The organism is Arthrobacter sp. 'calajunan' (genome assembly GCF_046940185.1).
GTDB classification, from domain to species: domain Bacteria; phylum Actinomycetota; class Actinomycetes; order Actinomycetales; family Micrococcaceae; genus Glutamicibacter; species Glutamicibacter soli.
The window spans coordinates 1-115,343 of the sequence record NZ_JBKZDY010000009.1; the positions used below are offsets into that span (position 1 = coordinate 1).

Consider the following 115,343-nt stretch of genomic DNA (forward strand, 5'->3'; position numbering starts at 1 on the left):
CGCCCCGCCGGTGACCGGGTACCGGCACCGGCAGTTCCCGGACCTGCTCACCCAGTCCAAATGGGTGCGCGGGAAACCCTGGACCCGGGAGGAACTCGAAGACCCCCTCGAAGACCCCGACCCGTAGGCTATCGCTGCAGAAGCTCTTCGAGGACCACTGCCAAACCGTCGTCATCTACGCCGTCGGTAATCGCGTCCGCGACATCCTTGACCTCGTCCGGGGCCTGGCCCATGGCAACGCCGAGCCCTGCCCACTGGAGCATCTCGATGTCGTTGCGCCCGTCGCCCACGGCCAGAGTGTCGGCCGTGTCGAATTTCAGGATCGCGCGCAGGCGTTCCAGGCCGCTGGCCTTGGTGGTTCCCTCGGCGGCGATATCCAGCCACGCGGTCCAGCCCACCGAGTAGGTGACGCCGGAGAGGCCAAGCCCCTGCACCGCCTGGCCGAAGTCCTCGGCGGTGGCGTCCGTGGAAAACACCACCACGCGCACTGCCTTGCTGTTGACCAGCTCCTCGAAGTCCACGACCTGGGATTCGGCGCCGAAGCTTGCGTCCGTGAAAACATCGCTGGACAGGAATTCTCCGCGTTCGTTCTCCAGCGCGTATTTGGCGTTGGGCAGCGAACGCCATAAGGCGGCCAACGCCAGCGACGGATCAAAAACTTCTCGATGGAAGACGTCGACGTCCTCGCCGGTGATTTTCGCCAGGACGCCGCCGTTGCTGGCGACGACAAATCCGTGGTCGATGCCCAGTTCGCGGACGATCGGAAGGGCCGCGCCCAGCGAGCGTCCGGTGGAAATGACGACCTCGTGGCCGCGCTCGACGACGTCGCGGGCGGAACGGCGTACCCGCTCACTCATCTGTCCCCGGTGGTTGACGATGGTTCCGTCCACATCGAGGCAAATCATCAATTTTCGTGTATTCAACCGGTCATCGTTGCCGGTTCTAGTTAAAACTGTCATGTCCCCAGTGAACCATCACCTGCGAAATATTGCGATGATCCGTGGCACAGGCACAGGTGAACTTCGGGTGAAGCGCGTTGTTCCTTGAACAAGTAAACCGGCCCGAAGGCCGGTTTGCTTGTGGTTTTACTTGAGGACTTCGAGTCCGCCGAGGTACGGCTGCAACGCCTTGGGCACATTCACGGTGCCGTCCTCGTTCTGGTGGGTTTCCAGGATGGCGACGATCCAGCGGGTGGTGGCCAGCGTGCCGTTCAAGGTGGCGACCGCACGGGTCTTGCCCGGCTTGCCGTCGACGATCTCGCGTTCGCGGATGTTCAGGCGGCGCGCCTGGAAGGTGGTGCAGTTGGAGGTCGAGGTCAGCTCGCGGAAGGTCTCCTGCGTCGGCACCCAGGCCTCGCAGTCGAACTTGCGGGCCGCGCTCATGCCCAGGTCGCCGGCGGCGGTGTCGATCACGCGGTAGGCCAGCTCCATGCGGCCGAGCATGTCCTCTTCCATGGCCAGCAGCTTCTCGTGCTCAGCCTCGGCGTTCTCCACGCTGGTGTAAATGAACATCTCCAGCTTGTTGAACTGGTGCACGCGGATGATGCCGCGGGTGTCCTTGCCAGCCGAACCTGCCTCGCGACGGTAGCAGGAGGACCAGCCGGCGTATCGCAGCGGGCCCTCGGACAGGTCCATGATCTCGTTCGCGTGGTACCCCGCCAGCGCCACTTCGGAGGTGCCGACCAGGTACAGGTCGTCGCGCTCGAGCTTGTAGATCTCGTCGTCGTGCTCGACGTCGAAGCCGGTGCCCTGCATGGTTTCCGGGCGGACCAGGGTCGGTGTGATCATCGGAGTAAAGCCGTGGTCCATGGCCACGTCAAGGGCCATGTTCATCATGGCGATTTCAAGGCGTGCGCCGATGCCCTTGAGGAAGTAGAAGCGGGAGCCGGAGACTTTGGCGCCGCGCTCCATGTCGATGGCGTCGAGCTTCTCGGCGATCTGCAAGTGGTCCAGCGGCTCGAAGCCCTCTGCCTTGAAATCGCGCGGGGTGCCCACGTGCTTGATGACGGTGAAGTCGTCCTCGCCGCCGGCGGGGATGCCGTCGATGATCAGGTTCGGGATGGAACGCTGCAGCGCCACGGAAGCGGCCGCCGCGGCGTCGGCCTCGGCCTGCGCTGACTTCACGGAGGCGGCCAGTTCCTTGACCTCGGCCAGCAGCGCGGCGCGCTCCTCGCCCTTGGCTTGGCCGACCTTCTTGGAGAACGCATTCTGCTCTGCGCGCAGGCGTTCGAAGGTGGCGATGGTCTCGCGACGGGCTGCATCAGCTTCAATGAGCTGATCGATCAGCGACTCGTCGGCACCGCGGGCACGTTGCGAAGCGCGGTACAAATCCGGATTTTCGGTGAGCATTTTCAGGTCGATCACGCATTAAGCGTAGCAACCATGAGTACGATGAGAGCACTATGCAGACAAATAGGGCGATCATTCTCTCTGCCGCGGCCGCAGCAGCTGCCGCCGCGGCAACCAGCTGGTACTCGGTGCGCAAACTTTCGCAGTCAAGCAAGCCGCTGAGCAGGCCTGCCGAGGAGGTGGCCCAGACAGAGCCGTCCAAGGTTGCGTTGATCGTCAATCCCTCCAAGTCAGGAGGGGGTGACGCGGAAGAGGCGGTGGCCCGGGTCTGTGCCGAAGCGGGCATGGAGGCGCCGCTGGTTTTCCATACGACCCCGGAGAACGCCGGGCAGGATGCGGCCCGCAAGGCGCTGGACGCCGGATGCGACACGATTGTCGCCGCGGGCGGCGACGGCACCATCCGCGCCGCGGCCGAGGTGCTCGAAGGCACCGAATCGACGCTGGGCATCATCCCACTGGGCACCGGAAACCTGCTGGCGCGCAACGTGGAGGTCCCGCTGGAGGACCTGCACACCGCCGCGCTGGTGGCAGTGCGCGGCACGGTGCGGCGCATCGACGTGGGGCACATGAAGCTGAACCTGCTGGACGGCACCACCGCGGACCATGCGTTCCTCGTGATCGCCGGCGTGGGCACCGACGCCGACCTGTTCGACGACACCGACGAGGAGATGAAGTCCAAGGTCGGCTGGCTGGCCTACTCGCAGGCTGGCCTGCGCCAGCTGCCGGGCCGCCGCAAGCGCGTGCACTTCAAGCTCTCGGGCGATTCCAACTGGCAGACCCGCAACGTCCGCTCGGTGCTGTTCGCCAACGTGGGCAAGCTGCAGGGGCTGGACTTCGTGCCTGACGCGAAGCTGGATGACGGCGTGCTGGATGCCGTGGTGCTCTCCCCGCGCTCGGCCGCGGGCTGGACCTGGATCCTGCTGAAGACCGCGTTCCGCGCGAAAAACAAGATCCCGGTGATGAGCTTCTACCAGACCAGCGGGATCTCCCTGCGCTGCGCCGAACCCATGAACACGCAGATCGACGGGGATCCCACCGGCCAGGTCAACGAACTCGAAGTCTCGGTGAACGCCGGTTCGCTGCGCCTGCGCACCCCCTAGAGGCGTGCGCGCACGGCGTCGACCCACGCGCGCGCTTCGATGAACGCGTCGTCGGAGTTGTGCGTGTCGACGAACGGGGCGGCGCCCTGGGCGGCCGGGTAGGACCCCAGGAAGCTCAGCTCCGGGCACAGCCGGTGCAGGCCCGACAGCGCCGCGGCGACCCGCTCCTGCGCCACGTGGCCTTCCACGTCGACCGAGAAGAAGTACTTGCCCAGGCCCTCGCCGGTGGGGCGCGACTCGATGCGCGAGAGGTTGACCCCGCGCGCGGTGAACTGCTCCAGGATGCCCATCAGCGCGCCCGGGCGGTCCTCCGCCAGCGGCAGGATCAGCGTGGACTTGTCCACGCCGGTGGGCTGCGGGATGCGTCCCGGGCGGGTGACCACGATGAACCGGGTGACCGCGCCGAGGTTGTCCTCCACGCCGCGCACCAGCACGTGGAGGCCGCGCTCCTCGGCGACCAGCGGGCTGCAGATGGCGGCGTCGTGGTGCTGCTCGGGATCCTGCAGGCCCAGCGCGCCGGCCGCTGTGGAGGACGCCGGGGCAAAGACCGCCGCCGGGATGTTCGCCTCGGCCCACAGCCGGCACTGCGCCCACGCGTGCCCGTGCGTCGATACCTGCCTGATCTGGCCCAGCTCGGTGATGCCCTCGCGCACCGCGAGCACAAACGTGATCGGCACCAGGATTTCGGCCACGATCTGCAGCGAGTCGCCGGTGGCGATGGAATCCAGCGTGGCCGACACCCCGCCTTCCACCGAATTCTCGATGGGCACGACGGCGGCGTCGACGTCGCCCTCGCGCACCATGGACAGGGCGGCGTTCACGTTGGCTGCGGGGATGCGTTCCGAGTCGCGCGCGCCGTCAAGCTGCAGCAGCGCGGATTCGGTGAAAGTTCCCGAGGGGCCCAGATAGGCGTATTTCATCGAACGGTCGGCTCCTGACCGTTTTCGGATTCCATTGGCAGCTTGGCCTCGATCCAGGCGTCGGATCCGCCGGCGATGTTGAAGGCGGTGTAGCCCATGCCGGTCAGCCAGGCGGCGGCCTGCGCCGAGCGCCCGCCGGTGCGGCAGATGACGTAGGTGTCCACGTCCGGGTCCAGCTCGGAAACGCGCTCCGGCAGGGTGCCCAGCGCGACGTGGGTGGCGCCCGCGGCGTGGCCGGCTTCCCACTCGAAGTCCTCGCGCACGTCCAGGATGAAGGCGTCCTTGGGTACGTTGGTGACCGTGACGGTCTCGAAGTCGCTCATGGCTGGAATTCCTCTCAGATTGGGTGTTTGCTTAAAAGACTAGTCATTCCTCCGTCGAAAGCCGACATGTTGCCCCTTAGCGCCGTGAAATTGCGCGACCAGCTGGCCGCCGGAGAAATCTCCAGCCGCGAGGCCACCGCCCACCACCTGCAGCGGATCGACGAGCAGCGCTCCTTGGGCGCTTTCGTCCACGTTTCCGAGGCCGCGCTGGATGCCGCGGCCCGGGCCGACGAGGCCTTCGTGAAAAACCGCGGGCAGCTGGGCCGGATGCACGGGATGCCCACCGCGTTCAAGGACCTGGGGGACGTAGCGGGCATGCCGACCACGCATGGCTCGGCCGCCGTGGAACACCCGGTCGCGACCCGGGATTCGGCGCTGGCCGCCCGGCTGCGCGCCGAGGGCGTCATCGTGCTGGGCAAGACCCAGGTGCCCGAGTTCGGATTGAGCAGCTATTCGGAGAACCTGATCGCCGCGCCCTCGCGCAACCCCCTCGCCCCGCAGCGCTCCTCCGGCGGTTCCTCCGGGGGGCAGGCCGCCGCGGTGGCCGCCGGGATGATTCCGGTGGGCCCGGGCTCGGACGGCGGCGGCTCGGTGCGCATCCCGGCGGCCGCCTGCGGCCTGGTGGGCCTCAAGCCCTCGCTGGGTCGGATCCCCAGCGACGTGCTGGAAGGCTACAGCGACGGCTTCGGCGCCCCCAAGCTCACGGTCTCCGGGCCGCTGGCCCACGACGCGCTGGATGCGGCCCTGCTGATGGATGCGATGCGCGGAACCGACCACTACCTGCCGCTGCTGCGCGGGCGCTACCCGGAAGAGCTGGCGAACCTGCGCATCGGCTACAGCACCCACTCGCCGTTCCAGAGCGTCTACGAGATCACCGTCTCCCCCGACGCCCAGCAGGTGTTCAGCGCCGGGCTGAAGCTGCTGGCGCAGCGCCACCAGGTCGAGCTGGCCAAACTGGCCTATGCGGAGGACTACCCCGAGGCCTTCGGCGCGGTGTGGACCAACGGGCTGAAGGACATCCCGCTGCAGGACGAATCGAGGCTTGGGGCCCTCGCGCGGGAATTCCGGCGCCGTTCGCAGCAGCGCAGCCTGCAGGCCGCAACCCAGGCGGCCACCCGGATCCGGCAGATCGCGGCGGACTTCATCCGGCAGTGGTCGGCCTACGACGTGATCGCCACCCCGGCGCTGTCAGGTGTCCCGCCGATGGTGGGGCACTATACCCAAGGATCGGCGGAGCGCGATTATATGTTGCAGTGCCAGTACTCCCCGTACAGCTCCATGGTCAACGTCTCTTCCGCGGCCGCGATCACCGTACCTACGGGTACCAGCAAAGAAGGCCTCCCACTGGGAATCCAGCTGATTTCACCGCGTTCGGACGAGGGGATGCTCCTAGCTTTAGCGTTGCAGATCTCAGTGTGAGCTTTCCGACAGAAGTAGGTACTCGCCTGTCGAAAAGCGAAAAATATTACGTATGTCTACTGCAACACCGAGCACTCAACGCCCGGCCAAGACGTTCTTTGGCCACCCGGGCGCGCTCGCAAACCTGTTCAGCGTCGAGATGTGGGAGCGATTCTCCTTCTACGGCATGCAGGCTTTGCTGGCCTACTACATGTACTTCACGGTCGCCGACGGCGGCCTGGGACTGGACCAGGGACTGGCGCTGTCGCTGGTCGGCGCCTACGGCGGCGCAGTCTACCTGAGCACCATCCTCGGCGCCTGGATCGCCGATCGACTGTGGGGTTCGGAACGCGTGCTGTTCGTCTCCGCCCTGATCATCATGGCAGGCCACCTTGCCCTGGCATTCCTGCCGGGGGTCATCGGCCTGGCCATCGGCTTGGTCCTGGTCGCCATCGGCTCCGGCGGCCTGAAGGCCAATGCCACCGCGCTGGTCGGCTCGCTCTACGCCAAGGACGACCCGAAGTCCGACGCCGGCTTCTCCATCTTCTACATGGGCGTGAACATCGGCGGCCTGGTCGGCCCGCTGCTGACCGGCCTGCTGCACCAGAACTTCGGCTTCCACGTGGGCTTCGGCGCCGCGGCCGTGGGCATGGGCGCCGGCCTGCTGATCTACACGTTCGGCCGCAAGAACCTGCCCGACTCGGTGCGCGAGGTCCCCAACCCGCTGCCGAAGAACGAGCGCACCCGCTACGTGGTCATCTTCCTGGCAGTCATCGTGGCGATCATCGCCGCCTTCGCGACCAAGATCGTCACCCCTGACAACCTGGCCTCGACCATCGCCTACGTGGTGATCGCCGCCAGCATCGTGTACTTCGTGCTGATCCTGCGCAGCCCGCGCGTCACCGACCGCGAGCGCAAGAACGTGTACGCGTTCATTCCGTTCTACATCGCTTCGGCGGCCTTCTGGGCGCTGTTCCAGCAGCAGTTCACCTTCGTCGCCGCCTACTCGGCCGAGCGCCTTGACCGCCACCTGTTCGGCTGGGAGATGCCCGCCAGCTGGGTCCAGTCGATCAACCCGGTCTTCATCGTGCTGCTGGCCGGCGTGTTCGCCTCCATGTGGACCAAGCTGGACAAGCGCCAGCCGCGCACCAGCACCAAGTTCGGCCTTTCGCTGGTCGTGGTGGGCGCGGCCTTCCTGTGCTTCATCCCGCTGAACTCGCTGGAGATGACGCCGCTGCCGGCCATGATCGGCATCCTGCTGCTGTGCACCATCGCCGAGCTGCTGCTCTCCCCGACCGGCCAGGCCGTGACCACCAAGCTGGCTCCTGCCGCCTTCGGCACCCAGATGATCGCGCTGTTCTTCCTGTCGATCTCGCTGGGCACCACGCTGTCGGGTGTGCTGGCAGGCTTCTACACCCCTGGCAACGAGGTTGCCTACTTCATCGCCATGGGCGGCACCGCCGTCGTCCTGGGCATCGCCATGCTGGCGGCCACCCCGGCGCTGAAGAAGCTCATGGGTTCGGTGCACTAAAGCCCCGATCGCCTAAGCAGCTGCGGCGCGGATCCCCCAGGGGATCCGCGCCGCAGGTGTTTAATGGAGGACCAGTAGCTCGCCGATCTCGCAGTCCAGGGCCTGGCAGATGGCCACCAGGGTGCTGAAGCGGATGGCCTTGGCCCGGTCGTTCTTCAGCACCGACAGGTTCACCACCGAGACGTCGACCAGCTCGCTGAGCTGGACCAGGGTCATAGCGCGCTCGGCCAGCAATTCGGTCAGCCTGCAGTGCACCGTGCGCAGCTCCACGGATCAGACCAGCCCATCGGTCTCGGCCCGCAGCCGCTCGTTCTGCCGCGCCATCGCCATGCCGGCATTAACCAGCTCAACCACCACCAGGATGGCCAAGGCCATGAGGAACGGCGCGAAGTCGTAGTCGATGGAGAAGGCCGGGACCGGCCACGGGGAGAAACCCGGAAATTCCTGGTCTCCCGTGCTGGTGTAGCCGTCCACCCGCAGCGTTTCCTCGCCCGCCCGGTAGGCGCCGATGCCGGTGAGCGTCTGGCCGACCAGCGTCCCCAGGGCCAGCGCCGAGGCGGCGATCCGTCCGGCGCGGCGCAGCGAATCGCTGAACGGCTTGCCGGCCAGCAGCTTGCTGCACAGAACGATGACCGCAGCCAGCACCGCGATGGCTGCCAGGCTCGAGAATGCCGAACCGGCGGCGAGCAAGCCGCGGGTGGCCATGCTGAGGTTAGAGGCAGTGACGGAAACTGTGGTGATTTCGCTGCGCACGGCATCGCCGTGGTCGGGGGTCACGTCGCTGACATTGGTGAATTGCGGCCAGTACGGTTCGACCGGTACCTCAACGGTGACGGCTCCAGGCGCCAGCGGGAAAACGACGCCGGCCACCATGGCCATTCCGGTCATCGCCACGCCGATCCATGCGGCAACCCGGGTCACGGAGGCTACCGTTCCCACGCGTCGGCCTGAGCCTTTGCGGCGCATCGAAGACTCGTTGATCCAGAGGATCAGCGCGGAGAGCAACAACATGACCAGCAGTATGGGGAGCAGCGAGATCATGGCGATCCTATCGATAGTCGTTAATAACGATTATCGTTAATGTAGCATCGTCTAGGTCGCTGGCCTAGGTGTAATCCAGGTCGTTGTAGGCGTAGTCGGTGTAGTCGTAGATGGCCCCGGGCATCCAGAGGACCAGCCAGATCACGAAAGCATAAACCAAAGCCGCGATCACCAGCGCGATCCAGGAGGTGATCAGCCCGGCCAGCGACAGCGCCCGCGAGTTCGGTTCGCGCCGATAGCCGAGGTGTCCGGTGATGACTCCGGCCAGCGGAACTAGAATGATTATGGCGAAGCCCAGCATCGAGAGGATGCCGAGCACCAGCGAGGCCACCGACAGCCCGGTCGATTCCGGCGGGCGCTGGTAGGGGTTTTGCGGGTATGGGTAGTAGCTCATCACTATCCATTGTCTACGACCCCGCGGACATCGCACCAACTAGGAGATACACGCAGTGGCACACGAACGAGCCGGCCAGCCGGCGCAGGAAACCGACCTGATCGACCTCAAGGCGGTCCTCGACGCCTACACGGGCATCGTGCCCTCCAGCGCGAACCCCGACCAGGCGGTCGTCTTCGGCACCTCCGGCCACCGCGGCAGCTCGCTGAACGGCACCTTCAACGAAGCGCACATCGCCGCGATCACCCAGGCCGTCGTGGACTACCGCACCGCCGCCGGCATCACCGGCCCGATGTACGTGGGCAAGGACAGCCATGCGCTCTCCGAACCGGCCTACCGCACCGCACTGGAGGTGCTGGCGGGCAACGGCGTCACGGTGCTGGCCGAGGACGGGCTGACCCCCACCCCGGCGCTGAGCCACGCCATCCTGGTGCACAACGCGCGCGGCGGCGCGCAGGCGGACGGGCTGATCATCACCCCCTCGCACAATCCCCCGGCCGACGGCGGCATCAAGTACAACCCGCCGCACGGCGGCCCGGCCGAATCCGAGATCACCGGCCCCATCGCCGCCCGCGCCAACGAGCTGCTGGCCGGTGGCGGGCAGATCAAGCGCGGCACCCCGGACGCGCAGCGATTCGACTTCCGCGAGCTGTACATCGCGGACCTGGCGCAGGTCATCGACTTCAAGGCCATCGCGGACTCCGGCATCTCGATCGGCGCCGATCCGCTGGGCGGCGCCTCGGCGCACTACTGGGGCGAGATCGGACGGCGCTACGGGCTGAACCTGAGCGTCGTGAACGAGACCGTGGATCCGCGCTTCGGCTTCATGACGCTGGACAAGGACGGCAAGATCCGCATGGACTGCTCCTCCGCCCACGCCATGGCCTCGCTGGTGGCCAACCGCGAGAAGTACGACATCTCCACCGGCAACGACGCTGACGCGGACCGCCACGGCATCGTCACCCCGGACGCCGGGCTGATGAACCCGAACCACTTCCTGGCAGTGGCCATCGACTACCTGCTCACCCACCGCCCGCAATGGCCCGCCGACGCAAAGGTCGGCAAGACGCTGGTCTCCTCGGTGCTGATCGACCGCGTGGTCGCCGCCCACGGGCGCGAGCTGCTGGAGGTCCCGGTGGGCTTCAAGTACTTCGTGGAGCCGCTGGCCTCCGGCCAGGTGGGCTTCTGCGGCGAGGAGTCGGCAGGCGCCAGCTTCCTTGACTTCGCAGGCCGTGCCTTCAGCACCGACAAGGACGGGCTGATGCTGGCTCTGCTGGCCAGCGAGATCCGCGCGGTGACAGGCAAGAGCCCCAGCCAGATCCACGCCGAGCTGGTCGCCCGCCACGGCGGCAGCTTCTACGACCGCTTCGACGCCCCGGCCGGCCGCGAGCAGAAGGCGGTGCTGGGCAAGCTGAACCCGGGTATGGTCAGCGCCACCGAGCTGGCCGGCGACCCGATCACCGCCAAGGCCACGCAGGCCTCCGGCTTCGCGATCGGCGGGCTGAAGGTCTCCAGCGAGCACGCCTGGTTCGCGGCGCGCCCGTCGGGCACCGAGGATATCTACAAGATCTACGCGGAATCGACAAAATCACCCGAGCATCTGCAGCAGGTGCTGGCAGAGGCCCGGGTGATCGTGGATGCGGCGCTGAACGCCTAGTGCAGCTTTGCGGTCCAGGGGTCGATCTTCACGGCTGGCTGCTTGCGGGTAGCCAGCCAGTGGCCCAGCCACAGCAGCAGGAAGATCGGCAGGCCGATGTAGGAGGAGACCACCTGCAGCAGGTTGCCCTCGATGACCGCCTGGTAGTTCTGGCCGGCGATGACCACGATGAGGATCACGAACGCCAGGATCGGGCCCAGCGGGAACAGCGGCGCCTTGTAGGGCAGCTTGGCCAGGTCCTGGCCGCTGGCGATGTACTGCTTGCGGAACTGGTAGTGGCAGACCGCGATGCCCACCCAGGCGATGAATCCCGACAGGCCTGAGACGTTCAGCAGCCAGGTGTAGGCTGCGCCCTGCCCGATGATGGCCGTCAGGAAGCCGAACAGGCCCACCGAAGCGGTCAGCAGCATGGCGGGCATCGGCACGCCGCGGCGGTTCAGCCGCCCGAAGATCTTCGGCGCCTTGCCGTCCAGCGCCATCGAATAAAGCATGCGCGCAGAGGCATATAGCCCTGAGTTGCCCGCGGACAGGATGGCGGAGAGGATCACTGCGTTCATCAGCGCCGCGGCGAAAGCGATGCCGGCGCGCTCGAAGACCAGGGTGAACGGCGAGGTCGCAATGTCGGATGCCTCGGAGGAGAGCAGCGAGGGATCCAGGTACGGGATCAGCATGCCGATCACGAAGATCGCGCCGATGTAGAACAGCATGATGCGCCAGAAGATCGCCTTGATGGCCTTCGGGATGTCGCGCTTGGGGTTCTCCGCCTCGCCGGCTGCCACGCCGATCAGCTCGGTGCCCTGGAAGGAGAAGCCGGCGATCATGAAGACCGAGACGATGGACAGCCAGCCGCCGACGATCGGCGCCTCGCCTTCGGTCCAGTTGCTGAAGCCGGGCGAGGTTCCGCCGATGATGCCGAAGATCATCGCCACACCACAGATCAGGAACACGATCACGGTGACGACCTTGATCATCGCCAGCCAGTACTCGCCCTCGCCAAAGGCCTTGGCGGACAGGGCGTTCAGGCCGGTGAGCAGCGCCAGGAAGAGCGCCGCCCAGATCCAGCTCGGGGAATTGGGGAACCAGTAGGACATGATGATGCCCGCGGCGACCAGCTCGGCGGCGACGGTGATCGCCCAGTTGAACCAGTAGTTCCAACCAATGGCAAAGCCGAAATGCCGGTTCACGAAGACAGTGGCATAGGTCTGGAAGGAGCCGGCGACCGGGAGCCGCGCGCTCATTTCGCCCAGCGACTGCATCAGCAGCAGCACCATGAGGCCGATCAGGCCGTAGGCAATGAGCGCTCCCCCGGGGCCCGCGTCGGCGATGGCTCCGCCGGAGGCGACGAACAGTCCGGTTCCGATCGATCCGCCAATTGCAATCATCTGCAGGTGACGGGCCTTGAGACCACGCTTCAGACCGTCTTGGGACGGTGCGGGCTCACTCATGCGTTACAGCTCCTGGTGCATAGAAAAATCCAACCTTTCAATCCAAGCACCCCGGCGAGTTCAAAAGCTATGAACCGCGCTACAGTAAGCGATCAATAATCTTTCGCTTAGCCCAAGAATATGGAGGATATATCGCGCTCAGAGTATCGACCACCGTAGTTTTGCTCAGTTCCGAGCGCATTTGCGAAAGACGGTCGAAGCCGTGCTTGCCGTGGTAGGAGCCCATTCCGCTGGCCCCGACGCCGCCGAACGGCAGGGACGGAACGATCATCTGGGCCAGCGGCGCGTTGTGCACGATCGCGCCGGCACGCACCCGGTCGGAGAAGATCGACTGCAGCCGCGGGCTTTCGCTCATCAGGTAGGCGGCCAGCGGGGTGGGCCGCGCAGCGATGAATTCCAGGGCCTCCTCGAAGGTGGCCACTTCGATCACCGGCAGGATCGGGCCGAAGATCTCCTCCTGCATCAGCGTGCCTTCGAGGTCGACATTGCGCATGATGGTCGGCGTGATGCGCAGGGTCTGCTCGTCGTACTGCCCGCCGTGCACCACCTCGCCCTGCTCGAACATGTCCAGCAGGCGCTGGAAATGGCGGTGGCTGGCGATGCGCCCGAAGTCCGGGTGCGTCAACGGGTCCTTGCCGTAGAAGCTGTGGATGGTCTGGCCCAGGCGCTCGATCAGCGGCGCCGAGTCGCCGATGGTCAGCACGTAGTCCGGGGCCACGCAGGTCTGGCCCGCGTTCATGAACTTCGCGTAGGCCAGGCGCTTGGCGGTGGCCGGCAGCTGGTTGTCGACCACTGCCGGGGACTTGCCGCCCAGCTCCAGGGTCGTGGGGGTCAGGTGCTTGGCGGCTGCGGCGGCGACCACCTTGGCGACCTTCTCGCCTCCGGTGAAGAAGATGTGGTCCCAGCGCGCGGCCAGCAGCTCGGTGGCAGTGTCCACACCGCCCTCGATGACGGCGAACACGCGGTTGTCCAGGTACAGCGGCAGGAACTTGGCCAGCGCCCCGGAGGTCGCCGGGGCGATCTCCGAAGGCTTCAGCACCGCGGCATTGCCGGCGGCGATGGCGGCGACCAGCGGGGCGAGCATGAGCTGCAGCGGGTAATTCCACGGGCCGATGATCAGCACCAGGCCCAGCGGGCGGGGCTCGACCTTGGCCATGGCCGGCTGCAGCGCCAGCGGCACCTTGACGTTGGTGTGGTCCATCCATTCGGCCAAGTGGCGCAGAGCGAAGTCGATCTCCGCGCGGACCACGTCCACCTCGGAGAACTTCGCTTCGGTGGCGCCCTTGCCTAGGTCCTCGTTCAGCGCGGCGAGGAAGTCGTCCAGGTGCTCTTCGAGCATCTTCTCCAGCGCGCGCAGCTGCTGGACGCGGAAACGGCGCGGGTGGGTGATGCGGGTATCGGCGGAGTGGCGCAGGTTCGCCAGCGTGGCGGCGATTTTCGACGGATGCTCATCCACGGGCGGCGCGAAGTCGCCGACGGGATCGGGCAGCGGAGTGGAAGTAAACAGACCCATGAGTCGAGACTACGTCAACGGGCTGGACTTGACCTGATTGCGACCACCTTTATTTTGTATCAACTAGTTGGTACATTCTTTTCGAAAGGCGGGACCAATGAATAATTCGTTGACTTCACAGTTCGACAGCTTCGCGATTGCGGCCTTGGTCATCTACGTGATCCTGCGCAACCTCGCGTCCAAGGAGGGCGGAGACCGGCTGGCTCTGGCCCGCCGGCACGCCTTCTGGTGCGCGCTCATCGGATTTTTCGCCAGCACGTCGGCCGACTGGTTCAGCACCCTCGCGGCAATCCCGTACTACGACGAATCGCCGCTTCGCATTCCCGAGGCCATCGGGGCGGCCGCGACCCCGGCGCTGTGGGTCGCCTTCATCTACATCGCAGGGCAGTTCACCTGGCCCCACAAGCTCCGGCCGAAGCGCACGGCCTCGCTGCAGCCTCGGACCTTGTCCGGGCTGGTGCCCAAGTCCCTGGTCGGAATCATGGCGGCAACCTTCGCCGCCGGCATGCTGGCGATTTACAGCGTCCGCGACGTCACGGGCTTCGCCCCCACGCCGGAGGTCATCGAGGACGACGGCGACGGCTACTACATGACCGCCGATGCCCAGGACGGGTTGCGTTCGGCCGCAGAGGTCCTGCCCTATCTGGCACTGAGCCTGGTCCTCCTGCTGGTCGCCGCCTTCGCCGCCACCATCCTCATCCTGCGGCGCAAGCCGCTGGACGGCATCAGCGAGCACGACAACCGGCTGCTGCGCATCACCTGGCTCAATCGCCTCTACCGCACGGTGACGGTGCTCCTGGCCGGCCTCGCCGGCGAAGCCCTGCACTTCAAGGCACGGTGGATCTCCGATGACGCCGACAAATCCATGGGTGGCGAAGGCATCGAGTACTGGGAACGGATGAACGACCTCGCGGGCCGGTGGGACCAGACCGCCAACTACATCGCCCTGGCCATCACCGTCGTCATGTTCTTCTGGCGCCCGCCGGTGAACTTCGAATCCCTGCGGCCGGCCGTCTCCAGCGCCTTCACCCGGCTGCGCGAGCAGCTGTTCGCGGTGCAGTATCTGAGCGCCATGGCTGCCATCCTGCTGGTCGCCGTCGGATGGCCAATGCTGCCGAGCTCCGAGACGCAGGAGATGCCGACCGCCGAACGCGCCACCGCCATCCTGGCCCTCCTCGCGGGCGCGACGCTGTTCTACCTACTGGTCAACGCCGCCTACCTGGCGTACATGGCGATCAAGACCCGCGCGGCCGCGCGAATGCCCAAACCCGCCGCACGGCTGCCGCTGTGGACCTATGTCGTTGCCGGACTCCTGATGGCGGCCGGCCTGTACTTCCTGCTCTTCCCTCCGCTGGATCTGCTGTGGGGATTTGTCGCGCCGAACCGGTGGATCATTGCCGGGCTGGCCGCGGCACTGCTTGCCGCGCATGCAGGATTCGTCCTGCTCGTCCGCTCCGTGGCGATCCCCTGGCAGGTGGGAGCAGAGGTGGAAATCTGGTATCGGCAGGTGCTTGAATTCCGCTCGCTGCGCGTAGTCGCCGGCGCGTTCGTGGCCATGCCAATGATGGGATACCAGTTGTTCGCCGACTTCTCCCTGTTCGGTCTGCTGGTCTTCTGTGCGCCGGCGGTGCTGGCGCTTCCGCGCCCGCAAGGTTCGATGCGGCCGGAGACCAGTGACGCGGGCCGCCGATGAGCGCCCAGATCACCGTTGACCTGGACTCGGCGCTGCCGCCCTATGAACAGATCCGCGCCCAGGTGGCTTCGCTGATTTCGCTGGGCGAACTGGCCGCCGGGAGCAGGCTGCCCACGGTGCGCGCGCTGGCCGCCGATCTGGGTGTGGCCGCCGGCACCGTGGCCCGCGCCTACAAGGAACTGGAGGCCGAAGGACTGATCTCCTCGCGTCGCCGGGCGGGCACCGTGGTCAATGAGCTGCCAGGGCAGCCAGCGCTGGACGAGCACCTGGTCGAGGCAGTGGACAGGGTCTGGGCACTGGCCGCGGAGCTGGGGGTGGACGCGGCGACGGTCAAGGCGCTGGTTGCGCGGAGGACGCGATAGCTCGGTAACCCTGTCACCACCGCATCATTTCCCGAGCAACCGGGATTCGGTTGACGGTGTCCGCCCCTCTTTGTAGGCTCAGCCTAAGCTCACCGCAATGCTTGGAATGGATAACCTGTGGATCCGGTTTCGATTTTGATCGTCTGCGTTTTGGTCATACTTTGCGCGCTGCCGTTTGCCATAGGCGCCATGCGCAGTCTCGACCGACGAGCCGACGACCTCGAAGGATCTGACCCGGAAATCTCCAGGGCACTTCGGGAAGCGCGGAAGAATATCGATCGCGGCAGGGGCTACGAAGATCCGAGGCTCTAGCGGCCGGCATGGGCCGGCCGACTTCCAACGGCGTTAAGGATTTGTCCTTGCGCAGATATCTGCGTACCCTCGGGATCAGTGACACGGGGTGTCGGAGAAGCCGACTGAGATGAGACCCGTTGAACCTGAACTAGGTCAAGCTAGCGGAGGGATGTCGCATGACTCTGCCTATTGTTGCCCGCAATTACCGGGAACAATCCCCCTTGGTGTTCTGCCTGACAAACACCGTGGTTACCAACTTCACCGCCAATGTACTGCTGGCTTCCGGCGCGGCCCCGGCCATGACTGACCTGCCCGGGGAAGCCAGGCCGTTCGCCGCGGCCGCCTCGGCCGTGCTGGTCAACCTGGGCACGCCCACCACCGAGCAGCTGCGCGCCATGGAAGAAGCTGTCGAGTCGGCGAGCGCCGCAGGCACCCCCTGGGTGCTGGATCCGGTGGCCGTCGGAGCGTTGCCGGTCCGCACGGAATTCGCCCGGCGCATCGTCGCCCGCCGCCCCACGCTGATCCGCGGCAACGCCTCGGAAATCATGGCGCTGGCCGGCTGGGAGTCCTCCGGCCGAGGTGTGGATTCGCTGGACAGCGTGCAGGAAGCCACCGCCGCCGGGCGTGAGCTGGCAGTGAAATACGGTTCGGTGGTCGCGATCTCCGGCGAGGCGGACGCCATCATCGACGCGCAGCGCACCGTGCTGGTGCACACCAACGGCATCGGCCTGACCCGCATCACCGGCGGAGGCTGCGCCCTGGGTGCGGTGTGCGCGGGCATGCTCGCGGTGCATGAGGACCCGTTCGAAGCCGCCGTGGCGGCCCATGGTTACTACGGCCTGGCCGCCGAAAAGGCGCTGGCCGCCAGCTCCGGGCCGGGCAGTTTTGCCGTGGCCTTCCTCGATTCCCTGGCGGCCGTTGAGCCCGCCGCACTTGAGACCCTGAACTGTGAGGAAAAGACCTATGCGTGATCTCGGAGCCTACCTGGTGGCCAACACCGCCAGCTGCAGCCCGCATAGCACCCTTGAGGTGATCGAGGCAGCCGTGGCCGGCGGGATCCAGTGGATCCAGCTGCGCGCCAAGGAGGAAAGCGCCCGCGAGTTCTTCGAGCTGACGCTTGCGGCCGCAAAGCTGACCGAGGGCAAGGCGCAGCTGCTGGTCAACGACCGCATCGACGTATTCCTGGCGGCCCGCGCCGCCGGGGCCGCGGTGGCCGGCATCCACATCGGGCAGAAGGACGTGCCGGTGTCCCTGGCCCGCCAGCTGATCGGCGAGGGCATCATCGGGCTCAGCGCCTCCACGCGGGAGCAGATCGCCCAGGCCAACCTGGATGCCGAGTTCATCGACTACCTGGGTGTTGGCGCGGTGCGCGCCACCCCGACCAAGAAGGACCACCCCACCCCGCTGGGCCTGGACGGCTTCGCGGAACGCACCGGCTGGACCGCGCTGCCCTGCGTGGCCATCGGCGCGGTGACCGCCGATGACGCCGCGGCCATCCGCGCCGGCGGCGGCGCCGGGATGGCCGTGGTGCGCCCAGTCTGCCAGGCAGATGATCCGCGCAGCGCCAGCGCCCAGCTGGTTTCCGCCTGGGAGGCGGCCAAGTGAACATCCTTTCCATCGCGGGCTCCGACCCGTCCGGCGGCGCCGGCATCCAGGCCGATCTGAAGGCCATTGCCGCCAACGGCGGCTACGGCATGGCAGTGATCACGGCGCTGACCGCGCAGAACACCCGCGGGGTCAGCGGAGTGCAGGCCATCGACGGGGATTTCGTCACCGCGCAGCTTGAAACGCTCAGCGCGGATGTGCGCATCGACGCGGTGAAGATCGGCATGCTGGCAAACCAGGAGATCATCGGCGCTGTCGCCGCCTGGCTGGATACCGTCAACGCCCCGGTGGTGCTGGACCCGGTCATGGTGGCCACCAGCGGCGATGCCCTGCTGGAGGACGCCGCCGCGCTGCACCCGCTGCTGGCCCGCGCCACCGTGATCACCCCGAACACCGCCGAGCTCGGCGCGCTGCTCGGCGAAGCCGCCGCGCAGGACTGGGAGCTCGTGCTGGAGCAGGCCCGGCGTCTGGCCTCCGCCCACGACGTGCTGGTGCTGGCCAAGGGCGGGCACCTGGCCGGGGCGCAGTGCCCCGATGCGCTGGTCTCCGCCGCCGGGGTGCTGGCCGAGTTCAGCTCCCCGCGCCTGGCTACCAAAAACACCCATGGCACCGGCTGCACCCTGTCCAGCGCGCTGGCCACCCGCTTCGCCGCCACCGGCGACTGGGCGACCGCGCTGGAACAGGCCAAGGGCTACCTGTTGCGCGCCATCGGCGCCGCTGACGAGCTGCAGGTGGGCTCCGGGCACGGGCCGGTGCACCACTTCGTCGACTTCTTCGGCGCCGCGGATCCGATGGCCGCCTGGTGGGAGGACATCGCACCGCTGCGCGCGGGCATTGACGAGCTGGAGTTCATCGTGCAGCTGGCCGACGGCAGCCTGGAGCGCGAGAAGTTCGAATACTACCTGGCGCAGGACGCCCTGTACCTGCAGCGCTACGCGCAGGTGCTGGCGCAGGCCAGCGCGCTGGCCCCTGAGCTGGATTCCCAGCGCTTCTGGGCCAAGGGCGCCGGGGAAATCCTGGAGGGCGAGCTGCAGCTGCACCGCAGCCACCTGGTGGAAGGACTGGCGAACCCGTCGGCCACCACGCTGAACTACGTGAACCACCTGTCCTCCTGCAATTCCAGCTACCCGGAGCTGATCGCCGCGATCCTGCCGTGCTACTGGCTGTACCAGGACATCGGCAAGCGGCTTGCGGCGGCCAACTACGAAGGCCACCCCTACGGCGACTGGCTTCAGACCTACGCCTCGGAGGAGTTCGACGAATCCACCGCGCAGGCCATCGGGATGGTGCGCGCCGCATGGAAACTGGCGGACCCGGCGCAGCGCGAGCGGATGCGCCAGGCGTTCCTGCGTTCCAGCGAGCACGAGCTGGCCTTTTTCGCGCAGGCCCATGCCGAGAGCGTAGAATTCTCTACGGCCTAAAACGCGTTGGGGCCGCAGAGTCTGGAGGACTGCATGAGTTGGAGCATTCACGGCAACGGCAAGACCATCACCCCCGGTGAGGTTGTTGCCCCGGATGAGCGGCTGCATTGGCCGCAGACGATCTCCATCGGCACGCAGCACATCCTGGCCATGTTCGGCTCCAGCATCCTGGTTCCCACGATCACCGGGTTCCCGGTCACCACGACCCTGCTCTTCACGGGCGTGGCGACCATCCTCTTCCTGCTGATCACCAGGAACAAGGTGCCCAGCTACCTGGGCTCCTCCTTCGCGCTGATCGCCCCGGTGGTCGCGACCACCAAGGCCCACGACATGTCCGCGGCGCTGGGCGGCATCGTGATGACCGGCGCGCTGCTGTTCCTGGTGGGCCTGGTGGTACAGAAGACCGGCACCGGCTGGATCCACGCGCTGATGCCGCCGGTGGTCATGGGCACCATCGTCGCGCTGATCGGCCTGAACCTGGCCGGCGCCACCTTGGAACCCATGCAGAAGTTCCCGGCCACCACGTTCCTGACAGTGATCGCCACGGTGCTGGCCACCGTTGTGTTCAAGGGCCTGCTGGGGCGCCTGTCCATCCTGGTGGGGCTGGTCGCCGGCTACCTGATCGCGCTGGCCCAGGGACAGGTGAACTTCGCCAAGGTCGGCGAAGCCGCGTGGTTCGGCCTGCCCGAATTCAACACCCCGAGCTTCCACCTGGACACCGCGCTGATGTTCCTGCCGGCGGTATTCGTGCTGATCGCGGAGAACATCGGCCACGTGCGCACCGTGGGCGTGATGACCGGCCACGACCTGACCGCGTTCAACGGCCGCGCGCTGATGGCCGACGGCGCCGCCAGCATGGTGGCGGGCTTCGGCGGCGGCTCGGCCACCACCACCTACGCGGAGAACATCGGCGTGATGGCTGCCTCCCGCGTGTACTCCACCGCCGCCTACTGGGTGGCAGCGATCGCCGCGATGGCGCTGGCGTTCATGCCGAAGGTGGGCGCGCTGATCGGCACCATCCCCGAGGGCGTGATCGGCGGGCTGGGCATCGTGCTCTACGGCATGATCGGCATCGTGGGCGCGCGCCTGTGGATCGAGTCGAAGGTTGACTTCGGCAACCCGATCAACCTGATGACCGCCGGCACCGGCCTGATCATCGCGATCGCGGTGACCAGCGAAATCGCCTTCGGCCAGTTCAAGCTGGGCGGCATCGCCCTGGGCACCATTGCCACCCTGGTGGTCTTCCACCTGATGAGCGCCGCGGCGAAGCTGCGCGGCAACGACCTGTCCCAGACCGGAGCCTAGGTCCGCTCTTCTCCACCGCTGCGGCGGCCGGAATCCCCCATCGGGTTCCGGCCGCCGTTCCCGCTTAAGCCGCTGAGCTGAGCTTATAGTAAGGGTACTTTCCAAAAAGTGACGGGGGCCCGTAATTCCGCTACGATGAGCAACTATGACTGCGACCACATCTGATGGAAAGATCTCTGCACGCCTGATCTTCGTCGCCCTCGGGGCGGCGCTGGGCGGTTTCGTGTTCGGCTACGACTCGTCGATCGTCAACGGCACGGTCGACGCCGTGGAACATGAATTCTCGCTGAACGCGGTAGCCGTCGGCTTCACCGTGTCCTGCGCGCTGCTCGGCGCGGCACTGGGCGCCTGGGTGGCCGGCGTAGTCTCCGAACGCGTAGGCCGCGTGCGCACCATGCTCATCGCCTCGATCCTGCTGCTCGTCTCCGCGATCGGCTGCGGGCTCTGCTTCAGCGCCGTGGACCTGGTCATCTGGCGCATCGTCGGCGGCATCGGCGTGGGCTTCGCCTCGGTGATCGCCCCGGCCTACATCGCCGAGATCTCCCCGGCGGCGCACCGCGGCCGGCTGGGCTCCATGCAGCAGATGGCCATCGTGCTGGGCATCTTCGTGGCCTTCCTGGTCAGCGCGCTGCTGGTGTTCGTGATGGGCTCGGCGGACGCGGTGGGGCTGTTCGGCCTGGCCGCCTGGCGCTGGATGTACCTGTCGCTGGCCGTTCCCGCTGTGCTCTACGGCCTGATGGCGCTGCGCCTGCCCGAATCCCCGCGCTATCTGGTGGAGCGCGGGCGCTATGTCGAGGCCGCCTCGGTGCTCACCGGCGATATGGGCCTGGAACCCGGCAAGCCGACCGAGGACAAAATCGAGGAAATCCGCGCCACCGTGCATGTGGAGCGACGCCAGCAGTTCAAGGACCTGCTGGGCCGCTTCGGCTTCCACCCGCTGGTCTGGGTGGGCATCCTGCTCTCGGTCTTCCAGCAGTTCGTTGGCATCAACGTCATCTTCTACTACTCGACCACGCTATGGAAGTCGGTGGGCTTCGCCGAATCCGATTCCTTCACCATTTCTCTGATCACCTCGGTGATCAACGTGCTGGCAACGATCGTGGCGGTGCTGCTGATCGACGTGCTGGGCCGCAAGCTGCTACTGATGATCGGCTCCGGCATCATGACGCTCTCCTTGGGCGCGATGAGCCTGGCCTTCGCGCAGGCGGTCACCGTGGACGGCGCGGTCTCGCTGCCCGGCTCCTGGGGCATGGTCGCGCTGGTCGCGGCGAACCTGTTCGTGATCGGCTTCGGCGCCACCTGGGGCCCGGCGGTATGGGTGCTGCTGGGCGAGATCTTCCCGAACTCCATCCGCGCCATGGCCTTGGGCGTGGCGGCCTCCGCGCAGTGGATCGCCAACTTCGTCGTATCCACGACCTTCCCGGCGCTGGCCGAGGCGGGCCTGGCCCTGGCCTACGGCATCTACGCGTTCTTCGCGCTGCTGTCCCTGGTGTTCGTAGCCTTCCTGATCCGCGAGACCAAGGGGCGCACACTGGAGGACATGACGCTGTAGCGGCCGGCATCACGGCGCAGGCAAGGAGGCGGGAACCCAGCACAGTTCCCGCCTCCTTGGGTCGTTAAAACCTACTGCGCCGTGTAGCCGCCATCCACGGCCCAGACCGCGCCGGTGACCAAGCTCGCCTCAGGCGAAGCGAGAAACCCGATGACGTTCGCGACTTCCTGAGGGGTGCCGAGCCTGCCCAGCGGCTGCCGGCTGGTCATCCGGGAACGCACTTCCGGCGGCAGCCTCCGCAGAAGTTCGGTGTCCACGTAGCCCGGGGCTACGGCATTGACCCGGACCCCTTGCGCGGCGTAGGTCAATGCCGTGGATCGCACCAAATTCACCACCCCGGCCTTCGCCGCCGAGTAAGCGGCGGAATTCGCCTGGCCGACCAGCCCGAGGATCGATGAGATGGCCACGATGGAGCCGGATCCCTGCGGAACCATATGGCGCAGCGCATGCTTCATGCTCAGCGCGGTACCACCGAGGTTGATGTCCAGCACCCGGTTCCAGGAGGAACTGTCCAGCTCATGCAGCGGCCCCTTGGTTTCGGCGATGCCGGCGTTGGCGACCAGTACATGCAACGGGCCGATGTCCCGTGCCGAGGCGAAGAGCCCGGCCACTGAATCTTCGTCGGAGACATCGCAGCAGACCGCCAGCGCGTGGTGTCCTTCGGCCCGGATCCCGGCAGCGACATCCTCAGCCCGGGCATCGACATCCCCGATGACCACCCGATACCCGCGCGAGGCGAGCAGCCGCGCGGTGGCGGCCCCGATGCCGGTTGCCGCCCCGGTGACCACTGCGGCATCGGGGCTCACCGCTGGCGCACCTCGCGGGTTTCACCGACCAGCTCGAGGATGTCACGCCCCAGCCGGTAGCCGAACACCAGCGCGGGGCCGATGTGCGAGCCGTAGCCCGGGTAGCCTCCCCCGAACACCGACACCGCGGCGGCGCCCACCGAGTACAGGCCGTCAATGCGGCTTCCGTCCTCGCGGATAACCCGCGACCGGTCGTCCACGTCAATGCCGGCAAAGGTGCCGATGTCCCCCATCTGCACCTTCGCGGCATAGAACGGGCCCTTGGCCAGCGGGGCGAGGTTCGGGTTGGGCTTGTGCTCCATGTCCCCGCGGAAGTGGTTGTAGGCGGTGGAGCCGCGGCCGAATTCGGTATCCTTCCCGGCGAGCGCATCGCGGTTGAAGCGCTCGATGGTCTGCTCCAGGCCCTGGGGGTCCACACCGATCTTCGCCGCGAGGTCCGCGATGCTGCGTCCCTTGTGCAGGTAGCCGATCCGATGGAAGAAGCCGCGCGGCACCGGCCACGGCTTGGCGTAGCCGATGCCGTACTTGTCCATAAGCCGCTTGTCGCCGATGATCCAGGCGTAGACGTCCTGCTCGTTGGCGTGGTGGTCCAGCATCTGCCGGCCGAAGTCGTGGTAGCTCAGTGCCTCGTTGCCGAAGCGCTTGCCGTCGCGGTCAACGGTGATCATGCCCGGCAGGCCGATCTGCCGCAGGTGCGGGAAAAGCCGCTGCGCGCCGCCGCGCAGGTACTTGAAGACCGTGACCGGAGCCCAGGAGGCCACCGAGGAGACGTTGTCGTTGATCCGGCCGCCGGCGGCCATGGCCATGCGGGCCGAGGAGCCGTCATGCCCCTGGGTAGGGGTGAAGTGCTGGCCGCCGAGGGTGTCATGGGCGAAGTACTTCTGGCGCAGCTCGTCGTCGGCCGAGAACCCTCCGCCGGCCAGGACCACACCCAGTTTGGCGTTGACCAGACCGGCGTGCTTGCCGCCGAGCACCGCGCCGGTCACGGAACCGTCCGCAGCGGTGCGCAGCTGCTGCACCGGGGTGCCGGTCCAGACCCGCACCCCGGCATCCAGCGCGGAGCGGACCATGCGCACCATCAGCGCCGAGCCGTTGGTGCGCTTGATCGGCTGGCCGTGCAATGCGATGTCCTTCCAGGTCTTCAGCAGCTTGGCGGCCACGTAGGTGAAGGACTTAGGGGACTGGTTGGCGTGCAGGAACTGGGTCAGGTCCGGCCCGACCTGCGGCATGTAGCCGAAGACCGTGTAGGAGCTGAGGTAGGGCTGGATTTCCTTGCGCCGGTCGCCCAGCATGCGCACATCGGCGTCGGAGGGCAGGATCGCCCGGCCCCCCAGCTTCGCCCCGGGCAGGTCCATCTGGTAGTCCGGCGCCTTCTCCGGGTAGGAGAAGACCACGTCGGTGTCGTTCTCGAAGAAGTCGATGGCCTCCGGCACGGTATCCAGAAATCCTGCGACACCCTTGGCGTTGTAGCTGTCCGGGGCCAGCGCCCTGAGGTATTCCTCCGCTTCGGCGCGGGTGTCGCCGGTGGCGGCGGCTCCCTTGCGGTTGCCCGGAACCCAGGACCAGCCGGCAGAGAGGGCGGTGGTGCCGCCGAAGTGCGGGGACTTCTCCGCGACGATCACGTTCAGCCCGTCGTGGGCGGCGCGGATGGCGGCGGCCAGGCCGGCCACTCCGGATCCGACAATCAGCAAGTCGCAGTTGTAGGTGGTAGTCATGTGCTGGTCCTATCGTTTGGAGGCGACGGCCCGCAGGTAGGGCTCGCCGAGCTCGGCAATGTTCGTGTGGGCGGTTTCGCGGGCGGAAAAGGCTGCAATGGCGGCCAGCAGGGCACAGACGCTGCCGAAGACCGCGACCGGAACCCAGCCGAATTCGCCTTCGGTGAGCAGCAGTCCGCCGATCATGGGGCCGAAGCCCGCCACCAGCAGGCCCAGCTGGTTGCCCATGGCCATGCCGGTGTAGCGCACCGGGGTGGCGAACAGCTCGGCGAAGAACGACGGCCAGATCCCGTTGAATCCGGAGTAGAACACCGTCATGAACAAGAAGCTCGCGGCGAAGACCAGCCAGATGTTCCCGGTGCCCAGCGCCAGGAAGTACAGGTAGAGGCTCACGGTGCTGCCAATCATTGCGGTCAGCATCAGCGGGCGGCGCCCGATCCGGTCCGAGAGCCGGCCGCACAGCGGCATCGCCACCATGGACAGTCCGATGGCCACCGCGTTGACGGCCAGGATGGAAGTGCGCTCGATCCCGCCGTGCTGCACCGCGTAGGACAGGCCGAAAACGGTGAAGATGGTTTGCATGACCGAGAAGATCGACATCAGCAGCACACGCAGCACGTCGGAACGCTGATAGCGCAGCACCTCGCGTGAGGGGAGCTTGCGCGGCTGGTCCTCGGCGACCTGCTCCTCGAAGGCAGGGGTTTCATCCAGCCGGGTCCGGACCCAGAAGGCCAGCGCCAGCACGAGCACCGAAAGCAGGAACGGGATGCGCCAGCCCCAGCTCATCAGCTGCTCCTGGGGCAGCGCAGTAACCGGGATGAACACCAGCGTAGAGAGCACCATGCCGGAGGCGTACCCGGTCATCACGAACGAGGTGAAGAAACCGCGGCGGCCCTCCGGAGAATGCTCAAGGGTCAAGGAGGAAGCGCCGGCCGATTCGGCACCGGCGGAGAAGCCCTGGGCCAGGCGGGCGATCACCAGCAGCACGGTGGCCCACACCCCGATCTGCTCATAGGTCGGCAGCAGGCCGATGCCCAGCGAAGCCAGGCCCATCAGCATCAGCGTGAAGAGCAGGACGTTCTTGCGTCCCAGCTTGTCGCCGAAGTGCCCCATGACCAGTCCGCCCAGCGGACGGGCGACATAGGCGACGCCGAAGGTGGCGAAGGCCGCGATGGTGGCGATGGCCGGATTGCCCGCCGGAAAAAACAGCTGCGGGAAAACCAGGGCGGCGGCGGTGCCGTAGATGAAGAAGTCGTAGTACTCCAGGGTCGATCCCAGGAAAGAGGCCAGCGCGGCCTTGACCGGGGTGCGCCGTGGCACGGATCCGCCGTGCTCGGTGGGCGACTGCGGCGCCACGTCGGGTGAGGTGCTCATGGTGCGTCCTTAGCTGTGCGAGGGGAGAAGCGAGGAATCCAGCTCGAAATCGACGTAAGCCAGGTCCAGCACATTCGGCAGGGACAGCGGCTTGATCGCTTCGTGCAGCGGGTGGGTGTTGTAGACGGCGATGTCGCCGGCACTGCGGAAGTCCGCGACGATCACGTGGTCCCAGGAGCGGTCGGTCTTCATGACATCCGGCCCGTGGACCAGATCCAGCATGCCGGGGATGTTGCCCTTCATGGCTTCCAGGCCGGCGATCCAGCGTTCGCGGATCTGCGGGGTGAATCCCTCGGAGAAGCGGAACATCACGATGTGGCGGATCATCGGGCCACCGCGCTCAAGTTCTGCGCCGAGTACTCGGACGGCTGGCCGGCGATGGCCCGTCCAGCCAGGTAGGCGAGGGTCATCAGCGGCCCGAGGGTCGCTCCGGCGCCAGGGTATCCGGCGGAGTAGGCGCTTTCGGCGGTATTGCCGGCGGCGTACAGTCCTTCAATCGGGATCCCGTCAACATCCAGCACCTGGCCGCGGCCGTCGGTGCCGATGCCGCCGCAGGTGCCGAAGGCGCCGTTGAGTACCTCCATCGCGTAGTACGGTCCGTACTGCAACGGGCCGAGCGAGGGGTTGGGCCACTGGTTCCCGGCATCGCCCCAGTAGCGGTCGTAGGCCGAGGAACCGCGGCCGAAGTCCGGGTCCTCGCCGCGCACCGCGTGCTGGTTGAAACGCTCGACGGTGGCCGCCAGGTTCCCGGCGGGGACGCCGATCTTGACTGCCAGCTCTTCCAGGGTGTCGGCCTGGACCAGGTAGTCAGGGGTCGGCTTGCCAGCGCGGTGGTCCAAGATGCCGTAGCGCTGCAGGTACGACTCGTCGAAGACGACGTGGGCAGGGGTGTTCAGCGTCTGGTTGTTCGGCGAGTCCCAGGACTGCAGCACGCGGGCCAGGTCGTTGTAGTTCTGCGCCTCGTTGGCGAAGCGCTGTCCGTGGCGGTTGACCATGATGGATCCCGGGCCCTGGCGCTCGAAGCGCAGCAGGGATCCCACCGGCTCGCCGTCGCGCAGCGTTCCGGTGACCGACATCGGGGCCCACCAGGCTTCGCGGGTGCCGCGGGTCATGGCGCCGATGCGCTGGGCCATCTTCAGCCCGTCGCCGGTGTTCGTGGGCGGGGAGCACATGGTGTACAGGCGGGAGGCCAGCAGCGAGTCGGCCAACGGCTTGTCCCATTCGAAGCCGCCGGTTCCCAGCATCACGCCGTGGGCGGCCTCGATGCGGGTGCCGTCCTGCAGGCGCACGCCGGATACGCGGCCTTCGCTGGTTTCAAGTCCGGCCACGGAGGCCTCGACGGCCAGGGTGACCCCGTTGTCCAGGCAGGCCTTGAGCAACATGGAAACCAGCGCGTGGCCCTTGGCGGCGACGCCGGCATCCTGCCGGGCGGTCAGTTCCTCCCAAGGGAACTTGGTGAAGGCGCCCCAGTCCTCGTATTCCTGCATGGTGTAGGGGTGGCGGCCGTCGGTGCGCACATGCGCGGCCAGCTTGCCGAGCGCTTCGCGGAAGTTGAACAGCTCCGGTTCGACGGTGCGTCCGCCGGACACCGCGCCGGGCAGGTCCTGGCGGTAGTCGGGGAAGTTGTCCAGGAAGATGAATTTCACGCCGAGTTCTGTTTCGGCGAATCGCAACATCGCATCTCCGTAGTCCAGCGCCGCATCCAGCAATTCGGCGCGCCCGCGGCCGCGGGCTACGGCCTGCACGTACTCGCGTCCGGCCTGCTTGGAATCCTCGATCCCCGCTTCGCGGGCATGGTGGTTGTCGACCACCCAGAGCATGCCCCCGGAAACCGCCGAGGTGCCGCCGAGCAGCTCGCTCTTTTCCAGGACGATGACCGAGCGGCCGGCCTTCGCGGCGGTGGCTGCGGTGGTCAGCGCGCCGGCTCCGGAGCCTACGACGACGACGTCGTAGCCGGGCAGCGGCTGCCGGGATTGCGGGTTCAGGATGCGCATGGAAATGATCCCCTTCGATCAGGTGCATTGCTGGGATGCAGAAGATCATGACATGGGTCACACCACGGGCTGGGCGGGGTGTTTCATTCAACGGAGCACCGCGCTCCGTTGAATGAAACACCTAGAACGCAGCAGGCGTACTGCGGCGCTGGATCTCGCGCCCGGAGGGCTCATAGCCCAGCCGGCGGGTGATGGCGCTGGAGGCGATTTTCAGGTGCGGAACAATCAGGTTCAGCGACTCCTCGCCGCGCGGCACGATGGCCGACAAGGTGGCCACCGCATGGTTCTTCTCCGTGAAGATCGGCACCGAGATGCCGCTGGATTCAGGGACGATGATGCCGCGCATGCTCACGTAGCCACGGCCGCGGATCTCGGCCAGGATGGCACGCAGCTTCTCCGGCTCGGTGACGGTGTCTTCGGTCAGCTTTTCCAGCCGCCGGGACAGGAACATCTCCTGGACCACCTCCTGCGCATAGGCCATGAACACCAGTCCGGCCGAGCAGCCGTGCACCGGCAACCGCCCCGCGATCTTGGTGATGTTCACGGTGGCGTCGTCCGCCGCCAGGCGCTCGATGTAGAGCACGTCGTTGCCCTCCAGGACGCCCAACGAGACGTGGCTGAACCCGTGGTTGATCAGGTCTTCCATGGGCGGCAGGGCAGCTTCGCGCAAAGAGGACGCCCGGGATCCGCGGGAGGCCAGCTCCCACAGCCGGTGCCCGTGGCGCAGCCGGCCCGCGGTATCGCGCACCAGCAGCCCTTCCAGCTCCAGCTCGCTGACCAGCCGGTAGACCGTGGATACCGGCAGGTCGACCGAGCGGGCGAGCTCCCGGAGGCCCAGGGCGGGGGAATCCTCGCCGAAGGCGGACAGGATCCGCACCACGCGGTGGATTACCGATTCTCCAGATGGCGAGTTCGCCATGACGCACCTGCCTCTCTGCCTGCGATCCTCAAGAATATACCGTTGAACGGAACATCGGGTTCTGCTGGCCGCACCGGCTCATAGCCTGAGTCGCATGAATGCACAGATTTCCGCCGGCCGCGCAGCCGGCAAAGTAGTCCTCATTTCGGGAGCCGCCCAAGGCATGGGTGCATCGCACGCCCGGGTGCTGGCAAGCCATGGCGCGAGCGTCGTGATCGGCGACCTGCAGGAGCAGGCCGGGCGCGAGCTTGCCGCGTCGATCAACAAGGAGACCGGGCGCCAGGCGGCGGTCTTCGCGCCGTTGAACGTCACCAGCTTGGAGGACTGGGAACTGGCGGTGCGCACCGCGGTGGAAACTTTCGGACGCCTCGACGTGCTGGTGAACAACGCGGGCATCTACACCCCCGGCTCGGTGGAAAGCGCCAGCCTCGACGACTGGCACCGCACCCTTGACATCGACCTGAACGGCACCTTCTACGGCATGCGCTCGGCGGTACCCGAACTGCGCAAGCAGGACACCTCGTCCATCATCAACATCTCGTCGATCGCCGGCCTGACCGGATTCAAGAACCGGGCGGCGTACTCGGCCTCCAAATGGGCGGTACAGGGGCTGACCAAGACCTCGGCGCTGGACTTCGGCCCGGACGGCATCCGCGTGAACTCGATCCACCCGGGCAGCGTGCAGACGCCGCTGACCGCCGGGCTCCAACGCGGTTTCGGCCAGGTGCCGGCCGGGCGTGCGGCGCAGGTCGAGGAGATCAGCTCCCTGGTGCTGTACCTGGCCAGCGACGAGTCCCGGTTCGTCTCCGGTTCCTCGATCGCCATCGATGGCGGCGAGACCGCGGGCAACAACCTGCGCCAGGATTCCTGAGTCCCGGCTACCAGGGTTTGATCGGCACCTCGGCTCCGGCCTCGGCCTGCAGCGAGAGTACGTGGTCCAAGGTTGGACGCCCCTCGCGCAACGGTCCCTGGTCGTCTAGCGGCACCGTGACGGTTTCGTCCACCGGCAGATCCAGCTGCTCGCCGCGCACCCAGACCGGACGCGAATGCGGCCCGCGCAGCGTGAAGTCGATGGACCGCTGGCGCAGCGTGATGTAGATGCGAGTGCCGTGCCAAGCCAGGCTGAAGCTCATGGAATTCCACTCCTGCGGCAGCCGGGGATCGAAGCAGAGCCTGTCGTCGTCGTCCCGCAGTCCGGCGAAGCCGTACACCAGTGCGGCCCAAACCCCGCCGGTGGAGGCGACATGGACCCCGTCGGCCGTATTGCCGTGCAGGTTCTCCAAGTCCACGTTCAGCGCATGCTCGAAGTATTCCCACGCCAAATCGCGGTATCCCACCTCGGCGGCGAGGATCGACTGCACCGTGGCAGAGAGGGTCGAGTCGCCCGTGGTGAGCGGGTCGTAGTAGTTGAAATCGGCGAGCTTCTGCTCCGCGGTGAAATCGCTGGAGCGCAGCCACAGGGCGAGCACTGTATCGGCCTGCTTGATGACCTGGAAGCGGTAGATCACCAAGGGATGGTAGTGCAGCAGTAGCGGACGCTTGTCGGCGCCGGTGTTCTCCAGATCCCATACCTCGCGGTTCAAGAAATGCTCGTCCTGCGGGTGGATCCCCACCCTTTCCGAATACGGAATATGTATGCATGAAGCTGCATGTTCCCAAGTGGAGAGCTCCTCTGGGTGCAGATTCAGACGCTTGGACAAATCTTTGAAAGCCTTGGGATGGCGCTGCGCGAACTCTCCGAGCAACTGGGCGCTGCGACGCAGGTTGAAGCGCGCCATGACATTGGTATAGAGGTTGTCGTTGACCACGGCGGTATATTCATCCGGGCCGGTCACCCCATGGATGTGGAAGCGTTCGTTCTCCCCGCTGCCACGCCAGAAGCCCAACGAAGACCACATGCGTGCGGTGCCCACCAGGATCTCCGCGCCACCGCCGATCAGGAATTCGTCGTCCTCCATCGCCGTCAGGTACCGGTTCATCGAATACACCACGTCCGCATTGATGTGGTATTGCGCGGTGCCGGCCGGGTAGTAGGCGCTGGCTTCCTCGCCGTTGATGGTGCGCCACGGGAAAAGCAACCCGTCCTCGTTCATGATCCGCGCACGGCGTTTGGCCGCCGGGATCATCGCCACACGCGCGCGCAGCGTGTTCCGGGCCCATTGCTGGTTGGTGTACGTCAGGAACGGCAGGACGTAGATCTCGGTGTCCCAGAAGTAGTGCCCCGAGTAGCCGTTGCCGCTGACCCCCTTGGCGCTGATTCCCATGCCGTCCGCGCGGGCCGAAGCCTGGGCCAGCTGGAACAGGTTCCAGCGGATTTTGCGCTGCAGGGACTTGTCCTTGCTGTCCACCACGACATCGCTGCGCTCCCAGTAGGCTGCCATGAAATCGCGCTGGGCCCGGAAGTGCGCATCAATGCCGCGCGGCACCAGGTGGTTCAGCGCGCGGTTGGCGCGCTGCAGCATCTCTTCGGCGGGGTGGCGCCGAGAGCAGTGGAAGACCGCGAACTTCGCCACGCGCACCCCCTGGCCGGCATCCAGCCGGGCGGTGGCCACCTCTTCGGCGCGTTCCTCGTTCACCGTGCGGGTGAGGTCCACCAGTGGTGCCCCGCCCCCGGTGGTGGTGACCTGGTGCTCGACCATGGCGGCTACCGACATGCCGGATCCGGCCACGTCATAGGAAATGCCCATGCGGGCCCCGTCGCGGCGGTGCCCTGCCGAGCTCAGCGGATTCACGCTGGCCTCGTCCGCGCGGCGCGGGTCGAAGGCCGGCCCCGAGGCGTCCAGCTCGCCTGGCGAGGCCACCGCACGCTGGGAGCGGTAGCCGATCAAGGAAGACTGCACGATCACGTTGGCCGGGGCGTCCAGCAGGCGCACATGCAGGTCCTGCAGGGCCAGGTGCCGGTCGGAGAAGGAGATCATGGTGCGCGCGGTGACCGCGACGCGGTGCCCCTCGGCGGTGCGCCAGAGGCTGGTGGCCACCAGCGTGCCGTCCCGGAAGTCCAGCCGCAGGTCGTCGCGCAGCATTTCGGTGCGCCCGATTTCCAGCGCCTCGTCGTTGATGAACACGCGCAGGGTGCGGAAGTCCGGGGCGCTGATCATGGTCTGTCCGGTCTCGGCCAGACCGAAGGCGCCCTCCGCGTGGCGGATCTGCCAGGTCTCGTGCAGCCCGTTGATGAAGGTCCCGCCGACCTGCTCGCCCAGCCCGATCTGCGCGGAGCGGCAGCCCAGGAAGCCGTTGCCCAGCGAGAAGACGGTGTCCTGGGCCCCGTTCTCGTCGCGCCCGGCGTCGCGGGTGATGGACCACGGGTCGTATTCCCAGGCGTCGGCCGCCTGCTCGGAGACCAGCTCGGACAAGTCGCCGACCACGAAGTGCGCGCCGGAGGCCATCAGGTCGGCCTCGTTGTCCTCGCGGGCCACGCCGACCACCATGAAGCCGCCGCGCCGGGCCGCACTGACCCCGCTGGAGGCGTCCTCGATGACCACGCATTCCTCCGGGCGCCAGCCCAAGTCGCGGGCGGTGGCCAGGAAGGTGTCGGGCTCGGGTTTCCCGGCCAGCTGGCGGGAGGCGGCCTCGGTGCCTCCCATGACCGTGGGGATCAGTTCGCCCAGGCCGGATCCTGCCAGCACTGCCTTGGCGTTGCGCGAGGAGGAAACCACCGCGACGTCCAGGCCCGCGGCCAGCACCTGCCGCAGGTAGGCCAGCGACCCGGCATAGGGTTCGATGCCGTCGCGCTCCAGCACGGCGGTGAACACGCTGTTCTTCATGTTGCCCAGGGCGCAGACACTGCCGTAGCCCGGCGCGTCGTCCGGGGTTCCCCAGGGCAGCTCGATGCCGCGCGAACCGAGCAGCGCCGCGACCCCGTCGTAGCGGGGGCGCCCGTCCAGCAGGCGGAAGTAGTCGGACTCGGTATAGGGGTCCAGCTCGGGGTGCTCGGCCGCGAGGTAGCCGGAGAAGAGCTCGTGCCAGGCCGAGCGGTGCAGCAGCGCGGTCGGCGTCAGGACGCCGTCCAGGTCGAACAGGACGGCCTTGTAGTCACGGTGCCGGTAGCTGGGGCGAAAATCGTTCACGATCGAAATCCTTCGACAGAGGGGGCGAATTGCTGGCCGTGATTCCTACGGTAGCAACTCATTGCGCACTTGACCCGGCATACTACGATTAAGAACGTGGCTCAGTGGATAGATGTGTGGAATAGCGAAGACTGGCGTGAAGCTGCCGCCGAATGGATCGACCAGGCGTGCAGCGCCTACAACATTTCGCGGGTTGGCGGCCCGGACTTCTGGCCTGCCAGCCTGCACCAGATCTCGGCGCTGGTGCAGACCGACGCGGCCGACCTGATCTTCAGCGCCAACGCGCCGGGGCTGGCCGCCGAGGCGGCGGCGACCGTGAAGGCCGGTGAACTGCTGCCGGACCGCGTGGTCATGCCGCTGGCGATCGACCGCATGGCCGGGTACATGCTCAGCCCCGACTTCGGGCACACCCTGATCGAGCTGGGCAATTCGGTGGAGAACTGGGAGCTGGCGTTGGCCTCGCTCGGCTCCTTCCAGGTGGCGCTCATGGGCCACGAGGAGGATTTCTTCAACGCCGGGGTGACCGTGGTGGATCCGCAGTTCCTGCCCGAGCAGTTCGAGCAGGCGCTGATGCTGCACGTCTCGCTGGACCCCGCCCACCCGCTGTACCTGGATCCCGCCCGCGCCGATGCGCTGGTCGCCCACGTCGACGCGCTCTCCCGCGCGGCCCAGGCCCTGCATGCCGGTCCGGTGCCGTTGAGCCTGGAGCACGGCGGCTTCGATTTGGCGCAGGTCGTGGTCCCGGCCGAGCCGGGCGAGCACGGACGCATCCTGAACCTGGGCGCGGCCCATTGGGCGCACCCGTTCTCCTCGCTGGCAGCCCCGCTGGCGGCAATGAGCGAGGCGTGGAACTGCAGCCTGGAGGACGAGCGGGTCATGCGCGCGCTGGCGGCCTACCTGAACGAGTTCTCCGCCTACGGCAGCGCGGACGACCTCTACGACCTGGTGGCCCCGGCCTGCCTGGTAGCTCCGCTGTCGCAGCATGAAACCTGGCTGCGCCTGCTGCTGGACGCCGGGGACGAGCAGCTCAAGGAGAATGCCGCGCTGGTGCTGGATACGCTCGCGCTGGCCTAGGCCTGCGCGCCGAGCACCTTCACCAGCAGCGCCGCGTCGTCGCTCATGATGGCGTCGACGCCGCGGGCGGCCAGCAGCCGCATGGTCGGCTCGTCGTTGACGACCCACACGTGCACCTGCGCCCCGGCGCGCTGCACCGCGCGCACGAAGCGGGATGTGGCCACCGGGATGGCGCCCTGTTTCAGCGGGACCTGCACGGCCCAGAAATCCCTGACCAGCCGGCGCGGAACACGCCCGAACAGGTGCGCGCACAGCCAGATCAGCACCATCTGGCGCCGCCCCGGCGAGCGCCTCACCGGCTTGGAGAGCAACGCGGCGACCGCGGCGCTGCGCCGGGTGTCGAAGGACGCCAGCGCAATGGAGCCGTGCGCCCGGCGCCGCTCGATGAGCTGTGCCAGTGGGCCGATGACGTGATCGTCCTTGACGTCCAGGTTCAGCAGGGCGTGCGGGAAGGCGTCCAGCAGCGTCTCGAGGGTGCACAGCGGCTGGCCCCCGGCGCGCACCTGAGCCAGCTGCGCATCCGAGTGGTCGTTGAAGCGCCCGGCGGCGTCGGTGACCCGGTCCAGGGTCTGATCGTGGAACAGGTAGACGGTGCCGTCCGCGGAGGCATGCACGTCGGATTCCAGGTGGTCGATTCCCAGCTCCACCGCCCGCTGGAAGGCAATCAGGGTGTTCTCCTCCAGCCCGGTGCGCACCCCGCGGTGGGTGAAGGCGCGGGTCATGGCAGCAGGCCCTCGATGACCTGGGCGACGCCGTCCTCTTCCAGCGGCGGGGCCACGTGGCGGGCCGAGGCCAGGGTGAGCGGGTGCCCGGAGGCCATGGCGTAGCCGTGGCCGGCGAACTGCAGCATCTCGATGTCGTTGGGCATGTCCCCGAAGGCCATCACCTCGTGGGCGCCGATGCCCAGCCGGCGGCAGTATTCGTCCAGCGTGGTGGCCTTGTGGATGTCCACGTGCGCCATCTCCAGCAGCGAGACGTCGAAGGCGGAGTGGGTCACCGAGAGCAGGCTGCCCAGCTGCGGGGCGACCGCGGCGTAGAAGTCGTCCATCGCCATGCGCGGGGAGCGGGCCAGGAACTTCACGATGCCCTCGGCCTCGATCTCGTCGCTGGACAGGTCCAGCGGAGCCTGCACGCCGAAGTTGTGGTGGCGGTCGGCGAAGCCCTCGCCCAGGTGCAGCCCCTTGGTGGTTTCCGCCGCGAACGCCGCGTGGGGCTCGTGGTCGAGGATGATGCGCGCGGCCTGCCTGGCGGTTTCCACCGGCAGCGTGCGCGACCAGATGACCTGGTCGTGCTCCAGGTCGTAGAGCAGCGCCCCGTTGGAGCAGATGACGGTTCCCATCTCCCCGAAGGACTCGATCACCGGGGTCAGCCAGCGGAACGGGCGCCCGGTGACGAACACGATCTGGATGCCAGCGTCCCTGGCGGCGAGGAACGCCTGCCGGGTGCGGCCGCTGATCGTTCCGTCGTGGTTGACGATGGTTCCGTCCAGGTCCGAGGCAATCAGCTTGATCATCTACAGCTCCTCGCGGCGCGGCGGGTTGGCGCCTGCGCGCTGCACCGTCACCGAAGCGGCGCGCGAGGCGAAGTCCAGCGCCTGGGCCAGCTGGCCGACCTGCAGGTCCGCCAGCTTGGCGCGGTTTGCCGCGCCGAGCGTGCCGTGCTCGGCCAGCCAGCACAGCAGCGCCGCGGTGAACGTGTCGCCGGCGCCCACGGTGTCCGCGACCTCCACGGCCGAGGATTCATGGGCGGTGTCGCCGGCGCGCACCACGCCCCAGGAGCCGCGCGAGCCGGAGGTCGCCACGATCAGCGCCGGTCCCAGCGCCAGCCAGGCGCGGGCCGAATCCTGCACCGAGCGCATCGGGTAGAGCCATTTCAGGTCGATGCCGGAGACGCGGACCACGTCGGCCTGGCCGACGAACTGCTCCACCTGGGCGACGGTCTGCGCGTGGCTGGAGACCAGCGAGGGGCGCAGGTTCGGGTCGTAGCTGATGGTCGCATGGGCGCGGGCCGCGGCGAGCAGCGGCAGCAGCTCCTCGGGGCTGAACAGCGTGGCGATGGAGCCGGTGTGCACCAGCTCGGTGTCCTGCGGCAGCTCGGGGCCGATTTTCGGCATCTGCCAGTAGGCGTTGAAGGTGAAGCTGGCCCCGCCGGCCGGGTCCAGGATGCCGTGGGCCAGCACTGTCGGTTCGCTGTCCTTGCCGCCGATGTAGCGCACGTCGTTGCCGGCCAGGTAGGACTCGATCTTGCGGCCGTTCTCGTCGTCCCCCCAGCGGGAGATCAGGGTGCCCGGGTAGCCCAGCCGGGCCAGCGAAACCGCCACGTTCAGCGGAGATCCGCCCACGAATTCCTGGGCCGGGGCGATGCCTGAGGCCAGGACATCGACGAGCGCTTCGCCGATGACGGTCGGGTTCATGTTGCTCCTTTAATAGTGCGCGGGGGACAACGCCCGCACGCAGGCGTCCCACTGGCTGCTGCTCGGGTCGATCCAGGTGTAGTGGTCGCCCTCGAAGATTGTGAAGGCGTGTTCCTGCCCCAGGGCCGCGGCCCGCTGGGCGGCGCGCCGCGCGATCTTCACCGGCACGTCCGCGTCATCCCGTCCATGAAAGATTATGACACGGGCGCGCACCGGCCATAATTCCACCGGGTCGTAGGCGGCGCGCGGCAGCGGGCCGAGCAGCTCGTCCACTGCCCCGTCGCTGAGCGCCAGGGCTTGGGCCAGGCCCAGGTCCAGCAGCCCGGCCTGGCTGATCACCTGAGTGATGCGTTCGTCATGGGCGGCGAGCACGCAGCCCAGCTGGCTGCCGGCCGAATGCCCGATGACCGTGATGGGGCCTTCCTCCTTGATCAGCCCCACGGCCAGCTTGGCGTCGGCCAGCATCTGCGCGGCGCTGCCCGGGCCGCGGCGGTATTCCAGGTTGTAGGCCGGGATGCCGCGCGCGGCCAGGTCCGCGGCCAGCGGCGCACCCAGGCTGGCGGTGTATTTTTCGCGCCAGTACCCGCCGTGGATGATCATCACGGCCCCGCGGGCGGTGACTGCCTCCGGTTCGTAGTACTGGAGCCACTGGTCGGGGTGGGCGCCGTAGTGCATGCCTATTTGCCCGGGAAGTTCGCCGCGCGCTTTTCCACGAAGGCGGCCCGGCCTTCCACCGAGTCCTCGGTGTGGAAGGCGCTCATGAAGGCGTCGGCTTCCTTGGCCAGGGCGTCGTGGGTGTCCAGCCCGTCCATCTGCACCATGGCGCGCTTGGCGATGGTGACGGCGGTCGGCGACACGGCGGCGATCTCCGCGATGGTCGCGATGGCCGCGGGGAGCAGCTCGTCCGGCGCGGTGACGCGGTTGGCCAGGCCGATGCGCAGCGCCTCGTCGGCCTTGATGCGCCGTCCGGTGAAGATCAGTTCGCGGGCCATGGCGCGTCCCACGCGCTGCGGCAGGCGCACCGAGCCGCCGAAGCCCGGGACCAGGCCCAGGTTGACCTCCGGCTGGCCGAAGCTGGCGCGCTCGGAAGCGTAGATGAAGTCGCAGGCCAGCGCGAGTTCGCAGCCGCCGCCCAGGGCGAAGCCGTTGACCGCGGCGATGACCGGGACCTGCAGGGATTCGAAGCGTTCGGTGACCACGTGCATCTGGCGGGCATAGGCCAGGAAGGTCGCTTCGTCCATGGAGTTCATCTGCACGATGTTCGCCCCGGCGACGAAGGATTTCTCCCCCGCGCCGGTGATGACCAGGCCGCGGTACTCGTAGCCGGTGGTTTCAAACCAGTCGAGGAACGCCTCGAGGTCGTTGACCACCTCGCGGGCCAGCGCGTTCAGGCTCTTGGGCTGGTCGATGGTGAGGATCAGGGCATGGTCCTGGACGGACAGGGTGAGGGTATCGAATTGCTTCATACCCAAACTCTCTCATGAGTTGCGGATCACGTCCTAGGAGATTGCGCGGGTGTCTAGCGGCGTTTGCGCGGCTTGGAGCCTGAGGCCCGCGCTTTGCTCTTGGCCTGCTGTTTTGCCTTCTTGGCCGCTTCCTGCGCCTTGGCCTTGGCCTTGGCCTTCGCCTGGTCGTTGACCTTCTTCGCCTGCTGCTGGTCCTGGCGCACCGAGGCCTGGCGCGAGGAGTTGGCGCTGCGCCCGCGCACGATGCCGATGAATTCATCCACCAGGGCGGTGTCTTCCATGGCGGCGGGCCAGGCGATGCCGATCTGGGTCGGGTTGCCGTCCTCAATGAGGCGGTAGATGACGTCCTTGCGGTGGAAGAGCCGGGCGATGCTCTGCGGCACGCGGGCCACCTGAGCTCCGGAGGCGACGACCTCCATCGCAACGGGAATGCCGCCGACTTCCTCGGGGTAGTCGGCCAGGTCCAGCTGCGCGAAGCTCCGAACGACCGAGGCCGGGATGGATTCCTCGTAGTACTCCACGTCGTGGTCCTTGGCCGCGCAGACCACTTCCAGTTCCTCGTACAGCGGGATGACGTGGCGGGTTGCGTCCTTGGGCGAGTCACCGCGGTAGCGCACGAACACCGCGTCGGCCGTGCCGTCGGCCAGCAGCTGGAGGATGTCGCCCTCGTCGTGGCGCGCGGCCACCAGCTGGACATCCGGGTAGCGTTCGGCGAAACGGTCCATCCATTTGCCCGGGGTGACGCCTGCGACGTAGGAAACTCGAAGTTTTTGCACGGTTAAAGCCTACTTGTCTTTGATCTTCGTCGTTTGGGTTAACCGCCGCTGGCGGGCGCCGGGGAAATCCGGCGCCCGCCAGCGGGTGAAGTCTGCTGCTTACTTGTCGGTCTTGACGACCAGCACGTCGCATGGAGCCGAGTGGGCTACCGAAGAGGCGACGGAGCCGAGCACGCGGCCCAGGCCCTTCATGCCCACGTTGCCGACGACGATCAGCGATGCGTTGCGGCCCTCGGCCTCGGAGATCAGGACGTCGCCCGGCTTGCCGTGGCCTGCTGCCGCGGTGATGTTCACGCCCGGAACTGCGCTCTTGACGTCGTTGGCGACGCGCTGGGCCAGCTTGCGGGCCTGCTCGGCGTCGTCCAGGATCCAGGTGTCGGAACCGATGGAGACGACTTCGGTGTTGTCCGATGCGTGCGCGGTGACGACAACCAGTTCGGCGTCCAGCTTGACTGCGAGGCTGGCGGCGCGGCGTGCGGCGCGCTGGGCGGTTTCGGAACCGTCGACGCCGACAATGATGGTCTCAGACATATTTTCTCCTCTATGTAATGATGCTGCTTGCTGTGATGGATACCACTTTATGGGTTTTAAGCGACTTTTTCCTGCAGGAATTCCACGGCGCGCTTCCAGGCGGTGTCGGCCAGCGCAGGATCGTAGTTCCCGGCCGGATTCTCGTCGTTGTGGAAGGCGTGCTTTCCGTCGTAGTAGAAGTAGGTGACTTCGGTACCGGATTCGCGGCGGATCTGCTGTTCCTGCTCGCGCGCCTGGTCGACCGGGTAGAAGTCGTCGAAGTTCGCGTAGTGGCCTTGGACCGCGGCGCTCACGCCGCTGAAGTCGTTGGGCACGCCCTGACCGACGCCGTAGAATGGCACGGCCGCCGCGATCTTCTCGCCCTGCTGCGCCGCCAGCTGCAGGACGAACCCGCCGCCCATGCAGAAGCCGATGGCCCCGAGCTTCTCGCTGGTGACATTGTCGCTCGCCAGCAGGTAGTCAACTGCACCGGCCAGCAGTTCGGCGCCCTTTTCCTCGGGAAGCTCGGACATCATGCGCTTTGCCTCTTCGCCGTCATGGGTGATGCTGCCGCCGAAGAGGTCCGGGGCCAGCGCCACGAAGCCCTGGGCGGCCAGGCGGTCTGCGACGTCGCGGATGTGGTCGGTCAATCCCCACCACTCCTGGATCACGATGACCCCGGGCCCCTTGCCTGATTCAGGCAGCGCGAGGTATCCGTGCGCTTCGGTCCCGGAGGATTCAAATGCCACGTTCTGGTGCGGGGTTTGTACTGCCATCTCACAACCTTCGTTTCAATGAATACCGCGTTGATTTCAGTCTATAAAACGGATGGCAGAAATTGCATTGACCCTAGTCACATATCAGTGAATCAGCGGTGTGGTGACGGCTACTTCTACGTGGCGGCGCGGAGCTCAGCGGGACGCGGGCTGCGGGAGCTCGACATCACCGATGCGCTCGAGCGCGTCGATGACCAGATTCCAGAATCCTGCGTGGTCCAGGTCTACCGCCACCGAGGTATGGCAATCCTCTGCCGCAGGGGCCCGGAAATCCGCAACGGTCATGCCCAGAGTGAGTTCGCCGCGCAGCTCCACGCTGACCGGGGCCTTGACCGTGCGCACGACGTCGGGGTCGATCACATAGGCCACGGCGCACGGGTCATGCACCGGGGGCGCGTCGAATCCCTGGTTGTCGCGATAGGCCTGGGCGAAGAAATCCATCAGTTCGCGCACGAAGCGGGCCGGGCCGGTGCCGATCTGCTCGATGCGTTCGACGACCTCGGCGGTGGCCAGCGCCTGGTGGGTCAGGTCCAGTCCAACCATGACCACCGGCCACGGTTCGTTGAAGACGATGTGCGCGGCTTCCGGGTCGATCTTGATGTTGAATTCCGCCACGGCGCTCCAGTTGCCGACGTGGTAGCCGCCGCCCATGAGCACCACTTCGCGCACCCGCTGGACGATCCGTGGTTCCTTGCGCACGGCCAGGGCGATGTTGGTCAGGGCTCCGGTGGGCACCAGGGTGACCTCGCCCGGTTCGTGGGCCATGATCGTGTCGATGATCAGGTCCACGGCATGGCGCGGATCGAGCTCGATGTTCGGCACGGGCTGGGCGGGGCCGTCCATGCCCGAATCCCCGTGCACGTCGCCTGCGGTTTCGATGTCGCGCACCAGCGGGCGGGCGCAACCCGAGGCGAACGGGACGCCTGTGATCCCGGCGATGGTCCCGACGGCGAGCGCATTAGCGGTCACCTTGTCCAGGGTCTGGTTGCCCGCCACGGTGGTGACCGCCAGCAGATCGATCTTCGGGCTGCCGTGGGCCAGGAGCATCGCGACAGCATCATCATGGCCTGGATCGCAGTCGAGGATGATCTTGCGAGCGGCAGGTGCCTCATGAGTCATGGTGTGCTGTCCTTCGGGCGCCGGGCGGCGGCCGCCGGCATGGATTACGGTTCTTCCTTGATTCTCCCGGCAACCACCACGATCGTCAAACGCTTAACTATTGCCTTTCAAACGCGGGAATGCGCACTAGTATGGATCCATGAACATTGGGGAAAAATCTGCGGGCAAGCAGCCTCCGCACCGCGTGACCGCCGCGATGGTCGCCGAGCACGCCGGGGTCTCAACCGCCACCGTGTCGTTGGTGGCCAACGGCAAGTCCGCCGGCCGCGTCTCGAAGCACAACGAGGAACGCGTCCGGGAGGCGATCCGCGAACTCGGCTACTTCGTGGACGGCATCGGCAGCTCGCTGGCCAAGGGAGTCAGCTCGCTGGTCATCCTGGTGGCGCCTGATATTTCGAACCCGTTTTTCGCCAAGGTGATCGCCGGCGTTCGCTCGGTCCTGGGCAACGACTACCAGCTGCTGCTCTCAGTGACCGATGCGGGCATCTCCCCCAGCGCCACCGAGACCCGCCGCCTGCTGGGGCTGCGCCCGGCCGGGCTGCTGGTCCATGCGCCGACCAAGGTGTTCCTGGAAGACCTGGCCGGTCCGCTTCCGCTGGTGGCCTTGGATGCGCCGGGCATCGACCCTTCGATTCCCGCGGTGAACATGGATGTGGCCCAGGGCGCCGAGGCAGTTGTGGCCCATTTCGCCAGCTTGGGGCACACCAAGGCCGCCTATCTGGACGGCAGCACCGGCACCGACACCCTGATGGTTCGCCGCGAAGCCTTCCTCGACGCCGCCGCGCACTACGGCATCGAGGTCCTGCCAGGCAATGTGGCAAGCTCAATGATCGACGTCGGCGCGGCATCCGATGAATTCAGCCGCAACTGGCCGATGTGGGAGTCCTGCGGGGTGACCGCCTTGGCCTGCGCCACGGACACCCAGGCCTTCGGCGTGCTGCACGCGGCGCGCCACCTGGGCATCCGAATCCCCCACCGCCTGGCCGTCACCGGATTCGACGACTTGCCGTACTCGGCCACCTCGAGCCCTTCGATCACCAGCGTCCAGCTCCACGCCACCGAGGTCGGCCGGCAGGCCGCGCTCAAGCTGCGCGAACTGATCGACGGGCAGGCGCCGCAGTCGCTGCAGTCGATGCTTCCAAGCTCCCTTGTGGTCCGCGGCTCCACTACCGCCGACGGCGGGCTGTAGGAGTGCGCAATTCACGGTTCTTCACCGTCGCCACCGCGGTCGTGGCCCTGCTGGTGGTGCTGGGCATGGTGGTCATGAGCAGCGGCGTGCTGGGCCTGATCTTCGATCCCGAGCCGGAGCTCGACACCTACTATCTGCTGAAGGCCGCACTGCCCGGCTGGTCCTAGACGATCAGCTTTCCGCCCTTGGCGACCTCCGGGTCGGTGCAGGAGGACAGGTCGAAGCAGCAGGGACGGCGCTTGCCGTCCAGCAGCTTGGAGATGCTGACCTCCACGCGACGCTGTCTGGTCTGCGGATTCTTGGTCGCGCCGACCCAGCGCACCCACTCCCAGCGCGCCATCGGGGTCAGTCCTGCCCAGGTCCCGTCCAACTCCGGGGTGTCCTTCAGCGCCGCGGAAAGATCCCCCGGCACCTCGGTTTCCGGCCAGCTGCCGCAGAGCTGGGCGGTGAAGGCCAGCTTCGAGCCTGGTTCAGCGTCGATATCCACCGGTCCGCTGCCGTCGATGGACAGCCAGTGCCCCTTGCGCCCGTCCGGGTCGAGCACGACTGTGACCGTGTCGCAGGCACCCGACAGTTCCACCGCAACCTGGCCGCGACTGGGCAGCCGATCGCTGGATTCCTGGTCGAATGCGACGATTCGCCGGTCGGCGATCAGCCGCACGATTCCGGTCAGTTCAAATGCTTCGCCCTTGGCAGCCATCAGCCCATCCCTTCGGTGAATTCCCGAGACTGATTTTATGCCACCGGACCACCGTCGGGAACGCCCCGGCATTGGAACACTCCGCGTTACCAGGATTCTTTTCCCGTGGGGATCACGCGCGCGGCCCCAGGGCTCGACCGGATCAACCAACGCTTCGTGGCTTGCCTGGGCTGCCGTGCGCGGCGTGATGGGCCTACTGCTTCCCGCGGCCTTCGCGGCCAGACCCGGGCCACCATCGAAAGGACCGTAGCGCTCGACCGGGATCCGGTCACCACAATGGCCAATTTCTTCAACTACTGCACGATCCTGTCCAATATCTTCTGCGCCGTGGTGCTGCTGCTTGCCGCATGGCCGATGACCAGCCAGGGCTCGAGGCCGCGTGACACCGCACGGCCGGCCTGCTTGCCTGCGCAACGACCTATATGCACGTCACCGGCGTGGCCTACAACCTGCTGCTCAGGGGCATCATGCTGGATCAGGGCATCACCGTGCCCTGGTCGAACGAGGTCATGCACCTTTTCGGTCCGGTCGTCACGCTTCTCGATGCGCTTTTCGACCCCAAGCCCCGCGCGCTGCCCTGGAAATCCGTGGCCTTGGCGCTCACCTTCCCCCTGGCCTGGCCCGGATACACCTGGATCGGCGCTCCGTTCGCGACGACCCCGGCGACAACTCCGGGGTGATATCCGTACCCTTTCCTCGACCCTCATCCGCAGGGCGGCTTCGGCCCGGTCGCGGGATACGTCACCGGCATCGCCGTGGCCATCGCGGTCCGCGCCTGCGCCGTCAATGCGCGGGGCCGCTGGCGGCACGCCCGGAAGGCGGCTTCTTGATAGCCGACACGAGGCGCCCGCCGGAGTAGTCCGCGCCGGGTGAGATCTGCACGACGCAAGAAGGTGTTTTTGCAGACGGCCTTGGGCCGCGAAACAGGTGTTCCAAGGCAAAGAAATAACCTCCGGTTCGAGATTCAGATCTCAAACCGGAGGTTATCCATTTTGTGCGCGAGGGGGGACTTGAACCCCCACGACCTTGCGATCACTGGCACCTGAAGCCAGCGCGTCTACCAATTCCGCCACTCGCGCATATTTACTTTTTCGCTGCCCACTCTCGCGGCAACAAGAATTAGCTTACACACACTTTTACCGATCACCTAATCGAAACGGTACTTTGTGGTCAGCAACACATTTGCAACTTTTTTAATGCCCGCTCCGTTGGCCTATTGCACCACGTGTTCGCCAGCAAATTTCCGGCAATTGCACAGCTGAAAACAGTAAGATCGACAATGAAGTTCCGTGTTCTGGTCGTAATGGCCACCTCAATCGGGGCTCGATAGATATCCAAAAAGGTAGGAAGGAGCGCGAGTAATGGGCTTTCTCGACAAGGTCGAACGAGGCTTGGAGAAGGTCGTCACCAGCTTCTTCCGGGGCACCAGCACCAGCGAGATCAAACCCGTAGAGCTGACCACCGCCCTGCGCAATGAGATGGATCGCGGCATTCTGCCAATTAGCGAGGGCCGCAGCCTGGCGCCGAATGACTTTGTCGTTTCCCTGAGCGAGAAGGACTTCGAGACCGCCAAGGGATGGGGCTCATCCGTCGTCAACGAGCTGGCTAAGGTTACCGCGGAACACGCAAGCACCCAGGGCTACTCGGTGCAGAGCGACATCATGATCCATTTCGTCTCCGACCCGAACTTCAAGGTCGGCGAGATGGAGATCAACGGTTCCATCAAGGATGCCAGCTCCAAACCGGCCGCCTCTGCCCCGGTTCGCGAACCGGCGCCCAAGCCATCGGGCGCCGCCGTAATCCCCCGCGAGCCAGCTTCCCCGAAGACCACCGCCCAGCCGCGCCCAACCAGCCGCCCGAAGCCCGAGCCCGCGGCACCTTCCATCCCCAAGCAGGCGATCTTGGAAGTCGACGGCGAACGTTTCGCATTGCACCATCACTCAATCGTTCTCGGCCGTTCGGCCAGCACCGACATCCCGGTGGACGACTCGGGAGTTTCGCGCCAGCACGTCCGCGTCGAGACCCGCGGACAGAATACCTATGTCGTCTCCGACCTCGGTTCCACCAACGGAACCTACGTTGATGGAAAGAAAATTTCCTCTGAAACCCGTATATTTGACGGTTCAATCATCAATATCGGACAGACGAAGATCGTCTTCCGACTGATTACCACGAACAACGGAGACCATGCATGAATGACCTCGTTCTGAGCCTGCTCCGTTTGGGCTTCCTTGTCCTGATCTGGCTGCTCGTTCTCAGCGTGGTCGGGTCGATGCGCCGCGATCTGGCCATCGGCTCGCGGTCGCGCACCGGAAAGCCGAGCGCCCGGGCGCTGAAGAAGAACCCCGAGCTGGCCGAGCCGGAACCGACCACCCGCAAACCCGCAAGCGCATTGCAGATCCTCGAGGGCCCCCTGGCCGGACGCACCATCACCCTGCAGGGGCAGCCGATCCTCTTCGGCCGTGCCCAGGATGCGACGGTGGTCCTGGAAGACGACTACGCCTCGGGACGCCACGCCCGCCTGTTCCCACAGGGCTCGCGCTGGTTCATTGAAGATCTCGGTTCCACCAACGGAACCTTCGTAGGAGACAGCCAGCTGACCCGTGCCCAGGCAGTTGAGCCGGGGCAGCGCATCCGCATTGGGAAGACTGTCTTGGAATTGAAGGCTTAGCCTATGGCTTTGAAGCTTAAATTTGCCGCCAAGTCCGACGTCGGACGAATCCGCAAGAAGAATGACGACTCCGCCTATGTGGGTCAGCACCTCGCGGTACTGGCCGACGGCATGGGCGGCCATGTAGGAGGCGACGTCGCCTCGGCCTCCACCGTGCTGGATCTGGTGCATCTGGACCGTCCAGTGACGGCCGATCCGCAAAATGCGCTGCCGGATGAAATCCAGGCCGCCAATCTCGTCTTGAACGAACTGGTCGGCGCCAATCCCAAGCTTTCCGGCATGGGAACCACCGTGACCTCGCTGCTCCTGTCCGGCTCGACGCTGCACATGGCCCATATCGGCGACTCACGCGCCTACCGCCTGAAAAACGACGTTTTCGAGCAGATCAGCACCGACCACACCTTCGTCCAGCGCCTCGTCGAAGAGGGGCGCATCAGCCGCGCGGAAGCGGAAATCCACCCCCACAAGAACGTGCTCCTGCGCGTGTTGGGCGATTCGGATGCTTCCCCCGAGCTCGACGTCCAGCAGCTGGAGGCAAGCGTCGGCGAACGCTGGATGCTCTGCTCGGATGGCTTGACCGACGCAGTGCCATTGCCGGTCATCGAGGAAATCATCCGTTCGACCCCGGACATGGATCAGGCGGTCAACGACCTGGTCGCGATCACGCTGAAGAACGGCGCACCTGACAACGTCACCGTGGTGATGTTCGAAATCGTGGAAGACCAGGCCCCGGACGGCGATGAACCGGAAGCGCTGGAGCCAGCTCCGGATACCGGCCAGCTGGCAATCGCCGCGGAAGGCGATGTCGAGGCCAGCGCCTCGCTGCTGCGCCACGAGATCTCCCAGCGCCCGCACCTGCTGGTGGGGGCCGCCCAGCTGGCCACGCAGACCGGCCAGATCCCTGTCGTCACCCAGCACACCGGGGAACGCCGCGCAGCCGCCCTGCTCACGCACCGCTCCCCCGCGGCCAGCGGCGTGCTGGATCCCATCGAGGAATCGCTGCCGCATCGACGCTGGCTGATGCCGATCCTGTTGACCTTGACGGCCGTGCTGGTGGTGATCCTGGGGGCCTGGGGCTACATGTGGACACAGACCCAGTACTTCGTCGGCCCGGTGGACGGGAAGGTCGCCATCTACAAGGGCGTGCCGCAGGAGCTCGGCCCGATTTCCCTCTCGGAAATCGACACCGTCAGCTCGGTTCCGCTCGAGGCGCTGCCGGAGTACTCGCGCCAGCGTGTTGAGTCCACCATTCCGGCCGACAGCCGGGAGCACGCCCAGTCAATCATCCAGGAGCTTCTGGTCACCGCGAAGCAGAACTGCCCGGTCCAGGTTCCGGGCAATGCGGACAACCAATCCACGCAAACGCCGTTGCCAAGCTACTGTCAGGAGATCATGCAATGACCGAAGTGCAAACCGCACCGGTGCCTCGGCGCAATCTCGAGCTCCTGCTGCTGCTGCTGGCCCTGTGCGTGGGCGGTGCCGCCTTCTTCCTGGTCGGCAGCGCCACCGAGGACAACGACAGCAAGAACTTTTTGATCCAGATGGGGATCATGGGCGCCCTGGCCCTGATCATCCACGTACTTCTGCGGATTTTCGCCAAGTATGCCGATCCGGTAATACTTCCGATCACCGTGGCGTTGAACTCCCTGGGCCTGGCGATGATCCACCGCATCGACCTGGCCAAGGGCACGTCCCAGTCCAGCCGACAGCTGATGTGGACGGCCATCGCCATCCTGGTCGCGGCCCTGGTGCTGTGGGCGGTGAAGGACCACCGCATCCTGCGGCGTTTCACCTATATCGCGCTGCTGGCATCCATCGTCCTGCTGCTGCTACCGCTGATTCCGTTCCTGGGCGCCACGATCAACGGCGCGCGCATCTGGATCCATGTCGGCCCGTTCTCGCTGCAGCCCGGCGAGCTGGCCAAGATCACCCTGTCGATCTTCTTCGCCGGATATCTTTCGTCGAACCGCGACCTGATCCTGATGGCGGGCCGCAAGGTCGGGCCGCTGCAGCTCCCGCGCATGCGCGACATGGCTCCGATGGTCATCGCCTGGCTGCTGTCCATCGGCGTGCTGGTGGTGCAGCGCGACCTCGGCTCGGCCATCCTGTTCTTCGGCCTGTTCATCCTGATGATCTACGTGGCCACGGCCCGCATCTCCTGGGTCATCATCGGTCTGCTGATGGTGGTGGTCGGCGGCGTATTCGCCGCGCTGACCATGGGCCACGTCGAACGCCGCGTGAACGTCTGGCTCAATGCCTTCGACCCGGAGATCTACCAGGCCCGGGGCGGCAGCGCGCAGATTGTCGAGGGCCTGTTCGGCATGGCCGACGGCGGCCTGTTCGGCACCGGGCTCGGCGGGGGTTCCCCGTACCGCGTCCCGCTGGCCAACTCGGACATGATCATCGCCTCCTTCGGCGAAGAGATCGGCCTGATCGGCGTCACCGCGATCGTCTTGCTGTTCATGCTGCTGGTTTCGCGCGGCCTGCGCGCCGCGCTGGGGGCCCGCGACACCTTCGGCAAGCTGCTGGCCAGCGGCCTGGCCTTCACCCTGGGCCTGCAGTGCGTGGTCATCATCGGTGGCGTCACCCGGCTCATCCCGCTGACCGGCCTGGCCACCCCGTTCATGGCCGCCGGCGGCTCTTCGCTGCTGGCCAACTGGATCATCATCGCCCTGCTCCTGCTCATCTCGCACAATGCCCGCCGCCCCATGAGCGGCACCGTAGGACCTACCGATGAAATCGCAACTCCCTCCACCAGCAGGCTCAAGGACCGGAAGGCGGTGACCAATCAGTGAATCAGGCAATCAAGCGCGTATGGGTCGCCCTGACCGCAATGTTCCTCATCTGCCTCGGCGCGCTGAGCTACATCCAGTTCTTCAACGCCGAAACCCTCAACGACAACGCCCTGAACAAGCGGCAGCTGTTCCGCGAGTTCGATCTTCCGCGCGGCGCCATCTTGGTGGACGGCAAGCCGATCGCCGAGTCGGTGGAAACCGACGACGGCCAGTTCAACTACCAGCGCAAGTACACCGATCCCGAGCTGTATGCGCACCTGACCGGCTACTACTCGCTGGCCAACGGCACCACCCAGCTGGAGTCCGAGCTGAACGACTGGCTGACCGGCTCGAGCTCCGACCTGCTCTTCGACCGCCTGGCCGGAATGTTCACCGGCCAGAAGGCCGAGGGCGCTTCGGTGGAGCTGACAATCGACGGCAAGCTGCAGCAGGCAGCCTATGACGCGATCCCTGACGGCCTGCGCGCCAGCGTGGTGGTCACCGACCCGAAGACCGGCGAAATCCTGAGCATGGTCTCCAAGCCGACCTTCGACACCAACGACCTGGCGGTCCACTCGACCTCCGAAGCGGCCAAGAACATGAAGAAGATCAGCGAGATCGACGGGTTGAGCCCCTACGTCAACCCGGCGATCGGCGACCTGGTCTCCCCCGGCTCCTCATTCAAGATCCTGAGCACGGTTGCCGCGCTCGAGTCCGAGCACTACGACATGAACACCGTGATCAAGAACCCCGCGTCGGTGAACTACCCGGGATCCAGCAACACGATGAACAACTTCTACGAGGGCATCTGCGGACGCCGTTCCGAGGCCACCTTGGAGTTCATCTTCGCGCAGAGCTGCAACACCCCGTACATGGAGATCAGCCAGAAGCTCGGCCTGGAGAAGTTCGCGGACGTGACCGAACGCTTCGGCTTCGGCCAGCAGCTGGACATCCCGCAGTCGGTCACCCCGAGCCAGTTCCCGACCAAGGACATCACTGCGGCGCAGCTGGCCCAGATGGCCATCGGCCAATACAACAACAAGGTTACCCCGCTGCAGATGAACATGGCCGCCATGGCCATCGCGAACGACGGGGTGATCATGAAGCCGAACATGGTCAAGAAGGTCACCGCTCCGGATCTGCGGGTCATCGAGGAACCGAAGCCGAAGAAGTTCTCCACGGCGACGACCCCGGAGGTCGCGGCGGACCTGAAGTCCCTGATGAAGGGCCCCGTGCAGTCGGGCACCGCCATGAACGCTGCGGTTCCGGGTGTCGACCTCCGTGCCAAGACCGGCACGGCCCAGGTGAAGACCCTGGAGGACGGCACGCCGATCGTGAACTCCTGGATCACCGGCTTCGCGCCGGCGGATGATCCGCAGGTCGCCATCACGGTGACAATCCAGCAAGTAGACTACAACACTGGCCACAACACGGCCGGGGCAATCATGAAGAAGATGGTAGAGGCGGTGTTCAACAAGTGAGGCCAATAACCGGCACCACCTTGGGCGGGCGTTACAAGTTGACCGATCGCATTGCAATCGGCGGCATGGGCGAAGTATGGAAAGCGCGGGACCAGGTTCTTGGACGCCTCGTGGCGATCAAGATCCTCAAAGAGGAATACACGAACAACGAGTCGTTCCTGACCCGCTTCCGCGTCGAGGCCCGGCACACCGCGCTGCTGAACCACTCCGGCATCGCCGGCGTCTTCGACTACGGCGAGGAGGAAGGCTCGGCCTACCTGGTCATGGAGCTCGTTCCAGGCCCGCCGCTGTCCACCATCATCGAGCGCGAGCGCAAGCTCGACGTGGACCGGACGCTGTCGCTGATTGCCCAGACCGCGCGGGCTCTGGCCGCCGCCCACGAGCACGGGCTGGTGCACCGCGACGTGAAGCCGGGCAACATCCTGGTCATGCCCTCGGGCACCGTGAAGATCACCGACTTCGGCATCGCCCGCCTTGCCGACCAGGTCCCGCTGACCGCCACCGGACAGGTCATGGGCACCGCCCAGTACCTGGCCCCGGAGCAGGCCACCGGGCAGAACGCCACCGGCAGCTCGGACATCTACGCGCTGGGCGTCATCGGCTACGAATGCCTCGCCGGGCGCCGCCCGTTCACCGGCGAATCGCAGATCGCCATCGCCCTGGCCCAGGTCAACGACGCGCCGCCGCCGCTGCCGGAGACCATCCCGGCCCCGGTGCGCCAGCTGATCATGTCGATGCTGGCCAAGAACCCCGCCGACCGCCCGGAAAACGCCACGGCGCTGGCCAAGGCTGCCGACGCCCTGCGCGCGGGAGACACCAACACCGCGACGCTGGCAGTGCCCGGCATGCTGGCTGCCGGCGTCGCCGATGACGCGACCCAGGCGCTGAACCTCGAGGACGACGCGACCCAGGCCTTCTCCGCCGCGGATTCCGCGCCGGCGATGACCAACGCCATGCCCACCGTGGTGGCCCCGGCCAACCCGGCGCAGGACGAATTCACCGTCTCCAGCGCCGGCGACGGCGAGGGGTTCGACGACGAGGACGCCGACGTCCAGGAGTACCACGAGGACCCGGAGCGCAAGCGCAGCCCGTGGGTGATCCCGCTGGTCGCGATCATCGTGCTCGCCGCGCTCATCGGCCTGGCCGCCTGGCTGATCCCCGCGTTCACCGGCAACAACGATGGCAAGAGCCCGACGACGGAAACCACGCAGAGCACCGAAGCCACCGAAACCACTGCGGAAACCACCGAATCCAGCGTGGAAACCACTGCTCCCACGCAGAGTTCCCCCACCGCTTCGCCGAGCGAGACCCAGAAGGAATTCGTCCAGGTCAGCTCCTCGCTCGTGGGCAAGGACATCGACACTGTCATCGCCGAGCTGAAGTCGCTGGGCTTGGAGGTCAACGACGTCGCCCAGGAGACCTCGGACGCCGATCCGGGCACCGTGCTCTCCGTGAGCCCTTCGGGCAGCGTCGAGGCCGGTTCGACCATCAAGGTCGTCTACGCCATGGCCGCGCAAACCGTGCAGGTTCCATCGGTGTCCGGCATGAGCTTCAGCGCCGCGCAGCAGCTGCTGCAGTCCGCAGGCTTGGCCGCGGTCAAGGGTTCGGAAACCTTCGACGAGTCCGTGGCCGGCACCGTGATCTCCCAGAGCGTCCCCGCCAAGAGCGAAGTCGCCCCCGGGACCAGCGTGAGCCTGACGGTTTCCAAGGGCCCGGAGCCGGTGTCGTCCCCGACCGCCACCCCGACCGCGACTCCAACGCAGACCTCCGATTCGACGGACGCTGCGCAGGATGAGGCGCCAGGCGGCGAGTAATGAGCGAATTTGAACCGCTGCCTGCGGGACTTCCGCGCCTGATCAACGAGCGCTATGAAATCGAGTCGCTGATCGGCCGCGGCGGCATGGCCGACGTCTACCTCGCGACCGACCACGTGCTGGCCCGCCAGGTCGCGGTCAAGGTACTGCGCCAGGACACTGCCGGCAATCCGATGGTCGTGAACCGCTTCCGCCGCGAAGCCAAGGCCGTGGCCGGGCTCAGCCACCCGAACATCGTCGCGGTCTACGACACCGGACTGCTGCCGGCGACCGACCAGTCTGCGGAGGCGCTGCCCTTCATGGTCATGGAGTACGTCACCGGCCGCACCCTGAAGCAGGTCATCGCCGACGGAGACGTCGACGACCACCATGCGGTCGAGCTGATCCGCGGCGTCTGCTCCGCCCTGGACCACTCGCATTCCAAGAACGTGGTGCACCGCGACATCAAGCCGGCCAACGTCATGGTCACCGAGTCGGGCCATGTGAAGCTGATGGACTTCGGCATCGCGCAGGCGCTGGACAACTCCGCCACGATGACGCAGACCGCCGCGGTGGTCGGCACCGCGCAGTACTTCTCCCCCGAGCAGGCGCGCGGCGAACAGGTCGACTACCGGACGGACATCTACTCGGCCGGCTGCCTGTTCTACGAGCTACTCACCCACAAGCCGCCCTTCACCGGGGATTCGCCGGTGTCGGTGGCCTATCAGCACGTCGGCGAAGCACCGGTCCCGCCCAGCGAGGCCAACCCGGACATCAACCCGATCTACGATCCGATCGTGCTCAAGGTGCTGTCCAAGGACCGTGACGAGCGCTTCCAGTCCGCCGGCGCCTTTGCCGACGCCTTGGAGGACGCCTCCCGCGGCGTGGAATTCCACGAATCCACGGTGCCTACCTACACCATGCCGATCTACGGCACACACGACTCCACCGAGACGCTCTACGCGGCCGAACCGGCCCCGCTGACCAACGAGCACCCGGTATTCGCCACCCGGTCCGAAGCACGTGCCAACGACCAGCCCGGGCACAAGACCAACCGCGGGTTGATCGTGCTGCTGACCATCATCGCGCTACTCGCCGTGGGCATCGCCAGCTTCCTGGTGATCCGTTCAATCCAGGCGGACCAGGAGCGCAAGGCCCCGGTCGCCGTGCCGAGCGTGCTGAACATGTCCGAACAGGACGCCACCAGCCTGCTGCGCAACGCGACGTTCAATGTGAGCGTGAAACACGAATTCAGCGACGAGGTCGACGAGGGCAACGCGACCCGCACCGACCCTGTCACCGGCCAGGAGATCGCCAAGGAATCCACCGTGGATCTGTACATCTCCGACGGCTCGGAGCAGCGCACGATCCCGAAGAACCTTGAAAACCAGTCCGAAACCGCGGCGCGCGATGCGCTGCGCCAGGCCGGGCTCGAGGTCGGCGAGGTCAGCCGCGAGAACTCGGCGACAATTCCGACCGACTGGGTCATCGGCACCAGCCCGGAGCTGGGAGCAAAGGTCAAGGCCGGTTCCAAGGTCGACCTGATCCTGTCCACCGGCCAGGTCACAGTGCCCGCCGCGACCAACATGTCCCAGGATGAAGCGACCAAGGCCCTGACCGCCGAGGACTTCCAGCTCAAGGTCCAGTTCATCGATGTGGAGACCTACGACCACGAGCCAGGCACGCTCTTCGCGCAGGATCCGGCCGCTGGCACCGACGTTGAGCAAGGCAGCCTGGTCAAGATCTCGGTGGCCAAGGAGAAGCCCGAGCAGACTCCGACCCCGACGCCGACCCCTTCGCCGAGCGCTACGGTCAGCGAAGACCCCCAAGACCAGCCTTCCGCATCTGACGATGATAATGGCAAGGGAAACGGTGGAAATAACGGAAACAACAGCAACTCGTCGAATAATGGACGAGATCGAACCCGGCCTACCACCGGTCCGCAGACCGAATAACCGCCATTAAACGCATCGCGCCGGACCAAGGTCCGGCGCGATGCGTTTGAGCGCTGTTTATTCGCCGCTGAATAGCGGGCTGAGTGTTGACGCCTTCTCGGCCGCCCCGGCCAGACCGACGAATTCCAGCCAATTGCCGAGCATCTGGTAGCCCTGCTCGGTCAGCACCGACTCCGGGTGGTACTGCAGGCCCCACAGCGGCGCAGCACGGTGCGCCAGCCCCATGATGACGCCTCCCTCGGTCTGGGCAATGATTTCAAGTTCGTCGGGGATGCTCTCGCGCACTGCAGCCAGCGAGTGGTAGCGGGTGGCGGTGAACGGATTCGCCACCTTGGCAAACACCGGATGCTCGTCGTGGGAGACCAGCGAGGTCTTGCCATGCATTAGTTCCTCGGCGTGGGTCACGACCCCGCCATAGGCCTCGGCTAGCGCCTGGTGGCCCAGGCAGACCCCGAGCATCGGCTTGGACTGCTCGCCGCACCACTTGATCAGCTCGATGCTCACGCCGGCGCCTGCCGGGTCGCCCGGGCCGGGGGAAACCAGCACCCCGTCATGCTGGGCGGCCAATTCGGCCGCCTGTGCGAAGGAGAGGTCGTCGTTGCGGTAGACGGTTGTCTGCGCGCCCAGCTCCTGCAAGTACCCCACCAAGGTGTAGACGAAACTGTCATAATTGTCGATCACGAGGATCTTGATGCTGCTCACTGGGTGCTTTGGCCAATCGTCGAGTCGGTGAACGGGCTGATGTACTCATTCAGCCACGGGAAGACATACATCATCAGTAATAGCACGACGGCGGCAATGAGGATCAATGATTCGATAATACGAAGCCACATAGGACCGGGCAGGTTGCGGAAAATCCAGGCGTACATTGTTCTCCCCTAGCTGGTTGCCTTGGCAACAAGATCGCGAATTGCCAATGGCGGCCCGGCATCAAGCGGCCGCCAATCGGTCAGCTCCGAGTATGCGATCATGCGCTGGCGCGTCGTGTACTTCGGGTGGCAGGTGGTCATGGTGAGAATGGAGTCCGTTGGTTCGGCACCCCACTCGTGCGGCACGGGAAGCAGGACCTCCCCATCGGAGGGATTCACGATCTCCGTCTTGGACCAGGTGTAGGTGTAATAGCCGTCCTTGGTCTGGAGGTAGATCTTGTCGCCCTCGTGGAGCTTGTCGATGTCCCAGAACACCTGGCCATGCGTCTGGCGGTGCGCCGCCACCGCGAAGTTTCCCTTTTCTCCGGGCTGCTGGGTGTTCGGGTAGTGCCCGATGCCCAGGTTGTTGATGACGTCGTCCCCCACCCCGTTGGTGACCGGATGGTAGGTTCCGTTCGATCCCCACGTCGGGAAATACATGATGCCGAAGGTCTCCCCCGACCCGAATTCGGACACCGGCGCCGGGCCGTAGTCCTTGCCGTCGTCCTTGACCTCCGGAATGACCACTTCGCCGAGGTTTTGAACCAGATTGTTCGTGACTTCCTGCTGGGCCTGGGCCGAATCGATGTTTGTCCACCACAGTTCCCACGCCACGTAGAGCATGAGCACGATGCCGAGGGTAATCAGCAGCTCACCGAAGAACCCGGCGATCCGGCTACCCACTGACTGCCGAGGGCGGGTCGCTCGGCGGCCTGTCGCGGTTGCGGCACGGTTCACGTCGATCATGCTCCTTGTTTAAGGGCGGGCATCGGTAAAGGCGCAAGCTCCTTGGCGAGGAGTCGTTCCGACTCTCTGGGCAGGACGCATTACCGTTAGTATGGAAGCTACGCAGGAAAACTGGAACGATGCGAACGTTCTCCTGCACCTAGCGTACCGGGAGGATCCAATCGTCTCCCACATGTACTACATTATGCGGAAGAAGCTAAGGGAGCATTCGAGTGCCGGAGTCAAAGCCACGACGCAAGAACAAGCCACAGTCCCAGGAGAACCAGGGATCCCATGCCGTGGATAAGCCGATGCCCGCTTGGTACAAGCCGGTGATGTTCGGCCTGATGCTTCTGGGCCTGGTGTGGATCATGGTCTACTACATTTCCCAGACCCTGTTCCCGATCCCGAACATCGGCGGCTGGAACATCGTCATCGGCTTCGGCATTGCCATGGTTGGATTCTTCATGACCACAGGCTGGAAATAGACCCACATTAGTGGCTGACGGCTTTCAGGCCGATCACGCATCCAACCAGGCCGAGAATGAAAACCATCTTCAAAATGGTCACCGGCTCCTGCCCCGTGGCCATCGAGTAGATGACGGTCAGCGATGCACCGATCCCCACCCAGACCGCGTAGGCGGTTCCGGTGGGGATTTCTTTCATTGCGTAGGCTAGTCCGCCCATGGAAAGCAGCAGTGCCACGAAGAATACGACGGTGGGGACCAGCCGCGACAATCCGTCGCTGAGCCCCAGCGCAGTCGCCCAGACGGCTTCAAAAATCCCGGAAACAATCAAGACAAGCCAGTACATCGCCAGATTCCTTCTCTGGCCGTCTTGTCGTGATCCCGGGTACGGCTCCATCGTCCGGATGCGGACCGAAGTGCCCGCTTGGCATTCAGGTTAGCAAATCCAGGCCGCTCTCGCTGGCCACCTGAAGCAGTGTGGATTCCAAGCGTCCGAGAATCTCCGAATCCACGGACCAGCGCTGAAAATACAACGGGACGTCGATGAACCACCGATCATCGAGCTCTTCGAGCCCGTGAACTTGAGCGAGTTGTTGTTCGGGGACCATCCCCCATCCCATGCCCGCCTGGATCGCGCGCAAGAACTGCCATGAATCCGGAACCATGTGCACTGCCCCGTGCCGCTGGCCCGGATCCAGCCCCAGCTGCTCCAGCAAATGGTGCTGCAACCGATCTTCGCGGTCGAAAATCATCATGGGGGCGGTTAGGAATCCATCGGAGGATCCACGGGCGAAGTGCTCCCGGGCCATCCCGGGGGTGCACGCTGCTCGATAGCGCAACGCGCCGAGCTTGCGGACAGTGCATCCTTGGGCGGCAACCGAGCTATTGGTGACCACCGCGCTGACCCGCCCGCTGCGCAAGGTGTCGAGGGATCGACTCTCATCCATGCGCAGGATCTCGACCGAAACATCGGTCCAGCGGGCCAGCTCGTCGAAAACCGGCGTAAACCAGGTCGATAGCGAGTCGGCATTCACTCCCACGGCGATCTGCTGGTGGCCTGTCAGGGAGATCTCGTAGGAGAATTCTGCGCTCAACGCCGCAATTTGCCGCGCATACCGCAACACCTTGATTCCCTGCTCCGTCGGAACCACAGGACGGCTGCGCACGACCAGCACGGCCCCCAGCCTGTTCTCCAGTGCCTTAATCCGCTGACTCACGGCAGAGGCAGTAATCCCCAGATCAATGGATGCATCATCGAAGCTTCCAGCATCCACGACGGCCAACAGCGTCTGCAGGTGTTCCACATCGAATTTCACATTAGATACCCTAATGCAGAATCAGAAACTTAAGTTCGACATCATCTTGTTGATTTTCGTACTGTCATTCCATGATCAACGCTTCCCTCCTTCTCGGACTCTCGACGGGACTATCGCTCATTGTTGCCATCGGAGCGCAGAACGCGTTTGTCCTGCGACAGGGAATTCGCCGCGAACACATCCTGCTGACGGTGGTGCTTTGCGCACTGTCCGACGTAGTACTCATTTTCGCGGGCATAACCGGCGTGGGCATGGTTGTGGAGCGAGCTCCATGGATCCTGACGATTGCCCGCATCGGCGGAGCAATCTTCCTGATTTGCTATGCTTTTTTTGCACTGCGACGCGCCATCGCTCCATCGGGCATGGATTCGTCGAGCACCTCAGCACCAACCACTGCATGGTCGGTTGCCGCGACGGCGCTGATGCTGACATGGCTCAACCCCCATGTCTACATCGACACGGTGCTCCTGCTCGGCTCCATCGGCGCATCCCAGGGCGAAGCGTCTGGCGCCTTCGCGGTGGGAGCGATGCTGGCAAGCGTGCTTTGGTTTACCGCGCTGGGGTATGCAGCGCGCTTCCTGTCCAGATTCTTCGCCAAGCCCACCGCCTGGCGGGTTCTGGATGGCCTCATCTGCATCTTCATGTCGTCATTCGCCATCATGCTCTTGGCACCACTTTTCACCAGTTAACCAACAACTATCCACACCTATCCACAGGCGTTGTGGATAGCCCGTAGTCACAACTTGTTCACAACGTTATCCACAGATGGGGACAACATGGGCATTTGTGTTTAATTTAGAGCAAAGCTCCATGTCAGAGGGTTTTTATGCAACAAATTAGTTGTGTACAAAAGTTATTAACACTGTGGATCCCTCTTGTGGAAATACCCATTTTACCGAGCAAGCGGTAGCACCCACCTGTTTCGTTTAAAGATTCGAACCGCAGGTTATTAACAGGTTTCCCGTTCGTAGACGCGATATCTACAGCCGTGTTTAAAAGTTATCCACAGCTGGGGAGAAAGGTGTGAGTATCTACGATTCGGGAGGCTTATTCCCTGGGATTGCAGTCAATCCGGGCTGTTAATAACTTCGCCGACGCAGAGTTACACGGGTGTAAGTTATTAACAGTGTGGATAAGCGGTGTGGATATCTTTGCTGGCGTGTTTTCGAATCAGGCCAGAGGCCACTTAGCCGATTCGACGGCGAAATAGGTTGAAACAATCATGACCACGCTCAATGCACCCAAGAGCGAAAGCTGAATCTTCGAACGCTGTGGATTACTCCTAGGAATCAACATGATGCAAGAAGCGGCGACAATGCCGGCCACCGCGCCGCCGAGGTGGGCCTGCCATGAGATTCCCGAAACAACGAAGCCGAGGACGACGTTAAGCGCCAGAATAATCGCCATCTGGCGCAGCGCCTGCTTGTTGCCTCGCAGAACTACGAACGTAGCCAGGAAGAGGCCCGCCAAGGCGCCGGAAGCGCCCAGTGTTGCCGTCGTGGCCGGGCTCAGAAGCATGACTCCCAACGAACCGCCCAATGCGCTGAGAAGGTACAGCCATGTGAATCGAAGCCTGCCAAGCCGAGGTTCGAGAAGCATGCCGAAAATGTAGACGCCGTACATGTTCATGAGAATGTGGAGGAACGATCCTGTGGAGTGCGCGAAGGCACTGGTGAGCAGGCGCCATGGTTCGTAGGCCGCGATGGCCGGGATCAGCACCAGATCCTTGGTAAAGCCGGGAATAATCCACTGCAGCAGGTAGACGAACACATTCAGCCCGATGAAAATCATCGTGACCAGGGGTGCGCCGGTGCGCAGACGGCCGCCGAATTGCGTCTTCTGCGTCGGAATATTCTGATTCGCCTGCCTCACGCATTCAACGCACTGAACACCGACGGGTGCAGGGACTTGGCACTGCGGGCAAACTGGACGCCCGCAGCGGTTGCATGAGACATACGAGACCGTCTCTGGATGCCGAAAGCAGGTTGGCTGGGAGTGGCCTTGAGGATTCACTTGCCCGTAAGACATTTGGTTTTCTACCTAGCGTTGGGTTGAACAGTCGTGGTTAAGCATCGAAGGCCCCGTCGACTCCACTAAGGGAATCGCCGGAGCCTTCGAATCGCGGGACGAAGAAGTTACAGGGTCTCGATGTCGATCGAGTTGATAACTACGTCTTCCAGTGGCTTGTCGCGGCCATCGGTGGCAACAGCATTCAGAGCGTCGACAACCTTGCGGGACTCGGCTTCGGTGACTTCACCGAAGATGGTGTGCTTGCCCTGCAGCCAGGTGGTTGGAACGGTGGTGATGAAGAACTGCGAACCGTTGGTGCCGCGGCCCATGCGGATGCCTGCGTTGGCCATGGCCAGCTTGTAAGGCTCGTTGAAGTTCAGTTCCGGGTGGATCTCATCATCGAACTGGTAGCCTGGGCCACCGAAGCCCTGGCCCAGTGGGTCGCCGCCCTGAATCATGAAGTCTGCAATGATGCGGTGGAAAATGGTTCCGCTGTACAGCGGGGTGTTGGTCTTCTTGTCACCGGATTCCGGGTGAACCCACTCCTGCTCACCGGTGGAAAGGCCGACGAAGTTGCTGACAGTCTTTGGAGCGTGGTTGCCGAAAAGATCGACAACGATGTCGCCCAAAGAGGTGTGAATCGTGGCTTTGTGCGTTGCGTTTGCGGTCATGCTCTTATTCTTCCATGAGCACGGCCCGAGCCGCGAAAAGCGGCCTACGCGGTCAGTGAAAATTTCGGGCAATTTTCGATGCACGGCGGCCAAACGCTGGCTCCGGCAGTGGCATGTGCCTAGGCTGGAGGTGTCTGTTCGACAACAGCTTGAATCAAGAGGGAGCAAACATGAGCAAGAAGAGCAATGCTGGAAAGCTACTAGCCGTAGGCCTAATTGCCGGACTCGTCGCATTGCTGGTGGCCGCTTGGAAAGCGTCCAAGCCGGTTGAGGATCCATGGGAAAACGAGCCTGCCAGCGCCGAGCCGCAGCAGCCGGTCGCGTCGCGCGAAGCGACTGTCGACGAAGTACGCGAAATTCTGAGCGAAGACCAGTAACTGGGTCACGCCGCGGTTTTAGGCGGTACTTGGCCTCTGACCACGAGAACCAGCCCCAACAGGATCACTGCAAGTCCCAGATAGGTCGCCGTCGGCACGACTTGCCCTAGTACCAGCGCCGCAAGCAGAGCGGCGCCTGGAATCTCGAGCAGGATCAGCGTGGAAACTGTCAGCGGGCCCAGCACATTGAGCAGGTGGTTCATGGCCGTGTGCCCGAGCAGCTGGGCGCAGACGGTAAGCAGGATGATTCCAAGCCATCCGGTGGCGTTGAAACCCCAGACCGGCTGGCCGGCCACCAGACAAAGCACCAGCAGAATCACCGCGGTGATGCCGTAGCAGCTGGAGGAGTACGTTGCCGTGCCCATGGTCTTGCGTGCCGTGGCACCCGCCAGTGTGTAAATGGCGGCAAGCACACCGCCAGCAAGGGCGAGCAGGTCTCCGATAATTGCATCGCAGCCCTGTCCCAGATCGAAACCGGTAATCAGCACGACTCCCAAGATCGCAATGCCCATCCCGAAGAAAACCGGCTTGCGGTACCGGACCCCGCGCGATGCCTGGAAGAGCGCGATCCATACACCTTGGATGCACACTAGGGCGGTGCCGGCGGCGACGCTGGTCAGGCGCATCGAGTACATGAAGCACACGAAATGCAGTGCCAAGGCGACACCGGCGACGCTGGTGAAGAACCATTCACGGCTCGTGATCTGCCGATAGGACTGCCGGTTCCTCTTGAGCACGGGAACTGACAGAACGGCGGCAGCTGCGCCATTGCGCCACAAAGCCATGGACAGCACGGGAACCTGGGGAAATGCAGCGATGATCGGGCCGGAGGCCGAAATCCCCAGGATTCCCAGTGCAGCAAGCAAAAATGTCACAGGCTAAGATTACCCGTTGTTGATACCGCTCTTAAATCGTTTGCCGCAATCCCGATGTAGCCTGCGAACCGGGTCCAGAAAATACATTCTTTTATATGCATATATATATGTCATAAGCTATTTTAGGCTATATTGCGCGCGTCGCTTCCTTCGCCAGAAGGCTGCGATTATGGCTCCTGACAAGTTATGCCACACGGAGAATACTGCAGCGGGAAGAGCTGCTTCGGGCGTGAAATACTGCTTCGCCAGCCCGCCGGCAAGACCGGAATTCTGCATCCCGACTTCGATGGCGATCGTCCGCCGGGAAGCCTCAGGTACCCGTAGCAATTTTCCGATGCCGTAGCCGAGCAGCAGTCCGAAACCGTTGTGCAGGACAACTGCCACGAAGATCAGCAGCCCTGCGGACAGGATCGCCTCGGAGCTGCCAGCCACGATGATGGTCACCACGATGGTGATGGCCGTGACCGAGAGCCAGGGCAGGGCCGCCAAGATCCTGAGCACTGCTTTGTTGAGAAGCATCCGAAGCACGATGCCAAGTACCACTGGAATCAAGACGACCTGGAGGACCGTTCCTGCCATGGACCGGGCGTCCACCGGCAGATACTGGCCGGCAAGCCAGAACGCGAGCAACGGAGTGAGAACGGGTGCAGCAAGAGTGGACAGCGACGTCATCGCCACGGAGAGCGCCACATTCCCCTTTGCCAGGTAGGCGACGACGTTGGAAGCGGTACCGCCTGGTGCGCAGCCAACCAGGATCAGACCGGCAGCCAGGGCAGGATCCAGGTTCAGCCCCCACGCCACCAGCCAGCCCATCGCCGGCATCACGACAAACTGGGCAGCGACGCCGCCGAGCACCGGAAGCGGATTCTTTAAAACCAGTCCGAAGTCCGGCAGGGTGAGCGTTAGCCCCATGCAGAACATGATGATCATCAGCAGTGGATTGATCCATGACGACAGCCCGGAAAAAGCATGGGGGACCAGGACTCCGGCGACGCCGCCGAGCAGGATCAGAGCAGGGAAGAGCAGCACCGCGATTCGCGAATTGCTCTCGGTCTTCGTCTGGGTCGCGTCGATGTCTCGGCGCATTGCATCGTCATTCAGCACCCTGACATCCTGCCAACTATTGGCGCTTGGTTTCAACTGGGGACAGCACCAGCCGAATATTCCTGTTCATGCGTCCTGCAATTCCAGTTCATTTCATGGCCATCTGCAGGGCCGAAGCTGTAGGTGTGAAAGTAGCAATCATCGCTGAATCCTTTCTTCCACACGTCAACGGGGTTACCAATTCGATCCTGCGGACCCTTGAGCATCTGGCTCTCAGGGGCCACGAAGCCGTCGTCATCGCCCCAGCAGGCTCGCTGGCCAACGAGTTCAGTGGGAAGGCAGTTCCCAAGCGCTACCGAGGGTTCCGCGTCATCACCGTACCTTCGATACCGCTGCCGACGTATCCCGACGTACGGCTGTCCACTGCCTCGTGGCATAGGCTGCGAAGGATCCTGCGCCGGGAGCAGGTGGAACTGGTTCATCTGGCCAGCCCGTTTCTCCTGGGCTGGAGTGCGCTGCGTGCGGCCGGCGAGCTCGGATTGCCGACCGTTGCGATATACCAAACGGAAGTTCCCACCTATGCGGCGCGCTACAAGTTCCCCTGGCTGGCCGACAGGCTCTGGGAGCATGTCAGGGCCGTCCATAGCGCTGCGGACCTGACGCTGGCCCCCAGCAGCTTTTCCATGGCCCAGCTGGATTCGCTCGGGATCCGCAACCTGGAATTGTTCCGCAGGGGAGTCGATACCGCGCTGTTCTCGCCCGGCCGGAGGAACGAGGCCTTCCGCAAAACCGTTGCACCATCCGGAGAGCGCCTCATCGGCTATGTAGGCCGCTTGTCGGCCGACAAGCAGGTCGAGGACCTTCGGGCACTCAGCGAGCTGCCTGGAGCGCGTCTGGTGGTCGTGGGTTCGGGCCCCCAGTCGCTCGAGCTGCGGGCACTGATGCCTAAAGCCCATTTCACCGGGTTCTTGTCCGGCATCCGGCTGGCCGAAATCATGGCATCCCTTGACGTCTTCGTGCACCCGGGGGAGTCGGAGACCTTCTGCCAGACCATCCAGGAAGCGATGGCCAGCCGCGTCCCGGTGGTTGCCGTGGGCAGGGGCGGCCCGCTGGATCTGGTGGATTCTTCGCGAACGGGGTGGCTGTATGAGCCAGGACAACTCGACGAGCTCGCCTACCGCGTCAGCGACCTGGTCTTCGACGATGGCAAGCGCGAGGCGTTCGCCGCTGCCGCGCTGGGAAGCGTGCAGGGAAGGAGCTGGCAGAAGATCGGCGACGAGCTGCTCGAGCACTACAAATCGGTGCTCAGGCGCCAGGGCAGCGCAACGAGCCCGGCTCTGGTTGGGAGCCGGCGCTTGGACAAGGGCCGGGGTTAACGAACAAACGACGGAAAGCTTTTGCTTTCCGTCGTTTTCTGGTGTGGAGCCTAGGAGATTCGAACTCCTGACATCCTGCTTGCAAAGCAGGCGCTCTACCAACTGAGCTAAGGCCCCCGATGGCCGGAATAAACTTACCGGCCGATCTGGGTTAAAGCAAAAACGGAAAGCTTCCGCTTTCCATTTTTCCTTTTTGTGGAGCCTAGGAGATTCGAACTCCTGACATCCTGCTTGCAAAGCAGGCGCTCTACCAACTGAGCTAAGGCCCCAAAAGCATTAGGAAACTTTATCGGCTACCTGGTGCCAGGTATCCTTGGTTTCCGAAGAAGCCTTGACCTTCTTGATCAAAACTGCCGCTGCAGTTGCGATCGTTGCGAGAACCAGGAACTTTTTCATTACTTCCTCTTTCCCTCCAGCAAGGATTCGGTGGGCGTACCAAGACTTGAACTTGGGACCTCTTCGTTATCAGCGAAGCGCTCTAACCGCCTGAGCTATACGCCCTTGCTTTTGTTTTGTTCCCTTCGGAACGAAATAAAACTTTACCGGGGTTTTTACGAAGATACAAATCGAGCCCGGGTGTCATGCGTCACAGCATGAATCCCGGGCTCGACTTGGGTGATTCTAGTCGTCTGTGAGGGTCACTCCGGCGCCGCCAACCAGCGAGGAAGCGATGTTGTACAACACCGATCCCAGCATGGCGACCACCGAAATCACGACCACGTTGACCACGGCAAGAATGGTTGCATAGGACGCCACCTGGCCCAGGGACATCGAATCGCGCAGGTCGAAGCTGTCTTCAGCGCCAATGGCATCGCGCATCAGCTGGTTGAAGGCATCGAACGTTCCGCTCAGGTCCAGCACGGCCCAGATGCCCACCGCGGCGACCACGGTGATGACGCCGAAGGCCACCGAGAGCAGGAAGGCGATTTTCAGGACCGAGAACGGTTCAACCTTGGAAACCAGTAGGCGGGCCTTGCGGACCTTCGCCTTCGGCGCAGGACGCACCAGGCGCTCCTGACTTCCAGCGGGACGCTGCTGGCCGGTTGGGCGTGGAGCGGATGGGCGGGGCGCTCCGGCCGGACGCTGCTGTCCGGCGGCCGGGCGCTGGCCCGGTGCTGGGCGGCTGCCGGCGGTCGCAGGTCGCTTTACCTGGGTAGGCCGCGGCGCTGCGCTCTTCGGGGCACTGCCGCTGGGGCGTGGCGTCGAGGGCGTGCTCATGCGTTACCTCCGTTAGTGGTGTCATCTTCTGCGGACTCGGAAATGCTTTCCGACGTGCCTGATGACTCATTGGTGATGTTTTCCGGATCCAAGATTACGGTATCTTCCTCCGAGTTCTCTTCAAGCTCGGTTTCAGTATTCTTGGCGACCGCGATGATCGAATCCTTCTTGTCGGGCTTCGCGAAGATCACGCCCATGGTGTCGCGTCCCTTGGAAGGAACCTGCGAAACCGCGGAGCGGACCACTTTGCCCGAGCCCATGACCACCAGCACCTCGTCGGTCTCGTCGACGATCATGGCGCCGACCAGTTCGCCGCGTTCCTCGTTGAGCTTGGCCACCTTAATGCCCAAGCCGCCGCGGGATTGCACGCGGTATTCCTCGACCGTGGTGCGCTTGGCGTAGCCCTCGTCGGTCACCGTGAACATGTAGGAGCCTTCGCGGACCACGTCGGCGGCGAGCAGTTCGTCGCCGTCGCGGAACTTCATGCCGGTCACGCCGGAGGTGGCGCGGCCCATCGGGCGCAGCGCTGTGTCGGTGGCGGTGAAGCGCACCGACTGGCCCTTGCGCGAGACAAGCATCACATCATCGGATTCGCTGACCAGCTGCGCGGAGACCAGTTCGTCGTCCTCGCGCAGGTTGATGGCGATCACGCCGGCGGTGCGGTTGGTGTCGTAGTCCTCCAGGCGGGTCTTCTTCACCAGGCCGTTGCGGGTAGCCAGCATCAGGTACTGCGCATCCTGGTAGGTGCGCAGGTCAAGCACCTGGGCGATGTGCTCGTCCGGCTGGAATGCCATCACGTTGGCCACGTGCTGCCCCTTGGCATCGCGGCCGGCCTCGGCCAACTCGTAGCACTTGGTGCGGTAGACGCGGCCGTGGTTCGTGAAGAACAGCAGCCAGTTGTGCGTGGAGGTAACGAAGAAGTGTTCCACCACGTCGTCACCGCGCAGGGACGCGCCCTTGATGCCCTTGCCGCCGCGGGCCTGCGAACGGTAGTTGTCGATGCGCGTGCGCTTGACGTAGCCGCCTCGGGTGATGGTGACGACCATTTCCTCTTCGGGAATCAGGTCCTCGACGCTCATGTCGCCGTCGAAGCCCATGAGGATCTTGGTGCGGCGGTCGTCGCCATGCTTGTCCACGATCTCGGCCAGCTCTTCCGAGACGATGGTGCGCTGGCGCTGCGGATCGGCGATGATCGCCTTGAATTCGGAGATCATGCGCTCGAGCTCTGCATGGCGGTCCTGGATCTTCTGGCGTTCCAGGGCGGCCAGGCGGCGCAGCTGCATGTCGAGGATGGCGCGGGCCTGTTCCTCGTCGATGTCCAGCAGCTCCATCAGCCCGTCGCGTGCCGCCTCGGTGGTCGAGGAACGGCGGATTAGGGCGATGACCTCGTCCAATGCGTCCAGCGCCTTGAGCAGGCCGCGCAGGATATGCGCCTCTTCCTCGGCCTTGCGCAGGCGGTACTGCGTGCGTCGGACGATGACTTCAATCTGGTGGGTGACCCAGTGGCGGATGAATCCATCCAGCGGCAGGGTGCGCGGCACCCCGTCCACGATCGCCAGCATGTTGGCGGAGAAGTTGGACTGCAGCTCGGTGTGCTTGTAGAGGTTGTTCAGCACCACCTTGGCCACGGCATCGCGCTTGAGCACGATCACCAGGCGCTGGCCGGTGCGGCCCGAGGTCTCGTCGCGCATGTCCGCGATGCCGGAGATCTTGCCGTCGCGCACCAGCTCGGCGATCTTCACCGCCAGGTTGTCAGGGTTGGCCATGTACGGCAGCTCGGTGACCACCAGGCAGGTGCGGCCCTGGATTTCCTCCACGTTGACCACAGCGCGCATGGTGATCGAGCCACGGCCGGTGCGGTAGGTATCGGAAATGCCCTTGGTGCCAAGGATCATGGCTCCGGTCGGGAAGTCCGGGCCCTTCACGCGCTGCATCAACGCCGCCAGCAGTTCCTCGCGCGACGCTTCCGGGTTCTGCAGGTACCACTGCACGCCCTCGGCGACCTCACGCAGGTTGTGCGGCGGGATGTTGGTGGCCATGCCCACGGCGATGCCGGAGGAGCCGTTGACCAAGAGGTTCGGGAAACGCGCCGGCAGGACGGTGGGTTCTTGGTTCTTGCCATCGTAGTTGTCCTGGAAATCAACGGTGTCCTCGTTGATGTCGCGGACCATTTCCATGGCCAGCTGGGCCATCTTGGTCTCGGTGTAACGCTGGGCGGCCGCACCGTCATTGCCCGGGGAACCGAAGTTGCCCTGGCCCAGGGCCAGCGGGTAGCGCATGACCCAGTCCTGGATCAGGCGGACCAGCGCATCGTAGATCGCGGTGTCGCCATGCGGGTGGTACTGGCCCATGACCTCGCCGACCACGCGGGCGCACTTGTTGTACGCGCGCTCGGGGCGGTAGCCGCCGTCGAACATCGCATAGATGACGCGGCGGTGCACCGGCTTCAGGCCGTCGCGCACATCCGGCAGCGCGCGGCCGACGATCACGGCCATGGCGTAGTCAAGATAGGACCGCTGCATTTCTGCCTGCAGGTCGATCTGGTCAATGCGCCCGCCCTCGTGCGCTATGACCTCGCCGTCCAGCGGTTCGTTCTCAGGGGTCTGCTCGTCGCTCAATTTCTTCCCTTACACATCAAAAAGTTCTACGGTCCGCGGGTGGTATCGCCTAGATATCCAGGAAGCGGACGTCCTTCGCGTTCTGCTGGATGAAGTTGCGGCGGGACTCGACGTCCTCGCCCATCAACACGGAGAAAATCTCGTCCGCGGCGGCGGCATCATCCATGGTGACCTGGCGCAGCGTGCGGCGGTCCGGGTCCATGGTGGTGTCCCACAGCTCGGAGTAGTCCATCTCGCCCAGGCCCTTGTAGCGCTGGATCCCGTTTTCCTTCGGCAGGCGCTTGTTGGCGGCGGCGCCGGCGACCAGGGCTGCGTCGCGTTCCTTGTCGGTGTACACGTAGTCGTGCGGGGCATTGGACCACTTGATGCGGTACAGCGGCGGGCTGGCCAGGAAGACGTAGCCCTGCTCGATCAGCGGGCGCATGAAGCGGAAGATCAGGGTCAGCAGCAGCGTGGTGATGTGCTGGCCGTCCACGTCCGCATCGGCCATCAGCACGATCTTGTGGTAGCGCAGCTTGGACATGTCGAATTCTTCGCCGATGCCGGTGCCGAAGGCGGTGATCATCGCCTGTACCTCGGCGTTGCCCAGCGCGCGGTCCAGGCGGGCGCGTTCAACGTTCAGGATCTTGCCGCGCAGCGGCAGGATCGCCTGGGTATGCGGGTTGCGTCCGCGCTTGGCCGAGCCGCCTGCGGAGTCGCCCTCCACGATGAACACTTCGCACTCGATTGGGTTCTTCGAGGAGCAGTCCGAGAGCTTGCCGGGCATGCCGAAGGATTCCATGGGGGACTTGCGGCGCGCGTTGTCGCGGGCCTTGCGCGCGGCCATGCGGGCCTGGGACGCCAGCTGCGCCTTGCGGATGATGTCCTTGGCGATGTTCGGGTTGCGGCCGAACCAGTCGCCGAGCTCGTCGTTGACCACACCCTGCACGAAGCCGCGGGCCATCGAGTTGCCCAGCTTGGTTTTGGTCTGGCCTTCGAACTGCGGCTCGGAAAGCTTCACGGAGAGCACCGCGGTCAGGCCTTCGCGCACGTCGTCGCCGGTGAGGTTGTCGTCCTTTTCGCGCAGGATCTTGTTCTCGCGCGCGTAGCGGTTGAGCAGGCTGGTTAGCGCGGCGCGGAAGCCCTCTTCGTGGGTTCCGCCCTCATGGGTGTTGATGGTGTTCGCGTAGGTGTGCACCGACTCCGCGTAGGCGGTGGTCCACTGCATGGCGATTTCCAGGCTGATGCCGCGGGTGGTGTCCTCCGCTTCGAAGGCGATGACCTCGTCGTGGACCAGCTCGACTTTCTTGGCGGCGTTCAGGTGCTTGACGTAGTCCAGCAGGCCGTCCTTGTAGAGGTAGTCGACGCGGCGCGGCTTGACGACCTGGTTCTCGATCTCCTCTTCGACCTCGGCCTCCGGCTCGGCGACCTCCGGCACGCGCTCGTCGGTGAGGGTGATGCGCAGGCCCTTGTTCAGGAACGCCATCTGCTGGAAGCGGGCGCGCAGGGTCTCGAAGTCGAAGTCGATGGTGTCGAAGATTTCCGGATCCGGATAGAACGTCTGGGTGGTGCCGGTCTGCTCGGTGGCCTCGCCCTGGGTCAGCGGAGTGGTGGTGTGCCCGCCGTTGGAGTAGCCGATGCGCCAGGCATGGCCCTGCCGGCGGACCACGGTGTCGACCTTGCGGGACAGCGCGTTGACCACGGAGATGCCCACGCCGTGCAGGCCGCCGGAAACCGCGTAGCCGCCGCCGCCGAACTTGCCGCCGGCGTGCAGGATGGTCATGACGACCTCGACGGTGGGCTTACCCTCGGTGGGGTGGATGTCCACGGGAATGCCGCGGCCGTTGTCTTCGCAGCGTACGCCGCCGTCGGCCTGCAGGGTGATGTTGATGGTGTCGCAGTAGCCGGCCAGCGCCTCATCGACGGAGTTGTCAACGACTTCATAAACCAGGTGGTGCAGGCCGCGGGGGCCGGTGGAACCGATGTACATGCCCGGGCGTTTGCGTACCGCTTCGAGTCCTTCGAGGACGGTAATATCCTGGGCGCCGTATGTGTGCTCGACTTTGGAAGTCATCGATTCAGCAGGTACTGGGATGTTGTCCGGTTCCTGCGGTGAAGCGTTTTCGGTAGACACGGGTGCTACGAACTCCTCGAATTTGGCGCGCGACCACCATGCGCGGTCCGAGCCCGGACGCGTTCAGCGATCTTGGTCTGGAGCGACCTAGACGCGGGTTAACCCACGGCACAGTCAATTCACTACCCCTAATTCTACCGCCTATAGCAAAATTATCGGGGATTCTGTGGCCTAAATCAGCCGCAGAAGGCACAGAATCGACCATCTGAGCGAGTTTGAGTGATCATCTGAGGGGGGATCCAGCCGGGAGGTGCGTTAGACCGCCATATGCCATGCCAGCATTTCTAGCCGTAGGTGTCCCGGGGGCCGCGGCCGGCCACCGATCTCGAGCCGTGGCGCCACGTCGGGGCATTCGGACCGAGCACCCGGATCACTGTCACGATGCCGGGGCCGAGCTCGGCATCGAATTTCTTCAGCAGCTGGTGGCTCAGCAGCCTCAGCTGGGTCGCCCAGGACGTGGAATCGCAGCGCACCACGACCACGGTGTCCTCGAACGACTCGGGGCGGCAGTGCTTGGCGATGTTTTCGCCGACCAGCTCGTTCCAGCGGCCGAGCACCGATCCGACGGCCACCTGGGTGCTCCAGCCCCGGGATTTGGACATCCTGGCCACCACTGCGCCGATGGACCTCGGGTCGCGAGGAGCGTCCTCGTCCGTGGTTTTCTTGGCGGACCCCAGCGTATTGCGGGAGAGCTGGCGTTTGCGCACCTTGGCCATGCGGGCCGCGTCCAGACGCGAATCGCCGCGCTCCTCGGCGAGCTTGCGCATTCGGTTGAGCAACGCCTTGGCGGCGTCGATTTCCGGATCCAGGCGATGCTCGTCGTCGAAGTTGTGGCTAGGCATCGACAACCTGCCCAGGGGAGACCTGGAAGAAATGCCCCTTCAAGGCCTCGGGAACGTCTTCCACCACGGCAGCGGTGACCAGCACCTGTTCGGCTCCGGCGACAATATGGGCCAAGCGGTTGCGGCGCGTTGCATCCAGCTCGGCGAACACGTCGTCAAGGATCAGGATCGGCCCGGAGCCCGGACGGGGGTCGTCGTCGCCGAAGACCCGGTAGGCAGCCAGACGCAGCGACAACGCAAAGGACCAGGTTTCACCGTGCGAGGCGTACCCCTTGGCCGGCGCCGCGCCGAGGGTGAGGACCAGATCGTCTCGGTGCGGTCCGAACAGGGAAATGCCGCGGTCCAGCTCGCGGGAGCGGTTCGCTTCGATCGCAGACAGCAGCAGATCCTGGATTTCCTCTTGGTCCAGGGATTCGAGGTCCCGGGCCGGCAGGCTGGCATCTTCCACTTCGCCTTCGAGCGACGAACGGTATACCGCGCTGGCTTCCTTCGCGCCGTCTGCAAGATCCGCATAGGCGGCCTGCATGTAGGGGCGCAACAGCGACAGGACGTTCAGCCTTCCGCGGATCAGCCGCGCTCCGCAGGCTGCCAGTTGCAGATCCCACGCCTGCAGCGTATTTTCCTGCGAGGCAGTCAGCTTGGACTTGCCGCGGATCGACTTGAGCAGCGCGTTGCGCTGTTTCACGATGCGTTCGTAGTCGTTTTTGGTTCCGGCCTCGACCGGGCGCAGGGCCACCAGCAGTTCATCGAGGAAACGGCGGCGGTTCGATGGGTCGCCCTTGATCAACGCAAGATCTTCCGGTGCGAACAGCACCGTGCGAACCATGCCAAGGATTTCCCGGGCACGCACCGGATTCGCCCGGTTGATGCGCGCGCGGTTGATCTTCCCGCTGGTGATCTCCACCTCGAGCTGCGTTTGCTGGTTTCCGCGATGCAACGTGCCTCGGATCAACGCGCGGTCGGCGCCGAAATTCAAGAGCGGAGCATCGTTGCTGACCCGATGGGAAGCAAGATTTGCCAGATAACCGATGGATTCGACGATGTTGGTCTTGCCCACGCCGTTCGGCCCCACCAGGACGTTGATTCCGGGAACAAGGTGCACGTCGGCTTGCGCATACGAGCGGAAGCTCGTGAGGGAAAGCTGCGAGATATACACCGGAATCCTGACAGGAAGAAGCGGTGGGCGGCAGTTGCCGCCCACCGAGAATTTGCTAGTTGGAGTTCGGCAGTCGAACTGGCATGACCAGGTAGCGGTACTGGTCCTGATCCTCTTCGTCCAGCTTTTCCTGGCCTGTCAACATGGCCGGCTTGGGTGCGCTGGTGAAGGAGAAACGAACGAAATCAGTGTTGAAGGAGTTCAGGCCCTCGGAAAGGAAGGTCGGGTTGAACGCCACCACAATGTCTTCACCCCGCAGGGCGGCGACAATGGCTTCTTCCGCCTGTGCATCCTCTCCGGTGCCGGCGTCCAAGGTCAGCTGGCCGTCGGTGAATGCCATGCGTACCGGGGTATTGCGTTCGGCAACGACGGAGACACGGCGTACGGCCTCGATCAATTCACTGGTTCGCACGGTGGCATGGATTGGGGTGTCGCTAGGGAACAGCGAACGGATCTTCGGGTATTCGCCGTTAATCAACAGCGACGTGGTGCGACGGTTCGTGCTTTCAAAGCCGATCATTTCGCCATTCTGGCTGATGGCCAGCTTGAGCTCACCTGAGCTTGAGAGGGTCTTGGCAACCTCGCTGAGGGTTTTGGCCTTGATCAGGAACGAAGTCGAGATTTCCGACTGGTTTGGAGTCCAGTTCAGCTCGCGCATGGCCAGACGGTAGCGGTCGGTGGCTAGGAAGGTGATGAGATCGTTTTCGATTTCAACCTTGATACCGGTCAGCACCGGGAGGGTGTCATCCTTCGATGCGGCCACGATGACCTGCGAAACGGCTTCGGCGAATGCCTGTCCGTCGATGGTGCCTGCGATTTCAGGCAAGGCCGGCAAGGTCGGGTATTCATCAACTGGCATGGTGGCCAGATGGAAGCGCGAACGGCCGCAGGTCAGGGAAATCTTCGAACCCTCGGTTTCGAGGGTGACCGTGGAATTCGGAAGTGAACGAGTGATCTCTGCCAGCAGCTTGCCGGAGACCAGGATAGATCCCTGCTCGGAGATGTCCGCTGGAATCTCGATGTGGGACGAAATTTCGTAATCGAATCCCTCAAGGCGAACGATGCCCTCGTGGGTAGTGATCAGAATGCCAGCCAATACAGGCGAAGGGGGCCGCTGCGCCAAGGACCGGGCGGTCCAAGATACGGCGTCTGCCAAAACATCCTTTTCAACGCTGAACTTCACGAAAAATCCGCCTTTCGAAACCCATAAGTCTTAAGTCAGGCCAAGAAGGTAGTTTCCCGCCAAGTTCTTAAGCATAGATCAGGTAGTTGCACGTTCTCTGCAAATAATTTTGCCACGTCCCTCCGACGCTGTCGCAGCGAAGGGGTCAAAGTGTGGAACAGCCAACAAAAATTTGGGTTCTGCACAGTTCCGAAGTCCTGGGCGGGGAGTGGACTCGTTATTTGGATGAATAGGTCTTAAAGGTAGAAGTGTTAATAACCCTTGTGGATACTGTGGATAACCGCCATAGCGTCAGATCTGGTGCAGATTGTGCATGTGAACAAGATGTGATTGAAGCTGACACTGAGTTCCATGCGCTTGTTGAAACTCAGTTCCATGATTTCTGTCGTCCACATGCGATGCCGTACTTATGCGCAGATCGTCACCAGATCTTCCACAGATTTATCCACACCTGTGATTTCAGCTTTTAATGCTCCCGCTGGCTCTGCTTAATACGGTTTGTCAATTCCGTCACCTGGTTGAAGATCGCGCGTCTCTCGGCCATCAATTCACGGATTTTGCGGTCAGCGTGGATCACGGTGGTGTGGTCGCGCCCGCCAAGTTCCGCACCGATCTTCGGCAAGGACATCTCGGTCAGTTCACGCAGCAGGTACATGGCGATCTGCCGCGCGGTGACCAGCGTGCGGGTACGCGACTTGCTGTTCAGTTCTTCAATGCTCAGCCCGAAGTACTCAGCGGTCTGCTTGATGATGGTCGAGGGCGTAATTTCCTGCGCGCCGTCGTCGCTGATCAGATCCTTGAGCACGGTTTCCGCTAGGGCCAGGTCGACCGGCTGATTGTTCAGCGACGCGAAGGCGGTGACACGGATGAGGGCGCCTTCGAGCTCGCGGATATTGGTTGAGATGCGCGAAGCAATGTATTCCATGACATCGCTGGGCGCGGATAGATTCTCCGCATCGGCCTTCTTGCGCAGAATCGCAATACGGGTTTCCAACTCAGGCGGTTGGATATCGGTCAGCAGGCCCCACTCGAAACGCGAACGCATGCGGTCTTCGAAGCCCTGAAGTTGCTTGGGCGGAAGGTCCGACGTGATCACAACCTGCTTGTTGTGGTTGTGCAGGGCGTTGAACGTATGGAAGAACTCTTCCTGGGTGGCGTCCTTGTTTGCCAAGAACTGGATATCGTCGATCAGCAGGATGTCGACGTTGCGGTAAGTCTGCTTGAAGCTGGCGCCTTCGTCATCGCGGATGGAGTTGATGAAGTCGTTGGTGAACTCCTCTGAATTCACGTAGCGCACACGAATGCCCTTGTAGAGGTGGCGAGCGTAATGCCCAATTGCATGCAGCAGGTGGGTTTTGCCCAGTCCGGAGTCGCCGTAGATGAACAAGGGGTTGTACGCCTTGGCCGGTGCCTCGGCTACTGCGACGGCGGCAGCATGGGCGAATCGGTTCGATGAGCCGATGACAAAAGTGTCGAAAATGTACTTCGGGTTCAGACGGCCGAATTCCTGCGAGTTCGATGGGGGAGTGGGCTGCGGTGCCGGCTGCGGGCGCGGACCTGGGGCTTCAGTCACCGCTGGTGGTGTTGCCGGAGCTGTTTGAACTTCGGGCTCTTCGGCTTCCAATTCATCGGACAACGACAGATCGACGCTGACGGCGCAGCGGATATCGTCCTGGAAGACTGCCCGCAGTGCATCATCCAGCGGCTCTCGGAGCTGGGTCTGCAGCATGTCTCGGGTCAAGTCGTTGGGCACAGCGACCAGCAGGGTGGTCCCGATCAATCCTTGAGGCTTGGCCAAGGAGACGAAGGCGCGGTGGCGGGCCTTGACTCGGTCGTCGTCCTCGATCTTCCGGATTACCTGGCGCCATGAGCTACCAATGCTATTGGTTTCGTCGCTGCTCACTAAGGGCGCCCCGCTTTCCGTCGAATTAATGCAATCTTGGTCACTTAACACCCCATGAATGGGTGTCTAAGGTGGTGCCGAATCGGCATCATCCCCCTTGATTCTATCCGTCATCCACATGGTTATGCACAGCTCGGTGGAAAAACTCGGAGTTTTGGTTGTGGAAATCTACTTTTCCCTTGAAATCAAGCGTTTTCAAGCACAGGATGACGTGGAAGTACGCGTTTGGATGTGAACTTTCTTTCGTTGAGTCCACCAATAATCCACAAGTTTGGGGTAGATTATTCACAGGCACTGCCCTGTTAGATCAAACGGGGAGCTACAGGTGCGCCAATTTGACCTGTCGCGCAGTTTTTTCTATTGTTATTTAGTCCTATGCGTGCGTTTTGCGACCTGCTCAGTTTTAGAAGAGCCCGCCGAACCTCGCGTTTTTCAAAAAATAAATGTGCGCCATCAAGTTGTTATCCAGCTAGCTAGCAACGGGTAGGGCGTATCACTAAACGTCTTGGAGTATCACCGTGAGCAAGCGGACTTTTCAGCCAAACAACCGTCGTCGTGCCAAGAAGCACGGTTTCCGCCTTCGTATGCGTACCCGTGCGGGTCGTGCCATCCTGTCGGCACGCCGCAGCAAGGGTCGCAGCGAGCTGTCCGCATAAATTTGCGACACAGCTCTTGGCAGCGTAGTTTTCCTGGACTCGGCTAAGAGTCACGAAGAAATCTCATGTTGCCAAAGAATCAGCGACTGCGCCTAGCGCAGGACCTTACAGCCACTGTACGTTCCGGCGTCCGAAGCGGACGCCGGAACGTCGTGCTATATGCACGACCCCGGATTGATGAAGAATCGGGGGACAGGTTTGGATTCATTGTGTCCAAGGCTGTAGGTATTGCCGTTAAAAGGAACCTTGCCAAGCGGAGAATGCGCGAAATAGCCCATGAGCTTCGGCGTGCGGATGGAAATCTGGACATCGTCGTACGTGCGCTCCCTGGAGCTGCAGAAATCTCCTGGGACGAACTCCATTCGCAGGTTTCCTCGGCATTTGCCTCGGCAGTTCGAAAGACCGAGGCACGCTGATGCGCAAAGATTCAGCACCCCGCACAGGAGTGTTGTGGTTCGTCATCGACATTCCACGCAATATCCTGATCGGCTTGCTCAAGATCTACCGAAAAATCATTTCGCCGTTGTACGGCGATGTGTGCAGATATTTCCCCAGCTGTTCTGCCTATGGGCTCGAAGCAGTCACCCAGCACGGCGTCGTTAAAGGTGTCGGGCTAACCGCATGGCGGATCCTCCGGTGCAATCCGTGGTCCCACGGAGGCGTCGACCACGTTCCTGAGGGACCGAGGATTTGGCCAGAAGGTAAACTGCCGAGGATCATAGTTTTGAATCATCCTGTGATTCCCGACGATGAAGACGCCGCGGATAGCGGCCGCAAGGAGCGCGACCTCTGATGAACAACTTCCTAGACACGATATTGACTCCGTTTACGTATGCGGTGTCTTGGGTTCTGTGGGCTTTCCACGAACTGTTCACGCTCATCGGCATGAATCCCGACTCGGGTGTCACCTGGACTCTGTCCATCATCTTCCTCGTGCTGCTGATCCGTACCCTGCTGATTCCGGTATTCGTCAAGCAGATCAAGTCGCAGCGCGCTATGCAGGCCCTGCAGCCGGATTTGAAGAAGCTGCAGGCAAAATACAAGGGCAAGACCGACCAGATGTCGCGTCAGGCCATGGTGCAGGAGCAGCAGGCGCTGTTCAAGAAGCACAAGACCAACCCGCTGTCTTCCTGCCTCCCGCTACTGATCCAGATGCCGTTCTTCTTCGCGCTGTTCCGCGTGCTGAACAACGCCTCCCATGCAAGCGAGTCCGGACAGTCCGTCGGCGCCCTGTCGGTTGAGAATATCCGCAGCTTCGACGCAGCAACCATCTTCGGCGCGCCACTGTCCGAGACGTTCTTGGGCACCTTCAACTCCGGCAACACCAACTGGGCCGTCGTTATCGTCGCCGTGATCATGATCCTTGCCATGATCGCTTCCCAGTTCTTCACCCAGCGCCAGCTGATGACCAAGAACATGAGCGCAGAAGCCCTGCAGGGCCCGTTCATGCAGCAGCAGAAGATGATGCTGTACATCCTGCCACTGGTCTTCGGCATCGGCGGCATCAACTTCCCAATCGGTGTGCTGATCTACTGGACCGCCACCAACCTGTGGACCCTCGGCCAGCAGTACTGGGTCATCCACAACAACCCGACTCCGGGTTCCGAGGCAGAGCGTGAGCTCAACGCCCGACGCGCCGCCAAGGGCCTGCCACCAGTTGGCCAGAAGAAGAACGCAGAAGCTGAGCAGCCCGTCATCGAGCAGCCTAAGGGCCAGCGCGAGCAGCCGCAGCGTAAGAACCGCCGGAAGAAGAAATAGCCATGACTGCAGCCGAAAACATTGAAGTGAACGATCTGGAAAACCAGGTCGATTCCGAACAGGAAGTTCTGGACGAGGGCGACGTCGCCGCCGACTACCTTGAGGAGCTCCTGGATATCGCGGACCTCGATGGCGACATCGACATCGAAATCCGCGGTGGCCGCACGTACATCTCCATCGTGACTGAGGAAGAAGGCGCCGATCTGAGCAGCCTTGTCGGCAAGGATGGCGAAGTCCTGGACGCACTTCAGGAACTTACCCGCCTGGCTGTCCTAAACGCTACCGGAGAGCGTTCGCGGCTGGTTCTGGACATCGCCGGTTACCGTTCGGATCGAGCCGAGCAGTTGCATGCCATCGCCGACGAAGCGATTCACAAGGCCCGAGAGACCGGTGAGGACGTCCACCTGCAGCCGATGAGCGCCTATGAGCGCAAGCTGGTCCACGACGTCATTGCCGACGCTGGACTGCACTCCGAATCCGAGGGTGAGTCGGGTCGCCGGCACATCGTTGTGTCAATGCTGGACAACTAATCCGCGCCGGCCGAAAGCGTACGTGAACAACCAAAGGACCATGCAATGACTGAGGACCTCAGCCTCAACCCAGAAGAGACGCTCGCCGCCGAAAAGATCTTCGGGGACCGTCTTGATCTTGCCAAGCGCTATGTAGAGCATCTGGCTACCTCCGGCATCGAGCGCGGCCTGCTCGGCCCGCGTGAGGTGCCCCGCCTTTGGTCCCGTCACGTACTCAACTGCGCGGTCATCGAGTCGGTCATGGAGAAGGACGCCGAGGTAGCCGATGTGGGCTCCGGTGCCGGCCTGCCAGGGCTCTGCTTGGCCATCGCCCGCCCGGACCTGAACCTGACGCTGATCGAGCCCCTGGAGCGCCGCTGCATCTGGCTTTCCGAAGTCATCGATGACTTGGGCCTGACCAACGTCACCGTCATGCGTGGCCGCGCCGAGCAGATGGTAGACGTCGTCAATGCCCGGTACGTGACCGCACGCGCTGTCTCGGCGCTGACTAATCTTGCCGGACTGACGATTCCATTGCTGCACGGTGAGGGCGAGCTCATCGCCATCAAGGGCCGCTCTGCCGCCGAGGAAATCGACAAGGCTTCGAAGGCCATCCGCAAGCTGGGCGGTAAGGAAACCGAAGTTATGGTGATCGGGGAAGGACTCCTCGCCGAACCTACTACGGTGGTTCGTATCAAGGTTGGCTAGTCCAACGAGTTAGGCTTGAAACAGCTCTAGGTGCGCCAGACGCGGTTATGTTGAAGGCATTCGACATAAAAAGCTGATTGCAAACTTAAAGACTTGTTTTGAATGTTTCACGTGAAACATTGTCGATGACAGTCAGAAAGTGCGACTGCATCATTCCATGAGGAGGAGTTTAACCTTGTCTAAGACCAAGGATTCGTCGAGCAGCGCTTTTGACTTCAACGACTCTTCCTCGCCGTTAGCTAGCCAGCTGGCGAGCGAACATCGTCGACGCGAAGCTTTGGAGGCCCGTAAGGTGCCCAAGCCTGACAAGACCCGATACTTCACTATCTCAAACCAAAAAGGTGGCGTAGGAAAGACAACTACGACCGTCAACTTGGCTGCTGCATTGGCCAAGGGAGGTTTGAATGTCCTGGTGATCGACATCGATCCGCAGGGCAACGCCTCGACCGCGCTGGGCATTGAGCACCACGCCGAGGTAGACAGCATCTACGACGTTCTGATTAACGACGTACCGCTGGCAGATGTGGTAGCTACTTGCCCTGATCTGCCTTCGCTTCAGGTTGCGCCCGCTACCATCCACCTGGCAGGCGCAGAAATCGAGCTCGTTTCCCTCGTAGCCCGCGAACAGCGTCTGCAACGCGCATTAGACGACTACGCGCGTACCCGACAGCGCTTGGGACAGCCGCGTCTGGACTACGTGTTCATCGACTGCCCGCCGAGCCTCGGACTGCTGACAGTCAATGCTTTCGTTGCAGCACGCGAGGTCCTGATCCCGATCCAGTGCGAGTACTACGCCCTGGAAGGCCTGAGCCAGTTGCTGAAGAACATCGAGATGATTCAGAAACACCTGAACTCCCGACTGACAGTATCAACCATCTTGCTGACCATGTACGACGGACGAACCAACCTGGCCGCTCAAGTTGCTAACGAAGTTCGCGAGCATTTCCCCGAGCAGGTGCTCCAGGCCGTGATTCCTCGTTCAGTTCGAATTTCCGAGGCGCCAAGCTACCAGCAGACCGTGATCACATACGATCCGAACTCCACAGGAGCTCTTTCGTACTCGGAGGCAGCACAGGAAATAGCTGACCGTGGAGTCAAAGCCTAGCTCGAAGCATTTCAGCAACGAAGAGAAGGAAAACTTCTTCTTTTGGTTGTTTAAGGCGGATTATTTGTACCAAATTCCGGAAGTGATGGAAACACCCGGATTACTAGTGCAACGCGTCCCAACTCCTATCGCAGGTAACAGTAGACTAGTCGTGGGCTGAGATTCTGGACGAAAGGGCGTGCATCAAATGGCCGAGAAGAAACGTGGCTTGGGCAGGGGACTAGGTGCGCTGATTTCCAGCTCGCCAGCAGCGACGGCTCCAGAAGAAAAAACGGATGTTTCACGTGAAACAACGTCGCCGGAAACGACCCCTCCGCCGTCTAAAGCCAAACCAGCTCGCCCCGTAGACATGTTCTTCGAACCGGGGAGAAAATCCTCCTCTCCGGCGTCTACAAGCACTCCATCGCGTTCCGGCAAGAAGGCGCGAGCAACTATGCCGGGACTCACTTCCACGGTTGCGTCGACCAAGCCGAAGCCCGCGGAACCCATTGTCGAGGTTGAAACTGACGGGCTCGTCGATGTTCCTGGAGCACAGTTCGCCGAGCTTGACGTCAAGCTTATCCATCCGAACCGCAAGCAGCCGCGTACCAATTTCGACCAAGAACATATGGATGAGCTCATCCACTCGATCCGCGAAATCGGTCTCTTGCAACCTATCGTCGTGCGTCCGTCTCGTGAAAAGAACGACGCACCATATGAGCTGGTTATGGGTGAACGCCGTTGGCGGGCAACCCAGGAAGCAGGACTTTCGACAATTCCTGCGATCATTCGGGATACGCAAGATACGGATCTCCTGCGCGACGCACTTTTGGAGAACTTGCATCGTTCGCAACTCAACCCCTTGGAAGAAGCGGCTGCATACGCACAGCTACTTGAAGAGTTCAATTGCACTCAAGAAGTGCTTTCGGATCGAATCGGGCGCTCTCGATCGCAGATTTCCAATACGATCCGCCTCATGAAGCTACCGGCACTGGTGCAGCGTCGTGTTGCCGCCGGTGTGCTTTCTGCAGGTCATGCCCGCGCTCTTCTTGGGCTTTCCAATAACGAGGCGATTGAGCAGCTCGCCCAGCGCATTATTAACGAAGGCCTGTCTGTGCGCGCCACCGAAGAAGCAGTTGCCCTGAGCGATGACAAGCCAAAACCTAAGGGGCGGAAGGTACGCGAGGCGCAGCGGAATGAGAGGCTCGACTTTATCGCGACATCACTTGCAGACAGGCTCGATACAAACGTCAAGATCCAGCTGGGCAGTCGCAAAGGCAAGGTCAGTATCGAATTCGCCTCTGTCGAAGATTTGAATCGAATCATGGAAGTTCTCGATCCGAATATGAAATCCTAATAGTCCCATCCCTTCAGGGTGCATGTTTCACGTGAAACATGCACCCTGCTTGCCTTAACTGCGTTTCGCACGAGCCGTGTTTCACGTGAAACACCTCTCGACTTGTCGAAGGGACTGATTTGGGGAGACGAGACGATGGACGATTGATTTGAAATTCCTGCTTCAACACCCGGATCGATAAGAAAATGCACTACAAAACCAGGACTCAAGAGGACGCATTGCCAAGGTATCTGGGAACGCTTCCTTTGACCTTCGGAGCAGTGGACATGATGGACCGGAACCGACCCTGGTAGTTGCTACAGCGGACAATGCAATTGTCACACGCAAAACTCCGGATACTGCGGTCACAACAATCCTATTGGCCAATAGACCGCTTGGGCAATAATGCTGATCCTGAAGCTGAGGTATCGGGCGCAGTCCGGGGCTACTTGTTTCCATTGTTGATGGCTAGTGCGAACGTTATGTCATTACCCAGTTTGTTTCCGGAGACCAATCCGGCGAATCGGTCCGCACCCACGACTCGGATAGCTCGAAGAGCATGATCTTGCGAATGGTGTACTGCATTGGGGGATACCTGCGAACATGGCCACGAATAATTCTTAGATGCTGCCAAGGGCAAACGGCATCACCATAGAGTCGAACATGCTTCTCGTGCCGAGCCTGATTCACTGCACCTGTCCGAATCTGTCCTAACTATCGGAGCGGCGATGCGGGCACGTTCAGCGTCGATGGTGCAGGACTTTTTCCTTGGGGCGCTTAGTTGCATGGACTATGCTTGAGGCCTGCCATCCGGACCGAAACAGATGCTGTTCCTCGCACTGGATTTTCCGTCAAACATCAGTCCGCAGCGGGGGAATCGAAGAGCGCACTGTAGCTGGCAACAAAGTCTGTGGATCAACAACAGAGTCCTTGGATGAAGTCCCAACTGCCATTGGAGCGCCGGCCCGCATGAAAGATATTTAGCTCGGATCAGCCAAGGGAGAGTGGCTACGGTTGGCTCGTCGATTGACCAGAGCGATAAATCTGGGAATTACAGCGTCACTGGCAATGAATGTGGGTGCCCGGACCAATCTTTCACCTATGGCACCGTTGCCATGTAGTGAAGCTCGGATAAGTTGCTGCCAAGATCGTCCCTGCTGGCCGCTAGAACCGTACACAGCGCCTCTCAGGCCCGCTATATGGCTCTACCCCGCCCCTGAGGCGATCCATGGGCTCTCAGAGGCCTCCTGAGGCGCGCAGCATGGTGTCGCCGCCCTTATACGTCGCCCCCGGCGTTGTCGCTCAGCTGGAAGGCGCTAGGGGATCGTCTGATTCAATCAATTCTGGGTATCGCTGACGCTGTTCCAATTCACCACTAAGATGGCGCAGAACTGACTACGGAGATTCTTGGGACCGTGCCGAATATTCGACTCTTCGAGAACCACCTGCCGGATGCCGCGTTATACTCTTCCAGCGCCGCCATGCAAAAATTCCTCCCCGCCTTGCAACTGGATGTGTGGTGGAAGAAGCCGTTGCCAATGCCATAAAAGAACAAAGCGAAGCGAATACTCCAGCTTCAGGTCGAGGGGCTCCCGGGACGCCACATCGTGTCGGCTCGCGGTGTCCCGCAATAGTGCCGCCGAAGTCCTGAATGCGGCCAATGTTGCCTCAAGCGGCTGGGACGAGTGGAAGGAGCTGACAGGGAGAATGGTGTACCGACAGTTCTTATTCCTTGGCCGCAACGAGCACAAGAGCGTGTTCACGTAACTGGATTAGCGCACACTCCACAAAGAAGTCGGCCAGGTTGACGCCAACTTGGAAATCCTGCCCCCGAAGAAACGGGCAAAGTCGGGGCACCCGGTGCGGCATTCCAGACGGGGCATCGAACTGGCGGGATGCGTTCTCGGTGCCGCCTGCCGGCGCGGTGACCTGGCAGGCGGCACTGAATTGGAATAGCGGTGGCTCCTAAACCTCCGACTATTCACCCTGCTTTGGGCTGCCCAGTTTCATGTTCAATTCGACGCAATCGGGCCACGGATGAAGATCAAATTGGCATCAACACAAGCAGAAATTCTAGCTGCACAACCACAACGGTCAATTTCTAGATGAGTAGAGTCTTCTGGATTCTTCCCGGAGGATAGGTCCCTACAGTGAACTACGAAGCTAGCGTCGACGCAGTAGAGAGACTGGTCCTCTCGGCCATGAGTACGTCTCCAAAACTCTCCCCGGCTAGAGGCAACCTATTCGCTGGAAACGTTCGCCCTGGATGCAGAGAAGGTCAGCCTGATCGGGTATTGATGCAACTACGACACGGGTGAACACGATCTTCAAAGTGAATCACCTACAGCAGCATCTGCCGTACTTGGTGTGTACAACACCGTGCGTAGCGGCGTTGCTCCTACATATTGAAGGAAGTTCAGGAGGAATATACCGGCAGAAGGGGGAGAGCAGTCTGGCACGATCACCTCGACGCATTCTGCACCTCATACAATTACCCGACGGGGTAATTGCAAGCGTCATCAAGCACCGCCAGCTGCTCAACGTATGCAATCTCTCGTCCGCGCCAGCGGGATCCTTTCCCACGCACGCTGGTAGTAGAGCCTGCGCCATGTTCAATTCCTGAGCAGCCAAGCGTTGCGGTGCACATCCGTAGAGACTGCTGAAGCAAAGGACCTCCAGAAGTTCATCTGTGTATTTTCGGAGTTGGATTCCTATCCGTGAACACCAAATAATCTGGTATTAACAGAACCAAGAGCTCTGATAGATTGCGATGTGTAATTCAAGGACGTCCTTTTGCTAATTTAATGCTTTTGGTCTATCAGGTGTGTTGCGATGCGCTGTATGTCGGATTTCCGCGTGCAACTTTGCCACTTCGCGAATCCGTCGATAGAGGATTACCTCTGCCCTGAAGATGGCGTTGATGCTTGCGATAGTGGCCCCGAAGAATGGAAATGATGTGCATCTTCCATTGAGCCGGAAGCATGAACGCATATTGGTTGCCACCCGATGAATGATGCCCCACCGAACGAAATTGATTCTTCAGTTGCTGAAGGGAAACGACGAGAATCCTGGAAATGAGATGGCCGATCTTCTTCGGGCTGTCATTCAACGTGTCCGCGAATGTCCAGGCATCTGGAGGTACGAACTCTACCAAGTTCTGGCCACGAAGTTTCCGACCGCATTCAGCCAACTGAATCGCGGGGGAAGAACTGGCGCCTTGGTTTAATCCTGCCTCTGAATCGGTCAGAGCGAGTTCTACTATCGGCCACTCGAGGTTTGCTTTACGTACTGCTGCCCAACCTAAAACCAGAATGTGCAGTGCATGATTGCCGCTAAAGTGATTCCGGGTGGAGACCTATCAATTGCCCGGATCGTCGAGCGGGCATCGCCTGCTGAATTCGCCCGACTCGATAATTATCGTGCCCATGCTTCTTCGAGGAAAAGGCCATGAAGACTGCAACGTGGTGCCGATCGCATTGCTTGTACGGCTTCGTTCTTGAGTTTGGCAGTTTCTAATACGAAAGTGATGCCACCGAATCTTGATGTTGGGTCGGGGAACGACTTTAGATATGAGCTTCGGTGGCCAGGCGAGTGCTGATTTGAGATGGACTATGAACAGAAGGAACGAAGCCAGAACGGTCTAGATCGGATCTACTTGCCATGCATATTTGAACCCCAACGTATCCCGTTCGTGCTCAATAGTTTTGCCCTCAATGTTCCTTGTCGCACGCACAGGCTCGTGAAGAGCGATCTGCGACGCCTGAGTGCTTCAGCAGCTGTTCCACTGGCAATGGAGTCTGAAATGCCGGCAGAAAGGCACACAGGCAAGCTGAGGCAGCTGCTGCGGAAGTCGACCTACGTGGAGCTCTCCGTTGTTATTCCTGCGGGTAATTTCCGGATTCCATTCGATTCGGCATCATTTTTTGGTTCGGTCAAAGATAGGGGAATTCTGCTTCAAGGAGTAGACGGTACCTATGGTCCATGCGGCTGGCTTCGGCTGTGTACGGTAGGTCAAGTCCGTGGGACGAATGCTTCCACACTGAACGGTCTTGCTCACCGGAGGTCATAAGATTGGATCTCTCCGAGCGGCCACCAATGACTGTAAGCTGGTTGCCCTCTGCTATGCAAGGGATCTGCAAGCCACCATGCGGCTGGCTCCGCGACGTCTTCGCAGCTGCGGTGGTATTGGCGACTGCACCCGACGGCAAGGCGTGAGGAGGGACCCAGCAGCTTGCCGGCGGCTGCGTAGCCTTCAGGGGCCGATGGACTGCCCCTGAAACGATGTCTTTGAATGTCGGTAGCGGGACGGAGTTGGGGCTCGTGATTTTGCCTGCGCAGTACGTGAAGCTTGTGGGGCGTCCCCGGCGCGGTTTGCACATGCAGTCCGTCTCGACACCCTTCTTTAAGGGATCGGGGGAGCGGTTGACCTTCGCCGGGCCACTCCTAATCCCCGTGGCATTCACTCGCGCTGCTCGGCACTGGCCACTGTTCCGAACGCAGGCTCTCTGTCGTTGTTGGGAGCAGAGCATGTTTCACGTGAAACAACGCGGCGAAGTGCCAGTGCAGGCTAGCCCTCGGCGCGAAGTTTCACGTGGAACATCACCAGTGCTGTAGCACCGGTCTGTTTCGACTCATGTTTCACGTGAAACAGATCCACGGAAGCAGCTTCGTCGAGTGTAGGCCTCATGCACCAATAGGGTATCGTGCGCGATCATGTTTCACGTGAAACAGTACATGGGGAATGGCCTGTCGGTGGGAACGAAAAGGGGTCCGGTCAACACGCACAGATGCATTCGACCCGCTCCTGCGAACACTTGAAATATGTGAATGATGCGAAGTGCGAGCGTCAATCAGGGGAGTGGGCAGTATCCGAAGAAACGCGTATCTGCAGCCCAGTCTACGAGTCGCAGAACGCAGGACAACCTTGAACTACCTCCTGGCGGCGTAAAGCCACACGCCTGGGCTGCAGAGAGGAATGGGTGGTATTCGCGAGCATGAATGCCATGCCAATGGCTAGAAACGCCTTTCAGCAGTGAGCCGTGAATTAGTACAGCGAACGAATCCACCTACTCCAACTGCACCACTGTCGCTGCGAGTATGCCAGCGTGCTGAAGAGGAACTCAACGACGATTTCGATATTTCGCAGTGACGACTATGTTCGAGCAGCAGGTAGGAACTTGCGTCCGGTTGAATAGATTGATTGATGAAAGGTGCCGGCAAGGTGGCTATGCGGGTGCCGTTGAGCCTGGAATTGCAACGGTGTTGGCGACAGGTGCCGGAACCCCCATGGGGCGCTGGCCAGGGATGCAAGTGCGTTCGCGTTTATTGAGGAGAACAGCGAAGGACTAGCAAGTTTTCACTTCGGGGCGGCCGTGAACTCTTGGGCGGCAATTGTCTTTACCAAAAATGCTGTGTGCTGATGAAGCCTGTATTCTGCACGCGTCGCCGGGCCAGAACAAATCTTTGCCACCGCTCGACGGGCGCATCGGGCAATCTTCGGTCCGACGAGCTGCGGGGTGCCAAGTATGTGAACTCGGCGTTGAGTCATCAGGTACCGACGCAATTACGCTGAGGATTCCAGGCTTGGGCGCGCCATGAATGACTAAGCTTCGGTAGCGCATGCTCAAAGTTAACAAGTTCCGGGTCCAGAACGATTTCGTCTTGCCGACTGAAGAGTTCCCGCTTTCTTTCAATTGTGTTCCAGCGATATGAGGTGGTGCAGGTTGGCTGTCGAGGCCGGCGCAACGGCTTAGTGTGGTTGGATGAAGTCGTTAGCTGGTGTACGGGCCGGACTTGGAGCCTCGGATCATTGCCGCCGGGAATGGCGGCAGGAAGGCATTGATACGGATCGTTCACGTCGCTGGACGGGGCATCGTCTCAACGTGATGGGAATTGATAGCTCGCGGCCTCCAGTACTATCCGATCCAGCGCAATCGGCATCCTGCCGGTTCGCGACCAGAACATTGCGATTCTCGTGGATTCGGTTACCTGAGTATCGCAGCCGACGACCAGAACGTCCTGCGCAACTGGCGGATGAAGTTCTGGCCGCCTTTGGTGACGCCTGCCCCAACCGCTTACGGTTATGAACAGTTGGCAGGACACCAACGCGAGCTCCACGAACATTTTGGTGTCGCTGAATCAAAAACAATCGCATGAATATGTTTATCTGGAATGATGCGCAGAACGCGTCCAGGATCGAACACCATGCCGACTCTAACAAGAGGTAGGGGCAGTTGCGAACCCTTTGAACAAAAAAGTGGTGCGGCGGGAACAAATCCCGCCGCACCACTCAAGATGCCGAGTACTGGCTACAGGTAGGCTGCAAATTCCTTCTCGATGACAGCCTTAGGCTTGGCACCCAAGGAGGACGCTACGTGCTCGCCGTTCTGGAACACGAACATGGCCGGAATGGAGGTAATCCCGTACTTGGCGGAAAGTGCCTGGTTCTCGTCGATGTTCAGCTTAACGACGGTGACCTTTTCAGCGTGCTCTTCAGCGATCTGGTCCAGGATCGGGCCGAGCTGGCGGCATGGACCGCACCATTCTGCCCAGAAGTCCACGATGACCGGCTTGTCGGATTCCAGAACCTCTGCCTGGAATGTTGCTTCGGTAACTGCTTTAGCGTTGCTCATGAGATGCAACCCCTTTCTGAGGAATTAGTTTGCGGCTTCTGCCGGGGTCTTGACGTTGGCCAGGAAGTGCTCGACATCCTGCGCTGCTGCGCAGCCGGAGCCGGCAGCAGTGATGGCCTGACGGTAGGTGGAGTCGATGACGTCGCCTGCGGCGAACACGCCTGGCAGCGAAGTCTTGGAGCTGCGTCCGTCGACGGCGATGGTGCCCTCTGCAGTTAGCTCAAGCTGGTTCTTGACCAGATCCACGCGAGGGTCGTTACCGATGGCTACGAAGACGCCGGTGACGTCCAAGGTGGACTCTTCTCCGGTGTTACGGTTCTTGACAACCAGCCCGTTGACCTTGTCCTCGCCGTTGATGCCGACAACCTCGGAGTCCCAGACGAACTCGATCTTCTCGTGCGCCAGGGCACGGTCAGCCATGATCTTGGAAGCGCGCAGTTCGCTGCGGCGGTGCACGACGATGACCTTGGAAGCGAACTTGGTCAGGAACAGCGCCTCTTCCATGGCTGAGTCGCCACCGCCGATCACGGCGATGGTCTGTTCGCGGAAGAAGAAGCCATCGCAGGTAGCGCACCAGGAAACGCCGTGTCCGGACAGGCGCTTCTCGTCCGCCAGTCCCAGCTCGCGGTAAGCGGATCCGGTGGAAACGATGATGGCACGGGCACGGTACACAGTGCCGTCGGCCAGCGAGAGGGTCTTGATCTCGCCCTCGAGATTCATCTCGGTCACATCGTCGAAGAGGATCTCGGCGCCGAAGCGCTCAGCCTGCTGCTGCATGTTGTCCATCAGGTCCGGGCCCATGATGCCCTGCGGGAAGCCCGGGAAGTTCTCCACGTCCGTGGTGTTCATCAGCTCGCCACCGGCGGTTACGGAACCTGCAATCACCAGGGGATTCAGGTTTGCTCGCGCGGTGTAGATCGCAGCGGTGTAACCGGCAGGGCCGGAACCCACGATGATTACGTCGCGGATTTCATCGTTCTGTACTGAAGTCACGGGGGTAGAACCCTTTCATTCTTATAATGCGAGGTGGATAGCGAGGGCTTACCTCACTATCCACCTCAACGCATTGCTTTGGTAAAAAATTCCGCGCGTGTTACTTGGCGGAGAACTCGCCGATCTGCAGGCCGTACGGACGATCAGGATTGGCTCCCGAGGCCCGCCGAGGCAGATCGGTGACATTCAGGAAGATGTACTGGCCTTCCATGAAGTCCTTGTCCCCATCCTTGACCGGTACGGTGACCGACGGCCCGGAGAAGGAACCCTTGGCCACGGACGTGGCGCTGCCCAGATCATCCGAGCTGCCCACGAGAATTTCGTAGGCGCCACCGGTGGCGTTCAGGCCGTCCAGCGAGATCTCGGAAACAGCCGACTTCTCTTCAAGTTCGAGGATGAAAACCATGTTCGAGGCGAATCCGCCGAAGTTTCCTGTGGTGTACGAGAAGGACTTGTAGCTGCTCGAGGCGTTGCCGTCAGTCATCTTCGACAAGGTATCGTCGGTTGCCGAGTTCAATTCCTGGTTGCCCGGAACCAGTCGTGAGACGTCGGCGATGGCCGGTGCCGGCAGCGATGGAGCCTCGGATTCCTCAGGGGTCTTGGACTCACCCGGGGTGGTTGGAGCTTCGCTGGTGGTCGTGGCGCCGTTGTTTTCGGCCACGTTGTCCTTGTCGCCACCCAGGAAGTTGAAGGCGAAGACCACACCGATGACCAGGACGATCACCAGTACGGCGCCGACCAGCAGGCGGGTGCCGCGTGAGGTGCTCTCCTCGTCGTCCACCTGCTCGACGTCCTGATTCTGCACCGGGGCGTTCTTGGCCGCTGCCGGGAAGGTTGAGGCCTTGGATGCAGCAGCACCGGCTGCGACGCCGGCAGCCGCCGCTGCGGCCTTCTTCTTGGCGTCGTTCGAGGCGGCGGCAGGCTTGGGCTGCTGGGCCTTGGGTTGCTGCTTCTGCTGCTGGGGCCTGGATTCTTCAGGTTTGGTCTTGGAAGCCTGGCCCTTGGACTGTGCCGCGGCGGCCAAGGCAGCTGTCGCGGTGACGTTGGGCTCGTCCTTGTCATCCAGCCGGGTCACCTTCGGCTTGGAAGCCCCGTGCTGCGCCGGAGCCATCGGAGTGGCGGCAGTCGGAGGCACCTGGGCGTTGGGAGCGGTCTGGTCGTCGGCTTCTGCCGGCGCCTCAGCCTGCTGGTAGTCGTCCTGCTGGTAGTCCGAGTCGTCGTAGACGTCCTCGGCAGGCTGCTGGTTCTTCTTGCCGAAGCGGTTCTTGAAACCGGCGAAACCGTTGGACAGCGCGGTGCCGACCTTGCCCTGCTGCTCGGGAGCGTCCTCGTAGCGCAGGTTCTCGTAGTACTCGGCGTCGTCTTCGTAAGTCTGGGGGACGGATTGGCGTGATTCGCCGAAGATCTCGGTGCCCAAGGTGTCGGTGAAGAACGGTTCCACGTACGGGGCGTCGTCCGTTTCCAGCACCAGGTCCAGCATGTCCGAGGAGCGGGCCACGTTGGCGACCAGATAGGTCTGATTCGAATCGGTGATGCCCAAATCCAGGACCTGGACGTTGGCCGTGCGTTCGCCCATGGCGATTTCACGGGCGCTGGTGGCCAGCTGGGAGGAATTGTGAACCGATGCCACCATGATGCTCACCGCGCGGTTGAGCACCTGATCGATGCCGCTCAGGACCAGATCGCCTTCTGCGGACGACAAGACGGTCTCGGTGACCTGGTAACGGCCGCTGAGAACGGAGCCGACATCGATTGGCTGCGACACGTGCATCTCCAAGGGGTTGGTTTGCGGTTCGATGGCAGTGAGGCACCGCCATCTGCCATGTTACCTGCCGAGGTCCGTGGATTGGTGCCTATTCGGGCAGAATCACCGTGGTTCTTCGCGGTGTCTGCGCTACCGCTTGAGTCCCGGGATTCGGCGCAGCAGGGGGCCCAGGAACCCGTCCAGTTCAGGAACCTTGGTCTTGTAGAGCAAACCGATGAAGACCACGGCCATGACGCCGCCCACGACGACCACCGTGATGATGGCGGTGATCAGCGAGTCGTAGGCGAATCCGAAGTTGAAACCGCCCATGAGCCACAGCACCAGACAGCCCACCAGGGCTGAAACGGTGGCCATCCAGCCGATGCGCACGTAGGTGTCGATGACCCCGGTGATGCCGTAGTCGCCGTACCGGCATTTGACCAGGTAGTGCGTGCCGATCGCGCCGAGCACGTTGGTCAGGCCGTAGATGAACGCGATGGCGGAGGCGATGTGCAGCGGGTCGACCACGGCGGCCGCGGTGAACGCGAGCACCAGGCCCAGGGCGGCGGTGGCCGTCTGGATCAGCATCGGGGTGCGGGTGTCCTCGTCGGCGAAGAACACGCGCAGCATGAAGAACTGCAGGGACTTGAACGGCAGGCCCAGCGCGGTCAGCACCAGCAGCTGGCCCAGCGCACCGGCGGCCTGCGCGGCGTACTCGGAGTTGCCGGCGAACAGGCGTCCCAGCGGGCCGGCGAGCACGATGAAGACCAGCGTGCAGAAGACGATGGGAATCGCGGTCGAACGCATGCCCTGGCTGAGCAGGCCGCCGACGTCCTTGCGGCGGTTCTCGTGGAAGGCGCGGGTGAAGTCATTGAACAGCACGGTGGCGACGGTCAGCGCGAACAGCGAGTGCGGCAGCACGGTGATCAGCTGCGAGGTGTTCAGCGCGTACTCGCCGGCCACGGAGGCAGCCTGTTCGGGAGGCAGCTCGGTACGCGCCGCGGTCGCGGCGGAGACGATCTTTGAGTACAGCAGCGAGGAGACGTTGCCGATGACCATGGCGGCCAAGGTCCAGATGGCCAGCTTGCCCACGTGTCGCAGTCCCATGCCGCGCCAAGAGAAATCGAGCTTGAGCTTCAGCCCGGTCTTCTTCAGGGGCCACAGCAGCACAACCGACTGCATCACGATGCCCAACGTCGCTCCGCCGGCCAGCCAGATGGTTTTGCCGGTGGTCCAGGTATCCATCGGGTCGCCGGAGGAGTAGGCACCGAAGGTGATGATGAATGCGCCGATGACCAGCAGCTGGATGATGTTGTTGACCGCAGGGGCCCACATGAACGCCGCGAACCTGCCGTTGGCGTTGAGCACCTGACCGAGCACCGCGTACAGGCCGTAGAAGAAGACCTGCGGCAGCGACCAGTAGGCGAAGGCCGTGCCCAGCACGATCATCGGCTCGGTCCAGTTGTGGGTCAATGCCACGATCAGGGGCCTGGCGCACAGCGTGAGAATCACGGCCATCGCGCCCATGACAACCATCGTGAGGGTGATGAGCTTGGAGGTGTAGGCGGCGCCCCGGTCCGCGGCCTTGGAGGCCTTGATCAGCTGTGGGATCAGCACCACGTTGAAGATGCCGCCGGCCAGCAGCATGAAGATGATCGTCGGGATGACGTTCGCCTTCTCGAAGATGTCCGCCACCGAGGTCACCGAGCCAATGGCCATGGCCAGCAGCGCCGTGCGCACGAAGCCCAGGATTCGGGACACCAGGGTGCCCGAGGCCATCAGGGCATAGACCTTCGACCTGGAACCGCCGGAGGCGGCCGGGGTCTTGGCTGCCGGTTCGGGAACCATTTCCAAAGCTCCGGTTACCGGGTGGTCGGAGCCCTGAAAGGAATTAGGAACCTGAGACATACTTCGTTAGAACCTCGCGTGCCAGTTCTGCAATCCGGCGCTCATTGGGGAAGGACAGGCGTTTGCCCAGGGCATCGAGCGGCACCCAGGCAACATCCACGGCTTCGTGATCGGGATCGTTCTCGATGGTCAGATGCCCGCCGGTGGCTTCCAGTAGGAAATGGTGCACGGTCTTGTGCACCCGATAATTCGTCACGGTGAACCAGTAGTCAACCGAACCTAGGGGTGCGAGGATCTGCCCGGCGATGCCGGTTTCCTCCTCGATTTCGCGGATGGCCGCTTCCTCGTTGGTTTCTTCGCCTTCCGGGTGGCCCTTGGGCAGGCACCATTCAAGGCGTCCGCCACGGTTGTAGCGCGCGATGATCGCCACCGGAAAATCCGGTTTCTCGAAGTCGATGACGATGCCTCCGGAGGAGACTTCCTCGACGGTTGGCAGACTCGTGTGACCGCCAGTTGCCTGCGCGCGGGCCATTGACGCAGTCAACGGCGTGCGCTTTGGGGCAGACGGGATCGGTCGGTTCATGAATCCACTCTATCTAGAAAGTGCCCTCCTTCGCCTTATCGACGTGGGCAAGTAAGTGATCTCGCTGGCAATGTCACTGATTTTTGAAGCAAACTCGCGGGATTTCTGGCACGCTTAAGGAACTATGCATGCACTCCCCACTCATGACGCGCTGCGTCAAATCCTGCCTTCGGTCATTTTTGAGCTCGCCGACCGATTCGTCCGGGCAGGTCATGAGCTATCCCTGGTGGGCGGTCCGGTCCGCGACCTGTACCTTGGCAGGGTTTCGCCCGATCTCGACTTCACCACCAGCGCACGGCCCGAGGAAACCTTGAAGATTGTTTCCGGCTGGGCGGACAATACCTGGGATGTGGGTCGGGAGTTCGGCACCATCGCCTTCAAGAAGGGCGAGCACACCCTTGAGGTCACGACCTACCGAGCTGATGCCTATGACAAGGATTCCCGCAAGCCGGTGGTGGCCTTTGGCGACAACCTGCATGATGACCTTTTCCGCCGCGACTTCACCATGAATGCCATGGCGCTGCGCCTGCCGGAGCTGGAGCTGGTTGACCCATTTGACGGCGTCTCGTCGCTGACCGACCAGCAGATCCGCACTCCCGGTTCGCCGGACATCTCCTTCTCTGACGATCCGCTGCGCATGATGCGCGCGGCACGTTTCGCCTCGCAGCTGAAGATCGAAGTGAGCTCGGAAGTACGTCAGGCCATGAGCGAAATGACCGATCGCATCGAGATCATCTCCGCCGAGCGCGTGCGCGATGAGCTGGTCAAGCTGATCAACGGAGCGGATCCCCGCGCGGGCATCGATCTGCTGGTGGATACCGGCCTTGCCGATCGTGTTCTGCCCGAGGTCTCTGCCCTGCGTCTGGAAATCGACGAACACCACCGCCACAAGGATGTGTACCAGCATTCGCTGACGGTGCTCGAGCAGGCCGTGGAACTTGAAACGGATGCGGAAGGCGCTGTGCCCGGTCCGGACTTCATTCTGCGCTTCGCCGCGCTCATGCACGACGTGGGAAAGCCGGCGACCCGGAAGTTCGAGCCTAGCGGCGCAGTATCTTTCCGCCATCACGACATGGTTGGCTCCAAGCTGGTCAAGGCGCGCATGCGCGCCCTGCGTTTCGACAAGGACACCACCAAGGCGGTGGCTCGCCTGGTCGAGCTGCACATGCGATTCTACGGCTACGGAGACGCCGGATGGACCGACTCGGCGGTGCGCCGCTACGTGACGGATGCCGGCAGTCTGCTGGAGCGGCTACACCGGCTGACCCGCTCGGACGTCACGACGCGCAACCGGAGGAAGGCAGAACGGCTCGCCTTCGCCTACGACGACCTCGAGGCGCGTATCGCTGCCATTGCCGAGCAGGAAGAGCTTGATTCGATCCGCCCGGACTTGGGCGGCGAGCAGATCATGGCTATCCTCGGAATTCGCCCGGGCCCGGTAGTAGGCCGAGCCTACAAGTTCATGCTGAACCTGCGTCTTGACGAAGGCGTGCTGGGTGAGGAAATCGCCAGCGAGCGACTGCGCCAATGGTGGGCGCAGCAGCCGGAGTCCCAACCGAGCGTTACTGAATAGTAGCGTCTGACTAGTTTGATAACGGAGAGCCTGATTCCCTGCGGGAAATCAGGCTCTCCGTGTTCCCAGCTGAAATTTGCTTAAATAAAATATTGAAATAGCTGGCGTAGGTGCATTTGCCCATGTATGCTGAATACTGTGATTGGGAAGTCTCAATGAGAATTCCGAATCGAAAAGTTATCCAAATACAGTCTCGCGTTGAACGCGATTGACTCAGAGCAGATTTTAGGAGGTGGGACACGATGAATATGAATCAGACCTTTATGACCGATCGCCCGGTGCGATCCGGCAATGGCATTTCTGCGCCCAATGGCCATCGCTTCGTCTCCCCAACCTCCGGAACAGCGGATTCCTAAAATCATCTAGGCATCACGACATAGTTCCTGAGGTTGAAAGTCAGTAATCGACTCGCACCTTAGGAACTTTTTTCATGTCTGCTCCACTTTTCGCCACGGCAGCCCAACGCGCAGTTCGGACCTCGGAACTAATCTTCGCTGGACCGGAAAGCCTGAAGGCTCGTGCAATCTCTACAACCCGTCAAGATCTTCCTTCACCTCTGACCATGCGCGAAAGGAGGGAAAGCAAATGACAAGACGCCAGGACAAGCGAAAGAACAAATACCTTGATAGCGCCGAATTCAGCCGTAACATGCGCCAGCGTGAGTTGAAGAACCACGTGCCGCCAGAAATGTACTTCCGCATTCGATAAGTACTGATAGCGCCATTACCGTTATCAGCACCATCGAACCAAGGAGTACGTTATGAACTCGCCGATCAATTCTCAGAGGCCCGCCGGCCTGCAAGCCGGCGGGCTTCCCGCATTAATGGATAGATGCGGATGGCCGTCGGAATCGGAACGAACAAGGCCCCATCTCGGATTTGAATCAAATACTGCGGCAACAACAACAGCCGGTGCTGAAATCAAGGATTTCAGCACCGGCTGTTGAATTGGCGAAGCTTAGCGCTCGACGTCTCCGCGGATGAAGGCTTCGACCTTCTGGCGGGCGCTCTCGTCGTCGTACTGCTCTGGTGGCGACTTCATGAAGTAGCTGGATGCCGACAGGATCGGTCCGCCGATACCGCGGTCCAGCGCGATCTTGGCGGCGCGCACGGCGTCGATGATGACACCAGCGGAGTTCGGGGAATCCCAGACCTCCAGCTTGTATTCGAGATTGACCGGGGCATCGCCGAAGTTGCGGCCCTCGAGGCGCACGAATGCCCACTTGCGGTCGTCAAGCCAAGCAACATAGTCCGACGGGCCGATGTGCACGTCGTCCTCGCCCAGTTCGGCCGAGGTGTTGGAGGTGACGGCCTGGGTCTTGGAGATCTTCTTGGATTCCAGGCGATCGCGCTCGAGCATGTTCTTGAAGTCCATGTTGCCGCCGACGTTGAGCTGGTAGGTGCGGTCGAGCACCACGCCGCGGTCTTCGAACAGCTTGGCCATCACACGGTGCGTGATGGTGGCGCCGATCTGGGACTTGATGTCGTCGCCCACGATCGGAACGCCTGCATCAGTGAACTTCTGGGCCCACTCCGGGGTACCTGCGATGAACACCGGCAGGGCGTTGACGAAGGCAACGCCAGCGTCAATGGCGCACTGTGCGTAGAACTTCGCGGCCTGCTCGGATCCAACCGGCAGGTAGCAGACCAGCACGTCGACCTTGTCGTCCTTCAGGGTCTGGACAACATCGACCGGCTCGGATGCCGATTCTTCGATGGTCTGGCGGTAGTACTTGCCCAGGCCGTCCAGGGTGTGGCCGCGCTTGACGGTCACGCCAGTGGTGGGGACATCGGCAATCTTGATGGTGTTGTTCTCGCTGGCGAGAATTGCCTCGGACAGATCGAGGCCGACCTTCTTGGCGTCGACATCAAAGGCGCTGACGAATTGCACGTCGCCGACGTGGTATTGGCCGAACTGCACATGCATCAAACCGGGAACGGTGGAATCTGCATCGGCATTCCGGTAGTACTCGACACCTTGGATGAGTGAAGTGGCGCAGTTACCTACGCCAACGATGGCAACGCGAATCGGGTTCGCCGACACATGAACTCCTTATTGAAATGTATAAACCTCCGGGCAACTGGGCGCGCAGAAGACGCGGCACAGAGATATGCCCCTACTGATCTTAAGTCCTCAGGACCCGGAAACATTCCCGGAATTGCCGGTAAATGCAGTAGTTGGCGCTCGAATGTCCGAATACGGGCGTGCTTCGAGCAATGCAATGATTGCCCATGACGTTAAATAACTGGCATTTTGTACAGGTGTGTAAGGCTGTTAACTGATGACAGTGACCATTTTGTTAGCGATAAATAACTGTCAGTATCAAAACGAATTTTGCTCATGACGAAGATTTGAGGTCTTGCCGGCCATCGTTGTTCAGGAATCTTCTAATTTTCTGCAATATGCGCACTACGGGCGTGGGAAGCGCTGTGCGCAGCCGCTGACGCATCGGCTGGTTCCTGACCAACGCAAGAATTTCAGCGTCGGTCACCAGCCGGCCTTGACGAGCCTGATAAGCCAGGATCGCCATCGACTCGTGAAAACTGCCGTCCATCCGGTGGAAATAATTCTCCCTTAACCAGGCCTTGGCGGGAACCGGGAAATTGAGGGCTTCGAGCTCATCCATGGTGCCGAGAATGTTCGATCCGCGGAAAACCTCATTAATCATCTGTTCGTTCACACCGAAATCCGAAAGGATCATTGTTGGCAGTCCTCGATCCAATGACTCGAGCGCGGCAGTCGACGATACTGTCACTAGCGCGCTGCAGGGCGTCAGCGCGTTGGACATTGTGCCGGTTTCGAATCTCAGGTGGGAATGAGGCCCCAGCCTGCCGGCGGCCTGAAGCTCGTCGCAGAGCTGATCATAGGGGAATGCTTCAAGATGGGTCTGCGGTTCTCCTGCGCGGGCCCGCAACTTGACGACCACTTCGAGACCTGGGTTCAGCCGTGCGGCCCGCTCGAGGGCCAGCAGGATTTTTTCGCGGTCTTCTCGGGTGTAGGGAACTTTTGCCTGCGGAGCGAAAACGACCCTCCGGATCTCTCCATGGGTCACCGGCGGGAACCCGGCCGAATGCAGGAATGGCAGCTTGCTGACCATGATGGTCGGATGGTGACCCGGCTGTTCCTCCGTCATGAACGAGAAATCCCGGGCCTCGGCGTGCGAATGGCAGATGAACGCATCCCCGGCGCGGCGGTAGTTCCATCCCTTCGCAGTAGCCGGGTAGGCGACACCGGGGAGCGCGGAGACCAAGGCGGTACGGCGCGTCTGCGCCGGTTCCGAGCGCAGGATCCGCGAATAGGCTTCGGCGACCACCGGCCCGGTGGCCGCGGCGAACACGATGTCCTCGGGGATCGAATCCGCATTCAGCTGATGCAGCGTCATGAATTGCAGGTCTCGCTGGTCCAAGCTAGTTCCGGCGAACGCCGCGGCAATCTGTTCCTCAGTAGGCATCACCGGTGTGCGAACCAGGGCAACCCGACGGTCCCACGCAGGGCCGAGCCGGTCCAGGAAGGTCACTGCCAGCTTCAGGTAGGAATCAGAATCGGCGATGGCGAGAATGGATGGATTCACGAACATTTCAAACCTTCAGAGAGCTGGAAAGGTGTTCGCGCAGCGGCACCGGGGTTGACTCAGTCCACCATGATTCCGGGACTGCTTGGGGATAGAGCTGCCGCGCGTCATTGCCCAGCAGCAGGCGCAGGGACGGGATGACTGTCGAAGGCAGTGCGCGGATTTCCTGGCCGGGACGCAGCACACGCAACCGCATCTCGATCGGAACCGTGTGCTGCTTGGGCACAACGTTTCTGATCTGGCTGATCTTCTCCAGGAATTCTGCGGTTTCGCGGCGGTGCGGAAAATACGCGACCGGACCGTCTGCGGCGATGGACTTGATCCATTGGAGATAGGGCTCCTCATGGATCAGGCCGTCGGCCGCCATGGCGGAGCCTATCAGCAGCGTCGGCTCGGTGAAGCGTTCGGCCACCGGCTGGGTCGAAAGCCATTCGAACTTATGCTGCGCAAATTTGATGCCCAGCTCGGCCATGCGGCGCTGGGTGTCGGGGGAGACCAGCAGCGCGGAGACGATCAGCAACCGGCCCTCGCGGGCCAGCTGGCGCAGCCGGTGCCACATGGCCAGGCCCATGGCGGTGCGCGCGGCGGAATTCCTGGCACGAGCGCGGACCAGTGGGGCCGGTTCCTCGGCCACCAGCTGGTTGATCAATGCCAACGTGGCCAGGCCGTCGTCGATGATGACAACTTCCTTGGCTTTCACCCCGGCCAGCAGCGCGCGCTGGACCTTGCCCGAGTAGGCGTCCCCGGCGACGAAACGGTCGGTGGAGGACTTCGGCGCCGGCGGCTTCCGCGCAGCCTGCACGAATTCCACACCGGCCGGCGCCTGGGCCAACAGGGCCTGAGTCGTGGCTTCCAACGGCATACCCTGCCGCGGCACGATGCGCACCTCATGGCCCAGCAGGCCGGCCGCGTGGGTCTCCACCGCGGAGAGCAGCTGCAGCGGGGACTCCACCCAAACCGAGGCCGCGCCGAAGCGCGGGCGCGGCACCTCGGAAGTGTCGTGGCGGGACAGATTAATGGACATGGAACGGGAGAATCCTTCGCTGCGGACGGCGACGGTCATTGGGCCAGGCGGCTCAGCGACTTGGACAAGGAATCCAGCCCCTTGGAGCCGCGGCGCAGCACGTGGCGCGAGGCCCCGCGGACCTTCGAGGGCAGGCTACGGCGGGCCGGCAGATGGGCCCAGAGCGGCGGGAGCCCCAGCTTGGTGATCCGGCGGCGCTTGAAATGCGCCGAGAACTCGGCATAGTGCTCTTCCAGGAAGGCCGACGCTTGATCACGCAGGTGCGGGACCCGGGCCGACTGCATGCAGAAGGAAACCGCGGCCAGCAACCTCGAGAGCATGTCCTGCCCGGCCAAGTCCCCGCTGTCCCGGGGGACCGGCAGGTCTTGGACGAACAAGGCATGGATGATCGACAGCGGGATCCGGTTCGAGTTCTCGTACGGCGCCAGCGCCTGCAACATCATGCCGGTGCCCACGGCGCGCACCTCGGTATCCAGGATGTAGCGGGCGGTGGCCAGGCCCGTGGAGAAGCAGGAGACCACCAGCTGCGGCCGGGCCAGCGCGATCACGGTTTCGGCCAGGTGGTCGGTGCGCAGCAGCCGGAATTCAAGCCCCAGGTCCGCGGCGGCCTGGGCCAGCCGGACTGCGGCAGTGGGGCTGGCCGAGGGGTGGGCCTTGAACAGCACGGTGTCCAGCCCCGCGGCGCCGACCTCGCGCAGCATCTGCAGGTGCAGCTCGAATTCCTCCTCGGAATCCAGCAGCCCCAGCGAGCCGAGGTACTGCCCGAGCACCAGCGCCGCGCCCTGCGGCAGCTCGAGTCTTGCCTGCGCGGCCAGCTGCTCGAACACGACGGCCAGCGCGGAGGCTGGCAGCACCTCGCGCAGCGGGTTCAGCTCGGCCAGCAGCGCCGGCTCGAGCCCCGGCACCAGGTCCACGTGCAGGGTGCGGGTGATGCGCTGGCGCAGCGGCATGGCCAGGCGGTTGCGGGTGGGCCCGTAGGACATCAGCCCGTCCGAGTGCACCCAGATCTCCGCGTCGAAGAAGATCCTGGCCAGCGCCTGTGACGGGTTGACCTGGATGGATTCCAGCACCAGCAGCAACGGCTCGTCGTCCAGGTCCCAGGCGTCGCGCAGCAGCCGCTCGAAGACCATCAGCTCGTCCTCGCGCGGGTTGAACTGCGCGGGGCGGCGCGGGGCCATCAGCTGCGCGTAGTCGACCACGCGGTCGAAGCGCGCGGCGAGCTGCTCGAAGCCGGGGGAGTCCTGCAAGGGTGTGGTCAGCTCCGGCACCTGGGAGCCGTTGGCCAGCACCAGGATGCGCTCGTCAGCGGCCGGGAGCAGGCCTGCATCGGCCATGGCGGCCAGGGAAGCGAGCTGGAAATAGCTGCTGGCCTCGACTAATGCGATCACTTGGCGGCTCCGATCGTTCCGGGCTGCAGGAAGGAGAGGATATGGCGGCGGCGGGCCACATCCATCTCGAGCGCTACCTGCAGGGCGGACTGCGGGTCGATCGAGGTGAAGACCTGGCGCAGCTGCTGCTTCATGGCCAGCCGCACGGCCGGCGGGTAGTGCTTGGCGCGCTTCTCGTGGTGGCAGACGATCGCGAAGAACTGGCGCAGCGCCTTGGGCAGATGGCGCTCGGCGTCCGGGTGGCTGCGCACGGCGGCCAGAATCCGCTCGTAGGCGGGGATGAACCCGAGCTGGCGTTCGTCGAATACCTGGGTCAGCGAACCGGGCAGCCCGCGGCGGTAGAACACGCTGGGGGAGGAGACCACGGCATAGCGTGTGGTGCCCAGGTGCACCTTCCACAGCCACAGCCGGTCCTCGGCGCTGCTCAGGTCCGCGTCGAAGTAGAACAGGCCGCGCTGGCGCATCAGCTCGGTGCGGTACATGCCCGCCCAGACGAACGCGTAGTCGACCATGGAGGGCGAATCGATCGGCTCGATGTCGTCCGCCGGATTCAGCGGCATGCCGCGCAACGCCTGCGGGGCGCGGTGGATGACCCGGTTGGTGCCGGTGACGCGCACGTGGTCGCTGCGCACGAAGTCCACGTGCAGCCCGGTCAGCGCGTCGGCCAGCACGGCCAGGTGCTCGGGGCTGTACCAGTCGTCGGGATCCAGGAAAGTGAAATACTCGCCGGTCGCCAGCTGCAGCCCGGCGTTGCGGGCCGCGGAAACCCCTGCGTTCTGCGTCAGCCGGACCAGCCGCAACCCGGGCAGCGAGTCGATGAAGCTTTCCACCAGCGCGGCGGTTGCATCGGTGGAGGCATCGTCTACCACCAGCACCTCGAGGTCCCAGCGGCCCAGCTTCTGCCGGGCCAGCGAGGCCAGCGCATCGCAGATGTACGCCTCCTGGTTGTAGGCCGGGATGACCACGGAGATGCGGCCGGGGGTCAAGCTCGTCATTGCTGCTCGGCTTCCTTGTGTTCGGTGCTGGTGGAGGTGGATAACACCTAAGCGGCCGGACCGGGATGGTCCGGCCGCCGGGGACTGCGGTGCGGGAACTGCCTAGCCGTCCACGCGGCGCAGGCGGGACAGCGGGGCCAGCTCGCCCGGGAAGACCTTCTTCACGCCGTCGCCCATGGCTTCTTCCAGGATGCGGATGTCGCGGATCAGCGAGGCGAAGCCCTTCGGCTCGAGGCTGGAGGCCTGGTCCGAGCCCCACATGGTGCGGTCAAGGGTGATGTGGCGTTCCACGGTCACCGCGCCCAGGGCGACGGCTGCCAGCGAGATCTGCAGGCCGCGCTCGTGGCCCGAATAGCCCACCGGCACCTGGTAGCGGTCGCGCAGGGTCTCGATCATGCGCAGGTTGGCCTCTTCCGGAGGCAGCGGGTAGGTGCTGGTGGCGTGCATCAGCACCAGGTTGCTGGTGCCCAGGGTCTCCACCGCCTTGTCGATCTGCTCGATGGTGGACATGCCGGTGGACAGGATGATCGGCTTGCCGGTTTCGCGCAGGGCGGTGAGCAGCTCGATATCGGTGACCGAGGCGGAGGCGACCTTGTGGGTCACCGCGCCCTGCTCTTCCATGAATTCCACCGAAGGCACATCCCATGGGGAGGCGAAGGCGTGCAGGCCCTTGGAAGCTGCGTAGGAGATCAGCTCCTTGTACTGCTCTGCGCCGAACTCCACGCGGTAGCGGTAGTCCATGTAGGTCATCTCGCCCCATGGGGTGGAGCGGATCTTGTCGCGCATGTCCAGCGGGGTGGAGATCTCAGGGGTGCGCTTCTGGAACTTCACCGCGTTGGCGCCTGCCTCTGCGGAGATGTCGATCAGCTGCTTGGCGATTTCGATGTCGCCGTTGTGGTTGATGCCGATCTCGCCGATCACGTAGACCTGCTGTCCTGCGCCGAGCAGGTTCTCGCCGATGGCTACCGGCTTGATGTCAGTGGTAATCGAGGTCATGGTACTGCCTTTCAGTGGGTGAAATGTGTAAATTCTTGGGTTGCCGCACCGGTTTCGGCGCGGGCTGCGAGCACCAGCTCGGCCAGTTCCCGCACCGCTCCGTGCCCGCCGTTGCGGGCCAGGGTCAGCCGGGCTGCCTGGGCCACCTGCGGCTGGGCGTCTGCCACGGCCACCGGCCAGCCGACCAGGGACATGGCGCCCAGGTCGTTCACGTCGTTGCCGACGTAGGCCACGCGGGCCGGGTTGATGGATTCGTCGGCCAGCCAGCGGGCCAGGTATTCGGCCTTGTTATCGATGCCGTGCGCCACCTCGACCTTCAGCTTGGCGGCGCGGGCCGCGACCACGGGGTTCGCTTCCTTGGACAGGATCAGGAACTTCACCCCGGCGGCGCGCAGCCGGGCGACGCCCATGCCGTCCGAGCGGGATACCCGCACGGCTTCGGTGCCGAACTGGTCGACGTAGGCGGTGTCTTCGGTGTGCACCCCGTCGAAATCGGTGACCACCGCGTCCACCAGCACCGGGTCAAGATGCTGTTCCTCCTGCAGGGAGGCCAGCAGCAGGTCCGCTTCGGTGTCGATGTCGATCCCGTGCTCGGCAGGGACTTGATGCACCGCTACACGTCCGAAGAAGCGGTGGTTCGCGGCCAGGAAGCCTTTCGAGTCCATGGCGTAGAACGCGCCGGTTTCGCGGAAGCGCGGTTCGCGGTCCTGCCGGCGGGGCCTGACGGACATGTCGTGGCCTACCGCTTGGGCGAGCCCAGCGGCATCCAGCGACCAGTGGAAGCCGTGGTCGGCGACGGCGGCGAAGCTGACGTCCAGTTCGCCGCGCAGCACCCGGTTGACCGCCGCGTCCAGATCCGTCGGATCGATGAACGGGCTGGTGCATTGGATGAAGACGGTGGCCTGCGGCAGGTCCGGTTCGCGTTCAAGCACGTGGACCAGGACCGATTCGCTGGTGGCGGTGTCGCCGGCGATTTCTGCCGGGCGGTCCACCACGCGGGCCCCGTAGGCCAAGGCTTCGGCCTTGATCCCGGGATGGTCGGTGCTCACCACAACATCGCTGACTGAGGCTGCGGCCTGGGCGGATTCGATGGCGCGTCCCAGCAGGGACTTGCCGTGGATCCGGCGGAGGTTCTTAAGCTCGATGCCCTTGGATCCTCCCCGTGCGGGGATGATGGCCAGGACCTGCGGCTGATTGGTGTTGCTCACGAATTCGACGTTAAACACCCGAGTTAACCACCCGGGTGCGCTGAGGTAAACGCAGGGTGAAGTGCGGGTTTAATTACCTGTTGGTTCGCTGGAGGCCTTGCCGTCCCCTCTTCGGTGCCATGTCTCCGGACCTTCCGGGGGCCTGGCCGCACCGGGGAATCCGTCGGGGTATTTCGCGGCCCCGCATCGGCGCGTGGACCGCGGCGCCCGTAATTTTGTGAACCCAAGTGATGAAACATGAGCTGGCGGCGCCGTTCAAATAGGCCCAGCTACTAGGCTGGAGGGTATGCGCGAGTCTAAGCAGCCACAGTCCACCCGGGGCCCGTTGCGGATCACCGTGCCCTCGAGGGCCGACGGGTTTCTGCGCCAGTTCACCGCCGTGATCGGCGGGCCGCTGGGCAGACACAGCGACCCCGGACGGGTGAACCCCGGATTCTTCACGGTGGAACGCGTGCTGATCCTGATGACCATCGCGGCATTGCTGCTGATGCTGCTGGCCAAGAACCCCTGCCGCGTCAACGGCTGGGGCGGCAGCAATCCCTATATCTACGCCTGCTACAGCGACTGGGTGCCGCTGTTCGGGGCCCGCGGCTTCGCTGAGAACCCGTGGGTGCCGTTCTCGGCGCAAGCGCAGTTCGAGTATCCGGTGCTGATGAGCGTGGTCGCCTCCGCGGTGGCCTGGCTGGTGCCCGAGGGGGCCGCCAACCGCTCGCTGATCTACTTCGACATGAACCTGGTCCTCGTGGCGATTCTGTGGATCGTCACCGTTGTCTGCACCCTGCGCATGGGAGCGCGCCGCCCGTGGGACGCCGCCATGGTGGCCATCGCCCCGGGCATCATCCTGGCCGGGAGCGTCAACTGGGACCTGTGGGCAGTGGCCCTGCTGGCCTTGGGCATGCTCAGCTTCGCGCGCAGGCACACGGTGCTGGCGGGCATCCTCATCGGCCTGGGCACCGCCATGAAGATCTACCCGTTCTTCGTGCTCGGCGCGGTGCTGGTGATCGCGGTGCGCACCGGCAAGCTCAAGCCCTTCTGGGTCACTGGCGGCACCGCGGCGCTGACCTGGATCCTGGTCAACCTGCCCTATGCGCTGGCCTACCCGGACTCGTTCAAGCACTTCTTCGCCTTCTCCTCCGAGCGCGGCGCCGGCTTCTCCAGCTTCTGGCACGTCTGGAACCTGCTGGCCGAGAAGTCCGAGGCGCTCCAGCCCTTCAACGCCCAGCAGATGTCCTTCTGGGGCCTGGTCCTCTTTTTCCTGTGCTGCACGGGCATCGCGGTGCTCGGCCTGGTTGCCAAGCGCACCCCGCGGCTGGGCTCGCTGGCCTTCCTGATCGTGGCCTCCTTCGTCATGGTCAACAAGGTGTATTCGCCGCAGTTCGTCGTCTGGCTGATCCCGCTGTTCGCCCTGGCGCTGCCGAGGTGGCGCGAGTTCGTGGTCTGGATGCTGGTGGAGGTCGCCCACTTCTACGGGCTCTGGTTCTACCTGGACTCCTTGGACGCCGAAGACATCCACAAGGTGTTCCCCGAGACCGGGTACATTGTGCTGGTCCTCGCCCACATGCTGATGCTGGCGTACCTGATGTATCTGGTGGCGCGTTCGGTGCTCGACCCGCGCCGCGACCCGATCCGCGCGGTGGGGCAGGAGGACCCGCTGGCCGGCCCGTTCGCCGGCGCGCCGGACGCCTTCACCCTGCGCGGCCTGAAGCCGAGCGCCCCGCAGCACGCCGAGCACGCGGCGAACGCGCCGGCCCCGGAGGCCAAGGCATGAGCGCCGTAGCGGTCATCGGCTCCGGCCCGAACGGGCTGGCCGCCGCCGCGGTTGCCGCCCGCGCGGGGCTGGACGTCACCGTATACGAGGCCAACGACACCCTCGGCGGGGCGGCGCGCACCCAGCCGCTGGACGGTTCCCAAGCCCGATTCGACCTGGGCAGCGCGGTGCACCCCATGGCCTTGCAGTCGCCAGCGATGCGCGAGCTGGGGGTGCTGGACGAGGTGGACTTCATCATCCCCGAGCTGTCCTTCGCCCACGTGCTCGATGACCGCACCGCCTACGCCTGGCGGGACCTCGAGCGCACCGCGCAGGAGCTGGGGGCCGGCGGGGAGCTGTACTCCCGGCTGCTCTCTTTCTTGGTGCAGCGGATGGACGAGCTGGGCGACACCCTGCTGAACCCGCTGCTGAAAGTCCCCTCGCACCCGGCGACGCTGGCCGCCTTCGGCGCCAGCACCCTGGGCGGCATGGGACTCAAGGACCTGTTCTCCGCGAAGCACGAACGCGCCGCCGCGCTGTACGCCGGCTGCTCCGCCCACGTGGCCGGGGGATCGCGCGGCCCGGCCAACGCCGGCGCGGGACTGTTCCTGGCGGCCGCGGCGCACGCCAAGGGCTGGCCCATCCCGCGCGGCGGATCCCAGGCGATTACCGATGCGCTCGCCGGCCAGGTTCGGGCCCACGGCGGGCGCCTGCACACCGGGCGGCGCATCACCAGCCTCGGGCAGCTGTCCGAGGACATCGTCCTGTTCGACACTTCCGCGGAGATGGCGGGGCGGATCGCCGGGAACCGGCTGCCGCAGACGCTCTCCGCGGCGCTGGCCAAGACCCGCAGGTCCCCGGGCAGCTGCCTGGTCCACTACGTGCTGTCCGAACCGGTGCCCTGGAAGGACCCGGTGCTCGCGCAGGCCGGAACCGTGCACCTGGGCGGGACGGCCGCGCAGGTGGGCCGGGCGGAGCGCGAAGCCAGGCGCCGCGTGCCGGGCAAGCCGTTCATGATCGTCTCCCAGCCCTCGGTCTTCGACGGATCGCGCGCGCCGCAGGGCCGGCAGGTCCTGTGGGCCTACTGCCATGTGCCGTTGGGCTCCCCGGCGGACATGAGCGGGCGGATCCGCTCGATGATCGAGGCCGCCGCCCCGGGCTTCGGCGACCTGGTCCTCGAATCCCATGTGGTCACCGCGCAGGGGCTGGAAAAGCAGAACGCCGCGCTGGTGGGCGGCGACCTGTCCGGCGGCACCATGGACCTGCTGGGCAGCGTCCGCCGGCCGCTGGTGTCCACCGACCCCTGGTACCTGCGCAGCAAGGGCCTGTACCTGGTCTCCTCGGCGGTCCCGCCCGGCCCATCGGTCCACGGCATGGGCGGCTTCCTCGGTGCCAAGTCCATGCTGGAGCGCGAATTCGGCATTTCCCGGCGGAACGCCGTCTAGGCTTGATCCTGATGGAAGACTTCGGCTACGACCCCATTTCACTGGCCCTGCTCGCCGCGCTGTGGGCCGCCTTCATCCTGCTGTACCGCAGGGAACCGCGCCGACTGGTGCTCGCCGCGGCGCTGCTGCCGCTGGTGCTGGCCAGCTTGTCCACGCTCTCCGAACTGCTCACCAGCTTCGTGCCTGGCTTCGGCTTCCTGGTCGCGATCCTAGTGGTGCTCACGCCGCTGATGCTGGTGGTGTTCGGCGCCGCCCTGATCTACAACGGCATCCTGATGTGGCGCCGCGAAGGCGCGCGGATCCCCAACCTGCTGTCGCTGATCGCCGGGATCCTGGTGTTCGCGCTGCCGGTGGCCGCGCTCGGACTGGTGGTGATCTCCCAGTGGTGGAGCCTGTCCCTGGCATTCATCATGTTCTTCGCCTCCGTGTTCAGCGCCAGCGTCTTCGCCATGCTGCTGCTGTACTCGTGGGTGCACGCACGGTTCCCTGCCAAGGGCCGCGGGGCGGCGGTGGTGGTGCTCGGCGCCCGCACCATCGGCGGCAAGGTCACCCCGCTGCTGCGCGGGCGGCTGGACAAGGGCATCGAGCTCTACGGCACGCAGGAAAACCCGAAGCCGCTGATGGTGCCCACCGGCGGGCAGGGCCGCGACGAGGTCGAGCCCGAAGGCGTGAGCATGGCCCGCTACCTGGCCGAGCAGGGCATCCCGCAGGAGCAGATCCTCATCGAGGACCGGGCAAAGGACACCATTGAGAACCTGAAGTTCTCCGACCAGCTGGTGCGCGCCCAGCGCACCGACGGCCGCCTGTGGCTGGTGACCAGCGACTACCATGCGCTGCGCGCCGGGCTGGCCTCGCGGCAGCTGGGGCTGGATGCCCGCGCCTTCGGCGGCAAGACCGCCGCCTACTACCGTCCCAGCGCGTTCCTGCGCGAATGCGTGGCGATCGTGCGCGACAACCTGAAATTCATGATCGTGCTGGCCCTGCCCTTCGCGGTGATGGTGGTCGGCGCGCTGTTCGTGGCCACCGCCGTCGCCTAGCAGCTGCACCCGCAGAACCCGCGGCCGCGCCGTCGCATGCACCTTCGGGTGCATATGACTGCGCGGCCGCCGCTCGTTGATCCACCTTTCGAGGGAGGTGCAAGATCAGCATTCCGGGCGGTTCGCCCAACCGGATGATTTTCTATGCTGGAGATATGATCCAGGTACAGGAATTGACCAAGAAATACGGTGCAAAAACCGTGGTCGACAATGCGTCGTTCACGGTTCAACCGGGGATCGTCACCGGCTTCCTCGGCCCCAACGGCGCAGGCAAATCAACCACCATGCGCATGATCGTTGGACTGGCAAACCCCACGGGCGGGCAGGTGCTCGTGAACGGGAAGAACTTCAAGTCCTCCACCCACCCGTTGACCGAGGTCGGCACCCTGCTGGAGGCCAAATCGGTCCACAAGTCGCTGACCCCGCGCTCGCATCTGCGCGCCATGGCCGCCACCGCCGGCCTGCCCGCGTCCCGGGTGGACGAGGTGCTGGAGCTGACCGGCTTGGCGCCGGTGCAGCGCAAGAAGGTCGGCGGCTTCTCGCTGGGCATGGGGCAGCGGCTGGGCATCGCCACCGCCCTGCTGGGCGACCCGCAGGTGCTCATCCTCGACGAACCGGTCAACGGGCTGGACCCCGAAGGCGTGGCCTGGGTCCGCAACCTGGCCCGCCAGCAGGCGGCCGCCGGGAAAACCGTGTTCATTTCCTCGCACCTGATGAGCGAGATGGCGCAGACCGCCGACCACCTGATCGTGATCGGCCGCGGCCGCATCATGGCCGACGCCCCGATCAGCGAATTCATCGACAACGGATTGGCCCAGACCGTGGTCCGCGCCCGCGACATCGAGGTGCTGATGAACTCCCTGGCGGCCGAGGGAGTGCAGCTGCGGCGGCTTGACGCCGCCACGCTGGAGGTCACCGGACCTCAGTCCGAGGAGATCGGCCGCCGCGCGCTGGAGGCCGGGATCGTGCTCAGCGAACTGCGTCCGCTGCAGCGCACCCTGGAGGACGCGTACATGGAACTGACCCGCGACGCCATCGAGTACCGCTCGCAGGTGTCCACCGACAACGAGGCTGGGAAGTAGGAAACCATGAGCACCGAACTAGCATCCCGCGCGGCGGCGCGGGGATACGGCAGGGTCACCCTGGGCGGCGTGCTGCGCAGCGAAATGATCCGCTTTTTCTCGTTGAACTCCACCCGCATCCTGGTCCTGGTCTCGATCGCCGTGTACATCGGCATCGCCGCGATCGGCGTGTGGGGCGTGGGATCGTTCATGAGCAGCAGCCCGGAGCTCGGGCAGATCCCGGGCACCGAAAGCATGGGCACCGCTGACTTCGCCGTGGAAACCATGGCCTCCGGCCTGATGTTCTCCCAACTGATCCTCGGCGTGCTGGGTGTGCTGCTGTTCAGCGGCGAATTCACCACCGGCTCGGCCGTGAGCACCTTCCTGGCCAGCCCGCAGCGCCTGCGGGTGCTGACCGCCAAGATCATCCTGATCACCGCGCTGACCGCGGTGGTGCAGCTGGTGTCCACGCTGGCCGCCTACCTGGTCTGCCGGCCGCTGGCCGAGAACTACTCGATGACCCTGGACCTGGGCAGCGAGGCCTTCCAGCGGGTGCTCTGGTACGGGGCGCTCGCCGTGGTGATGGCCTCCCTGATCGGCCTGGCTCTGGGCCTGCTGCTGCGCAACTCCGCCGGCGGCATCACCAGCCTGGTCGCGCTGTTCTTCGTGCTGCCGATGATCGCGCAGATCCTGATGGCGGTCACCGACTGGTTCAAGGACTACGCCCGGTTCATGCCGGACCAGCTGGGGCTGTCGCTGGCCCTGCCGCTGAGCTACCCGAGCACGCTGGAAACCTGGCAGCAGCTGGTCGGGGTGGCCGGATGGATCGTGCTCCCGCTGCTGCTGGCGGGAATCCTGCTCAAGAGCCGCGACGTCAAGTAGGAATTGGAAAACTAGACTGAAAACCATGAGCAACCTTTCGCAGCAGGAGTCGCTAGCCTCCTTCGACGAACTGGCCGCCAAGCGGATGGGCCGGGTACGCAGGTACCTGAGGACCCATCCGCGTTTGGTGTCCATCGGCGTCGTGGTCTTCTACCTGCTCGGAACCCTGCCCGGGGTGCTGCTGATGGCGGATATGGAGGCCAGCAACGAGCTGGCGCTGCTGCTGGTCACGCTGGCCACCGCCGGCACGCTGCTGTTCCGCCGCCGGGCGCCGATGACGGTGCTGTGCATCGTGTTCGCCCTGGAATGCATCTCGATCCTGGACGTCGGCTCGGTCTACGGGACCGAGGGCCTGGGCATGATGCTCGCCCTGTACATGGTGGCCACCAGCTACTCTGCCCGGCGCTCGATTCCGCTGGCCATCCTGGCCGGCAGCTTCCAGATGGTCCTCATGGTGCTGGTCGGCTTCCCCGACATGAGCGGCATGGAGCTCGACACCTCGGACGGGATCAGCGAATCCACGCTGGCCGTGATCATCATCGGGGTCTTCGCGGCGTTCCTCATCGGCTTCTACGTCACCGCCGCCGCCATCGGCGTGTACATCCGCAACGCCCGCATCCACGAGGCGGAGCTGAACCACTGGGCCTCGCAGGTCTCCCGGCTGGCGCAGGTGCAGGAACGCAACCGCATCGCCCGCGAGATGCACGACGTGGTGGCGCACTCGCTGTCGGTGATGATCGCGCTGGCCGAAGGCGCCCGCGTGGTGGGCCGCCGGGACCAGGACCGCGCCGAGGAGGTGCTCGCGGAGCTGTCCGGCACCGGACGCGCCGCGCTGGCGGACATGCGGCGCATGCTCGGCGTGCTGCGCGAAGGGGAGGGCGGGGAGCTGGCGCCGCAGCCCACCGGCGGCAGCATGGAGAACCTGCTCGAAGGCTTCCGCGCCGCCGGCCTGCCACTGACCTACACCTACGTGGGGGAGCCGCTGCCGGATGACAAGGCATTCGCGCTGACCATCTTCCGCATCATCCAGGAATCGTTGACCAACTCGCTGCGCTACGCGCGCAACGTCACCGACGTCCAGGTCCGTCTGGAACGCGGCAGGCATCAGGTGCGGCTGGAGATCATGGACAACGGGGATGCCACCCGGGTGCCCAGCGTGGGCAGCGGCCGCGGGCTGCGCGGCATGCGCGAGCGCGCCGAGCTTTTCGACGGCACGGTGGACGCCGGTCCCGTGGCCAGCGGCGGATGGATTGTTAAGGCGATGTTGCAGCTGCCGGAGTGCAGCGCGAAGAATGGTAACCAGAAGGCTTCAAAGGGGTAGGACATGGACGAAAACATCAAGGTACTGCTGGTCGACGACCAACCCCTGCTGCGGATGGGCTTCCGCCTGATCCTCGAAGGAGAGGATGACATCCATATCTCCGGCGAGGCGGCCGACGGTCTGGAGGCGCTGACCCAGACGGCGGCCCTGCACCCGGATGTCGTCCTCATGGACGTGCGCATGCCCAATATGGACGGCATCGAAGCCACCGAACGCATCGCCAAGGCGCATCCGGAAACCAAGATCATCATCCTGACGACCTTCGACCTGGATGAGTACGCGTTCTCCGGGCTGCAGGCAGGAGCCAGCGCCTTCCTGCTCAAGGACGTCGCCCCGGAGGAACTGGTCTCCGCGGTGCGCCTGGTGGCCTCCGGCGATGCCGTGGTGGCGCCGCGCGTGACCGCCAGGCTGCTGGAAACCTATGTGCGCAACGCGGGAAAGGCCCCGACGAGCACCGCCGCGCCGCAGCGCGACCCGCTGCTGGACGACTTGACCCCGCGTGAGCAGGAGGTGCTGCGCGCGCTCGCCGAAGGACTGTCCAACGCGGAGATCGCCCATCGCTTCTTCCTCTCGGAAGCGACGGTGAAAACCCATGTGCGGCGCATCCTGACCAAGCTGCACCTGCGCGACCGGGTGCAGGCGGTGGTCTACGCCTACGAGACCGGGCTGGTCATCCCCTCGCAGGGGCTGGACTTCTAGCTACAGTCCCTTGCGCTCGGCCTTGCGCTTCTTGCGTGCGGTGGCCCGCAGCTGGATGACGCGCGCCGCGCCGACGGCCGCGACCACCAGTGCGCCGCCCAGCGCCGCGATGAACAGGGCCAGGCCCAGGCTGATCTCGCCGCGCAGCCCGAAGTACAGCACGGTGACCGGGTCCTGGTTCTGCGCGATGAAAACAATCAGCAGGACCAGCAGCAGCACGCTGATGACGGTGGCAGTCCACAGCCGGGCGAGCTTGGTCGAATGGGCTTTCTCCTCGGTGTCCTCCACCGGCAGCGGCCGCAGCCCCTCTGGGTCCGGTTCCGCCGGGACGTAGGGTTCGGTATCAACGGAAGCCGGGCCGGAACTCAGCGTGGCGCCCGGCTCTTCGGCCGGCTCAAGGTCTACTCCGGCCTCGGTTTCCGACTGCGGCTCGAGGGAATCACGGTGCTCCGGGAAATCTTCGGGCGTGCGGTGGGTCTTTGGCATGATGTACTCGCTTTCTTGGTCGGCGTAGGCCTGATCACAGCATTTACGCCGCCGCCGGTCCGCGTCAAGCCTGGTGGGGCAATTCGCGGGCTTTTCCCCGCCTCGCGCAGTCCAAGTCCTTCGCCGGGAGAATCCCTGCACCTTCGACCGCACTGGATCCTGCGCTAACTGACTGTCAGGCGCGCCAGTGGGTGAAGATGTTTTTTCGCGCGAGAATCACGAAACCCACCAACCTCCGATCGGTACTGGGGTTGACGGGTTTCTGACTTCATTGAAGGTTTGGGATTGATTCCGTTGTTGGTATCCCCAGCTTTCAATACGCGCCCAATATGGCCAATCGCCTGAGTTGAATTTTGACTTTTTCGGCAAATTTGGGTGCCTGTGCGTCTTCAAGCGCTTCGTAGAGTGACTTAGATTTTGGGCGTTTTGCCCAATAAGGGAGCTGCCTCTGGATAACAGTACGAACGACATCAGGTCTGCGTTCGTTGATTAGGCAAAGCATCTCGTCCGCCGTGTAGATTTCAAATTCATATTCATCGGCAAATGATTGAAAATCCTTGACGTTCTCAGTGACTAGATACTCAACGCCACCATGTTCGGCTACAGCGACTACATGCGCATCAAATTTGTCGCGTCCGGACTGCACGAGATCTTCTCTGATCAGATAATTGGAAATTAAAGCTTCGGGGCAGGTCATCTCGATGCGCCGGCGCAGACCACCGGTTTGTTCCTCGGATGCTGAAGGATTTTTCTTGCGTAGGTGGTATACGAACTCTGCGAGAACGTCCTCGCTCCAGCGAAGTTGTATCCCCTCATGACCGGATTCCTGATCGATAAGGCAAAACCAATCTCGAAATGTTCGTGACAGGAGGATGTTCGCATCAAGAAATATTAGTGTGGGCCCCGGCTACATAGAGCCAATGATATGCATCCAGAGCCCACTTCGATGTTTATGTTTCGTTCAAGTCCAAAGAATCTTCGAATTCCCGGAGTTCATCAAAGGCGCGGCGTCGGTCTTTCAATCGTTTTTCTTGAAAAGCCCGGATATCTTTGCGAGCGAAGCGCGAATGGGACCCCACCTTGTGGAACTCGATCTCGCCTTGTGACGCTAGTTTCAGAAGCGTTGGGCGTGACATGCCCAGCATCTTGGCTGCTTCAACGCTGGTTAGATCTTGAGTAATTTGAGAGATGGAAATCGACTGTCCCGATGCAGCCATCCGAAGGATTTGCTGCAACAATTTTCCCAATTCACTGGGAATGACGATTTCTTCGCCGGAAGTAGACTCAATACGAATCTTCAAGTTTTTTAGGTCAACTTTGTCGAGGCGACGTTCAACCTCTGCAGCTTCTTCATGCTGGGAAGAAGTCACGTCGAGGACTTGGAGGTTTTGGGTGGTGGCACGTGAGCTCACTACTCTCTCCTTTCACTTATTTTAACTATGCACCATAAGTGAAATAAGTGCAATGCCTGCAAAGTGGTTCTTGGGGCTGTCATGACCCGTGTCTGCTGAGTTCGAAGCAAGTGCTGGAATCTACGGCTCATCACCCGAAGGACAAACCGAGCGAGCTAAGCTGGAGACTGCCCGGCAGATCCCGCCGGCAGCAGCACTTGATGACAACCGATCTCGAAAGAAGTGAGCATCCAGTCATGGCACAAGCCGCGGCAATGGCACACATTGCAGATTTGGCCGAATACGTAGCGACCTCCCCGTCGAGTTACCATGCAGCCGCGAGCGCGGCGAAGCGGCTGGATGCCGCCGGGTTCACGGCGCTGGACGAAGCCGAGGCATGGGCCCTCGGGGCCGGCTCCTACTATGTGGTGCGCGACGGCGCGGTCATCGCCTGGGTGCAGCCCGAGGGCGCCACCGCCACCTCCGGCTTTCGCATCCTCGGCGCGCACACCGACTCGCCGGGCTTCAAGCTGAAGCCGAAGCCCACTACCGGATCCAATGGGTGGTGGCAGGCAGGGGTCGAGGTCTACGGCGGACCGCTGCTGAACTCGTGGCTGGACCGCGAGCTGGTGCTCGCCGGCCGTCTGGTGCTGCGCGACGGTTCGGTGCATCTGGCGCAGACCGAGCCGCTGCTGCGCATCCCGCAGCTGGCCATCCATCTGGACCGTCAGGTCAACGACGGGCTGACCCTGGACCGCCAGACCCACACCAACCCGATTTTCGGGGCCGGGGACCTGGCTGACGCGGACATCCTGGCCGTGCTGGCCGCCTCGGCCGGCGTGGATCCGTCGCAGATCGCTGGCTACGACGTGCTGACCGCCCCGGCGCAGCGCGGTGAGGTCTTCGGCGAAGGCAAGAACTTCTTCGCTTCCTCGCGCCTGGACAACCTGTCCTCGGTGCACGCGGGCCTGATTGCGCTGACCGACTACGCACGCAAGCCCGAGGGCTATCGCATCGCCATGCTGGCGGCCTTCGACCACGAGGAACTGGGTTCCGAGTCGCGTTCGGGCGCCAGCGGCCCCTTCCTTGAGGAACTGCTGCAGCGCATCCAGGCTTCGTTCGGTGCCACGGTGGAAGACACCGCCCGCGCGCTGGCCAACTCCGTGTGCCTGTCGGCCGATGCCGGCCACGCCGTGCACCCCAACTACGCAGAGCGCCACGACCCTGCGAACCGACCTCAGGTCAACGCCGGTCCGCTGCTGAAGATCAACGCCAACCAGCGGTACGCCACCGATGCCGTGGGCGCCGCCGCCTTCGCCGGCTGGTGCGATACTGCCGGGGTGCCCTACCAGGAGTTCGTCTCCAACAACCGGGTTCCCTGCGGATCGACCATCGGCCCGCTGACCGCGACCCGCATCGGCATCCGCACCGTGGACGTGGGTGTGGCGTTGCTGTCCATGCACTCGGCCCGCGAGATGTGCGGCGTCGACGACCCGTGGTACCTGTCGAAGGTGGCTCGCGTCTTCTTCGGGGAGTAGCCGCCCAAAAGGCCGCGACCGGAGCCTCCGTTGGAGGACATCCGGTCGCGGCCTTCGAATTTAACGCATATGCCGTATCAGGCATATGAAATTCGCGCGGAGTGCCACCATGCCGAGCAGCTTCCAGGAAAACCCGGCCATAGGTTTTCCGAAGCCGAAAATACGCGGTGACGTGACATTGTCGGGTAGCTGTCGGGAGAAAGTCGTGGTGCTGTCGTGTCCTTCATGGCTAGTGTGAACTGCATGAACGAATCACGAATATCGGAAATTCGCCGCACCGTGGGATGGACGCAGGAACGCCTCGCGACCGAAAGCGGAGTCACCGTTAGAACAGTCCAACGTCTGGAAGCTGGCCAGGATGCCAGCATGGATACGCTGTCGAGAATCGCCGGCGCACTGCAAGTGCCGGTGGGAGATTTATTTGCCAGGGTGGAAACACCGCAGTTCCAAGCCTCGGTCGATGGGCTGGAATACCGCGTTGCGCAGCAACAGGAAAAGCGTGACTCGTACACCAAGGGCGTGGTGCTGGTCTATCGGGGTTTGGGGATCGCTGTCCTCTTTGCCACGCTCATCCTCGCCCTCACCATGGATTGGGGATGGTACATATGGCTGGCGATCCCGGTGTACTGGGGCGTCGGACGGCTGCTGCTCGAAGCATTGTTCCGGCTGGCACTGGATCCGAAACTGGATGAACGGTATCCGCTGTCCAAGGCCGACCGCGGCATCCTGGGATGAGCCCACGCGCTGGGCCGGGGCCGCAGGTGCCGGTGGCATAATCGCAGGCATGACGATCTTCGAACCTGACGTGCTGGTCATCCAGCAGACCAAGAACCTCATGAAGAACGATTTCTCC

105 protein-coding genes, 4 tRNA genes, 1 pseudogene and 2 riboswitches (1 of these 112 running past the window's edge) are annotated in these 115,343 nt (G+C 63.6%); of the genes and pseudogenes, 48 read left to right on the forward strand and 62 right to left on the reverse strand.

Annotated features, from left to right (window positions below; all coding sequences use genetic code 11):
* Positions 1-128 precede the first annotated feature (128 nt).
* Positions 129-959, reverse strand: coding sequence for an HAD family hydrolase (locus RF641_RS13660; RefSeq protein WP_424573404.1), 831 nt, complete (start codon positions 957-959; stop codon positions 129-131).
* Between the two features lie 126 nt (positions 960-1,085).
* Positions 1,086-2,363, reverse strand: a complete 1,278-nt coding sequence (serS, locus tag RF641_RS13665) for a serine--tRNA ligase (protein ID WP_053797132.1) — start codon at positions 2,361-2,363, stop codon at positions 1,086-1,088.
* Positions 2,364-2,401: 38 nt separating this feature from the next.
* Here serS and RF641_RS13670 point away from each other — a divergent pair, with 38 nt between their 5' ends.
* Positions 2,402-3,448 carry a diacylglycerol/lipid kinase family protein gene (locus RF641_RS13670; protein WP_424573405.1) on the forward strand — a complete coding sequence of 349 codons (1,047 nt, stop codon included), beginning with the start codon at positions 2,402-2,404 and terminating at the stop codon, positions 3,446-3,448.
* Here RF641_RS13670 and pheA read toward each other — a convergent pair.
* Both pheA and RF641_RS13680 read right to left on the reverse strand, forming a co-directional pair.
* Positions 3,445-4,368 carry a prephenate dehydratase gene (gene pheA / locus RF641_RS13675; protein ID WP_120991600.1) on the reverse strand — a complete coding sequence of 308 codons (924 nt, stop codon included), beginning with the start codon at positions 4,366-4,368 and terminating at the stop codon, positions 3,445-3,447. The two genes, RF641_RS13670 and pheA, sit on opposite strands and share 4 nt — an antisense overlap.
* On the reverse strand, positions 4,365-4,691 hold the full coding sequence (locus RF641_RS13680; protein WP_047120622.1) for a rhodanese-like domain-containing protein: 327 nt from the start codon (positions 4,689-4,691) through the stop codon (positions 4,365-4,367). Before RF641_RS13680 ends, pheA begins: the two co-directional genes overlap by 4 nt.
* A 66-nt stretch (positions 4,692-4,757) precedes the next feature.
* On the opposite strand from RF641_RS13680, the gene RF641_RS13685 reads away from it, so the two are divergent.
* Both RF641_RS13685 and RF641_RS13690 read left to right on the forward strand, forming a co-directional pair.
* A complete protein-coding gene (locus RF641_RS13685) occupies positions 4,758-6,110 on the forward strand; it encodes an amidase (protein ID WP_424573406.1) in 1,353 nt (450 codons plus the stop codon).
* Between the two features lie 52 nt (positions 6,111-6,162).
* Complete coding sequence (locus RF641_RS13690; RefSeq protein ID WP_424573407.1) at positions 6,163-7,620, forward strand: peptide MFS transporter; 1,458 nt, start codon at positions 6,163-6,165, stop codon at positions 7,618-7,620.
* Positions 7,621-7,680: 60 nt separating this feature from the next.
* On the opposite strand, the gene RF641_RS13695 is transcribed toward RF641_RS13690, so the two are convergent.
* From RF641_RS13695 to RF641_RS13705, 3 genes are all read right to left on the reverse strand, one after another.
* A complete protein-coding gene (locus RF641_RS13695) occupies positions 7,681-7,890 on the reverse strand; it encodes a helix-turn-helix domain-containing protein (protein WP_424573408.1) in 210 nt (69 codons plus the stop codon).
* A 3-nt stretch (positions 7,891-7,893) separates the two neighbouring features.
* The gene (locus tag RF641_RS13700) at positions 7,894-8,661 is read right to left on the reverse strand and encodes a hypothetical protein (RefSeq protein ID WP_424573409.1); all 768 of its coding nucleotides are present in this window, start codon (positions 8,659-8,661) and stop codon (positions 7,894-7,896) included.
* Between the two features lie 64 nt (positions 8,662-8,725).
* Complete coding sequence (locus RF641_RS13705; RefSeq protein ID WP_424573410.1) at positions 8,726-9,055, reverse strand: DUF4190 domain-containing protein; 330 nt, start codon at positions 9,053-9,055, stop codon at positions 8,726-8,728.
* Between the two features lie 55 nt (positions 9,056-9,110).
* On the opposite strand from RF641_RS13705, the gene pgm reads away from it, so the two are divergent.
* Positions 9,111-10,712 carry a phosphoglucomutase (alpha-D-glucose-1,6-bisphosphate-dependent) gene (pgm, locus tag RF641_RS13710; protein ID WP_113607253.1) on the forward strand — a complete coding sequence of 534 codons (1,602 nt, stop codon included), beginning with the start codon at positions 9,111-9,113 and terminating at the stop codon, positions 10,710-10,712.
* Here pgm and RF641_RS13715 read toward each other — a convergent pair.
* Both RF641_RS13715 and RF641_RS13720 read right to left on the reverse strand, forming a co-directional pair.
* The gene (locus RF641_RS13715; protein WP_047120616.1) at positions 10,709-12,157 is read right to left on the reverse strand and encodes an amino acid permease; all 1,449 of its coding nucleotides are present in this window, start codon (positions 12,155-12,157) and stop codon (positions 10,709-10,711) included. The two genes, pgm and RF641_RS13715, sit on opposite strands and share 4 nt — an antisense overlap.
* A 79-nt stretch (positions 12,158-12,236) precedes the next feature.
* Positions 12,237-13,670 carry an aldehyde dehydrogenase family protein gene (locus tag RF641_RS13720; RefSeq protein ID WP_424573411.1) on the reverse strand — a complete coding sequence of 478 codons (1,434 nt, stop codon included), beginning with the start codon at positions 13,668-13,670 and terminating at the stop codon, positions 12,237-12,239.
* Positions 13,671-13,767: 97 nt separating this feature from the next.
* Here RF641_RS13720 and RF641_RS13725 point away from each other — a divergent pair, with 97 nt between their 5' ends.
* The 7 genes from RF641_RS13725 (at position 13,768) to RF641_RS13755 (ending at position 21,902) form a co-directional block, all read left to right on the forward strand.
* Positions 13,768-15,363 carry a hypothetical protein gene (locus RF641_RS13725; protein ID WP_424573412.1) on the forward strand — a complete coding sequence of 532 codons (1,596 nt, stop codon included), beginning with the start codon at positions 13,768-13,770 and terminating at the stop codon, positions 15,361-15,363.
* Positions 15,360-15,725, forward strand: coding sequence for a GntR family transcriptional regulator (locus RF641_RS13730; protein WP_047120614.1), 366 nt, complete (start codon positions 15,360-15,362; stop codon positions 15,723-15,725). Before RF641_RS13725 ends, RF641_RS13730 begins: the two co-directional genes overlap by 4 nt.
* A gap of 386 nt (positions 15,726-16,111) precedes the next feature.
* A riboswitch (TPP riboswitch) is annotated at positions 16,112-16,206 on the forward strand.
* Positions 16,196-16,990, forward strand: coding sequence for a hydroxyethylthiazole kinase (gene thiM / locus RF641_RS13735; protein WP_424573413.1), 795 nt, complete (start codon positions 16,196-16,198; stop codon positions 16,988-16,990). (Overlaps the previous riboswitch by 11 nt.)
* Positions 16,983-17,624 carry a thiamine phosphate synthase gene (thiE, locus tag RF641_RS13740; RefSeq protein WP_047120612.1) on the forward strand — a complete coding sequence of 214 codons (642 nt, stop codon included), beginning with the start codon at positions 16,983-16,985 and terminating at the stop codon, positions 17,622-17,624. Before thiM ends, thiE begins: the two co-directional genes overlap by 8 nt.
* Complete coding sequence (thiD, locus tag RF641_RS13745; protein ID WP_047120611.1) at positions 17,621-19,045, forward strand: bifunctional hydroxymethylpyrimidine kinase/phosphomethylpyrimidine kinase; 1,425 nt, start codon at positions 17,621-17,623, stop codon at positions 19,043-19,045. Before thiE ends, thiD begins: the two co-directional genes overlap by 4 nt.
* 33 nt (positions 19,046-19,078) lie before the next feature.
* Positions 19,079-20,350: a uracil-xanthine permease family protein gene (locus tag RF641_RS13750; protein WP_424573414.1), complete on the forward strand. Its 1,272-nt coding sequence runs from the start codon at positions 19,079-19,081 to the stop codon at positions 20,348-20,350.
* Between the two features lie 145 nt (positions 20,351-20,495).
* Positions 20,496-21,902 (forward strand): sugar porter family MFS transporter, encoded by a 1,407-nt coding sequence (locus RF641_RS13755; protein ID WP_047120609.1) that lies wholly within the window; start codon positions 20,496-20,498, stop codon positions 21,900-21,902.
* Positions 21,903-21,973: 71 nt separating this feature from the next.
* Here RF641_RS13755 and RF641_RS13760 read toward each other — a convergent pair whose 3' ends face one another.
* The 6 genes from RF641_RS13760 to RF641_RS13785 form a co-directional block, all read right to left on the reverse strand.
* Entirely contained in the window at positions 21,974-22,708 is a 735-nt protein-coding gene (locus RF641_RS13760; RefSeq protein ID WP_047120608.1) for an SDR family NAD(P)-dependent oxidoreductase, read from the reverse strand.
* Positions 22,705-24,423, reverse strand: a complete 1,719-nt coding sequence (locus tag RF641_RS13765) for an FAD-dependent oxidoreductase (protein ID WP_113607259.1) — start codon at positions 24,421-24,423, stop codon at positions 22,705-22,707. The genes RF641_RS13760 and RF641_RS13765 overlap by 4 nt, the downstream gene beginning before the upstream one ends.
* Before the next feature lie 9 nt (positions 24,424-24,432).
* Complete coding sequence (locus tag RF641_RS13770; protein WP_047120606.1) at positions 24,433-25,797, reverse strand: MFS transporter; 1,365 nt, start codon at positions 25,795-25,797, stop codon at positions 24,433-24,435.
* A 9-nt stretch (positions 25,798-25,806) separates the two neighbouring features.
* The gene (locus tag RF641_RS13775) at positions 25,807-26,124 is read right to left on the reverse strand and encodes a Dabb family protein (protein WP_047120605.1); all 318 of its coding nucleotides are present in this window, start codon (positions 26,122-26,124) and stop codon (positions 25,807-25,809) included.
* Entirely contained in the window at positions 26,121-27,791 is a 1,671-nt protein-coding gene (locus RF641_RS13780; protein WP_047120604.1) for an FAD-dependent oxidoreductase, read from the reverse strand. Before RF641_RS13780 ends, RF641_RS13775 begins: the two co-directional genes overlap by 4 nt.
* 121 nt (positions 27,792-27,912) lie before the next feature.
* A complete protein-coding gene (locus RF641_RS13785) occupies positions 27,913-28,710 on the reverse strand; it encodes an IclR family transcriptional regulator (protein WP_047120603.1) in 798 nt (265 codons plus the stop codon).
* A 94-nt stretch (positions 28,711-28,804) separates the two neighbouring features.
* Here RF641_RS13785 and RF641_RS13790 point away from each other — a divergent pair, with 94 nt between their 5' ends.
* Complete coding sequence (locus RF641_RS13790) at positions 28,805-29,581, forward strand: SDR family oxidoreductase (protein ID WP_047120602.1); 777 nt, start codon at positions 28,805-28,807, stop codon at positions 29,579-29,581.
* A gap of 7 nt (positions 29,582-29,588) precedes the next feature.
* On the opposite strand, the gene RF641_RS13795 is transcribed toward RF641_RS13790, so the two are convergent.
* Entirely contained in the window at positions 29,589-32,777 is a 3,189-nt protein-coding gene (locus RF641_RS13795) for an HAD-IA family hydrolase (RefSeq protein WP_052772563.1), read from the reverse strand.
* A 114-nt stretch (positions 32,778-32,891) separates the two neighbouring features.
* On the opposite strand from RF641_RS13795, the gene RF641_RS13800 reads away from it, so the two are divergent.
* Entirely contained in the window at positions 32,892-33,851 is a 960-nt protein-coding gene (locus RF641_RS13800; protein WP_424573415.1) for a hypothetical protein, read from the forward strand.
* Here RF641_RS13800 and RF641_RS13805 read toward each other — a convergent pair.
* From RF641_RS13805 to uriH, 9 genes are all read right to left on the reverse strand, one after another.
* On the reverse strand, positions 33,848-34,573 hold the full coding sequence (locus RF641_RS13805; RefSeq protein WP_047120600.1) for a glycerophosphodiester phosphodiesterase family protein: 726 nt from the start codon (positions 34,571-34,573) through the stop codon (positions 33,848-33,850). The genes RF641_RS13800 and RF641_RS13805 overlap by 4 nt on opposite strands.
* The gene (locus RF641_RS13810) at positions 34,570-35,364 is read right to left on the reverse strand and encodes a Cof-type HAD-IIB family hydrolase (RefSeq protein WP_053797116.1); all 795 of its coding nucleotides are present in this window, start codon (positions 35,362-35,364) and stop codon (positions 34,570-34,572) included. The genes RF641_RS13805 and RF641_RS13810 overlap by 4 nt, the downstream gene beginning before the upstream one ends.
* Positions 35,365-36,264, reverse strand: a complete 900-nt coding sequence (locus RF641_RS13815; RefSeq protein WP_113607263.1) for a carbohydrate kinase family protein — start codon at positions 36,262-36,264, stop codon at positions 35,365-35,367.
* A 9-nt stretch (positions 36,265-36,273) separates the two neighbouring features.
* Positions 36,274-36,939 carry an alpha/beta hydrolase gene (locus RF641_RS13820; RefSeq protein WP_113607264.1) on the reverse strand — a complete coding sequence of 222 codons (666 nt, stop codon included), beginning with the start codon at positions 36,937-36,939 and terminating at the stop codon, positions 36,274-36,276.
* A gap of 2 nt (positions 36,940-36,941) precedes the next feature.
* The gene (locus RF641_RS13825; RefSeq protein WP_047120597.1) at positions 36,942-37,730 is read right to left on the reverse strand and encodes an enoyl-CoA hydratase/isomerase family protein; all 789 of its coding nucleotides are present in this window, start codon (positions 37,728-37,730) and stop codon (positions 36,942-36,944) included.
* Between the two features lie 53 nt (positions 37,731-37,783).
* Positions 37,784-38,506, reverse strand: a complete 723-nt coding sequence (locus tag RF641_RS13830) for a LysR family transcriptional regulator substrate-binding protein (protein WP_060616983.1) — start codon at positions 38,504-38,506, stop codon at positions 37,784-37,786.
* A gap of 99 nt (positions 38,507-38,605) precedes the next feature.
* Entirely contained in the window at positions 38,606-39,037 is a 432-nt protein-coding gene (locus RF641_RS13835; RefSeq protein WP_053797112.1) for a universal stress protein, read from the reverse strand.
* Positions 39,038-39,093: 56 nt separating this feature from the next.
* Complete coding sequence (locus RF641_RS13840) at positions 39,094-39,792, reverse strand: dienelactone hydrolase family protein (protein ID WP_424573416.1); 699 nt, start codon at positions 39,790-39,792, stop codon at positions 39,094-39,096.
* A gap of 135 nt (positions 39,793-39,927) precedes the next feature.
* On the reverse strand, positions 39,928-40,911 hold the full coding sequence (uriH, locus tag RF641_RS13845; RefSeq protein ID WP_047120595.1) for a uridine-preferring nucleoside hydrolase UriH: 984 nt from the start codon (positions 40,909-40,911) through the stop codon (positions 39,928-39,930).
* 139 nt (positions 40,912-41,050) lie between these two features.
* On the opposite strand from uriH, the gene RF641_RS13850 reads away from it, so the two are divergent.
* Entirely contained in the window at positions 41,051-42,100 is a 1,050-nt protein-coding gene (locus tag RF641_RS13850) for a LacI family DNA-binding transcriptional regulator (protein WP_424573417.1), read from the forward strand.
* Between the two features lie 2 nt (positions 42,101-42,102).
* A complete protein-coding gene (locus RF641_RS13855) occupies positions 42,103-42,267 on the forward strand; it encodes a hypothetical protein (RefSeq protein ID WP_157359268.1) in 165 nt (54 codons plus the stop codon).
* Here the strand turns inward: RF641_RS13855 and RF641_RS13860 are convergent.
* The gene (locus RF641_RS13860) at positions 42,264-42,800 is read right to left on the reverse strand and encodes a YdeI/OmpD-associated family protein (protein ID WP_120991615.1); all 537 of its coding nucleotides are present in this window, start codon (positions 42,798-42,800) and stop codon (positions 42,264-42,266) included. The two genes, RF641_RS13855 and RF641_RS13860, sit on opposite strands and share 4 nt — an antisense overlap.
* A gap of 398 nt (positions 42,801-43,198) precedes the next feature.
* Between RF641_RS13860 and RF641_RS13865 the strand changes: the two genes are divergently transcribed.
* Entirely contained in the window at positions 43,199-43,480 is a 282-nt protein-coding gene (locus tag RF641_RS13865; protein ID WP_286163650.1) for a Pr6Pr family membrane protein, read from the forward strand.
* A 315-nt stretch (positions 43,481-43,795) separates the two neighbouring features.
* On the opposite strand, the gene RF641_RS13870 is transcribed toward RF641_RS13865, so the two are convergent.
* Positions 43,796-43,879: transfer RNA gene (locus RF641_RS13870), tRNA-Leu, on the reverse strand.
* Between the two features lie 282 nt (positions 43,880-44,161).
* Here RF641_RS13870 and RF641_RS13875 point away from each other — a divergent pair.
* From RF641_RS13875 to pknB, 7 genes are read left to right on the forward strand one after another with little or no spacing between them, the layout of a single operon-like run.
* The gene (locus tag RF641_RS13875; protein ID WP_424573418.1) at positions 44,162-44,995 is read left to right on the forward strand and encodes an FhaA domain-containing protein; all 834 of its coding nucleotides are present in this window, start codon (positions 44,162-44,164) and stop codon (positions 44,993-44,995) included.
* Positions 44,992-45,471: an FHA domain-containing protein FhaB/FipA gene (locus RF641_RS13880; RefSeq protein ID WP_047120591.1), complete on the forward strand. Its 480-nt coding sequence runs from the start codon at positions 44,992-44,994 to the stop codon at positions 45,469-45,471. The genes RF641_RS13875 and RF641_RS13880 overlap by 4 nt, the downstream gene beginning before the upstream one ends.
* Positions 45,472-45,474: 3 nt before the next feature.
* Entirely contained in the window at positions 45,475-46,872 is a 1,398-nt protein-coding gene (locus RF641_RS13885) for a protein phosphatase 2C domain-containing protein (RefSeq protein ID WP_047120590.1), read from the forward strand.
* A complete protein-coding gene (locus RF641_RS13890; RefSeq protein ID WP_047120589.1) occupies positions 46,869-48,266 on the forward strand; it encodes an FtsW/RodA/SpoVE family cell cycle protein in 1,398 nt (465 codons plus the stop codon). The genes RF641_RS13885 and RF641_RS13890 overlap by 4 nt, the downstream gene beginning before the upstream one ends.
* On the forward strand, positions 48,263-49,726 hold the full coding sequence (locus tag RF641_RS13895; RefSeq protein ID WP_424573419.1) for a peptidoglycan D,D-transpeptidase FtsI family protein: 1,464 nt from the start codon (positions 48,263-48,265) through the stop codon (positions 49,724-49,726). The genes RF641_RS13890 and RF641_RS13895 overlap by 4 nt, the downstream gene beginning before the upstream one ends.
* The gene (locus tag RF641_RS13900; RefSeq protein WP_047120587.1) at positions 49,723-51,540 is read left to right on the forward strand and encodes a protein kinase domain-containing protein; all 1,818 of its coding nucleotides are present in this window, start codon (positions 49,723-49,725) and stop codon (positions 51,538-51,540) included. The genes RF641_RS13895 and RF641_RS13900 overlap by 4 nt, the downstream gene beginning before the upstream one ends.
* Positions 51,540-53,474 (forward strand): Stk1 family PASTA domain-containing Ser/Thr kinase, encoded by a 1,935-nt coding sequence (gene pknB / locus RF641_RS13905; protein ID WP_424573420.1) that lies wholly within the window; start codon positions 51,540-51,542, stop codon positions 53,472-53,474. The genes RF641_RS13900 and pknB overlap by 1 nt, the downstream gene beginning before the upstream one ends.
* Before the next feature lie 57 nt (positions 53,475-53,531).
* On the opposite strand, the gene RF641_RS13910 is transcribed toward pknB, so the two are convergent.
* From RF641_RS13910 to RF641_RS13920, 3 genes are read right to left on the reverse strand one after another with little or no spacing between them, the layout of a single operon-like run.
* Complete coding sequence (locus tag RF641_RS13910; protein ID WP_047120585.1) at positions 53,532-54,176, reverse strand: anthranilate synthase component II; 645 nt, start codon at positions 54,174-54,176, stop codon at positions 53,532-53,534.
* A complete protein-coding gene (locus RF641_RS13915; RefSeq protein ID WP_047120584.1) occupies positions 54,173-54,343 on the reverse strand; it encodes a hypothetical protein in 171 nt (56 codons plus the stop codon). The genes RF641_RS13910 and RF641_RS13915 overlap by 4 nt, the downstream gene beginning before the upstream one ends.
* A 9-nt stretch (positions 54,344-54,352) precedes the next feature.
* The gene (locus tag RF641_RS13920; RefSeq protein ID WP_052772602.1) at positions 54,353-55,120 is read right to left on the reverse strand and encodes a class E sortase; all 768 of its coding nucleotides are present in this window, start codon (positions 55,118-55,120) and stop codon (positions 54,353-54,355) included.
* 221 nt (positions 55,121-55,341) lie between these two features.
* On the opposite strand from RF641_RS13920, the gene RF641_RS13925 reads away from it, so the two are divergent.
* Positions 55,342-55,596 carry a cell division protein CrgA gene (locus RF641_RS13925; RefSeq protein WP_047120583.1) on the forward strand — a complete coding sequence of 85 codons (255 nt, stop codon included), beginning with the start codon at positions 55,342-55,344 and terminating at the stop codon, positions 55,594-55,596.
* 7 nt (positions 55,597-55,603) lie between these two features.
* Here RF641_RS13925 and RF641_RS13930 read toward each other — a convergent pair whose 3' ends face one another.
* Both RF641_RS13930 and RF641_RS13935 read right to left on the reverse strand, forming a co-directional pair.
* Positions 55,604-55,921, reverse strand: a complete 318-nt coding sequence (locus tag RF641_RS13930) for a DMT family transporter (protein WP_047120582.1) — start codon at positions 55,919-55,921, stop codon at positions 55,604-55,606.
* Between the two features lie 14 nt (positions 55,922-55,935).
* A riboswitch (guanidine-III (ykkC-III) riboswitch) is annotated at positions 55,936-56,004 on the reverse strand.
* A gap of 2 nt (positions 56,005-56,006) precedes the next feature.
* Positions 56,007-56,891: an ArgP/LysG family DNA-binding transcriptional regulator gene (locus tag RF641_RS13935; RefSeq protein WP_047120581.1), complete on the reverse strand. Its 885-nt coding sequence runs from the start codon at positions 56,889-56,891 to the stop codon at positions 56,007-56,009.
* Positions 56,892-56,962: 71 nt separating this feature from the next.
* Here RF641_RS13935 and RF641_RS13940 point away from each other — a divergent pair, with 71 nt between their 5' ends.
* Positions 56,963-57,580: a LysE/ArgO family amino acid transporter gene (locus tag RF641_RS13940; RefSeq protein WP_113607272.1), complete on the forward strand. Its 618-nt coding sequence runs from the start codon at positions 56,963-56,965 to the stop codon at positions 57,578-57,580.
* A 481-nt stretch (positions 57,581-58,061) separates the two neighbouring features.
* Here RF641_RS13940 and RF641_RS13945 read toward each other — a convergent pair whose 3' ends face one another.
* Together RF641_RS13945 and RF641_RS13950 are read right to left on the reverse strand one after the other, a co-directional pair.
* The gene (locus RF641_RS13945; protein WP_424573421.1) at positions 58,062-58,763 is read right to left on the reverse strand and encodes a rhomboid family intramembrane serine protease; all 702 of its coding nucleotides are present in this window, start codon (positions 58,761-58,763) and stop codon (positions 58,062-58,064) included.
* A 263-nt stretch (positions 58,764-59,026) separates the two neighbouring features.
* Positions 59,027-59,572 (reverse strand): peptidylprolyl isomerase, encoded by a 546-nt coding sequence (locus tag RF641_RS13950; protein WP_047120578.1) that lies wholly within the window; start codon positions 59,570-59,572, stop codon positions 59,027-59,029.
* 170 nt (positions 59,573-59,742) lie between these two features.
* Here RF641_RS13950 and RF641_RS13955 point away from each other — a divergent pair, with 170 nt between their 5' ends.
* Positions 59,743-59,949, forward strand: a complete 207-nt coding sequence (locus tag RF641_RS13955) for a hypothetical protein (RefSeq protein WP_047120577.1) — start codon at positions 59,743-59,745, stop codon at positions 59,947-59,949.
* A gap of 5 nt (positions 59,950-59,954) precedes the next feature.
* Here the strand turns inward: RF641_RS13955 and RF641_RS13960 are convergent, their stop codons facing one another.
* Both RF641_RS13960 and RF641_RS13965 read right to left on the reverse strand, forming a co-directional pair.
* Positions 59,955-60,824 (reverse strand): DMT family transporter, encoded by an 870-nt coding sequence (locus RF641_RS13960; RefSeq protein ID WP_047120576.1) that lies wholly within the window; start codon positions 60,822-60,824, stop codon positions 59,955-59,957.
* A 117-nt stretch (positions 60,825-60,941) separates the two neighbouring features.
* On the reverse strand, positions 60,942-61,910 hold the full coding sequence (locus tag RF641_RS13965; RefSeq protein WP_424573454.1) for a bile acid:sodium symporter family protein: 969 nt from the start codon (positions 61,908-61,910) through the stop codon (positions 60,942-60,944).
* Between the two features lie 143 nt (positions 61,911-62,053).
* Between RF641_RS13965 and RF641_RS13970 the strand changes: the two genes are divergently transcribed.
* Positions 62,054-63,244 (forward strand): glycosyltransferase family 4 protein, encoded by a 1,191-nt coding sequence (locus RF641_RS13970; protein ID WP_424573422.1) that lies wholly within the window; start codon positions 62,054-62,056, stop codon positions 63,242-63,244.
* 44 nt (positions 63,245-63,288) lie between these two features.
* Here RF641_RS13970 and RF641_RS13975 read toward each other — a convergent pair.
* From RF641_RS13975 to dnaA, 11 genes are all read right to left on the reverse strand, one after another.
* Positions 63,289-63,361 (reverse strand) — tRNA-Ala (locus RF641_RS13975).
* A gap of 79 nt (positions 63,362-63,440) precedes the next feature.
* Positions 63,441-63,513, reverse strand: a tRNA-Ala gene (locus RF641_RS13980).
* A 7-nt stretch (positions 63,514-63,520) separates the two neighbouring features.
* On the reverse strand, positions 63,521-63,640 hold the full coding sequence (locus RF641_RS13985; RefSeq protein WP_209550362.1) for a DLW-39 family protein: 120 nt from the start codon (positions 63,638-63,640) through the stop codon (positions 63,521-63,523).
* Between the two features lie 31 nt (positions 63,641-63,671).
* Positions 63,672-63,745 (reverse strand) — tRNA-Ile (locus RF641_RS13990).
* Between the two features lie 120 nt (positions 63,746-63,865).
* Positions 63,866-64,462: a DUF3566 domain-containing protein gene (locus RF641_RS13995; RefSeq protein ID WP_047120575.1), complete on the reverse strand. Its 597-nt coding sequence runs from the start codon at positions 64,460-64,462 to the stop codon at positions 63,866-63,868.
* Positions 64,459-67,080, reverse strand: coding sequence for a DNA gyrase subunit A (gene gyrA, locus RF641_RS14000; protein ID WP_047120574.1), 2,622 nt, complete (start codon positions 67,078-67,080; stop codon positions 64,459-64,461). Before gyrA ends, RF641_RS13995 begins: the two co-directional genes overlap by 4 nt.
* A 49-nt stretch (positions 67,081-67,129) precedes the next feature.
* Positions 67,130-69,133 carry a DNA topoisomerase (ATP-hydrolyzing) subunit B gene (gyrB, locus tag RF641_RS14005; RefSeq protein ID WP_200899427.1) on the reverse strand — a complete coding sequence of 668 codons (2,004 nt, stop codon included), beginning with the start codon at positions 69,131-69,133 and terminating at the stop codon, positions 67,130-67,132.
* A 344-nt stretch (positions 69,134-69,477) separates the two neighbouring features.
* The gene (locus RF641_RS14010; protein WP_082124088.1) at positions 69,478-70,035 is read right to left on the reverse strand and encodes a DUF721 domain-containing protein; all 558 of its coding nucleotides are present in this window, start codon (positions 70,033-70,035) and stop codon (positions 69,478-69,480) included.
* Positions 70,028-71,191 (reverse strand): DNA replication/repair protein RecF, encoded by a 1,164-nt coding sequence (gene recF, locus RF641_RS14015; RefSeq protein ID WP_047120572.1) that lies wholly within the window; start codon positions 71,189-71,191, stop codon positions 70,028-70,030. The genes RF641_RS14010 and recF overlap by 8 nt, the downstream gene beginning before the upstream one ends.
* A 55-nt stretch (positions 71,192-71,246) precedes the next feature.
* Positions 71,247-72,374, reverse strand: a complete 1,128-nt coding sequence (gene dnaN, locus RF641_RS14020) for a DNA polymerase III subunit beta (RefSeq protein WP_047120571.1) — start codon at positions 72,372-72,374, stop codon at positions 71,247-71,249.
* A gap of 466 nt (positions 72,375-72,840) precedes the next feature.
* Positions 72,841-74,277 (reverse strand): chromosomal replication initiator protein DnaA, encoded by a 1,437-nt coding sequence (gene dnaA / locus RF641_RS14025; protein WP_047120570.1) that lies wholly within the window; start codon positions 74,275-74,277, stop codon positions 72,841-72,843.
* Between the two features lie 518 nt (positions 74,278-74,795).
* Between dnaA and rpmH the strand changes: the two genes are divergently transcribed.
* From rpmH to RF641_RS14070, 9 genes and pseudogenes are all read left to right on the forward strand, one after another.
* Complete coding sequence (gene rpmH / locus RF641_RS14030; RefSeq protein ID WP_082124037.1) at positions 74,796-74,933, forward strand: 50S ribosomal protein L34; 138 nt, start codon at positions 74,796-74,798, stop codon at positions 74,931-74,933.
* Positions 74,934-74,998: 65 nt separating this feature from the next.
* Positions 74,999-75,349, forward strand: coding sequence for a ribonuclease P protein component (gene rnpA / locus RF641_RS14035; protein WP_082124036.1), 351 nt, complete (start codon positions 74,999-75,001; stop codon positions 75,347-75,349).
* Positions 75,349-75,726 (forward strand): membrane protein insertion efficiency factor YidD, encoded by a 378-nt coding sequence (gene yidD, locus RF641_RS14040; protein ID WP_047120568.1) that lies wholly within the window; start codon positions 75,349-75,351, stop codon positions 75,724-75,726. The genes rnpA and yidD overlap by 1 nt, the downstream gene beginning before the upstream one ends.
* A complete protein-coding gene (gene yidC / locus RF641_RS14045; protein ID WP_047120567.1) occupies positions 75,726-76,691 on the forward strand; it encodes a membrane protein insertase YidC in 966 nt (321 codons plus the stop codon). Before yidD ends, yidC begins: the two co-directional genes overlap by 1 nt.
* Before the next feature lie 2 nt (positions 76,692-76,693).
* Entirely contained in the window at positions 76,694-77,221 is a 528-nt protein-coding gene (locus tag RF641_RS14050; protein WP_047120566.1) for a Jag family protein, read from the forward strand.
* Positions 77,222-77,266: 45 nt separating this feature from the next.
* Positions 77,267-77,908: a 16S rRNA (guanine(527)-N(7))-methyltransferase RsmG gene (gene rsmG, locus RF641_RS14055; RefSeq protein ID WP_047120565.1), complete on the forward strand. Its 642-nt coding sequence runs from the start codon at positions 77,267-77,269 to the stop codon at positions 77,906-77,908.
* Positions 77,909-78,083: 175 nt separating this feature from the next.
* On the forward strand, positions 78,084-79,013 hold the full coding sequence (locus RF641_RS14060) for a ParA family protein (protein ID WP_082124035.1): 930 nt from the start codon (positions 78,084-78,086) through the stop codon (positions 79,011-79,013).
* Positions 79,014-79,200: 187 nt separating this feature from the next.
* Positions 79,201-80,349: a ParB/RepB/Spo0J family partition protein gene (locus RF641_RS14065; protein WP_047120564.1), complete on the forward strand. Its 1,149-nt coding sequence runs from the start codon at positions 79,201-79,203 to the stop codon at positions 80,347-80,349.
* A 1,544-nt stretch (positions 80,350-81,893) separates the two neighbouring features.
* Positions 81,894-82,101 (forward strand): annotated as a pseudogene (locus RF641_RS14070) (IS21 family transposase); the annotation flags it as partial.
* A 4,535-nt stretch (positions 82,102-86,636) separates the two neighbouring features.
* Here RF641_RS14070 and trxA read toward each other — a convergent pair.
* The 5 genes from trxA to RF641_RS14095 all read right to left on the reverse strand — a co-directional run bounded on the left by trxA (position 86,637) and on the right by RF641_RS14095 (position 92,128).
* Positions 86,637-86,960 carry a thioredoxin gene (gene trxA / locus RF641_RS14075; protein ID WP_047120561.1) on the reverse strand — a complete coding sequence of 108 codons (324 nt, stop codon included), beginning with the start codon at positions 86,958-86,960 and terminating at the stop codon, positions 86,637-86,639.
* Positions 86,961-86,984: 24 nt separating this feature from the next.
* Complete coding sequence (gene trxB, locus RF641_RS14080) at positions 86,985-87,953, reverse strand: thioredoxin-disulfide reductase (protein ID WP_047120560.1); 969 nt, start codon at positions 87,951-87,953, stop codon at positions 86,985-86,987.
* A gap of 100 nt (positions 87,954-88,053) precedes the next feature.
* Positions 88,054-89,718: a hypothetical protein gene (locus RF641_RS14085; protein ID WP_424573423.1), complete on the reverse strand. Its 1,665-nt coding sequence runs from the start codon at positions 89,716-89,718 to the stop codon at positions 88,054-88,056.
* A gap of 129 nt (positions 89,719-89,847) precedes the next feature.
* Positions 89,848-91,545, reverse strand: coding sequence for a murein biosynthesis integral membrane protein MurJ (gene murJ, locus RF641_RS14090; RefSeq protein ID WP_047120558.1), 1,698 nt, complete (start codon positions 91,543-91,545; stop codon positions 89,848-89,850).
* Between the two features lie 43 nt (positions 91,546-91,588).
* On the reverse strand, positions 91,589-92,128 hold the full coding sequence (locus RF641_RS14095; protein ID WP_047120557.1) for an NUDIX domain-containing protein: 540 nt from the start codon (positions 92,126-92,128) through the stop codon (positions 91,589-91,591).
* Positions 92,129-92,252: 124 nt separating this feature from the next.
* On the opposite strand from RF641_RS14095, the gene RF641_RS14100 reads away from it, so the two are divergent.
* Both RF641_RS14100 and RF641_RS14105 read left to right on the forward strand, forming a co-directional pair.
* Positions 92,253-93,701 (forward strand): CCA tRNA nucleotidyltransferase, encoded by a 1,449-nt coding sequence (locus tag RF641_RS14100; protein ID WP_053799276.1) that lies wholly within the window; start codon positions 92,253-92,255, stop codon positions 93,699-93,701.
* A gap of 585 nt (positions 93,702-94,286) precedes the next feature.
* Positions 94,287-94,409: a hypothetical protein gene (locus tag RF641_RS14105; protein ID WP_272926284.1), complete on the forward strand. Its 123-nt coding sequence runs from the start codon at positions 94,287-94,289 to the stop codon at positions 94,407-94,409.
* A gap of 249 nt (positions 94,410-94,658) precedes the next feature.
* Here RF641_RS14105 and RF641_RS14110 read toward each other — a convergent pair whose 3' ends face one another.
* The 7 genes from RF641_RS14110 to RF641_RS14140 all read right to left on the reverse strand — a co-directional run bounded on the left by RF641_RS14110 (position 94,659) and on the right by RF641_RS14140 (position 102,883).
* On the reverse strand, positions 94,659-95,744 hold the full coding sequence (locus tag RF641_RS14110; RefSeq protein ID WP_047120555.1) for an inositol-3-phosphate synthase: 1,086 nt from the start codon (positions 95,742-95,744) through the stop codon (positions 94,659-94,661).
* A gap of 295 nt (positions 95,745-96,039) precedes the next feature.
* Positions 96,040-97,278, reverse strand: a complete 1,239-nt coding sequence (locus RF641_RS14115) for a DUF6716 putative glycosyltransferase (RefSeq protein WP_424573424.1) — start codon at positions 97,276-97,278, stop codon at positions 96,040-96,042.
* A gap of 1 nt (position 97,279) precedes the next feature.
* Positions 97,280-98,296 (reverse strand): hypothetical protein, encoded by a 1,017-nt coding sequence (locus tag RF641_RS14120; protein WP_113607396.1) that lies wholly within the window; start codon positions 98,294-98,296, stop codon positions 97,280-97,282.
* A 35-nt stretch (positions 98,297-98,331) separates the two neighbouring features.
* Complete coding sequence (locus tag RF641_RS14125; protein ID WP_113607279.1) at positions 98,332-99,684, reverse strand: polysialyltransferase family glycosyltransferase; 1,353 nt, start codon at positions 99,682-99,684, stop codon at positions 98,332-98,334.
* The gene (locus tag RF641_RS14130; RefSeq protein WP_424573425.1) at positions 99,681-100,679 is read right to left on the reverse strand and encodes a glycosyltransferase family 2 protein; all 999 of its coding nucleotides are present in this window, start codon (positions 100,677-100,679) and stop codon (positions 99,681-99,683) included. Before RF641_RS14130 ends, RF641_RS14125 begins: the two co-directional genes overlap by 4 nt.
* A gap of 102 nt (positions 100,680-100,781) precedes the next feature.
* The gene (locus RF641_RS14135; protein WP_424573426.1) at positions 100,782-101,675 is read right to left on the reverse strand and encodes an N-acetylneuraminate synthase family protein; all 894 of its coding nucleotides are present in this window, start codon (positions 101,673-101,675) and stop codon (positions 100,782-100,784) included.
* 11 nt (positions 101,676-101,686) lie between these two features.
* Positions 101,687-102,883 (reverse strand): acylneuraminate cytidylyltransferase, encoded by a 1,197-nt coding sequence (locus tag RF641_RS14140; RefSeq protein WP_113607282.1) that lies wholly within the window; start codon positions 102,881-102,883, stop codon positions 101,687-101,689.
* 286 nt (positions 102,884-103,169) lie between these two features.
* On the opposite strand from RF641_RS14140, the gene RF641_RS14145 reads away from it, so the two are divergent.
* From RF641_RS14145 to RF641_RS14175, 7 genes are all read left to right on the forward strand, one after another.
* Entirely contained in the window at positions 103,170-104,651 is a 1,482-nt protein-coding gene (locus RF641_RS14145) for a glycosyltransferase family 87 protein (RefSeq protein WP_424573427.1), read from the forward strand.
* Positions 104,648-106,075 carry a phytoene desaturase family protein gene (locus tag RF641_RS14150; RefSeq protein WP_424573428.1) on the forward strand — a complete coding sequence of 476 codons (1,428 nt, stop codon included), beginning with the start codon at positions 104,648-104,650 and terminating at the stop codon, positions 106,073-106,075. Before RF641_RS14145 ends, RF641_RS14150 begins: the two co-directional genes overlap by 4 nt.
* 11 nt (positions 106,076-106,086) lie before the next feature.
* Positions 106,087-107,112 (forward strand): YdcF family protein, encoded by a 1,026-nt coding sequence (locus RF641_RS14155; protein WP_424573455.1) that lies wholly within the window; start codon positions 106,087-106,089, stop codon positions 107,110-107,112.
* 155 nt (positions 107,113-107,267) lie between these two features.
* Complete coding sequence (locus tag RF641_RS14160; protein WP_047120547.1) at positions 107,268-108,194, forward strand: ABC transporter ATP-binding protein; 927 nt, start codon at positions 107,268-107,270, stop codon at positions 108,192-108,194.
* A 6-nt stretch (positions 108,195-108,200) separates the two neighbouring features.
* Positions 108,201-109,055: an ABC transporter permease gene (locus tag RF641_RS14165; RefSeq protein ID WP_120991628.1), complete on the forward strand. Its 855-nt coding sequence runs from the start codon at positions 108,201-108,203 to the stop codon at positions 109,053-109,055.
* A 25-nt stretch (positions 109,056-109,080) separates the two neighbouring features.
* Positions 109,081-110,376 (forward strand): sensor histidine kinase, encoded by a 1,296-nt coding sequence (locus tag RF641_RS14170; protein ID WP_424573429.1) that lies wholly within the window; start codon positions 109,081-109,083, stop codon positions 110,374-110,376.
* Between the two features lie 3 nt (positions 110,377-110,379).
* Entirely contained in the window at positions 110,380-111,075 is a 696-nt protein-coding gene (locus tag RF641_RS14175; RefSeq protein ID WP_161449738.1) for a response regulator, read from the forward strand.
* Here RF641_RS14175 and RF641_RS14180 read toward each other — a convergent pair whose 3' ends face one another.
* From RF641_RS14180 to RF641_RS14190, 3 genes are all read right to left on the reverse strand, one after another.
* On the reverse strand, positions 111,076-111,561 hold the full coding sequence (locus RF641_RS14180) for a lipopolysaccharide assembly protein LapA domain-containing protein (protein ID WP_424573430.1): 486 nt from the start codon (positions 111,559-111,561) through the stop codon (positions 111,076-111,078).
* Between the two features lie 313 nt (positions 111,562-111,874).
* Positions 111,875-112,453, reverse strand: coding sequence for a PIN domain-containing protein (locus RF641_RS14185; protein WP_424573456.1), 579 nt, complete (start codon positions 112,451-112,453; stop codon positions 111,875-111,877).
* 58 nt (positions 112,454-112,511) lie between these two features.
* Positions 112,512-112,973 carry a helix-turn-helix domain-containing protein gene (locus tag RF641_RS14190; RefSeq protein WP_424573431.1) on the reverse strand — a complete coding sequence of 154 codons (462 nt, stop codon included), beginning with the start codon at positions 112,971-112,973 and terminating at the stop codon, positions 112,512-112,514.
* 254 nt (positions 112,974-113,227) lie between these two features.
* On the opposite strand from RF641_RS14190, the gene RF641_RS14195 reads away from it, so the two are divergent.
* The 3 genes from RF641_RS14195 to RF641_RS14205 all read left to right on the forward strand — a co-directional run.
* Entirely contained in the window at positions 113,228-114,490 is a 1,263-nt protein-coding gene (locus tag RF641_RS14195; RefSeq protein WP_424573432.1) for a M18 family aminopeptidase, read from the forward strand.
* A 243-nt stretch (positions 114,491-114,733) separates the two neighbouring features.
* A complete protein-coding gene (locus RF641_RS14200; protein ID WP_181728100.1) occupies positions 114,734-115,225 on the forward strand; it encodes a helix-turn-helix domain-containing protein in 492 nt (163 codons plus the stop codon).
* A 49-nt stretch (positions 115,226-115,274) separates the two neighbouring features.
* Positions 115,275-115,343: the start of an LURP-one-related/scramblase family protein gene (locus tag RF641_RS14205; protein WP_424573433.1), read on the forward strand. Its footprint extends 480 nt past the window's final position; 69 of the gene's 549 nt are visible here — the first part of the coding sequence; its start codon is at positions 115,275-115,277; the stop codon falls past the right edge of the window.

Bases quoted from the DNA above. Each gene is read 5' to 3' on its own strand.
- RF641_RS13660 (WP_424573404.1), bottom strand. From the start codon at position 959: ATGACAGTTTTAACTAGAACCGGCAACGATGACCGGTTGAATACACGA.
- RF641_RS13670 (WP_424573405.1), top strand. From the start codon at position 2,402: ATGCAGACAAATAGGGCGATCATTCTCTCTGCCGCGGCCGCAGCAGCT.
- pheA (WP_120991600.1), bottom strand. From the start codon at position 4,368: ATGAAATACGCCTATCTGGGCCCCTCGGGAACTTTCACCGAATCCGCG.
- RF641_RS13680 (WP_047120622.1), bottom strand. From the start codon at position 4,691: ATGAGCGACTTCGAGACCGTCACGGTCACCAACGTACCCAAGGACGCC.
- RF641_RS13685 (WP_424573406.1), top strand. From the start codon at position 4,758: ATGTTGCCCCTTAGCGCCGTGAAATTGCGCGACCAGCTGGCCGCCGGA.
- RF641_RS13690 (WP_424573407.1), top strand. From the start codon at position 6,163: ATGTCTACTGCAACACCGAGCACTCAACGCCCGGCCAAGACGTTCTTT.
- RF641_RS13700 (WP_424573409.1), bottom strand. From the start codon at position 8,661: ATGATCTCGCTGCTCCCCATACTGCTGGTCATGTTGTTGCTCTCCGCG.
- RF641_RS13705 (WP_424573410.1), bottom strand. From the start codon at position 9,055: ATGAGCTACTACCCATACCCGCAAAACCCCTACCAGCGCCCGCCGGAA.
- RF641_RS13715 (WP_047120616.1), bottom strand. From the start codon at position 12,157: ATGAGTGAGCCCGCACCGTCCCAAGACGGTCTGAAGCGTGGTCTCAAG.
- RF641_RS13720 (WP_424573411.1), bottom strand. From the start codon at position 13,670: ATGGGTCTGTTTACTTCCACTCCGCTGCCCGATCCCGTCGGCGACTTC.
- RF641_RS13725 (WP_424573412.1), top strand. From the start codon at position 13,768: ATGAATAATTCGTTGACTTCACAGTTCGACAGCTTCGCGATTGCGGCC.
- RF641_RS13730 (WP_047120614.1), top strand. From the start codon at position 15,360: ATGAGCGCCCAGATCACCGTTGACCTGGACTCGGCGCTGCCGCCCTAT.
- thiM (WP_424573413.1), top strand. From the start codon at position 16,196: ATGACTCTGCCTATTGTTGCCCGCAATTACCGGGAACAATCCCCCTTG.
- thiE (WP_047120612.1), top strand. From the start codon at position 16,983: ATGCGTGATCTCGGAGCCTACCTGGTGGCCAACACCGCCAGCTGCAGC.
- RF641_RS13750 (WP_424573414.1), top strand. From the start codon at position 19,079: ATGAGTTGGAGCATTCACGGCAACGGCAAGACCATCACCCCCGGTGAG.
- RF641_RS13755 (WP_047120609.1), top strand. From the start codon at position 20,496: ATGACTGCGACCACATCTGATGGAAAGATCTCTGCACGCCTGATCTTC.
- RF641_RS13765 (WP_113607259.1), bottom strand. From the start codon at position 24,423: ATGACTACCACCTACAACTGCGACTTGCTGATTGTCGGATCCGGAGTG.
- RF641_RS13770 (WP_047120606.1), bottom strand. From the start codon at position 25,797: ATGAGCACCTCACCCGACGTGGCGCCGCAGTCGCCCACCGAGCACGGC.
- RF641_RS13775 (WP_047120605.1), bottom strand. From the start codon at position 26,124: ATGATCCGCCACATCGTGATGTTCCGCTTCTCCGAGGGATTCACCCCG.
- RF641_RS13780 (WP_047120604.1), bottom strand. From the start codon at position 27,791: ATGCGCATCCTGAACCCGCAATCCCGGCAGCCGCTGCCCGGCTACGAC.
- RF641_RS13785 (WP_047120603.1), bottom strand. From the start codon at position 28,710: ATGGCGAACTCGCCATCTGGAGAATCGGTAATCCACCGCGTGGTGCGG.
- RF641_RS13790 (WP_047120602.1), top strand. From the start codon at position 28,805: ATGAATGCACAGATTTCCGCCGGCCGCGCAGCCGGCAAAGTAGTCCTC.
- RF641_RS13805 (WP_047120600.1), bottom strand. From the start codon at position 34,573: ATGACCCGCGCCTTCACCCACCGCGGGGTGCGCACCGGGCTGGAGGAG.
- RF641_RS13810 (WP_053797116.1), bottom strand. From the start codon at position 35,364: ATGATCAAGCTGATTGCCTCGGACCTGGACGGAACCATCGTCAACCAC.
- RF641_RS13815 (WP_113607263.1), bottom strand. From the start codon at position 36,264: ATGAACCCGACCGTCATCGGCGAAGCGCTCGTCGATGTCCTGGCCTCA.
- RF641_RS13820 (WP_113607264.1), bottom strand. From the start codon at position 36,939: ATGCACTACGGCGCCCACCCCGACCAGTGGCTCCAGTACTACGAACCG.
- RF641_RS13825 (WP_047120597.1), bottom strand. From the start codon at position 37,730: ATGAAGCAATTCGATACCCTCACCCTGTCCGTCCAGGACCATGCCCTG.
- RF641_RS13835 (WP_053797112.1), bottom strand. From the start codon at position 39,037: ATGTCTGAGACCATCATTGTCGGCGTCGACGGTTCCGAAACCGCCCAG.
- RF641_RS13840 (WP_424573416.1), bottom strand. From the start codon at position 39,792: ATGGCAGTACAAACCCCGCACCAGAACGTGGCATTTGAATCCTCCGGG.
- uriH (WP_047120595.1), bottom strand. From the start codon at position 40,911: ATGACTCATGAGGCACCTGCCGCTCGCAAGATCATCCTCGACTGCGAT.
- RF641_RS13850 (WP_424573417.1), top strand. From the start codon at position 41,051: ATGAACATTGGGGAAAAATCTGCGGGCAAGCAGCCTCCGCACCGCGTG.
- RF641_RS13860 (WP_120991615.1), bottom strand. From the start codon at position 42,800: ATGGCTGCCAAGGGCGAAGCATTTGAACTGACCGGAATCGTGCGGCTG.
- RF641_RS13875 (WP_424573418.1), top strand. From the start codon at position 44,162: ATGGGCTTTCTCGACAAGGTCGAACGAGGCTTGGAGAAGGTCGTCACC.
- RF641_RS13880 (WP_047120591.1), top strand. From the start codon at position 44,992: ATGAATGACCTCGTTCTGAGCCTGCTCCGTTTGGGCTTCCTTGTCCTG.
- RF641_RS13885 (WP_047120590.1), top strand. From the start codon at position 45,475: ATGGCTTTGAAGCTTAAATTTGCCGCCAAGTCCGACGTCGGACGAATC.
- RF641_RS13890 (WP_047120589.1), top strand. From the start codon at position 46,869: ATGACCGAAGTGCAAACCGCACCGGTGCCTCGGCGCAATCTCGAGCTC.
- pknB (WP_424573420.1), top strand. From the start codon at position 51,540: ATGAGCGAATTTGAACCGCTGCCTGCGGGACTTCCGCGCCTGATCAAC.
- RF641_RS13915 (WP_047120584.1), bottom strand. From the start codon at position 54,343: ATGTACGCCTGGATTTTCCGCAACCTGCCCGGTCCTATGTGGCTTCGT.
- RF641_RS13930 (WP_047120582.1), bottom strand. From the start codon at position 55,921: ATGTACTGGCTTGTCTTGATTGTTTCCGGGATTTTTGAAGCCGTCTGG.
- RF641_RS13940 (WP_113607272.1), top strand. From the start codon at position 56,963: ATGATCAACGCTTCCCTCCTTCTCGGACTCTCGACGGGACTATCGCTC.
- RF641_RS13950 (WP_047120578.1), bottom strand. From the start codon at position 59,572: ATGACCGCAAACGCAACGCACAAAGCCACGATTCACACCTCTTTGGGC.
- RF641_RS13955 (WP_047120577.1), top strand. From the start codon at position 59,743: ATGAGCAAGAAGAGCAATGCTGGAAAGCTACTAGCCGTAGGCCTAATT.
- RF641_RS13965 (WP_424573454.1), bottom strand. From the start codon at position 61,910: ATGCGCCGAGACATCGACGCGACCCAGACGAAGACCGAGAGCAATTCG.
- RF641_RS13985 (WP_209550362.1), bottom strand. From the start codon at position 63,640: ATGAAAAAGTTCCTGGTTCTCGCAACGATCGCAACTGCAGCGGCAGTT.
- RF641_RS13995 (WP_047120575.1), bottom strand. From the start codon at position 64,462: ATGAGCACGCCCTCGACGCCACGCCCCAGCGGCAGTGCCCCGAAGAGC.
- gyrB (WP_200899427.1), bottom strand. From the start codon at position 69,133: ATGACTTCCAAAGTCGAGCACACATACGGCGCCCAGGATATTACCGTC.
- RF641_RS14010 (WP_082124088.1), bottom strand. From the start codon at position 70,035: ATGCCTAGCCACAACTTCGACGACGAGCATCGCCTGGATCCGGAAATC.
- rnpA (WP_082124036.1), top strand. From the start codon at position 74,999: ATGTTGCCAAAGAATCAGCGACTGCGCCTAGCGCAGGACCTTACAGCC.
- yidD (WP_047120568.1), top strand. From the start codon at position 75,349: ATGCGCAAAGATTCAGCACCCCGCACAGGAGTGTTGTGGTTCGTCATC.
- yidC (WP_047120567.1), top strand. From the start codon at position 75,726: ATGAACAACTTCCTAGACACGATATTGACTCCGTTTACGTATGCGGTG.
- RF641_RS14050 (WP_047120566.1), top strand. From the start codon at position 76,694: ATGACTGCAGCCGAAAACATTGAAGTGAACGATCTGGAAAACCAGGTC.
- rsmG (WP_047120565.1), top strand. From the start codon at position 77,267: ATGACTGAGGACCTCAGCCTCAACCCAGAAGAGACGCTCGCCGCCGAA.
- RF641_RS14065 (WP_047120564.1), top strand. From the start codon at position 79,201: ATGGCCGAGAAGAAACGTGGCTTGGGCAGGGGACTAGGTGCGCTGATT.
- trxA (WP_047120561.1), bottom strand. From the start codon at position 86,960: ATGAGCAACGCTAAAGCAGTTACCGAAGCAACATTCCAGGCAGAGGTT.
- murJ (WP_047120558.1), bottom strand. From the start codon at position 91,545: ATGGTTCCCGAACCGGCAGCCAAGACCCCGGCCGCCTCCGGCGGTTCC.
- RF641_RS14095 (WP_047120557.1), bottom strand. From the start codon at position 92,128: ATGAACCGACCGATCCCGTCTGCCCCAAAGCGCACGCCGTTGACTGCG.
- RF641_RS14100 (WP_053799276.1), top strand. From the start codon at position 92,253: ATGCATGCACTCCCCACTCATGACGCGCTGCGTCAAATCCTGCCTTCG.
- RF641_RS14105 (WP_272926284.1), top strand. From the start codon at position 94,287: ATGACAAGACGCCAGGACAAGCGAAAGAACAAATACCTTGATAGCGCC.
- RF641_RS14115 (WP_424573424.1), bottom strand. From the start codon at position 97,278: ATGTTCGTGAATCCATCCATTCTCGCCATCGCCGATTCTGATTCCTAC.
- RF641_RS14120 (WP_113607396.1), bottom strand. From the start codon at position 98,296: ATGTCCATTAATCTGTCCCGCCACGACACTTCCGAGGTGCCGCGCCCG.
- RF641_RS14130 (WP_424573425.1), bottom strand. From the start codon at position 100,679: ATGACGAGCTTGACCCCCGGCCGCATCTCCGTGGTCATCCCGGCCTAC.
- RF641_RS14135 (WP_424573426.1), bottom strand. From the start codon at position 101,675: ATGACCTCGATTACCACTGACATCAAGCCGGTAGCCATCGGCGAGAAC.
- RF641_RS14145 (WP_424573427.1), top strand. From the start codon at position 103,170: ATGCGCGAGTCTAAGCAGCCACAGTCCACCCGGGGCCCGTTGCGGATC.
- RF641_RS14150 (WP_424573428.1), top strand. From the start codon at position 104,648: ATGAGCGCCGTAGCGGTCATCGGCTCCGGCCCGAACGGGCTGGCCGCC.
- RF641_RS14155 (WP_424573455.1), top strand. From the start codon at position 106,087: ATGGAAGACTTCGGCTACGACCCCATTTCACTGGCCCTGCTCGCCGCG.
- RF641_RS14160 (WP_047120547.1), top strand. From the start codon at position 107,268: ATGATCCAGGTACAGGAATTGACCAAGAAATACGGTGCAAAAACCGTG.
- RF641_RS14165 (WP_120991628.1), top strand. From the start codon at position 108,201: ATGAGCACCGAACTAGCATCCCGCGCGGCGGCGCGGGGATACGGCAGG.
- RF641_RS14170 (WP_424573429.1), top strand. From the start codon at position 109,081: ATGAGCAACCTTTCGCAGCAGGAGTCGCTAGCCTCCTTCGACGAACTG.
- RF641_RS14175 (WP_161449738.1), top strand. From the start codon at position 110,380: ATGGACGAAAACATCAAGGTACTGCTGGTCGACGACCAACCCCTGCTG.
- RF641_RS14180 (WP_424573430.1), bottom strand. From the start codon at position 111,561: ATGCCAAAGACCCACCGCACGCCCGAAGATTTCCCGGAGCACCGTGAT.
- RF641_RS14195 (WP_424573432.1), top strand. From the start codon at position 113,228: ATGGCACACATTGCAGATTTGGCCGAATACGTAGCGACCTCCCCGTCG.
- RF641_RS14200 (WP_181728100.1), top strand. From the start codon at position 114,734: ATGAACGAATCACGAATATCGGAAATTCGCCGCACCGTGGGATGGACG.